Origin of the sequence: Citrobacter sp. Marseille-Q5395, from assembly GCF_947057495.1 — a bacterium.
GTDB lineage: Bacteria > Pseudomonadota > Gammaproteobacteria > Enterobacterales > Enterobacteriaceae > Citrobacter > Citrobacter murliniae.
This window is the reverse complement of the sequence record NZ_CAMSEL010000005.1, coordinates 229,610-344,952: the sequence shown is the minus strand read 5'-3', so window position 1 is coordinate 344,952 and position 115,343 is coordinate 229,610. Positions and strand designations below refer to the sequence as shown.

General features: G+C 50.3%; 100 protein-coding genes, 1 tRNA gene and 2 pseudogenes (2 of these 103 running past the window's edge). 53 read left to right on the top strand and 50 right to left on the bottom strand.

What is annotated here, in order from left to right; genetic code table 11:
- Positions 1–996 carry the 5' portion of a PTS sugar transporter subunit IIC gene (locus tag OH663_RS07820; RefSeq protein ID WP_045448884.1) on the bottom strand. The gene continues 336 nt to the left of window position 1, outside the view, so 996 of the gene's 1,332 nt are visible here — the first part of the coding sequence; the start codon lies at positions 994–996; the stop codon falls past the left edge of the window.
- 12 nt (positions 997–1,008) lie between these two features.
- Complete coding sequence (locus tag OH663_RS07815; protein ID WP_045448882.1) at positions 1,009–1,323, bottom strand: PTS sugar transporter subunit IIB; 315 nt, start codon at positions 1,321–1,323, stop codon at positions 1,009–1,011.
- Between the two features lie 292 nt (positions 1,324–1,615).
- Between OH663_RS07815 and OH663_RS07810 the strand changes: the two genes are divergently transcribed.
- Positions 1,616–2,563: a LacI family DNA-binding transcriptional regulator gene (locus tag OH663_RS07810; RefSeq protein WP_045448881.1), complete on the top strand. Its 948-nt coding sequence runs from the start codon at positions 1,616–1,618 to the stop codon at positions 2,561–2,563.
- Between the two features lie 36 nt (positions 2,564–2,599).
- Here OH663_RS07810 and OH663_RS07805 read toward each other — a convergent pair whose 3' ends face one another.
- Positions 2,600–2,893: a YicS family protein gene (locus OH663_RS07805; RefSeq protein WP_045448878.1), complete on the bottom strand. Its 294-nt coding sequence runs from the start codon at positions 2,891–2,893 to the stop codon at positions 2,600–2,602.
- 129 nt (positions 2,894–3,022) lie between these two features.
- On the opposite strand from OH663_RS07805, the gene OH663_RS07800 reads away from it, so the two are divergent.
- Positions 3,023–3,439, top strand: coding sequence for a GNAT family N-acetyltransferase (locus OH663_RS07800; RefSeq protein WP_200011156.1), 417 nt, complete (start codon positions 3,023–3,025; stop codon positions 3,437–3,439).
- Positions 3,440–3,646: 207 nt separating this feature from the next.
- The gene (gene nlpA / locus OH663_RS07795; RefSeq protein ID WP_045448875.1) at positions 3,647–4,465 is read left to right on the top strand and encodes a lipoprotein NlpA; all 819 of its coding nucleotides are present in this window, start codon (positions 3,647–3,649) and stop codon (positions 4,463–4,465) included.
- Between the two features lie 28 nt (positions 4,466–4,493).
- On the opposite strand, the gene OH663_RS07790 is transcribed toward nlpA, so the two are convergent.
- The 3 genes from OH663_RS07790 to OH663_RS07780 form a co-directional block, all read right to left on the bottom strand.
- A complete protein-coding gene (locus OH663_RS07790) occupies positions 4,494–5,396 on the bottom strand; it encodes a carboxylate/amino acid/amine transporter (RefSeq protein ID WP_045448874.1) in 903 nt (300 codons plus the stop codon).
- Positions 5,397–5,522: 126 nt separating this feature from the next.
- Entirely contained in the window at positions 5,523–5,828 is a 306-nt protein-coding gene (locus OH663_RS07785) for a putative quinol monooxygenase (protein ID WP_045448872.1), read from the bottom strand.
- Positions 5,829–6,836, bottom strand: coding sequence for a zinc-binding alcohol dehydrogenase family protein (locus tag OH663_RS07780; protein ID WP_045448870.1), 1,008 nt, complete (start codon positions 6,834–6,836; stop codon positions 5,829–5,831).
- A 237-nt stretch (positions 6,837–7,073) separates the two neighbouring features.
- On the opposite strand from OH663_RS07780, the gene OH663_RS07775 reads away from it, so the two are divergent.
- The gene (locus OH663_RS07775; RefSeq protein ID WP_200011159.1) at positions 7,074–7,976 is read left to right on the top strand and encodes a LysR family transcriptional regulator; all 903 of its coding nucleotides are present in this window, start codon (positions 7,074–7,076) and stop codon (positions 7,974–7,976) included.
- Between the two features lie 60 nt (positions 7,977–8,036).
- On the opposite strand, the gene OH663_RS07770 is transcribed toward OH663_RS07775, so the two are convergent.
- From OH663_RS07770 to OH663_RS07760, 3 genes are all read right to left on the bottom strand, one after another.
- Complete coding sequence (locus OH663_RS07770) at positions 8,037–9,533, bottom strand: C69 family dipeptidase (RefSeq protein WP_200011162.1); 1,497 nt, start codon at positions 9,531–9,533, stop codon at positions 8,037–8,039.
- Between the two features lie 495 nt (positions 9,534–10,028).
- Complete coding sequence (locus OH663_RS07765) at positions 10,029–10,406, bottom strand: hypothetical protein (RefSeq protein ID WP_052369297.1); 378 nt, start codon at positions 10,404–10,406, stop codon at positions 10,029–10,031.
- A 224-nt stretch (positions 10,407–10,630) separates the two neighbouring features.
- The gene (locus tag OH663_RS07760; protein WP_200011165.1) at positions 10,631–13,363 is read right to left on the bottom strand and encodes an autotransporter outer membrane beta-barrel domain-containing protein; all 2,733 of its coding nucleotides are present in this window, start codon (positions 13,361–13,363) and stop codon (positions 10,631–10,633) included.
- A 1,635-nt stretch (positions 13,364–14,998) separates the two neighbouring features.
- On the opposite strand from OH663_RS07760, the gene OH663_RS07755 reads away from it, so the two are divergent.
- A complete protein-coding gene (locus OH663_RS07755; protein WP_263525711.1) occupies positions 14,999–21,205 on the top strand; it encodes an Ig-like domain-containing protein in 6,207 nt (2,068 codons plus the stop codon).
- Positions 21,206–21,427: 222 nt separating this feature from the next.
- Positions 21,428–22,045, top strand: coding sequence for a helix-turn-helix domain-containing protein (locus tag OH663_RS07750; RefSeq protein WP_200011169.1), 618 nt, complete (start codon positions 21,428–21,430; stop codon positions 22,043–22,045).
- Positions 22,046–22,740: 695 nt separating this feature from the next.
- Here the strand turns inward: OH663_RS07750 and OH663_RS07745 are convergent.
- A tRNA-Sec gene (locus tag OH663_RS07745) sits at positions 22,741–22,835 on the bottom strand.
- Between the two features lie 289 nt (positions 22,836–23,124).
- Between OH663_RS07745 and OH663_RS07740 the strand changes: the two genes are divergently transcribed.
- From OH663_RS07740 to OH663_RS07700, 9 genes are all read left to right on the top strand, one after another.
- Positions 23,125–24,507 carry a glycoside-pentoside-hexuronide family transporter gene (locus tag OH663_RS07740; RefSeq protein WP_048223139.1) on the top strand — a complete coding sequence of 461 codons (1,383 nt, stop codon included), beginning with the start codon at positions 23,125–23,127 and terminating at the stop codon, positions 24,505–24,507.
- A gap of 11 nt (positions 24,508–24,518) precedes the next feature.
- On the top strand, positions 24,519–26,837 hold the full coding sequence (gene yicI, locus OH663_RS07735) for an alpha-xylosidase (protein WP_200011181.1): 2,319 nt from the start codon (positions 24,519–24,521) through the stop codon (positions 26,835–26,837).
- A gap of 254 nt (positions 26,838–27,091) precedes the next feature.
- Positions 27,092–28,645, top strand: a complete 1,554-nt coding sequence (locus OH663_RS07730; RefSeq protein ID WP_200011186.1) for a BglG family transcription antiterminator — start codon at positions 27,092–27,094, stop codon at positions 28,643–28,645.
- Positions 28,646–28,671: 26 nt separating this feature from the next.
- The gene (locus OH663_RS07725) at positions 28,672–29,142 is read left to right on the top strand and encodes a PTS sugar transporter subunit IIA (RefSeq protein WP_045448857.1); all 471 of its coding nucleotides are present in this window, start codon (positions 28,672–28,674) and stop codon (positions 29,140–29,142) included.
- Between the two features lie 19 nt (positions 29,143–29,161).
- Entirely contained in the window at positions 29,162–29,482 is a 321-nt protein-coding gene (locus OH663_RS07720) for a PTS fructose transporter subunit IIB (RefSeq protein ID WP_045448856.1), read from the top strand.
- A 26-nt stretch (positions 29,483–29,508) separates the two neighbouring features.
- Positions 29,509–30,600, top strand: a complete 1,092-nt coding sequence (locus OH663_RS07715) for a PTS fructose transporter subunit IIC (RefSeq protein WP_200011188.1) — start codon at positions 29,509–29,511, stop codon at positions 30,598–30,600.
- An 11-nt stretch (positions 30,601–30,611) separates the two neighbouring features.
- The gene (locus OH663_RS07710; RefSeq protein WP_048223133.1) at positions 30,612–31,463 is read left to right on the top strand and encodes a class II fructose-bisphosphate aldolase; all 852 of its coding nucleotides are present in this window, start codon (positions 30,612–30,614) and stop codon (positions 31,461–31,463) included.
- Positions 31,464–31,543: 80 nt separating this feature from the next.
- Positions 31,544–32,404 carry a ketose-bisphosphate aldolase gene (locus OH663_RS07705; protein ID WP_048223132.1) on the top strand — a complete coding sequence of 287 codons (861 nt, stop codon included), beginning with the start codon at positions 31,544–31,546 and terminating at the stop codon, positions 32,402–32,404.
- A gap of 49 nt (positions 32,405–32,453) precedes the next feature.
- On the top strand, positions 32,454–33,137 hold the full coding sequence (locus OH663_RS07700; RefSeq protein WP_045448848.1) for a D-lyxose/D-mannose family sugar isomerase: 684 nt from the start codon (positions 32,454–32,456) through the stop codon (positions 33,135–33,137).
- A 92-nt stretch (positions 33,138–33,229) separates the two neighbouring features.
- Here the strand turns inward: OH663_RS07700 and OH663_RS07695 are convergent, their stop codons facing one another.
- Together OH663_RS07695 and xanP are read right to left on the bottom strand one after the other, a co-directional pair.
- Positions 33,230–34,939, bottom strand: coding sequence for an AsmA family protein (locus OH663_RS07695; RefSeq protein WP_263525710.1), 1,710 nt, complete (start codon positions 34,937–34,939; stop codon positions 33,230–33,232).
- 121 nt (positions 34,940–35,060) lie between these two features.
- A complete protein-coding gene (gene xanP, locus OH663_RS07690) occupies positions 35,061–36,452 on the bottom strand; it encodes a xanthine/proton symporter XanP (RefSeq protein WP_200011220.1) in 1,392 nt (463 codons plus the stop codon).
- A 225-nt stretch (positions 36,453–36,677) separates the two neighbouring features.
- Between xanP and gltS the strand changes: the two genes are divergently transcribed.
- On the top strand, positions 36,678–37,883 hold the full coding sequence (gene gltS / locus OH663_RS07685) for a sodium/glutamate symporter (protein ID WP_045448843.1): 1,206 nt from the start codon (positions 36,678–36,680) through the stop codon (positions 37,881–37,883).
- 48 nt (positions 37,884–37,931) lie between these two features.
- Here the strand turns inward: gltS and recG are convergent, their stop codons facing one another.
- The 5 genes from recG to gmk are packed head-to-tail and all read right to left on the bottom strand — an operon-like array spanning position 37,932 to position 43,796.
- Positions 37,932–40,013: an ATP-dependent DNA helicase RecG gene (gene recG / locus OH663_RS07680; RefSeq protein WP_200011223.1), complete on the bottom strand. Its 2,082-nt coding sequence runs from the start codon at positions 40,011–40,013 to the stop codon at positions 37,932–37,934.
- 5 nt (positions 40,014–40,018) lie between these two features.
- A complete protein-coding gene (gene trmH / locus OH663_RS07675) occupies positions 40,019–40,708 on the bottom strand; it encodes a tRNA (guanosine(18)-2'-O)-methyltransferase TrmH (RefSeq protein ID WP_263525709.1) in 690 nt (229 codons plus the stop codon).
- A 4-nt stretch (positions 40,709–40,712) separates the two neighbouring features.
- On the bottom strand, positions 40,713–42,824 hold the full coding sequence (spoT, locus tag OH663_RS07670) for a bifunctional GTP diphosphokinase/guanosine-3',5'-bis pyrophosphate 3'-pyrophosphohydrolase (RefSeq protein WP_200011225.1): 2,112 nt from the start codon (positions 42,822–42,824) through the stop codon (positions 40,713–40,715).
- A gap of 18 nt (positions 42,825–42,842) precedes the next feature.
- Complete coding sequence (rpoZ, locus tag OH663_RS07665; RefSeq protein WP_000135058.1) at positions 42,843–43,118, bottom strand: DNA-directed RNA polymerase subunit omega; 276 nt, start codon at positions 43,116–43,118, stop codon at positions 42,843–42,845.
- Between the two features lie 54 nt (positions 43,119–43,172).
- A complete protein-coding gene (gene gmk / locus OH663_RS07660) occupies positions 43,173–43,796 on the bottom strand; it encodes a guanylate kinase (RefSeq protein ID WP_048223121.1) in 624 nt (207 codons plus the stop codon).
- Positions 43,797–44,057: 261 nt separating this feature from the next.
- Between gmk and ligB the strand changes: the two genes are divergently transcribed.
- Entirely contained in the window at positions 44,058–45,737 is a 1,680-nt protein-coding gene (ligB, locus tag OH663_RS07655) for an NAD-dependent DNA ligase LigB (protein ID WP_200011228.1), read from the top strand.
- On the opposite strand, the gene OH663_RS07650 is transcribed toward ligB, so the two are convergent.
- Positions 45,734–46,351 (bottom strand): trimeric intracellular cation channel family protein, encoded by a 618-nt coding sequence (locus tag OH663_RS07650; RefSeq protein WP_003024049.1) that lies wholly within the window; start codon positions 46,349–46,351, stop codon positions 45,734–45,736. The two genes, ligB and OH663_RS07650, sit on opposite strands and share 4 nt — an antisense overlap.
- A 256-nt stretch (positions 46,352–46,607) precedes the next feature.
- Entirely contained in the window at positions 46,608–47,471 is an 864-nt protein-coding gene (locus OH663_RS07645; protein WP_045448832.1) for a YicC/YloC family endoribonuclease, read from the bottom strand.
- A gap of 125 nt (positions 47,472–47,596) precedes the next feature.
- On the opposite strand from OH663_RS07645, the gene rph reads away from it, so the two are divergent.
- Positions 47,597–48,313 carry a ribonuclease PH gene (gene rph / locus OH663_RS07640; RefSeq protein ID WP_003024054.1) on the top strand — a complete coding sequence of 239 codons (717 nt, stop codon included), beginning with the start codon at positions 47,597–47,599 and terminating at the stop codon, positions 48,311–48,313.
- Between the two features lie 77 nt (positions 48,314–48,390).
- Positions 48,391–49,032: an orotate phosphoribosyltransferase gene (gene pyrE / locus OH663_RS07635; protein ID WP_200011231.1), complete on the top strand. Its 642-nt coding sequence runs from the start codon at positions 48,391–48,393 to the stop codon at positions 49,030–49,032.
- Positions 49,033–49,108: 76 nt separating this feature from the next.
- Here pyrE and slmA read toward each other — a convergent pair whose 3' ends face one another.
- From slmA to coaBC, 3 genes are all read right to left on the bottom strand, one after another.
- A complete protein-coding gene (gene slmA, locus OH663_RS07630) occupies positions 49,109–49,705 on the bottom strand; it encodes a nucleoid occlusion factor SlmA (protein ID WP_045448829.1) in 597 nt (198 codons plus the stop codon).
- A gap of 116 nt (positions 49,706–49,821) precedes the next feature.
- Positions 49,822–50,280, bottom strand: a complete 459-nt coding sequence (gene dut / locus OH663_RS07625) for a dUTP diphosphatase (RefSeq protein ID WP_045448827.1) — start codon at positions 50,278–50,280, stop codon at positions 49,822–49,824.
- Positions 50,258–51,478 (bottom strand): bifunctional phosphopantothenoylcysteine decarboxylase/phosphopantothenate--cysteine ligase CoaBC, encoded by a 1,221-nt coding sequence (gene coaBC, locus OH663_RS07620; protein WP_136345383.1) that lies wholly within the window; start codon positions 51,476–51,478, stop codon positions 50,258–50,260. The genes dut and coaBC overlap by 23 nt, the downstream gene beginning before the upstream one ends.
- 169 nt (positions 51,479–51,647) lie before the next feature.
- Between coaBC and radC the strand changes: the two genes are divergently transcribed.
- From radC to mutM, 4 genes are all read left to right on the top strand, one after another.
- On the top strand, positions 51,648–52,313 hold the full coding sequence (gene radC, locus OH663_RS07615; RefSeq protein ID WP_045448824.1) for a RadC family protein: 666 nt from the start codon (positions 51,648–51,650) through the stop codon (positions 52,311–52,313).
- A 275-nt stretch (positions 52,314–52,588) separates the two neighbouring features.
- Complete coding sequence (gene rpmB / locus OH663_RS07610; RefSeq protein WP_003024071.1) at positions 52,589–52,825, top strand: 50S ribosomal protein L28; 237 nt, start codon at positions 52,589–52,591, stop codon at positions 52,823–52,825.
- A gap of 20 nt (positions 52,826–52,845) precedes the next feature.
- Positions 52,846–53,013 carry a 50S ribosomal protein L33 gene (gene rpmG, locus OH663_RS07605; protein WP_003024094.1) on the top strand — a complete coding sequence of 56 codons (168 nt, stop codon included), beginning with the start codon at positions 52,846–52,848 and terminating at the stop codon, positions 53,011–53,013.
- Positions 53,014–53,111: 98 nt separating this feature from the next.
- On the top strand, positions 53,112–53,921 hold the full coding sequence (mutM, locus tag OH663_RS07600; protein WP_200011233.1) for a bifunctional DNA-formamidopyrimidine glycosylase/DNA-(apurinic or apyrimidinic site) lyase: 810 nt from the start codon (positions 53,112–53,114) through the stop codon (positions 53,919–53,921).
- A gap of 28 nt (positions 53,922–53,949) precedes the next feature.
- Here mutM and coaD read toward each other — a convergent pair whose 3' ends face one another.
- Both coaD and waaA read right to left on the bottom strand, forming a co-directional pair.
- Positions 53,950–54,429, bottom strand: coding sequence for a pantetheine-phosphate adenylyltransferase (gene coaD, locus OH663_RS07595; RefSeq protein WP_045448820.1), 480 nt, complete (start codon positions 54,427–54,429; stop codon positions 53,950–53,952).
- Positions 54,430–54,437: 8 nt separating this feature from the next.
- Positions 54,438–55,715, bottom strand: coding sequence for a lipid IV(A) 3-deoxy-D-manno-octulosonic acid transferase (waaA, locus tag OH663_RS07590; protein ID WP_048223116.1), 1,278 nt, complete (start codon positions 55,713–55,715; stop codon positions 54,438–54,440).
- Positions 55,716–56,138: 423 nt separating this feature from the next.
- Between waaA and OH663_RS07585 the strand changes: the two genes are divergently transcribed.
- The 4 genes from OH663_RS07585 to OH663_RS07570 are packed head-to-tail and all read left to right on the top strand — an operon-like array spanning position 56,139 to position 60,145.
- Positions 56,139–57,254: a glycosyltransferase family 4 protein gene (locus OH663_RS07585; protein ID WP_045448817.1), complete on the top strand. Its 1,116-nt coding sequence runs from the start codon at positions 56,139–56,141 to the stop codon at positions 57,252–57,254.
- A gap of 2 nt (positions 57,255–57,256) precedes the next feature.
- Entirely contained in the window at positions 57,257–58,054 is a 798-nt protein-coding gene (rfaP, locus tag OH663_RS07580; protein ID WP_200011235.1) for a lipopolysaccharide core heptose(I) kinase RfaP, read from the top strand.
- 30 nt (positions 58,055–58,084) lie between these two features.
- Positions 58,085–59,104 carry a glycosyltransferase family 8 protein gene (locus OH663_RS07575; RefSeq protein WP_045448814.1) on the top strand — a complete coding sequence of 340 codons (1,020 nt, stop codon included), beginning with the start codon at positions 58,085–58,087 and terminating at the stop codon, positions 59,102–59,104.
- Positions 59,105–59,152: 48 nt separating this feature from the next.
- Positions 59,153–60,145, top strand: a complete 993-nt coding sequence (locus OH663_RS07570; RefSeq protein WP_200011237.1) for a glycosyltransferase family 8 protein — start codon at positions 59,153–59,155, stop codon at positions 60,143–60,145.
- A 24-nt stretch (positions 60,146–60,169) separates the two neighbouring features.
- Here OH663_RS07570 and OH663_RS07565 read toward each other — a convergent pair whose 3' ends face one another.
- Genes OH663_RS07565 through rfaD form a run of 7 tightly spaced genes read right to left on the bottom strand, consistent with a single transcriptional unit; the run spans position 60,170 to position 67,431 of the window.
- Positions 60,170–61,114 carry a glycosyltransferase family 8 protein gene (locus OH663_RS07565; RefSeq protein ID WP_200011239.1) on the bottom strand — a complete coding sequence of 315 codons (945 nt, stop codon included), beginning with the start codon at positions 61,112–61,114 and terminating at the stop codon, positions 60,170–60,172.
- Entirely contained in the window at positions 61,115–62,170 is a 1,056-nt protein-coding gene (rfaQ, locus tag OH663_RS07560) for a lipopolysaccharide core heptosyltransferase RfaQ (protein WP_045448809.1), read from the bottom strand.
- Complete coding sequence (locus tag OH663_RS07555; protein ID WP_045448807.1) at positions 62,163–63,185, bottom strand: glycosyltransferase family 2 protein; 1,023 nt, start codon at positions 63,183–63,185, stop codon at positions 62,163–62,165. The genes rfaQ and OH663_RS07555 overlap by 8 nt, the downstream gene beginning before the upstream one ends.
- On the bottom strand, positions 63,178–64,461 hold the full coding sequence (locus OH663_RS07550) for an O-antigen ligase family protein (protein WP_200011241.1): 1,284 nt from the start codon (positions 64,459–64,461) through the stop codon (positions 63,178–63,180). Before OH663_RS07550 ends, OH663_RS07555 begins: the two co-directional genes overlap by 8 nt.
- Positions 64,462–64,477: 16 nt before the next feature.
- Positions 64,478–65,446 carry a lipopolysaccharide heptosyltransferase RfaC gene (rfaC, locus tag OH663_RS07545; protein WP_045448804.1) on the bottom strand — a complete coding sequence of 323 codons (969 nt, stop codon included), beginning with the start codon at positions 65,444–65,446 and terminating at the stop codon, positions 64,478–64,480.
- A gap of 3 nt (positions 65,447–65,449) precedes the next feature.
- The gene (gene rfaF / locus OH663_RS07540; protein ID WP_045448802.1) at positions 65,450–66,496 is read right to left on the bottom strand and encodes an ADP-heptose--LPS heptosyltransferase RfaF; all 1,047 of its coding nucleotides are present in this window, start codon (positions 66,494–66,496) and stop codon (positions 65,450–65,452) included.
- A 2-nt stretch (positions 66,497–66,498) separates the two neighbouring features.
- Complete coding sequence (rfaD, locus tag OH663_RS07535) at positions 66,499–67,431, bottom strand: ADP-glyceromanno-heptose 6-epimerase (protein WP_003827312.1); 933 nt, start codon at positions 67,429–67,431, stop codon at positions 66,499–66,501.
- Between the two features lie 215 nt (positions 67,432–67,646).
- On the opposite strand from rfaD, the gene kbl reads away from it, so the two are divergent.
- From kbl to OH663_RS07520, 3 genes are all read left to right on the top strand, one after another.
- The gene (kbl, locus tag OH663_RS07530; RefSeq protein WP_045448800.1) at positions 67,647–68,843 is read left to right on the top strand and encodes a glycine C-acetyltransferase; all 1,197 of its coding nucleotides are present in this window, start codon (positions 67,647–67,649) and stop codon (positions 68,841–68,843) included.
- Between the two features lie 9 nt (positions 68,844–68,852).
- Positions 68,853–69,878: an L-threonine 3-dehydrogenase gene (tdh, locus tag OH663_RS07525; RefSeq protein ID WP_045448798.1), complete on the top strand. Its 1,026-nt coding sequence runs from the start codon at positions 68,853–68,855 to the stop codon at positions 69,876–69,878.
- A gap of 193 nt (positions 69,879–70,071) precedes the next feature.
- On the top strand, positions 70,072–71,109 hold the full coding sequence (locus OH663_RS07520) for a glycosyltransferase (RefSeq protein WP_045448796.1): 1,038 nt from the start codon (positions 70,072–70,074) through the stop codon (positions 71,107–71,109).
- Here OH663_RS07520 and OH663_RS07515 read toward each other — a convergent pair whose 3' ends face one another.
- The 3 genes from OH663_RS07515 to gpmM are packed head-to-tail and all read right to left on the bottom strand — an operon-like array spanning position 71,110 to position 74,883.
- Positions 71,110–72,042, bottom strand: a complete 933-nt coding sequence (locus OH663_RS07515) for a divergent polysaccharide deacetylase family protein (RefSeq protein ID WP_048223104.1) — start codon at positions 72,040–72,042, stop codon at positions 71,110–71,112.
- Positions 72,043–72,045: 3 nt separating this feature from the next.
- On the bottom strand, positions 72,046–73,305 hold the full coding sequence (envC, locus tag OH663_RS07510; RefSeq protein WP_231593101.1) for a murein hydrolase activator EnvC: 1,260 nt from the start codon (positions 73,303–73,305) through the stop codon (positions 72,046–72,048).
- A gap of 33 nt (positions 73,306–73,338) precedes the next feature.
- On the bottom strand, positions 73,339–74,883 hold the full coding sequence (gene gpmM, locus OH663_RS07505) for a 2,3-bisphosphoglycerate-independent phosphoglycerate mutase (RefSeq protein ID WP_045448790.1): 1,545 nt from the start codon (positions 74,881–74,883) through the stop codon (positions 73,339–73,341).
- A gap of 246 nt (positions 74,884–75,129) precedes the next feature.
- Between gpmM and OH663_RS07500 the strand changes: the two genes are divergently transcribed.
- The 5 genes from OH663_RS07500 (at position 75,130) to cysE (ending at position 78,275) form a co-directional block, all read left to right on the top strand.
- Positions 75,130–75,561, top strand: a complete 432-nt coding sequence (locus tag OH663_RS07500; RefSeq protein WP_045448788.1) for a rhodanese-like domain-containing protein — start codon at positions 75,130–75,132, stop codon at positions 75,559–75,561.
- Between the two features lie 28 nt (positions 75,562–75,589).
- Entirely contained in the window at positions 75,590–75,841 is a 252-nt protein-coding gene (gene grxC, locus OH663_RS07495) for a glutaredoxin 3 (RefSeq protein WP_003024152.1), read from the top strand.
- A gap of 47 nt (positions 75,842–75,888) precedes the next feature.
- The gene (gene secB / locus OH663_RS07490) at positions 75,889–76,356 is read left to right on the top strand and encodes a protein-export chaperone SecB (RefSeq protein ID WP_003024155.1); all 468 of its coding nucleotides are present in this window, start codon (positions 75,889–75,891) and stop codon (positions 76,354–76,356) included.
- A complete protein-coding gene (gpsA, locus tag OH663_RS07485) occupies positions 76,356–77,375 on the top strand; it encodes an NAD(P)H-dependent glycerol-3-phosphate dehydrogenase (protein ID WP_045448786.1) in 1,020 nt (339 codons plus the stop codon). Before secB ends, gpsA begins: the two co-directional genes overlap by 1 nt.
- A 78-nt stretch (positions 77,376–77,453) precedes the next feature.
- A complete protein-coding gene (cysE, locus tag OH663_RS07480; RefSeq protein WP_045448784.1) occupies positions 77,454–78,275 on the top strand; it encodes a serine O-acetyltransferase in 822 nt (273 codons plus the stop codon).
- Between the two features lie 170 nt (positions 78,276–78,445).
- Here the strand turns inward: cysE and trmL are convergent, their stop codons facing one another.
- The 5 genes from trmL to OH663_RS07455 form a co-directional block, all read right to left on the bottom strand.
- A complete protein-coding gene (trmL, locus tag OH663_RS07475) occupies positions 78,446–78,919 on the bottom strand; it encodes a tRNA (uridine(34)/cytosine(34)/5-carboxymethylaminomethyluridine(34)-2'-O)-methyltransferase TrmL (protein WP_045448782.1) in 474 nt (157 codons plus the stop codon).
- 39 nt (positions 78,920–78,958) lie between these two features.
- Positions 78,959–80,146 (bottom strand): FMN-dependent L-lactate dehydrogenase LldD, encoded by a 1,188-nt coding sequence (gene lldD / locus OH663_RS07470; protein ID WP_045448781.1) that lies wholly within the window; start codon positions 80,144–80,146, stop codon positions 78,959–78,961.
- A complete protein-coding gene (lldR, locus tag OH663_RS07465; RefSeq protein ID WP_045448779.1) occupies positions 80,143–80,919 on the bottom strand; it encodes a transcriptional regulator LldR in 777 nt (258 codons plus the stop codon). Before lldR ends, lldD begins: the two co-directional genes overlap by 4 nt.
- Positions 80,916–82,571 carry an L-lactate permease gene (lldP, locus tag OH663_RS07460; protein WP_045448778.1) on the bottom strand — a complete coding sequence of 552 codons (1,656 nt, stop codon included), beginning with the start codon at positions 82,569–82,571 and terminating at the stop codon, positions 80,916–80,918. The genes lldR and lldP overlap by 4 nt, the downstream gene beginning before the upstream one ends.
- Positions 82,572–82,830: 259 nt before the next feature.
- Positions 82,831–83,193 carry a YibL family ribosome-associated protein gene (locus OH663_RS07455; protein ID WP_048223092.1) on the bottom strand — a complete coding sequence of 121 codons (363 nt, stop codon included), beginning with the start codon at positions 83,191–83,193 and terminating at the stop codon, positions 82,831–82,833.
- A 291-nt stretch (positions 83,194–83,484) separates the two neighbouring features.
- Here OH663_RS07455 and OH663_RS07450 point away from each other — a divergent pair, with 291 nt between their 5' ends.
- Entirely contained in the window at positions 83,485–83,691 is a 207-nt protein-coding gene (locus OH663_RS07450; protein WP_045448774.1) for a hypothetical protein, read from the top strand.
- Positions 83,692–83,702: 11 nt separating this feature from the next.
- Here the strand turns inward: OH663_RS07450 and mtlR are convergent, their stop codons facing one another.
- The 3 genes from mtlR to mtlA all read right to left on the bottom strand — a co-directional run bounded on the left by mtlR (position 83,703) and on the right by mtlA (position 87,495).
- A complete protein-coding gene (mtlR, locus tag OH663_RS07445) occupies positions 83,703–84,293 on the bottom strand; it encodes a mannitol operon repressor MtlR (protein ID WP_045448772.1) in 591 nt (196 codons plus the stop codon).
- On the bottom strand, positions 84,290–85,438 hold the full coding sequence (mtlD, locus tag OH663_RS07440) for a mannitol-1-phosphate 5-dehydrogenase (protein WP_200011243.1): 1,149 nt from the start codon (positions 85,436–85,438) through the stop codon (positions 84,290–84,292). The genes mtlR and mtlD overlap by 4 nt, the downstream gene beginning before the upstream one ends.
- Before the next feature lie 143 nt (positions 85,439–85,581).
- Positions 85,582–87,495 (bottom strand): PTS mannitol transporter subunit IICBA, encoded by a 1,914-nt coding sequence (gene mtlA, locus OH663_RS07435; protein ID WP_200011254.1) that lies wholly within the window; start codon positions 87,493–87,495, stop codon positions 85,582–85,584.
- A 531-nt stretch (positions 87,496–88,026) separates the two neighbouring features.
- Between mtlA and OH663_RS07430 the strand changes: the two genes are divergently transcribed.
- Positions 88,027–88,389: a DUF3302 domain-containing protein gene (locus OH663_RS07430; protein ID WP_045448768.1), complete on the top strand. Its 363-nt coding sequence runs from the start codon at positions 88,027–88,029 to the stop codon at positions 88,387–88,389.
- Between the two features lie 2 nt (positions 88,390–88,391).
- Positions 88,392–89,528, top strand: a complete 1,137-nt coding sequence (locus tag OH663_RS07425; protein ID WP_045448766.1) for an HlyD family secretion protein — start codon at positions 88,392–88,394, stop codon at positions 89,526–89,528.
- A gap of 4 nt (positions 89,529–89,532) precedes the next feature.
- On the opposite strand, the gene OH663_RS07420 is transcribed toward OH663_RS07425, so the two are convergent.
- A complete protein-coding gene (locus OH663_RS07420) occupies positions 89,533–90,750 on the bottom strand; it encodes an anaerobic sulfatase maturase (RefSeq protein ID WP_200011256.1) in 1,218 nt (405 codons plus the stop codon).
- 156 nt (positions 90,751–90,906) lie between these two features.
- On the opposite strand from OH663_RS07420, the gene OH663_RS07415 reads away from it, so the two are divergent.
- From OH663_RS07415 to OH663_RS07360, 12 genes are all read left to right on the top strand, one after another.
- Positions 90,907–92,445: a PTS transporter subunit EIIC gene (locus tag OH663_RS07415; protein WP_045448763.1), complete on the top strand. Its 1,539-nt coding sequence runs from the start codon at positions 90,907–90,909 to the stop codon at positions 92,443–92,445.
- Between the two features lie 13 nt (positions 92,446–92,458).
- A complete protein-coding gene (locus tag OH663_RS07410) occupies positions 92,459–94,186 on the top strand; it encodes a sulfatase (RefSeq protein ID WP_200011258.1) in 1,728 nt (575 codons plus the stop codon).
- A gap of 10 nt (positions 94,187–94,196) precedes the next feature.
- Entirely contained in the window at positions 94,197–95,060 is an 864-nt protein-coding gene (locus OH663_RS07405; RefSeq protein WP_071829055.1) for an aldose epimerase family protein, read from the top strand.
- Between the two features lie 45 nt (positions 95,061–95,105).
- Positions 95,106–95,987 (top strand): MurR/RpiR family transcriptional regulator, encoded by an 882-nt coding sequence (locus OH663_RS07400; protein ID WP_045448758.1) that lies wholly within the window; start codon positions 95,106–95,108, stop codon positions 95,985–95,987.
- The gene (locus OH663_RS07395) at positions 95,971–96,351 is read left to right on the top strand and encodes a YidH family protein (RefSeq protein ID WP_045448756.1); all 381 of its coding nucleotides are present in this window, start codon (positions 95,971–95,973) and stop codon (positions 96,349–96,351) included. The genes OH663_RS07400 and OH663_RS07395 overlap by 17 nt, the downstream gene beginning before the upstream one ends.
- The gene (locus OH663_RS07390) at positions 96,342–96,629 is read left to right on the top strand and encodes a DUF202 domain-containing protein (RefSeq protein WP_200011275.1); all 288 of its coding nucleotides are present in this window, start codon (positions 96,342–96,344) and stop codon (positions 96,627–96,629) included. Before OH663_RS07395 ends, OH663_RS07390 begins: the two co-directional genes overlap by 10 nt.
- 84 nt (positions 96,630–96,713) lie before the next feature.
- Complete coding sequence (locus OH663_RS07385; RefSeq protein WP_045448754.1) at positions 96,714–97,322, top strand: glutathione S-transferase; 609 nt, start codon at positions 96,714–96,716, stop codon at positions 97,320–97,322.
- Positions 97,323–97,523: 201 nt separating this feature from the next.
- Positions 97,524–98,915, top strand: coding sequence for an L-seryl-tRNA(Sec) selenium transferase (gene selA, locus OH663_RS07380; RefSeq protein WP_048223077.1), 1,392 nt, complete (start codon positions 97,524–97,526; stop codon positions 98,913–98,915).
- A complete protein-coding gene (gene selB, locus OH663_RS07375; protein WP_200011277.1) occupies positions 98,912–100,759 on the top strand; it encodes a selenocysteine-specific translation elongation factor in 1,848 nt (615 codons plus the stop codon). The genes selA and selB overlap by 4 nt, the downstream gene beginning before the upstream one ends.
- 102 nt (positions 100,760–100,861) lie before the next feature.
- Positions 100,862–102,400: an aldehyde dehydrogenase AldB gene (aldB, locus tag OH663_RS07370; RefSeq protein WP_045448751.1), complete on the top strand. Its 1,539-nt coding sequence runs from the start codon at positions 100,862–100,864 to the stop codon at positions 102,398–102,400.
- Between the two features lie 220 nt (positions 102,401–102,620).
- The gene (locus tag OH663_RS07365) at positions 102,621–102,944 is read left to right on the top strand and encodes a DUF3302 domain-containing protein (RefSeq protein WP_200011279.1); all 324 of its coding nucleotides are present in this window, start codon (positions 102,621–102,623) and stop codon (positions 102,942–102,944) included.
- A gap of 5 nt (positions 102,945–102,949) precedes the next feature.
- Positions 102,950–104,086: an HlyD family secretion protein gene (locus OH663_RS07360; RefSeq protein ID WP_045448747.1), complete on the top strand. Its 1,137-nt coding sequence runs from the start codon at positions 102,950–102,952 to the stop codon at positions 104,084–104,086.
- A gap of 29 nt (positions 104,087–104,115) precedes the next feature.
- Here OH663_RS07360 and OH663_RS07355 read toward each other — a convergent pair.
- A pseudogene (locus tag OH663_RS07355) lies at positions 104,116–105,068 on the bottom strand (LysR family transcriptional regulator).
- A gap of 121 nt (positions 105,069–105,189) precedes the next feature.
- Between OH663_RS07355 and OH663_RS07350 the strand changes: the two are divergent.
- Positions 105,190–105,930, top strand: a complete 741-nt coding sequence (locus tag OH663_RS07350; protein ID WP_045448744.1) for a MipA/OmpV family protein — start codon at positions 105,190–105,192, stop codon at positions 105,928–105,930.
- 108 nt (positions 105,931–106,038) lie between these two features.
- Here the strand turns inward: OH663_RS07350 and OH663_RS07345 are convergent.
- A pseudogene (locus OH663_RS07345) lies at positions 106,039–106,137 on the bottom strand (class II aldolase/adducin family protein); the annotation flags it as partial.
- Positions 106,138–106,344: 207 nt separating this feature from the next.
- On the opposite strand from OH663_RS07345, the gene OH663_RS07340 reads away from it, so the two are divergent.
- Positions 106,345–106,818, top strand: a complete 474-nt coding sequence (locus tag OH663_RS07340; RefSeq protein ID WP_200011281.1) for a 4Fe-4S binding protein — start codon at positions 106,345–106,347, stop codon at positions 106,816–106,818.
- Positions 106,819–106,854: 36 nt separating this feature from the next.
- On the opposite strand, the gene avtA is transcribed toward OH663_RS07340, so the two are convergent.
- Positions 106,855–108,105, bottom strand: coding sequence for a valine--pyruvate transaminase (gene avtA, locus OH663_RS07335; protein WP_200011283.1), 1,251 nt, complete (start codon positions 108,103–108,105; stop codon positions 106,855–106,857).
- Between the two features lie 176 nt (positions 108,106–108,281).
- A complete protein-coding gene (malS, locus tag OH663_RS07330; RefSeq protein WP_200011286.1) occupies positions 108,282–110,312 on the bottom strand; it encodes an alpha-amylase in 2,031 nt (676 codons plus the stop codon).
- A gap of 316 nt (positions 110,313–110,628) precedes the next feature.
- On the opposite strand from malS, the gene OH663_RS07325 reads away from it, so the two are divergent.
- On the top strand, positions 110,629–111,453 hold the full coding sequence (locus tag OH663_RS07325; protein WP_045448721.1) for a protein bax: 825 nt from the start codon (positions 110,629–110,631) through the stop codon (positions 111,451–111,453).
- Positions 111,454–111,522: 69 nt separating this feature from the next.
- Here the strand turns inward: OH663_RS07325 and xylR are convergent, their stop codons facing one another.
- From xylR to OH663_RS07310, 3 genes are all read right to left on the bottom strand, one after another.
- Positions 111,523–112,701, bottom strand: a complete 1,179-nt coding sequence (xylR, locus tag OH663_RS07320; RefSeq protein WP_045448719.1) for a D-xylose utilization transcriptional activator XylR — start codon at positions 112,699–112,701, stop codon at positions 111,523–111,525.
- A gap of 80 nt (positions 112,702–112,781) precedes the next feature.
- Complete coding sequence (xylH, locus tag OH663_RS07315; protein WP_045448717.1) at positions 112,782–113,963, bottom strand: xylose ABC transporter permease XylH; 1,182 nt, start codon at positions 113,961–113,963, stop codon at positions 112,782–112,784.
- A protein-coding gene (locus tag OH663_RS07310; RefSeq protein WP_048223063.1) for a xylose ABC transporter ATP-binding protein crosses the window boundary here: on the bottom strand, positions 113,941–115,343 show its 3' portion. Its footprint extends 139 nt past the window's final position; 1,403 of the gene's 1,542 nt are visible here — the last part of the coding sequence; its start codon lies off the right edge, out of view — the gene reads right to left on this strand; it ends in the stop codon at positions 113,941–113,943. Before OH663_RS07310 ends, xylH begins: the two co-directional genes overlap by 23 nt.

The following is a 115,343-nucleotide window of genomic DNA, read 5'->3' as shown; positions in this document are numbered from 1 at the left end:
AATAGGCTCATTGATGTTAAAGAAACTAGGCACAATTCCCATTTTGCCGATGGTCCGCAGGTGTGCGACGCGGCTGCGCAGCAGCAGGAATGCCAGTGGTAATGTCGATCCCACGCCGCCAATGAGCAGGTAGTGATCCCAGAAGCCTTGTAGATAAACATGTGGTAATGCAGCGCCAGCGGCAAGAGCCGCCTGGTTGGCAGATAAGTTGGCCATCCAGAATGGATTCATAATGCCAGTGACAATCAGTGAACCGTGGATCCCGGCGAACCAGAAAATCTGGCACAGCAGGACGGAAAGCAGGATTGCGGGCAGGGAATCAGAAGCGGAAACCAGCGGTTCCAGCAGGTGCATTATTGCCTGCGGAATGATCATTCCGGTTTGTGCTTCGATAAACAGGTTTAGCGGATGCAGGGTCGCAATCACGACCAGAACCGGAATCAGGATTTCAAATGAGCGGGCGACGCCGGTCGGCACCTCTTTAGGCAGGCGAATGGTCACGTTATTCTGCTTCAGCCACGCATACATGCGGGTGGAATAGATAGCAGTGATCAGCGCGGTAAAGATCCCCTGACCGGAGAGATATTGCGTAGAGATTTTCCCGTCGGCATAGGGGGCTGCAACCAGTAAAAACGCCATAAAGGCCAGCAGACCGGACATTACCGGGTCGAGGTTAAACTGTCGGCCCAGACTGGCGCCAATGCCGACGGAGATGAAGAACGTCATAACACCCATGCTGAGGTTAAACGGCAGCATCAACTGTTCGCGATAGGTGGCAGAGAAATCAAGCCAGCCACGGGCAAAGCTGTTGGTGGTTTCGGCAGAGAACGGAGGAAAAATAAACACCAGCATGAAGGAGCCGATGATCATAAACGGCAGCGCCGCCGTAAAACCGTCACGAATCGCAATCACATACTTTTGCTGTCCCAGCTTTCCGGCGAGGGGGGTGATGGATTGTTCAATGACGGCAACCATTGACTGATATAACGAACTCATATTGACACCTTTCTAGTGTGCCGCTTCAATCAGCGACAGAGCATAATCCAGCACTTTGTCACCACGTTGCATACCGTAATCCATCATATCTATGGCTTTTACGGGTATACCCTGGGTGGCAGCCTTTTCTGAGAGTGTGTTAAGCATATATTTTACCTGGGGGCCAAGTAGCACCACCTGGTAATTTGGAAACTGTGTGTCAAATTCGGCAACACCGTATGCCTCAATCTTCACCGGTAGTCCACGAATGTCCGCCTCTTCAACCATTTTGCGAACTAGTAAACTGGTGGACATTCCTGCAGAGCAGCACAGCATAATCCTGAACATTGTTAGCCATCCTTTAAATGTAAAAACATATTGCGAGTTTGATTTGATATCATACGGAAACCGGTTTCCATTCGTAGCAAACGGAACTGTGATGGCCATCAAGATCTGATGCGTATAAGGCTGATTATTTGAATCCAGCTCACGAAATTTGGTGGTTTGAACTCTTTTTGAGTGCAAATGGAAAATCGGTTTCCATGAAAAACGGAAACAGATATACTGCGAGTGGCGATTATTTAAGCCAATGTTAAATACAGGAAGGAAAGGGCCAGGCGGGTCCTGTCAGGGGAGAATGATGTCTACTATCAACGATGTATCGCGTTTGGCTGGCGTATCTAAAGCTACTGTGTCGCGCGTGTTGAGCGGATCACGTGGCGTAAAAGAGGCCAGCCGTCTCGCCGTGTTGAAGGCGGTGGATGAACTCAATTATCGTCCGAATGTGATTGCACAGTCGCTGCTGAGCCAGTCTACAGGCTGCATTGGCGTGATATGCGCACAGGACAACATCAATCAGACAACGGGCTATCTCTACGCGCTGGAAAAGCATCTTAGCCAGCATCAAAAACACCTCCTCCTTCGCTTTGCCAATACCAAAGCGGAAGTGATGAGCGCCCTTGATGAGCTAAGCTGCGGTTTGTGCGATGACGTGTTGATTATTGGCGCACGTTTCCCGTTAAGTATTAGTCAGGATAATGTCATTCTGGTGGATTGCCTGGAGTCTGGCGATGACGTCAACAGCATCCAGTTTGATCACGCATTCGCTACCGAAACGGCATGTAACTACCTGATTAGCCAGCATCGCCGCCAGATTGCGTTGATCCACCCGGATGGTATGGGTTTCTCCGACCAGGTACTCCTGGGTTACAAACATGCATTGGAAAAAAATTTCCTGCCCTTTAACCGCAATCTGGTGTTTATGGAAGCGACGTCATCATCAGTGGCCTTGCAGGAATTGCTAAATAACGCGTCAACGCTCAATTTTAACGCGCTGCTGGTGGCGGATGAACAGCAGGCCCAGCGTGTGATCCCGCAGTTGCAGGCATTTAATAAATCCGTACCGGAAGACATTATGGTCTTTAGCCTGGCCGGTACACTGCACCTGCCCGGTATCCCGACAATCCCGGCTATTGAATATTCAATGGATGCCATGGCCGCACGTATAGTCAGCTGGTTAAATGAAAAAACGCAGAGTGTGCTGAGTTCGTACGTGCTGCGCGGAGATTTAATTATTCCTCAGCGGTAACGGTATCAATCAGGCGTTAAGCACTCTGCTTCGCGCCTAGATATCCGGACATTCAACCTTACTAAGTGCTTCCCAGTAGTTGTCCTGATGACTTCTTTGTATTGCCAAAATGGCTTCGCGAATATGCTGCTGATTACGTGAATCAGCCATAATCGTTTTTTCCCACACCTCATCCGATGGCGACCCCTGTGGGGTACAAATCTTACGTAAATCCTTCAGCACAGTGTTTTTTTCGTGAACTGACTGTAGCGAACCGTAAGCCGAGTCGGCCTGCGCCAGACCCGGCAGCGTGAAAAGAATGGCAATGATCGGAAAAACGGCTCGTTTCATGTTAATAATCCTTGTTGTCGACGCGCATAATTTCAAGAGTAAGTGTAGTCGGCATACGGCTCACTCATCAGCCTGTGTTAGTGTAGAAAAATTAATCAGCCAGAAGTTGTAGTTTTTCAGGAGGATAGAATGCAGATACAGATTACGGATACGGTTACAGAAGATGATCAGAATGCGCTGCTCACTGGCCTGCGTGCTTACAATCTCCAGTTCCTGAAAACGTCCAATTTTGGCGATCTGGCGGTCTACTGGCGCGATGAGCGTAACGAGATACTGGGTGGGCTGATTGGTAAAATCAAAGGTGAGTGGCTGTGTATTGAGTTTTTATGGATGCATGAATCCCTGCGTAAAGGCGGTCATGGCACAAAGCTGATGCAGGCGGCAGAACAGACTGCGCGCGAGAGAGGGTGTTTGCATGCGCTGGTTGATACCATGAGTTTCCAGGCGTTGCCGTTTTATCAAAAGAACGGTTACCAGTTACAAATGACCCTCGAAGACTTCCCGGAAAAAGGGGCAGCACGCCATTATTTATCAAAATCATTTTGATGACCGGAAGGATGGCTTGCTGAATATCCACCGAGAGTTGAGAAATCGTGTCGCCCGGTAGCGTCGTGCCACCGGGCATTTTTTTGTATATTCCTTCGTTATGCTTTTTTCTTCTTGCTGATACTTTTTCGTTTTTTAAACCGCAGCAGCCTTCCCGCTATAGTCAATTCATTACTCATCAGGCGGTTATTTCAAAAGGATAAAAACGTGAAACTGAACATACCTCATTTCGGGGCCGGGGCGGCATTATTGCTGGCGGGAATATTACTGGCAGGTTGCGATCAGCAAAGCAGTGATGCGAAACATATCAAAGTCGGCGTGATTAACGGCGCAGAGCAGGATGTAGCGGAGGTTGCGAAGAAAGTGGCCAAAGAGAAGTACGGTTTGGATGTTGAGCTGGTAGGGTTCAGCGGTTCGTTACTACCCAACGATGCAACCAATCATGGTGAACTGGATGCCAATGTCTTCCAGCATCGTCCTTTCCTGGAGCAGGATAATAAAGCGCATAACTTTAAGCTGGTGGCGGTGGGCAATACCTTTGTCTTCCCGATGGCCGGTTATTCGAAAAAAATCAAAACCGTTGCCGAGCTGAAAGACGGCGCGACAATTGCGATTCCTAACGATCCAACTAATCTCGGACGTGCGCTATTGCTGTTGCAAAAAGAAAAACTGATTACCTTGAAAGAGGGCACTGGTCTGTTGCCGACGGCGCTGGATATTACTGATAACCCACACCATCTGAATATTATGGAGCTGGAAGGCGCGCAATTGCCGCGTGTACTGGACGATCAGAAAGTGGATGTAGCAATTATCAGTACCACCTACATTCAGCAAACCGGGCTTTCCCCGGTACATGACAGCGTATTTATTGAAGACAAAAACTCACCGTACGTGAATATTCTGGTGGCGCGGGAAGACAACAAAGATGCAGAGAACGTAAAAGAGTTCCTGCAATCTTATCAGTCACCGGAAGTGGCGAAAGCAGCCGAGAAAATCTTTAACGGCGGCGCGGTACCGGGCTGGTAATATTCGCCCGTCACCGCGCTGGTTGGCGTTATGCCGTTCTGGCGCGGCGGCGGGAATCCATTGAAATCAGCACCACTGAAGAGAGGATCAGCAGCGTACCGAGCCAGTCCGGTAAAGTGAACGTAATGCCTAACAGGAGCAGGGACAGTAAGGCACTGCTCAGTGGCTCTGCACAGCTCAAAATGCTCGCTTTCGGCCCACCAATCATCTGCGCACCTTTCAGGTACAGGCTAAACGTCAGTGATGTACCGATCACCACCAGATAGAAAAATGCCAGAATCAAACTGCCATTGACCACAAAGTTCGTTCCCTGCCCGGCATAGAATGGGAGCAGGATCAGGCCGCCTATCAACATGCTCCAGCCGACAATCGGTAGCGTACCGTAACGCGCGATAAGCACAGAGGGATATGTCGTATAGAACGCGGCAGCAAATGCCGAAGCGATCCCCCAGAACAGCGCGGCAGGCGAGATGGATAACGACGTCGGGTTGCCGTGGGTGACCAGCAGGAATGTGCCGATTAGCGAGGTGAAGATCGCCGTCAGCACTAATATTCCCGGTCGCGCTTTGCGTACCACCGAAAACCACGCCACGATAATTGTCGGTGACAAAAATTGCAGTACCGTTGCGGTGGCGGCATTGGATTTTTCAATGGTAAGCAGAAAGGTCAGTTGTACGGTGAGCGCCCCGACCACAGAAAAAATCAGCAGGCTGATGGCGTCTTTGCGGTTTTTGATAACGGAGAAGACTTTGTCACCGTGCACAAAAGAGAGCATCAGCAGAATGAGCCCGGCGAAAATCAGACGTGTCATGGTCAGAAACTGCGACGACATCTGACTTTGCTCCATGATGTACTGCGCGCAAACGCCTGAACTTCCCCATAATACGGCGGCTATCAGGACGTTCATCATCCCTCTTCTGGTGGAACTCATCTTTCCCTCTGCATAATGTATTGTCTTATTTGTGTGCAGACATCATAGCAGAGATGACTCTGACAGCAGGAATACCTCATGCACTGTCTTTAGCTCCCCCGCCAGGCAGGGAGCTCTGGGATAATGTTAAGCGTCTATCGGTGTCAGATAATCCAGACGCAGCGGCTCGGCCAGCAGGTCGTTCATTTGCAGAATAAACGTCTGGAAATGCGGTAAGGCGATATGTTCGTCCAGACCTGCCTGGCCTCGCCAGGATTCACGCACGTAAAATACATCCGGCGTATCGCGTAACTGAAACAGCGCATACTCAATATTGCCCGGCTCCCGGCGAGTGGGTAGCAAAAGGGCTTGCAGTGCTTGTTTCAGTGCGTTGATTTTCCCTGGTTTGGCTTTTAGCACCGCTATGATTGAAATCACCGTAGAGTCAGGCATTTAAAATCCCTCCAGAACAATCTTGCCCACTGAACGACCGGTTTCAATTTGGGCATGGGCTTTTTGCAAATTAGCCGCGGTGATGGCGCCAAAATGTTCGCCCAGCGTGGTATGGATAACCTTGCTGTCGATCAGTTGCGCCACGCGGGTCAGTAGCTGATGCTGGGCAATGATGTCGCGTGTTTCAAACATCGAGCGTGTGAACATAAATTCCCAGTGCAGAGAAATGCTTTTAGTTTTCAGCGGACGCGCATCAAGGGATTGCGGATCGTCAATTAGCGCCAGTTTTCCCTGTGGCGCCAGCGCGGCAATAATCTGCTGATAGTGCTGCTCGGTATTGTTCAGGCTGGCGACATGGGTCACCTGTTTAATGCCTGTTCGTGCCAGCTCTTCTGTCAGCGGTTTACTGTGATCAATCACATGATGAGCGCCCGCTTCACGCACCCATTTCTGGCTTTCCGGACGCGATGCCGTACCGATAACGGTCATTTTGGTCAGCTTACTGGCTAGTTGGGTCAGGATAGAACCAACGCCGCCTGCAGCGCCGACAATCAATAAAACATCATTCTCATTGCCATTTTCCTCAACGCCCAGGCGGTCGAACAGCATTTCCCATGCAGTGATGGCGGTCAGCGGCAGGGCTGCCGCTGAAGCGTTATCCAGTGATTGTGGCTTCAGCGCAACAATGCGTTCATCAACCAACTGAAATTCACTGTTACTGCCAGCACGACCCAGCGCACCGGCGTACCAGACTTCGTCGCCAGGCGCGAACAGCGTCACCGCATCGCCCACGGATTTCACCACGCCAACCGCATCCCAGCCCAGCACGCGCGGCACGTCGGCATTGAAACCTTCGCGTACTTTGGTATCGACGGGGTTGACGGAAATAGCTTTCACTTCAACTAAAAGGTCATGTCCGGTAGCGATCGGAACCGGCAGGTCAATTTCTTGTAAAAATTCAATATTGCTGCCGTTGGTTGCGGCGTGGGTAATGGCGATAGCTTTCATAGTCTCTCCGGTTACAGGAATCTATTTATACCCGTCATACTTCAAGCTGCATGTGCGTTGGCTACGCTCGCTCACTCCAGTCATATAGTTCGCTATGTTCCAGGAGATTCACTCCCTTGCCGCCTTCATGCAACTCGAATTATTTAGGGTATATCTGTTGAATAATTCGATGGTAAACCGGCATCAGAACGGGAAAAATAGCCTCACGGCGACAGGACTTATACTCGAGGAGTGAAAATGTTCCGGCTTGAAGATCTCACGTTGTTTGTCCGCGCCGCGGCGCTGAACAGTTTTAGTGATGCGGCGCGCGAAGTCGGCGTCCAGCCCGCCCAGGTCAGTTCAGCCATCAAGCGTCTGGAGTCTACGCTGACGATTCGCCTGTTCGCTCGCTCCACACGTAGCCTGCGGCTCACACCGGAAGGTGAGATCTGGTTGCCCTATGCCCGTCAGATGCTGGATGTAATGCACGCCGGATTGCAAAAAATCCAGACGCCGGAAGATGAGATTTCAGGCATGCTGCAAATTGCGGTGCCGTCCGATCTCGGACGGAATCTGTTGTTGCCGGTCTTTCAGTCGTTTCGTCGCCGCTATCCTGCGCTGCGCCTGCGGGTCTTTTTCTCCGACCAGGTGACCGATGTATTTAAAGATCCCGTCGATGTCGCGTTTCGGTATGGTAATACCGAAGACGCGTCTTATATCGCGTTGCCCGTCGCGCCAGGTAATCGCCGCGTGCTGGTGGCTTCTCCGGACTGGATTGCACAATGCGGTGAGCCGCAACACCCTGGCGATTTAGCGCAGCTGAACGCCATGACCTTTGTATTACGCGGGCGGCTTCATGATCGCTGGACGTTTACGCGTAATGGTGAAGTCAGTAGCGTGCAGGTCAACAGCACCATTATGAGCGATGATGCCGAAGTGATAAGGCGTCTGGCGATTGCCGGTGAGGGGATTGCGTATAAGTCGTGGCTGGATGTGAGCGAAGATGTGCGTGACGGTCGTTTGCAGTTGCTGATGCCGGGGTATCTGGGGGAAAAAGTTCCGTTAAATATGATTTGCCCACACCGTAAACAGCTTTCAACGGCGGTACGGTTATTGCACGATGCCGTGAAGGCGCGGTGTGAAATGCTGGCGCAGAGCTAACGTTCTTGCTCTGCACCAGAATCATCAGGTCTTTAACCTGGTTTTCTACTCTGCGGTCACTCAGTCTTTTTTGCTGGCGTTAGCAAAGAAAATATCAGACTGAATGTCTTTGGTGCGGATGGTGAACAACTGATTAGTCAGGTCTTCGGTCAGCTTCTCGGCATCGGCCATGATGCGCAGGTTGAAGTCATTCAGCATCTTATCGGCTGCGGGTTTATCGGTTTTTGCTATCTTCAGATATTCTGCCTCAACCTCTTTTTGCTCCTTCGCCACTTTGTCTTCCCACGCTTTGTAGGCTTTTTTGACGATAGGGGCGAGCTTCGGATAGTCCGTCATGGTCAGCGTCTGTAATTTGCGATACTTCCAGTAAATGGATTGATCGTCAGCGTTGTTCGTGCCCATCGTATAGTTGGCCGGATACGCTTTCAGGCCGCTATAGTAGGGAACAAAGGCGGTAAGATCGGCCATACCCAGACCAATATAGGTTGTTTCACCAATCTCTTTTGGCAACCACGGACGTACCTGCATAACGTGCGCTTCGTAGGTACGGAAGACACTGACCGGACGCCACGGCTCTTTACCGTTCAGGCCGTTGGTGTAAGGGTCATGTTTGGTGCCTTCATAGTGGTTACGCAACACAGATTTCACATCGTCCAGCGTCATTTTCTTCTCTGGCGTCATGAATACCGGGAATTCACGACCTGCGGCCATATCCTGTTTTACGGAAGGATTGAACTCTTTCTGAATAGTCCAGACGCGGGGATCGTTATATGTGCGGTCACGCTCATCGTCACGAGTATAGACTTTGGAAAAGTTGAATTTGCCATCTTTTGCCTGATCGTAAAGACCTTTTTCGGTCGCGAACTCAACCAGGTTTTTTGACGCCATCATATTAGGGTTCTTAGGATCGTAATCCTGTAAGCGTCCCTGATTACCAGTGGCAAAATATTGATTATTCGGTAAACGCTGTGCCATCCACTGGTGGCCGCTACCGGTTTCCAGATACCAGATTTCGTTATCGTCCACCACGGCAACGCCAAAGCCTTCGCCAGCTCCGGCGGTTTCAACGATATGTCCCAGCAACGCCACCGCTTCACGGGCTGTTTTGCTCTGTGACAGCAGGATATCCGGAATATCGTCTTCGGTGATGCCTTTGTCTTCAACATATGGGTCGACGGCCAGCGCTTTTGGCGAAGCAAAAATAGATTCTGTACCGCTCACGCCGACGCCCAGTTCGTTAAAACCGGTTGCGCCATGCAGTTGCGTTTTCCAGTTTGGAACGGTGGTGTAACGCAGGGAATTTTTTGGCAGCGGCCAGGTAAAATCATTCGCGCCATTATGCGCTTTGGTGCTGTACACACCGGTCTGATTCTGTTTTGCCGGATGAATGACAAAATGCTGTGCTTTCAGGGCATCGCTGTCTGCACTGCGGGCTACCAACATGGATCCATCCGCCGATGCTTCATTGCCGACCAGCAGGGTCGTACAAGCAAAACCTGATGAAACAACAGCCAAATTTATAGAAAGTGCAATCAGGCACTTTTTAAACGTAAACATTAAATATCCCTCATAAGTACGCCATAAATACACCGGAAACACACCGTTTGCTGAAATGCGATAACGTCCGAACGCTCAGACATTGCTCGCCAGAGAGATAAACGCCCCTGCCCACGTTTTCTCCTAATATCCATTGGTAGGTTGAAGTCTTCTGGACAAAATAAAGTGCCCGTTTCGCTCAATTATTACGCAATGAATATCGAGGTATTCAGGATGTTTCCTGATTCGGGGGAAAGAATAGCAATGGCACATCGACAAATTCAGTGACGTGTGTCGCGTAAGTTGACGGCGATAATTGTGTCGAAAAATAACAGATGCTGTTGGTTGCGATGAAAGATGTCAGGCTACTGGAAATATTAAGGGTGGTATTGGAAAGTTGATTGGACATCATGTTCTTTGTTGGCCGGACACGTATAAGCGTTATCCGGCGAAGAATGAAGCTGTAAATGCCATTTATTACATACTCAGTGAACTTGCTGGTAGTCGATACTCAAATCACAATTGGCTGATTGCGTACATTTTTTTTTCGATACCGGCATAGGCGGCATTTTTAACTCGAGCGCAGATTAAATGCAGCTTTGAATTGGCCTCCATAGCGATCAATTCTTTATGGTCTTTATCCAGAATGGTTGAGTTTTTATCATAAAAATCATAGCTTTTATTGATTTCAGTGAACTGCTTTTGATAAAGCATAAACTTATCAGGATCAACTTTTCGTAGTACGTTGAAGTTATTAATACACTCGCTGTCTGAGAAAAGTGAGTCATCTGTTGAAGCTTTATTTTTAGTCACATCGTTTGTTGGATGCGTTGCATCAACACAACCACTGAGAATAATAAGAGCAACAAAATAGCACATCCACTGCTTGTTCATAATAAATATCCATGATGTTAATTGATATGATGATATTTAATGGTCTGGAATTGATTTTAATATCTTGGTTTTTTGGCGGAAGTTAATGATGGGAGGCATTCTGGTGCATTATTGGGATGTGCAAAAATATACTTGAAGAGATTTTTAATATCTTACTAATGCAATTGGAATAGCGCTCCCCTAATAATTAAAGGCCTGCAATAGCAGGCCTTTGCATTAACTTATTACCAGGTATATTTCACACCAGCATTTGCTGACCAGTCTTGATCGACATCAGCTCCGCCAAGATAATCACCGCCGGCATATGCACTAAAGTTTTTAGTAAAGTTGAATTGACCACCCAACCCGGCGCGTACTGCTGAACCACCCACACCATTATCAATATCATCGCCATTAACATCTGCGCTGTTATTATCTGAATCATCATACACATATGCGATTTTTGCATACGGAACGAATGACTGTTCGCCGAAGCTAAAGGTATAGCCGGTATTGACGCCTGCTTCATAACGCATGCTGTCATAAGACTGGCTATCAACATTCATATTGTTGCTGAGCTGGTATCCGTCACCATCCTGGAACAGACCAGAAATGCTTGCGTATGGAGTAACGTAGCCATTCTGATTGTATTTCCAGTCATAACCAGCTTTCAGATTCAGACCCCAGGCATCAGAAGAGATACCGTTGCCGCTTACTGAATTACCATTGCTCATGCTCGCAGACAGGTCATTATCAAAGTGGCTGTAGCTCAATGTGCTATCAACGAAGACATTGTTGTTAAAGCGCGTAGAGGTATAAACACGAGCAGACTGGCTATCCTGATCGACATGGCCGGTTTGATCATCGATATCACCTTTCATGAAGCTGGCAGCGGCACCGACAATCCAGTTCGCACCATTACCTTCAATCGCTTTATCAAAACCAACCATGATGCCGCTGGTATCTTGATCATAGCTTAGTGTATCTGTATCTCCCTGGAAGTGACCGCCGATGTAAGTCGCCCATGCACCGCCAGTATCCTGACTGTTTTGATTTACACGGCCATTATCCAAACGATTTGCCAGTGCATCTTGTTCCAGATTCCAGATATTGGTGTTAGCAGACGGGATGCTCAGCGCAATATTGGCATAATCGGTTAAGCCATCCTGTTTCAGTACAACAGAATCACCGCTCTGCTGAGCTTCATACTGATAAGCGCCCAGATCGGCTTTGTTTGCTGCGGTAAAGGAAGCCTGCGTATCGGTGTTATCATCATAAACGCGAATCAGTTCATGACCTTTATAATCAGCAACAGAGCCTTTGCCGGTGGCATTATTCACGCTAACTTTATAGTTACCTGCGACATCGCCATTGACTGCCAGATGACCATCGGAATTCACATCGACTACACCATAGTCAGATGCGTTATCGGTATTACCATTGGTATAACCCGTGTTCATGTCACTGTTCAGGACATATTCGCGGCTACCCACATCAAGCTGACCACCTGAGGTCAGGACAAGGTTATGCGTGTCGACTTCACCCGTGCCAATATTTAGTGCTGCGCCATTGCTGACAGTAATGGTATTAGCATATAAATTTGCCGTTTCCTCTGTCAGATTCACCGTACTATTACCATCAATATTCATGGCATTAGTATCTACCTGGCCATCATCACCGATGTTCATGGATGAAGAGCTATTCAGGTTGATGGTATCGGCCAGCAGCGCAGAACTTTCTACGTTCACCTGCGAGCCATTAGATACGGTTAAGGTATCTACATCGGAAGCTTTACGGGTATCCCACTCAGAACCATGATCCAGCGTTACGTTAAAGATCCCACTCTGGAAGACGGCTGCACCATCAACATATCCCGTGTCGGCGTTATAAGTTGAGGAAGGAATCAGGCTGTTTGCTGCAATATCGTACAGTGTTGCTGTTGCATCAACGTCAGAGATTGCCGCACCGACCCACTTGCTTCCATTATCAAGCGTCAGGTTCATTTCGTCCTGGTTCAGGCTGTCATCAGCATAACCCAGGTTAGAATCGATCACGCCGTCTGCATTGGTATCAACACCTGCAGGTGCAAAACCGTTATTGAAACGACTGACGAACAACACATCGCCCGTTAAGGTTGAATTGTTGAATGTTGCATTGGTTTTCATGGATTCAGTTGAATCCGGATTATCGATAGCCGCAATCGCAACATCATTCATGTTGATGGTTTGATCATTGCTATTAATGACACCATCGCCATTCACATCGAAATCAGCCTGCATTGTCAGTGCGCCGGTGTAATCAGAAGGTTTTTCTGACTGACCGTAGAAACCTGACGTATCCAGCTCAGTCCAGGCTCCAGAGGTAACGGAAGAATCATTGACAACAATATTGTCTACAAAGCTGTCAGTGCTACCGCTGTCGGCGTAATCCTGAATTTCCTGGCCTAGTGTAATACCAGCAACGTGAGAGTTGTTTTCAATGGCAATATTGCTTTCTTGATCAAGCGTAATTGCTGTACCCAGATTATAGATTGGTAAAGAACCCGCAGAGGTACCATCGGTGTTGTAATAATCAAAATGCTCAAAGCCGTCATCAATAGTTGAATTATTAACGGTTAATGTCAGCGGATCGTTATAGTTCTGCTCGACGTCAGTGCAACCTGAAGTCATGCAAGCAGACGTCACCATTCCATGTACAGTCGTATTACTGATGGAGAGTGAATTTGGATTGGCTGTATCTGCATCAAGGTAATTTGTCGAAATAACACCGTTTACGACGGAGTTATTGATGACAGGGTAAATATTGGCATCTGCGCCGTTCCAGTCCGCATATCCCTGATAAGTTACGCCTGAAGTACCATCGTAAATGAAGGTATCCCATACGCCATTCGAAATGTCTGTTGCCGAAGCTTGAAATGCTACAGCTAAAGAGCACGCGAGGGCGATTCGTGTTTTATGGAACTTGCCACAACTTTTCAATCTAAAACTCCTGTTATGCAAAAAAGAATGCTCTCGGCAACACTATATATTCGAGATATAATTCAGAGGGCAGAGAGGACGGATAGTAAAATCCCCTATCTATCTCTTCAGATAAACATCATGTAGTCACCGTAGTTATTTAAAATTCCGCGTGCACAGATATACGACATACTTCTTCTGGTGCTTGTGCAGTCTCACGAAATCTCGCAAATAGAATAATCATTTCTATATTTTGAGTTCAATTTGTTTTGTTATTTAATCCATTATTGGAATTTTGGTGATTTAAATGAGGTTTTTTTATTTTTTGCGGTGTTATTATAAGTTCTTGATTGATATGATTTTTGTATTTATTTTTAACCGTTAATAAATGCTGTGAAATAAGTTTCTGTGAAGTGATATATTACTGGTGTCACATTGATTGTCATCTCCTTGCTGGTAAAAATATACCGAATTAGTTACTCTTGTTATTATTATTCTGCAAATTAAAAGTGGTGCTGTTATTATAATAAATACTCCTTATTTGTTTCTCTTGGTTTGTTTTATATATCTTGATTGTAAATGATGTGTTGCAATTTACCAAAAATGGACGTCGTGTTCGGATTACTAAACGGATCACGAAAGATGGGTGATGTTTTTTGCCAGGAAGTGGTTAATGTACTTAATGCATTTGATTGTTCTCACCGTAGGCACACCAAACGAACACTGTCTGCTGGATTTTGCTGAGGTAACAACTTAAAAAAGATGGTTTTTTCTTGTTTCGAATGGAAAAATAACCACTCGGGCAATACTTTTTTATCGATCCCTTATCGATAAGAGAGCTGGTTTGCCAGAGAGCCGGAGGGGCGGTTTTTAGTCAGAACTGTTCTTTTACTCCTCCAGAAATGTACTGACAGTAGTGAAGGGCTGGCATGGCGTGTTTTTCTCGCGCTGTTCAACGCGGTAAAGATGATTAAAATGCATAAAATGTCAATTACCAATATAAGGTGATCACCTCGGCACCGTTTCTTTCTTTCTTTTTTATTGAAACTTCGCCCTCGCTGAGTGAAGTCCAGGCTAATAGTGTCTTTTTCCAATGAGTTATGTGTGAATTAAAAAGTCAGAAAAATTTTATAAAGATGCTTGCTGAATAGGATTTTATTGCCCATAGTTATAGCAAACCAATGTTACATCTTATTACATTGCCAGATTTGGCTTACTCGATCATCTTTGCAAGGTGAGGATATCGCTCAAAGTTTTGCCAGAACAAACGAAGCGATTACCTCCTAAGGAGCATCAGGAAGGCAATAATTAATAAAAATGCAGGTGAACAGCATAAACTATGAACCGTTTTAGATAATGGCGGCCTTATTTTAGTAAATGATTTTTATTATCGATTCCCTGTAAATATAATAATAGATACCTGTTTTCCATTGCATAAATAGAATATTCCATTTTTGGACTAACACAGTAATTTTTCTTGCCTTAAAAATAAAATATTATAGGGCGAATTATTAATGCTAAATCTACCGAGTATCTAATAACATGCATGCCAGGCCGGACAGGCGCTTTAGCGCACGTTTAATTCAGACAATTGCGTTACTGAATATATTTCTGCAAATTGTCATGCCTGTCCTGCTTTCATTCTCATGGGTTTCTGTGGCTGTGGCCGCTTCACCGTCAGAACAGCAATTCAGTCAGTCCATGACCACCATGCGTAACTCAGCGCTTCTCTCTGCTGTCCCCGACTCCCCTCCGGAAGAGAAAGATAAAATATGGTCTTCCTCTTCTGTTGAGCTAAATGTCAAAAAGACGTCTCAGGAATCATCCGGTTTTTTCTCCTCACAGCCGACTAAATCTGCGGAATTGCCTGCCTTAGCTTCAGAACCAGAAGCGGGGAAAACCTCCTCTGTCGCCGATCCTGAGTTGCAGATGATTGATTCAGGTAAGACCGCAGCTACGCGCCTGTGGCAGGTTTTGGGCAGTGATGATCCTGCAGCTCAGGGACGCAGTGCCGCCGCCGGAATTGCCGCCGGGATTGCCAACCAACGTATGGAAACCTGGCTGAATCAGTACGGGCATGCGCGGGTAAATTTATCCTTCCCGGGCGGTGGCGATCTCGATCTGTTATTCCCGATGCTTGATACCCCTGATTACCTGATTTTTACCCAGGGTGGGATCCGCCGGGATACGGATGATAAACGCACGACCTCCAATATCGGCCTTGGAGTGCGCGGCTTCACGGGTAACTGGATGCTTGGTGTGAACAGTTTCTATGACTACGACATCACCGGAGAAAACAGTCGCTACGGTATTGGCACTGAAGCCTGGACGGATTACCTCAAACTGTCCGCCAACCTTTACCAGCGCATTACCGACTGGCACCAGTCTGGCGTTGAAGATATGGAAGATTACGATGAGCGGCCAGCCAACGGATATGACGTGCGTCTGGCCGGCTGGTTGCCTTCATATCCAAATGTTGGCATGAACGCAACGTATGAGAAATATTTTGGCAAGAATGTCGCTCTTGATGACCACACGGATCTGGCGGACTCACCTTCGGCGGTGACGGTTGGGTTGAACTACACGCCGATCCCGCTGGTTACGTTAGGAGCGGAGCATCGTAGCGGCAGCAATACGAATGATTCACGGGTGTTTTTGAACTTCAACTATCGTCTGGGCGTATCAATGGCCGATCAGACCGATCCGGATATGGTCGGGTTGGCCCGGACGCTGGCAGGCAGTCGTTACGATATGGTTGAACGTAATAACACCATCGTTATGCAGTATAAAAAACAGGATCTTATTACCTTGTCGCTGCCAGCGACAGTATCTGCGGATGCGAACAGTACCGTGTCGCTAACCGCGGACGTGCGGGCAAAATACGGTACAGAGAGTGTGGACTGGGACTACAGCAGTATTGTCAATGCGGGAGGCAGCGTTACACAACAATCCCGTGAATCACTGCTTATCACACTGCCGGCCTGGAAAGCGGAGCAGGGCAGTGTGAATACCTATCGTATTAGCGCAGTGGCGTATGACTCTCGCCATAACAAATCAAACAGCGCGGAAACGGTGGTAATGGTCCACAAAGCGCGAAACGACATCTCGTCATTTGTGGTGGTAAACGATAACGCACTGGCGGACGGTAATACCCGAAACACGGTACGTCTGACGGTAATTGATACGCAGACAAACCAGCCGGTACCTGGGTTGGCGGTCAAATTTGCGACCAGTGCCGGAACTCTGTTGGCGGCAGGTGCGACGACGGATGCACAGGGAATGGCGACCACGGAGATCACCAGTGTGGTTGCCGGAGAAGCGAAAATCACCGCGACGCTGGATAACGGCAATGCGGCAGATGTCAGCGTGACGTTTTTGCCAGATGAGGCAGCCACCCTCAGCGATCTAAAAATAACGAAAGACAATGCCGCGGCAGATGGGAAAGCGACTAACGTGGTACAGGCCAGCGTGACCGATGCGCGGGGCAATGCGGTAGCGGGGATCACGGTGACATTCAGTGCCGGGAACGGTGCGGTGCTGGAAAATACCTCGGTAGTAACGGATGCCAAAGGGCTGGCGTCGACCACGCTGACGAATCTTTCTATGGGCACGACTGTCGTGACCGCGACGGCGAATAATGTGTCCCGTAGTGTAAATACAACGTTTACAGCGGATGTGGCGACGGCGTTTATCAGTAGCCTGACGGTGGACCAGGACAGCAGCCCGGCAGATGGTAAGACAACCAATACGGCGACGGTGACAGTACTGGACGCGCAGGGGCATCCGGTACCGGGGATTGCTGTGGCATGGCAGGCGGATAAAGGAACGGTGAAATTCAGTTCCGGCTCGAGCAATACCGGGGCAGACGGCAAAGTCAGTGTGCAATTTACAGATACTGTGGCTGAAAGTACCAACATCACTGCGGTACTGGCGAACGGTAGCAGTCAGTCGCAGCCCAGTCATTTCTCTGTTGATCTGACCGCTTTGAAGATCAGCCGTTTTGATGTCGCGCAACAGATAAAAGCCGACGGGCGTACCGTCAGTACCGCCACGGTTATTGTCGTAGATGCCGCAAATACCCCGCAGGCGAATGTTGTAGTGAACTGGGCGGTGGATGGAACAGCCTCCCTGGCGGGGCCAACATCCACGACGGATACTTCGGGCCAGGCGGTGATGACGCTGACGGATGCGAAAGCCGAAACGGTGAACGTAACAGTGACGGTAAGTGTCAGTGGTGCGACGCAAACAAAAACCACCACCTTTGTTGCCGATACGGATACAGCGGTGGTCAGTACGCTGACCATTGATACTGACGGCAGCGCGGCGAACGGTTCGGCGGCGAACACGGCGACAGCCACGGTGCTGGACGCGAACAATAACCCGGTCGCCGGAGCAGCGGTGGTCTGGAGCGCAGACAAAGGCACGGTAAATTTCGGCACGCAAGGCACCACGGATGCGAACGGGCATGTGAGTGTGACCTTCACCGACACGGTGGCGGAAACGGCGCAGATTACCGCCACACTGGGCGGCAGCAGCCAGACCGAACCGTCGAAATTTGTGGCAGATGCGGCAACGGCGGTGGTCAGTACGCTGGTCATCAACCAGGACGGCAGTGTGGCGAACGGTTCGGCGGCGAATACGGCGACAGCCACGGTGCTGGACGCGAACAATAACCCGGTCGCCGGAGCAGAGGTGGTCTGGAGCGCAGACAAAGGCACAGTAAGGTTCGGCACGCAGGGCACCACGGATGCGAACGGGCATGTGAGTGTGACCTTCACCGACACGGTAGCGGAAACGGCGCAAATCACCGCTACGCTGGGAGGTTCCAGTCAGACCGAACCATCGAAATTTGTGGCGGATGCGACAACGGCAGTGGTCAGTACGCTGGTTATCAACCAGGACGGCAGCGTGGCGAACGGTTCGGCGGCGAATACGGCGACAGCCACGGTGCTGGACGCGAACAATAATCCGGTCGCCGGAGCCGCGGTGGTCTGGAGCGCAGACAAAGGCACGGTAAATTTTGGCACGCAAGGTACCACGGATGCGAACGGGCATGTGAGCGTGACCTTCACCGACACCGTCGCGGAAACAGCACAGATTACCGCCACGCTGGGCGGCAGCAGTCAGACTGAACCGTCGAAATTTGTGGGGGATGCGGCGACGGCAACACTCACTTTGCTACCCGATCATAGCGGTAGTATTGCAGATGGCATTGCTACTAATGGTGTAACGGCAATGGTCGTCGATGCTCTCAATAACCCAATTGCCGGGGCGATTGTGACGTGGACGGTAGATAAGAGCACGGCGAAACTCAGTGTCTCTTCAGGAGTGACCGATAGTAGTGGTAGGACGAGCCTGACCTATACGGACACTGTAGCAGAGCATGTAGAGATCACGGCTACTCTGGAAAACGGCAGTAGTAAGGTGCAGGGCAGCACATTTGTTGCAGATGCAAGTACCGCCAGGATCGGCTCTATTGTTATTGATCCCGATAATAGTCCAGCTAATGGCGCTTCGAAAAATGGTGTTGCTGTGACGGTAGTGGATGCGAACGGTAATCCGGTTGGTGGATTAAGAGTTGCTCTCAGTGCGAGTAGTAATACGGTGGAATTCTCCTCGAAATTTACCAGCACTAATCAGAGTGGTGTGGCGAGCGCCACTTTCACCGATACAGTGGCAGAAACCATAAGTGTTACCGCAGGTTTGGATAATGGTAGCGCTAAATCACAGAACAGTCATTTTGTGGGGGATGCTGCGACGGCAGTAATCAGTACGCTGACCATTGATACTGACGGCAGCGCGGCGAACGGTTCGGCGGCGAACACGGCGACAGCCACGGTGCTGGACGCGAACAATAACCCGGTCGCCGGAGCAGCGGTGGTCTGGAGCGCAGACAAAGGCACGGTAAATTTCGGCACGCAAGGCACCACGGATGCGAACGGGCATGTGAGTGTGACCTTCACCGACACGGTGGCGGAAACAGCACAGATTACCGCCACACTGGGCGGCAGCAGCCAGACCGAACCGTCGAAATTTGTGGCAGATGCGGCAACGGCGGTGGTCAGTACGCTGACCATCAATACTAACAATAGTGTGGCGAACGGTTCGACGGCGAACACGGCGACAGCCACAGTGCTGGACGCGAACAATAACCCGGTCGCCGGAGCCGCGGTGGCCTGGAGCGCAGACAAAGGCACGGTAAGGTTCGGCACGCAAGGCACGACGGATGCGAACGGGCATGTGAGTGTAACCTTCACCGACACGGTGGCGGAAACGGCACAGATTACCGCCACGCTGGGCGGCAGCAGCCAGACCGAACCGTCGCTCTTTATAGCGGATGCAGCAACGGCGGTGGTCAGTTCGTTGGTCATCGATCCGAATGGTAGCGTGGCGGATGGTGTAACCGCCAATGTTGCAACGGCCACAGTACTCGATGCGCACAACAACCCAGTCTCAGGAATAAATGTGAGCTGGACTCCTGCATTCGATGGAACGATGCGTTTCAGTACGACCTCCGGATATACCGGAATTGATGGAAAGATGACAGTCAGAATCACTGATACGATGTCCCGGAGTTCTCCCGTTGGAGCTGTTCTGGAGAATGGCAGCCGTATGAATGCAACAGTAGTGTTTGTAGGAGATCCGACGACGGCGGCGGTGAGTTCGTTGACCATCGATAAGGACAGTAGTGTGGCGAACGGAGTTGCGACAAACAGTGCTACAGCGACTGTACTGGATACACACAACAATCCGGTGGCTGGGGTGACGGTCGCATGGACTGCAGACAAAGGCACGGTAAATTTTGGCACGCAAGGCACCACGGATGCGAACGGGCATGTGAGCGTGACCTTCACCGACACGGTGGCGGAAACGGCACAGATTACCGCCACACTGGGCGGCGGCAGCCAGACCGAACCGTCGAAATTTATAGCGGATGCGGCAACGGCGGTGCCCAGTTCGCTGGTCATCGATCCGAACGGCAGCGTGGCGGACGGTGTAACCGCCAATGTTGCAACGGTTACAGTGCTGGATGCGCACAATAACCCAGTCTCAGGAATAAATGTGAGCTGGTCTCCTGACTCCGACGGAACGATGCGTTTCAGTCCGACCTCCGGGGTTACCGGAATTGATGGAAAGATGACAGTCAGAATCACTGATACGAGGTCCCGGGATACTTACATTGGGGTCTGGGTGAACGGTAATTATCTGTCAGAAATAATAGAGTTTGTTGCAGATCCTGCAACGGCGGCGGTGAGTTCGTTGACCATCGATAAGAACGGCAGTGTGGCGAACGGAGTTGCGACGAATAGTGCTACAGCGACTGTACTGGATGCAAACAATAACCCGGTCTCCGGGGCTGTGGTGACCTGGAGTGCAGACAAAGGTACGGTAAGTTTCGGCACGCAAGGCACCACGGATGCGAACGGACATGTGAGTGTGACCTTCACCGACACCGTAGCGGAAACGGCCCAGATTACCGCCACGCTGGGCGGTTCCAGCCAGACCAGTCCGTCGAGATTTGTGGGTGATATCGCTACGGCCAGGGTAGAGATGGAGATCAGTAATAGCAGTGGCGTGGCTGGTAAGACTACGGTAGGAGCGATAGTCACCGTGGTAGATGCCAACAGTAACCCGGTAGGCGGAGCCGTGGTCACCATGAGCGCAGATAAGAGTACAGTGACATTTGCAATGGGAGGCGACGGATTCGCATCGACAGCAGCGGCAAGTGAGGAGCAGTTCACAACTAATAATGGAGGAACATTCACTGTATATATCGCTGACACCGTTGCGGAACCAGTGCAGGTAACGGCTACGGTCGGTAACAGTAGCCAGACAAAGCAGATAGAATTTGTTGCAGATTAGATACCGCAGCAGTCAGTGATGGCTGGTAGTGGTAAGAACAGGAGTATGGAGGGACTATTGTTGCTGGTATTAGTATATCAGCACGCAGACAGACGACATAGTATTACCACCACACTGGAAATGGCAAAACTGAAACACTTTACAGCCGATTTGTCGCAGTGAGGCTGTCGGCGCCTTAACTTTGTTTATTTTAATTAGCTAATAACCGGAGTAACGTGCTTTATGTTAGAAATCCCTCGTGAGTCAATTAAACGACTTGGCGATATGATTATTCAATATGGTTATTCATTCCATCTTGCAGAAGGCAATGAATTAATAAGAACATCACCAGATGACGAACCTTTATTCTTTTATCTTGTAAAGGGACAGGTGCGTTATGAGTTATCTGATGATTATTGGTTGTCTTCCGTCAGAGCGCCCATGGTCTTAGGCTTTGTAGATTATTACTATCCGAATGAATACGCCGGGCGTTTTTTCACGGAGACGGAAACATCAGGGTTCTATCTTTCTGCCGAGAAAGTGGGTCAGCTCATCTCTGAGAATGACTTGTGGTATGACGTCTCTGTTATCCTGAGCTATATTATCCGAAGGTTGTTGGCGCGTGAGATGCTGCTATCGTCCAGTAATGCGTACAAGATTATCTGTCACTATCTCAATATTCTGAATTCTGAATGCCCGGAAGTAAAAGAGAGATTGAGTGCGTTGTATTATCTGCATAAGCATACAAAGCTGTCTAAGAGTATGATTTCATTAATCATTAGTGAGTTAAAAAAAGGAGAGTACATAGATATCAGTAAAGGGCATCTTAAGAGTATAAAATTCTTACCAGAAAGTTTTTAAATTCAGTACTGGAGAGTGAATTATTAGATAAATATGTGTTAGGTAAATGGAATTAGCATTGACACAGTCAGTGATAAGCAGTTGAAAGAGAAATTATCAACTGTTAAAGAAACGTTGTTTTTTAGCCGATCATCACAACTGAAGGGGTGGTAGGCGCATTTTGTATCAGGAATGGAAGACTGACGGACATGGTGGAATTCGTTGAGGATGGTGCATAGCCAGTTGAAAACGGAATATTATAAATTTATATCACTCTGCAATCTGTTGTATTTCACTTCTTACAGATAAACAATGGCACAAAATGACGTAATTAATGATTGTGCACAGCGTGGATGAAATACCTCTGGTCTTTTGATTTAATATTGATGTTTTGTATTGGATAAATGAGTAACCCCCATAATCACCCTCAAATGATTCTGCTTGTGGGATGTGGGGGCATTCTGAGCTACTTTTTCGGCTCTTTTTTCCACTGTAGTAAACCGGCAATATCCTACTCGCCTTCGGCTTCTTTTAAGCGTCATTGTTGCCCGGCAAACTGACTGTATTCCGGCTGGCTGGCGCGAATATTGCGGCTTACCTGACAATTCCCTTCCTGTGGAACTTGTAAGTAAGACTTACAGGTTGGCCAGAGTTCAATACGGGATAAAGACAGCTTAAAAGAGATGTGATTAAAGACGTGCTTACTTGAGGCATTTTGGCGGAAGATCACAGGAGTCGAACCTGCCCGGGACCGCTGGCGGCCCCAACTGGATTTGAAGTCCAGCCACCTCACCGGAGATGACGATCTTCCGCGCCTCGATTGCTACATGGAGGCGGGGCGCATTATAGCTACTTCCAGGAGTTTCCACACCCCCCCACTCACTTTTTTAACTTCCCTTTCTCTTTACCATGACCGTTTTCAAATAAACCTCTACAAAATCCAATACTTACATTTAGACATATTTTTTCGACGCTACTCCGATCACAGAAAGCAAGAATCGTAAATTGATTACAAAATATCGGAATGTTCGCGCTCACAAGGATGGTTTACAACGTCTGTAACCGGTTTCAGCTACCTTACGGTGTTAAAGGATAAAACAATGAAGAGCGAGATATTGTCCGTCACAGAGAAGATTGGCTATGGAATGGGTGATGCCGCCAGTCATATTATTTTTGATAACGTTATGTTGTATATGATGTTTTTTTACACTGATATCTTCGGTATCCCCGCCGGTTTTGTCGGCACTATGTTTTTGCTGGCGCGCGCACTGGATGCTATCTCAGACCCGTGCATGGGACTGATTGCTGACCGTACCCAATCGCGCTGGGGTAAGTTCCGCCCGTGGATCCTGTTCGGCGCGATTCCGTTTGGCCTCGTTTGCGTGCTGGCATACACCACGCCGGACCTCAGTCTGAATGGCAAAATGATTTACGCCGCCGTCACCTATACGCTGCTGACCCTGCTCTACACCGTGGTTAACATCCCTTACTGCGCGTTGGGCGGCGTTATTACCAAAGACCCGACTCAACGTATCTCACTGCAGTCCTGGCGCTTTGTGCTGGCGACGGCGGGCGGCATGCTCTCCACGGTGCTGATGATGCCGTTGGTAAACCTGATTGGCGGCGAAAACAAAGCATTGGGTTTCCAGGGCGGGATTGCTGTGCTCTCGGTCATTGCATTCCTGATGCTGACCTTTTGCTTCTTTACCACCAAAGAACGTGTTGCAGCACCTCCGGGTAATAACTCAATGCGGGAAGATCTGCGCGATATCTGGAAGAACGATCAATGGCGCATCGTCGGATTGCTCACCATTCTCAATATCCTGGCTGTCTGCGTACGTGGCGGGGCAATGATGTATTACGTCACCTGGATCCTCGGCACGCCGGAGGTGTTTGTCGCCTTCCTCACCACCTATTGTGTCGGAAATCTGATCGGCTCTGCGCTGGCAAAACCACTTACCGACTGGAAATGCAAAGTGAGCGTCTTCTGGTGGACTAACGCCCTGTTGGCGGTTATCAGCCTGGCGATGTTCTTTGTGCCGATGCACGCCACCATCACCATGTTCATCTTTATCTTTGCGATTGGTGTGTTGCACCAGTTGGTGACGCCTATCCAGTGGGTAATGATGTCTGACACCGTTGACTACGGCGAGTGGTGCAACGGCAAGCGCCTGACGGGTATCAGCTTCGCAGGGACGTTGTTTGTGCTCAAGCTGGGCCTCGCACTCGGTGGGGCGCTTATTGGCTGGATGCTGGCTGGCGGTGGCTACGACGCCGCAGCGAAAACCCAGAACAGCGCCACCATCAGCATCATTATTGCGTTGTTCACCATCGCCCCAGCGATCTGCTACCTGTTGAGTGCCGTCATTGCCAAACGCTTCTATACCCTGAAAACCCCGTATCTGACTGAAATTATGAGCCAGTTGGCTCAGGGGGCACGTCGCAATCAGCAGGACTTTACGACCAAAGAATTTCAGAACTAAAGGAACAGACGATGAAAATTAGCGATGGAAACTGGCTGATTCAGCCTGGGCTAAATTTGATAAACCCGATTCAGGTATTCGACGTTGAGCAGCAGGGAAGTGAGATGGTGGTCTACGTTGCGCCGCGCGATGTACGTGAGCGCACCTGGCAACTCGATACTCCACTGTTTACCCTGCGCTTCTTCTCGCCGCAGGAAGGGGTTGTAGGCGTGCGTATGGAGCACTTCCAGGGCGCGCTGGATACAGGTCCGCATTATCCGTTGCATGTGCAGCAGGATGTGCCGGTAGTAATGCAGAACAATGCCGAATTTGCCGAACTGAAGAGCGGTAATTTGAGCGTGCGCGTTACCAAAGGGGAGTTCTGGTCACTCGATTTTTTACGTAACGGCGTGCGTATTACCGGCAGCCAGTTGAAAAATAACGGCTATGTGCAGGATACCAACAGCGGGCGCAACTATATGTTTGAGCGTCTGGATCTGGGCGTCGGTGAAACGGTCTACGGGTTGGGCGAGCGCTTTACCGCGCTGGTGCGTAATGGTCAGACTGTAGATACCTGGAACCGCGATGGCGGTACCAGCACTGAGCAGTCTTATAAGAACATCCCGTTTTATATCACCAACCGTGGCTACGGCGTACTGGTGAACCATCCGCAGTGCGTATCGTTTGAAATCGGCTCCGAGAAAGTCTCAAAAGTGCAGTTCAGCGTGGAGAGTGAGTATCTGGAATACTTTGTGATCGACGGGCCAACGCCTAAAGCGGTACTGGAGCGATATACCCGCTTTACTGGCCGTCCGGCGCTGCCTCCAGCCTGGTCATTCGGCCTGTGGCTCACCACCTCGTTCACGACCAACTATGATGAAGCGACAGTAAACAGCTTTATTGACGGTATGGCGGAGCGTAACCTGCCACTGCACGTTTTCCACTTCGACTGTTTCTGGATGAAAGCATTCCAGTGGTGTGATTTCGAATGGGACCCGGTGACGTTCCCGGACCCGGAAGGGATGATCCGCCGCCTGAAAGAGAAAGGGTTGAAGGTCTGCGTATGGATTAACCCGTACATTGGTCAAAAATCCCCTCTCTTCAATGAGCTGAAAGAGAAAGGTTATCTGCTCAAGCGGCCTGACGGTTCTCTGTGGCAGTGGGATAAATGGCAGCCCGGCCTGGCGATTTATGATTTTACCAATCCCGCAGCCTGCGAGTGGTACGCCAGCAAGCTAAAAGGTCTGGTGGATATTGGTGTGGATTGCTTCAAGACCGATTTTGGCGAACGGATCCCCACGGATGTACAGTGGTTCGACGGTGCCGATCCGCAGAAAATGCACAATCACTACGCTTTCATCTACAACGAACTGGTGTGGAACGTGCTGAAAGAAACCGTGGGTGAGAAAGAAGCGGTGCTGTTTGCCCGTTCCGCCTCCGTGGGCGCGCAACAATTCCCGGTGCACTGGGGGGGTGACTGCTACGCCAACTACGAATCCATGGCGGAAAGCCTGCGCGGTGGATTGTCTATCGGCCTTTCCGGCTTTGGTTTCTGGAGCCACGATATCGGCGGTTTCGAAAATACAGCGCCCGCGCACGTCTATAAACGCTGGTGCGCGTTTGGACTGCTTTCCAGCCACAGCCGCCTGCACGGCAGTAAATCCTACCGTGTGCCGTGGGCATATGACGACGAGTCCTGTGATGTGGTGCGTTACTTCACCGAACAGAAATGCCGCATGATGCCGTATCTGTACCGTGAAGCGGCCCGCGCCAGTGAACAGGGTACGCCGATGATGCGCGCGATGATGCTGGAGTTCCCGGACGATCCGGCGTGTGATTATCTCGACCGTCAGTACATGCTGGGCGATAGCATCATGGTCGCACCGGTGTTCTCGCAGGCAGGGGATGTACAGTTTTACCTGCCGGAAGGACGCTGGACACACCTGTGGCATAATGACGATGTGCAGGGCAACCGGTGGCATAAGCAACAGCATGGCTTCCTGAGCCTGCCGGTCTATGTGCGAGACAACACCCTGCTGGCGCTAGGCTGCAATAGCCAGAAGCCTGACTATGCCTGGCACGAAGGGACGGCATTCCAGTTATTCCAACTGGAGGAGGGCCGGGAAGCCATCTGTGAAGTCCCGGCGGCTGACGGCTCGGTTACCTTCACGCTGAAGGCCACGTGCGCGGGTAACACAATTACTGTGCAAGGTGTCGGCGAAGCGCGTAACTGGACGCTGTGCCTGCGAAATATCCTGCAGATTAGTGGCGTGAAGGGCGGTTCATCTGCGGGCAGCGAATGGGGCGTGGTTGTGACGCCTGACAGCAATGAATTAACCATCACGTTATAAATTTTTTATCCTCCCTCTCTCTGATAAAGAGGGAGGGTTTTTGCGAGCGTTATCACTATAACTCTGGCAAAAAATGTGATCTGCGCTGTAAATATCTCACTATTTTCCTTTTTTGTCTTATTTCTGTCCGGAATACAGGACACGATTTAGTATTGTTGCAACATCGTAGGCCTTTTATATTTATCATCACGGATTGCAAGTGGAGCGTCAGTGCTTCGTTAGATATTTAATCTGGTGTGTGATAAGGGTAAATAATGCAAATGATTACCTCGCGACAAAACAGATTATTAAAATTTCTTCTGCCCCGGAAGGAATATGTCACGCTGCTGAAAATCGCTGAATACTTAGCTGTTTCAGAAAAAACTGTGCAACGCGATCTGCGGATGCTGGAGCAGTGGTTATCGGAATGGAAAATATCCATTGATAAACGTACTGGCGCAGGCGTGATGCTTATTGCCGATAATATTACTGATCTTTTATATTTGGATCAGTTATTAGGTGCCGAGGGCGATGACGTTGATGGAATGATGAATAATTCACGGCGCGTAAAGATAGCATCACAATTATTAAGCGAAACGCCGCATGAAACATCTATCAGCAAATTATCTGAACGTTATTTTATCAGTAGCGCATCGATTGTTAACGATCTGAAAGTCATTGAATCATGGATAACCCCGCTGGGATTATCTTTGATTCGTAGCCAAAGCGGAACGCACATTGAAGGCAGCGAGAGTGGTGTGCGTCAGGCGATGGCCTCGCTGATTAACGGTGTGATTAACCATAATGAACCCGGTAGCGTCGTTTATTCTCGCCTTGATTCAGGTAGCTATAAAGCGCTAGTGCATTACTTCGGTGAAGAAGACGTTTTATTTGTACAAACGCTGTTGCAGGAAATGGAGAATGATCTGTGTTGGTCGTTGGGTGAGCCTTATTACGTCAATATTTTTACTCATATTCTGATCATGATGTACCGCATCACACGGGGGAATGCGTTACCGAGAAAAGATGAAAATATTACCTCATTTGACGAGAGCATCTTTTCCATTGCCAGCCGCATGATCCAGCATATCGAAAAACGTATTGCGCACCCGCTGCCGGAAGACGAAGTCTGGTTTATTTATCAGTACATTATCTCTTCTGGCGTGATGATTGAAGAACATAACGATGTGAGCGTAATTGGCCATATGCACTCCAGCGATGAGGCGCGGTTGATTACCTGGCGGCTGATCGCGACATTTGCGGAGATGGTCGACAGCGACCTCAGTCAGGACGTTGCGCTGTATGACGGGTTACTGATTCATATTAAGCCGTTGATTAACCGGCTGAACTACCATATTCGTATTCGTAACCCGCTGTTGGATGACATCAAAGGAGAGCTGGAGGATGTCTGGCGTTTAACACAGTGCGCGGTGAATCGGGTGTTTAGCGGCTGGGGCGACCGGGCTGTATCGGAAGATGAAGTTGGGTACTTAACTGTGCATTTTCAGGCAGCAATGGAACGCCAGATTGCCCGCAAGCGGGTGCTACTGGTCTGCTCAACGGGTATCGGTACTTCTCACTTACTCAAAAGCCGCATTTTACGCGCCTTTCCGGACTGGACCATTGTGGGTGTGGTGTCGGCAGGAAGTTTGCCCTCCGTACTGACGGAAGATATTGAACTGGTGGTTTCAACAATAAATTTACCCACCATTGCGATGCCTGTCGTGTATGTTACCGCGTTCTTCAATGATGCTGATATTAAACGAGTTACTGAAACGGTTATTACTGAAAAATTACATCGTGCGACGTCGCTGGTCGTTGAAAATTAATGTCTGAACTCCATGAGGTATTATTGATGGACATAACGAAAATACTCAATACAAATCGCGTTATTTTGGACATGAAGGCTACAAATAAAACGGAGGCCATTGAGGAACTGACTGACCTGCTGCAAAAAGATGGTGCGATTAGCTGCCGGGATACGTTTATTCAGGACGTCTGGCAGCGTGAGTCTGAAGGCTCGACTGGTTTTGAAAATCATATTGCTATCCCGCACGGTAAATCTTCGGCGGTGGTCAATACTACTCTGGCTATCGGGCGTACTCGTCATGATATTCCGTGGGAAACGCTTGATGGCAGCAACGTACGGTGCATTATTTTATTTGCCGTTCGTCTTGAAGATCAAAACACAACACATATTCGTCTGCTCTCTCAGGTTGCCGGGGCGTTAGCAGATGACGAGATTATTGAGCAGTTACTGATCGAGCGCAGTCCACAAAAAATTATTGAGTTGTTTAGCCAATATGCTGAGTCGAATGTCTGCTAAATAAAATGTGGAGCATCTTATGAATATTGTTTGTGTTGCCGCTTGTACGGCGGGTATTGCGCACACTTATATCGCCCGTGAAAAGTTAATAAAAGGCGCAAAAGCGCTTGGCCATAATATCAAAGTTGAAACCCAGGGCACCATCGGCACGGAAAACGAACTGTTGGCAGGTGATATTTCTGCCGCTGATGTCGTCATTCTGGCTGTGGATGTCAAAATAAAAGGGGAGGAACGTTTTATAAATAAACGTATTGTGCGAGTGAAAACAGAAATAGTGATAAAGTCGCCAATTCAGTTTCTTGAAAAGGTCGAAAAATCATTGGTTAATTTGAACCAGTAGCGATCCTCATTCTGGAGGGATCTCACATGAATGAAAATAAAATACCGCTATCTCAGGAAATAAAAAAACATTTGTTAACGGGAATCTCGTGGATGATCCCGTTAATTGTTGCCGCAGGGATTTGTATTGCCCTTGGGCAAATACTCGGTGGCACAAATGTTGGTGAACAAACCGGGACAATACCGTGGATGCTTAACCAGATTGGCGGTTGGGGGATGGGATTAATTGTTCCGCTGATTAGTGCGGCAATTGCTTACTCTATCGCCGACCGCCCCGGATTCGCGCCGGGTCTGATTGTCGGTTTTGTCTGCGGTGAAATTCATACCGGTTTTATTGGCGGGATGCTGGGCGGATTTCTTGTCGGCTACACCGTGTTGCTGCTTAAGCGTTATATCCGGTTGCCGCAGTCGATGCAGGGGTTGATGCCCATTATGGTGTTGCCGGTACTGAGCACCGTGATTGGCGGTCTGTTGATGATGACGCTGATTGGCAAGCCAATTGCCTGGCTTCAGGAAGCGCTGATTCATTTGCTGGAGTCCATGCAGGGCGGATCGCGTTTTCTGATGGGCGCAATCCTCGGCGCAATGGCGACATTCGACTTTGGCGGCCCGGTGAATAAAACCATGTCACTGTTCGCCGATGGCATGCTGGTAAGTGGCGTATACGGCCCGGAAGCCGTGAAGTTTGTCGGTTCGATTATCCCGCCGTTCGGCATTACGCTCTCCTTCCTGCTGACGCGTCACAAGTACACCCGTGCTGAACGCGAAGCGCTGAAAGCGGCGTTCCCGATGGGGATTTGCATGATCACCGAAGGGGTCATTCCGATTGCGGCGCGCGACCTGCTGCGCGTGGTGGGGTCCTGTGTGGTGGCCTCCGCGGTGGCGGGCGGCCTGATTATGGTGTGGGGCGTAGAAAGTCCTGTCCCGCACGGCGGCATGTTTGTTGTCCCACTCTTCACACATCCACTGCTGTTTTGCCTGGCGTTGGGCATCGGGACAGTTATCTGTGGCGTCATGCTGTCGCTGTGGAAGAAACCAGTGACTGAGCGTGACGAAGAGTTTGACGAACTTAGCGATCAAAAACTGAAAGACGAAGATATCACCTTCACCCTGGAATAACCGGAGGCCGTATGTTTGCCGATATGAAAAGCATGGTGACGAAAGCCTGGCGTGGGCAGTACGCACTGCTGGCGATCAATTGTATGAACCTGGAAAGTGCCAGAGCTGCGGTGCGGGTTGCTGAGAAACACCGTGCGCCCATCATTCTGAATCTGTACCAGGGACATCTGGATCATTTCCCTGCCTCACTGGCGGCGGCGGTCGTTAAAGCACTAGCAGAAGAAGCCTCTGTACCTGTCGCGTTAGCACTTGACCATGGAAAGGATCCTGTACGCATTCGCCAGGCTTTCCGCGCCGGATTTAGCGGTTTGATGATCGACGCCTCTGCGTTTGCGCTGGAAGAGAATATTCGCCAGACCAGGGCGGTGGTGGAACTGGCCGCCAGCGCAAAACTTTGCGTTGAGGGGGAACTGGGCCATCTGGCCGATGCGCCGCGCTATGACCATGCGACGAACGTCGATTTGATGACTCAGGTCGCAGATGTTGCGCCGTTTATCCAGCAGACAGGTATCGACTTACTGGCCGTTTCAGTCGGAACGGCGCACGGCATGTACGCGCCTGGCATTACCCCTGCCATTGATTTCCAGCGTCTTGAGGAGATCGCCCGTATGTCGACCGTGCCGCTTGCTCTGCATGGCGGTAGCGGTACGCCGTTTGACCAGCTCCAGCGTTGCCCGGCCTTTGGCGTTGCCAAGATCAACGTTGGGGCGGCTGTCTTTGAGGCAGGAAAAGCGGCATTGCTGCATACCCTCTGTCGGGACAAATCCTGTGAACTGGTTGATGCTCTGGCGGTGATGGAGCAGGCCAGCGAGGAAGCCATAATTCCGTACCTGCAGGCCAGCGGCGCTATCGACAAAGCCTGATTCGTTTTCTGTAACGCCCTCTATGCCTCTGCGATAACGCACTGGCAGGGCTTTCTACACCCTGAAACTGGAGAATTACCATGTTAGTTTCGATGAAAGAATTACTGCAACCTACCCGTCAGCACGGTTTTGCCATTGGCGCCTTTAACGTTGCAGATAGCTGTTTTGTGCGTGCTGTGGTGGAAGAAGCGGAAGCGACCAACACACCTGCGATTATCTCCATCCACCCTAGCGAGCATGATTTCCTCGGTGATGCGTTTTTTAGCTATGTTCGTGATATCACGATGCGCAGCCCGGTACCGTTCACTCTGCATCTGGATCACGGTGCCTCGGTAGAGCATGTCCTGCGCGCAATTCAATGCGGATTTACCTCCGTGATGATTGACGGCTCGCTGCTGCCGTATGAGGAGAATGTGGCACTGACGAAGGAAGTGGTCAGACTGGCGCACGCTGTAGGTGTTTCTGTTGAAGGTGAGTTGGGAACGATTGGTCAGACCGGGACGTCAGTAGAAGGCGGTGTCTCGCAAGTTACCTATACCGATCCTGCTCAGGCAGAGGATTTTATTGCCCGTACGGGTGCCGACACGCTGGCGGTGGCGATTGGTACCGCACACGGGATCTACCCGAAAGGTATGCAGCCTGAACTGCAAATGAACATCCTGCGCGACATCGCTGGACGGCTGGATATTCCGCTGGTTCTGCACGGCGGCTCAGCGAATCCGGATGCGGAAATTGCCGAATCCGTCACGCTGGGGGTCGGAAAAATCAATATTTCCAGTGATATGAAATACGCCTATTTCCAGAAAGTCCGTGAAATCCTGGCAAAAGAGACCTGGTGGGACCCAAATGTAATCTATCCGGAAGCGATCAGCGCCGCACGGGATGTGATCCGTCACAAAATGAAACTGTTCGGCTCCACCGGAAAAGCGTCACTTTACTAACCGCATGCAGGCGGGGTGACCCGCCTCTTTCGCAACAAGGAAAAGTGGAATGAAGCGTTCTCAAATAAATTATGCCGTTGATAAAGCGCATGCCATCGCCGAGACCTTTCGGGTGTGTCTGCCTGATTTTGCCTATTTTACCGCCGATGTCTGGCGACAGCAGGATAGAGCGGAGTGGTGTGAAGTACTCGATCTCAGGTTGGGCTGGGATATTACCGACTTTGGTCGCGGGGATTTTTCGCAAACGGGGCTGACGTTGTTGACGTTGCGCAATGGCTTGCTGGGTTCAGCCAACTACCCCAAACCGTATGCCGAAAAGATGCTGCAAATTCAGCAGGATCAGCAAACTCCGTGGCATTTTCATACGCATAAAATGGAAGATATCGTGAATCGCGGCGGTGGTGATTTATGCATGCAGCTGGCGTGGGCTACGCCCGATGCACAGTACGACGGTCAGCGAATAGTTGATGTCAGCGTGGATGGTCAACGGCGTACTTTCAAGCCCGGCGACACTCTGGTGCTGAAGCCGGGGCAGAGTGTCTGCCTGCCGCCGCGTTTGTACCATCGCTTCTGGGCTGAGAAAGCGTTTGTGCTGGGTTGGGAAATTTCGATGGTGAATGACGACCTGCAGGATAACCACTTCCTTGAGCCAGGCGGGCGCTTCCCGGCGATAGCTGAGGATGAGCCAGTAAAATGGTTGTTATGCAGTGAATATGATGGTTTACGGGAATAGCCCGTCACCGGATGGTGGCTTGGTCTTATTCGGCTGGCAAGGAGGCAAAATCGCAGGCCCGGTAAGCGCAAACGTCACCGGGCAATCTGGTTTTATTGCGCAGGCGACGGGGACGTGACTTCCCCGCCAGACACGACGCCTGCCTGCATGGTTTGCGTCATCTGTTGTTGTTGCGCATTCACCGCATGCAACTGACCGTTCACTGTTGGCTTCAACGGTGCATCTGCCAGAATGTTACCGCTGGCGATAAGCTGGATGTTGCCGTCACCGGAAAGCGGCAGTGCAGGCCAACCCCACTGTTGCAGGATAGTCATTGGCACACCGCGCCCGTTCAGGCTGACTTTTGTCTGGCGCTGTGGTAGCTGCGAGATGCTGGCGGTGGCTTCCAGCAGCCCTTTCTCGGTATACGCGCTTAGCTCGCTGATGTTAACCGTGCTGCTGTTCGCTGTGAGTGCCAGCGAAGGACGGCGAACGTCGGTGCGGTTGAATGTAGCAGCAGCGGCATTGAGCGTGGCATTACCGCTCCAGATCCCCCATTGATTGTTTTGCACCAGCCCCAGGTTAGCGCCGTAGCCATCCAGCGCGGTAAGTTGCCACGGGAACGCTGGATCGATATCAATCACCAGGTTACGGCTGGCGCTGAATTTCTTCAGGGTCAGGCTGTTCAACCAGGCTGGCAGCGGTTTCATCCACTGCTGCTTCCAGTTTTCCGGAAGCGTGTATTCCAGCCCGGCAATCGCGGCATCGTCGAGGATCAGCGCTTTGTTGTTGCGCAGCCAGTTGCCGGACGTTCTGACCATGCCGCCTTCCCAGCGGGTTGTGAACTGGCGAAGTGCAATGCCTTGCGGTGAGAACTCGGCGTTCAGAATAGGATCGTAGAAGTGCAGTGAACCGTAGATGAACTCACTGGCGTTCATCGACAGTTTACCTTCCTGTGTCTGCCAGTCGTCCTTGCTGAAGGTCATGTTGCGCAAGCTAAGGTCGAGATCCGTTACCGCCCAGTCAGGGCCCTGCAGACGGGCATCCGTCACCTCAAGGCGACCTATTTGCAGAGAAGGAATGGTGGTTAACGGCGCGAAAAAATCGGCCAGTGATTTATCGCTCTGTAGTCGGATATCATTCAGACGCAGATTCTCCACTACCCAACTGCCGTCGGCATTCCGCTGTGCCACACCGGTTAATGCACCGCGTGCCACATCTGCACCAATGTTGCTTAACGTCACCCGTTCATGGTCGATACTGCCTTCAATCAGCACGTTAGTGGTGGGAACATCGTTCAGCGTCAACGAGCTGGCGCTGAGCTGGATTTGCGCCTTGTTGCCGAGAATTTTACCTGCCTCAGGACTCCAGGGGATAACGCCACCGTTCACGCGCTGGGCGCTCAGGTTCCACGCACTGCCGGGGCTGTTAAGCGCCATATCCTGCAATTGCAGGCGATCGGCCTGAAATGGAAGCGGCGCAGTTTGCTGGGAAAGATTGAGCGTACCGTTTTGCAAAAGAATGGTGTCAACGTGCAATGGATCGGTGATTTGACGGCTACTCAGCCCAATATCGACCATTTTTGCGACCAGAGTGGAAGGCTGCCCGTCCCGGCCAAAGGTGACGTTTTCCAACAGAATGTGGGAGGGTGCGGAAAACCGGTGATCGATGGCATCAAAAGTCAGGTGGTAGCTGCTATTCTCCGATACCCAGGCGCTGACATGCTCTGCGCTCCAGCGGGTTTGCAGTAGAAAATAAAGGCCGAGGATCACCACTGCAAAAGCGATCAGCACGTAAAGAAGCAGCTTTCCAATAAATTTCATGGTCTTCCATCCCGCGAAGTGCACATAGTCAAGTTATGCACGATTTATGCGCAATGCTCAAGGCGGGAATGGTGAAAGAGCGTTACAGCGGCGTTGATTCTGAATCAACGCCGCACTTCGCTTAGGCTTTCTCTGGCGGGAAAATCAGGTTCAGGACGATAGCGGTAATACCGCCAGCGGCAATGCCGGAGGAGAGTAAGTTTTTCACCCAGTCAGGAGCAAACTGCAGGATCAGCGGCTGCTGGGAGACGCCAAGACCGACCGCCAGCGACAACGCGATAATCAGAATGGCGCGGCGATTCAACGGCTCGCGTGAAACAATGCGTACCCCGGATGCTGCAATGGTACCAAACATGACCAGCGTAGCGCCGCCCAAAACGGGTTCTGGAATGTGCTGCACAAAACCACTTACCGCCGGGAACAGGCCCAGTGCGATCAGCATCAGCGCGACTACAAAGCCGACATAGCGGCTGGCGACGCCGGTTAACTGGATGACCCCGTTGTTCTGCCCGAAGCAGGAGTTCGGGAAGGTGTTGAATACGGCGGAGACAAATGAGTTCAGACCGTTAGCCAGTACGCCACCTTTCAGACGCTTCATATACAGCGGGCCGGAGACGGGTTGTTCGGAGACATCGGACGTGGCCGTAATATCACCGATGGTTTCCAGCGAAGTGATCATAAAGACCAGCATCAGCGGCAGCAGTAGGTTCCAGTCGATACCCAGACCATAGTACAGCGGTGTTGGCACCATGATGAGGTCCTGGCTTACCAGTGCGGTATTTTGCGGCAGCATGTCCATAAACCAGGCCAGCAGGTAGCCCGCGGCCATCGCAATCACCAGTGACGCAACGCGTAGGTATGGGTTGCGCTGGCGATTCAGAATGATAATGAGTGCCAGTACGACACCTGCCAGCATCAAATTCTTCGGTGCGCCAAAGGTGTTATCACTCATCGCCGCGTAGCCGCCACCAATCGATGTCAGGCCGACCTGAATCAGCGACAAGCCGATGATCATCACCACCACGCCTGAGACCAGCGGGGTAATAATACGGCGTGCCAGATGTAGTACACGAGAGATAACCATTTCAGTGCAGCTTGCCAGCATTAAAGTGCCAAACAGCGCAGCCATCATAGTAGGGACATCGGCACCACCGGTTTTCAGCGCCGTGCCGCCCATAATCAGCGGCGCAACAAAGTTAAAGCTGGTGCCCTGAATGGATAACAGCCCCGAGCCAACTGGCCCCCAGGCTTTAATCTGAATGATGGAAGCTACGCCGGATGCGAACAGCGACATACTGATAATGTGTTGAGTATCCTGAGCCGGTAAACCGAGCGCCTGGCAGATGAGCAGGGCAGGCGTGATAACCGCGACGAACATCGCCAGCAGGTGCTGACAGGCGGCAAACAGGGTCTGGGCTAGCGGAGGGCGATCTTCAAGACGGTAAATCAGTTCACTGTTGTGAGTCTGCGCAACCGGTTGCGCATTTGCTGACTCTACGGCGTTAACGGACATCAGAGGCAATCCCATGGTGGAAAAGCGGTGATTTTATCTGACCAGGGCGTAAAAGCAAACGTTTGCCAGTAACTATTGCTAATATTTAAAACGGATAAACAAACATTTTTATATAACTTTTCATCATTTTCTGCTTAAAATCCACCCCGATAACTCATTAAGAGCTAAAAATCGATCTGGAATGCATCGTGCGTGACTGTGCTAAACGCACTAATGGAGCTGTATATGTTTTACCTCGATACTTTATCAACACTGGTTGCTGCAACCCTGGTGTTGCTGCTGGGGCGCAAGCTCGTCCAGTCTGTTCCCTTCCTGAAGAAATACACCATTCCCGAACCTGTAGCGGGTGGATTGCTGGTGGCGATCGCGCTGTTGGTACTGAAAAAAAGTATGGGCTGGGAAGTCAATTTTGATATGACGCTGCGCGATCCGCTGATGCTGGCGTTCTTTGCGACTATCGGCCTGAACGCCAATATCGCCAGCCTGCGAGCTGGTGGGCGCGTGGTGGGAATATTTCTGATTGTGGTGGTAGGTTTGCTATTGATGCAGAACGCCATTGGTATTGGGATGGCAAGTCTGCTCGGCCTTGACCCGCTGATGGGGCTGATTGCCGGTTCGATAACGCTCTCTGGCGGCCACGGCACCGGAGCTGCGTGGAGCAAACTGTTTATTGAACGCTATGGTTTCACCAATGCCACCGAAGTGGCGATGGCGTGCGCAACGTTTGGCCTGGTGTTGGGCGGACTGATTGGTGGTCCGGTGGCGCGCTATCTGGTAAAGCACTCCACGACGCCGGACGGTATGCCGGACGATCAGGCGGTTCCGACCGCGTTTGAAAAACCGGATGTCGGGCGCATAATCACCTCTCTGGTGCTGATTGAAACCATCGCGCTGATTGCTATCTGTCTGACGGTCGGAAAAATCGTTGCGCAATTGCTGGTGGGAACGGTACTGGAACTTCCGACTTTTGTTTGCGTGCTGTTTGTGGGGGTGATCCTCAGCAATGGCCTGGCGTTAATGGGCTTTTATCGGGTATTTGAGCGTGCGGTTTCGGTGTTGGGTAACGTTAGCCTGTCGCTATTCCTCGCGATGGCGTTGATGAGCCTGAAACTGTGGGAGCTGGCTTCACTGGCACTGCCGATGCTGGCTATCCTCGTTGTACAGACCATTTTCATGGCGCTGTACGCTGTATTCGTGACCTGGCGCATGATGGGTAAGAACTATGATGCAGCGGTGCTGGCGGCAGGACACTGTGGTTTTGGTCTTGGCGCGACGCCGACGGCGATTGCCAATATGCAGGCAATTACTGAGCGTTTTGGTCCGTCGCATATGGCATTTTTGGTGGTGCCAATGGTGGGGGCGTTCTTTATCGATATTGTCAACGCGCTGGTGATTAAGCTGTATCTACTGTTGCCGATTTTTGCGCAATAAAGGCTGTGCGGCGGTGTGATAACCGCCGCTGCTATTGATCTTGATCTGTTATGCGTTGGAGTAGCGCTCTGTTTCCGGCATCCAGCGCTCTATCAGCGCCATCGCCTGTTGTGGATAACGTTCATGAATGTGACGGGCAATGCGCTGAACTTCCGGAATAATCGCCTGATCGCGCAGCAAATCCGCCACTTTGAATTCTGCAGTTCCGGTCTGACGCGTACCTAACAATTCGCCCGGGCCGCGGATCTCCAAATCTTTTTGCGCAATAACGAATCCGTCGTTGCTGTCCCGCAACACTTGCAGACGCTTCTGAGCAGTTTTTGAAAGCGGCGATTTGTAGAGCAGCACACAGTGAGAGGCCACCGCGCCACGGCCTACGCGGCCACGAAGCTGGTGCAACTGGGCCAGGCCTAAGCGCTCCGGGTTTTCGATAATCATCAGGCTGGCGTTTGGCACGTCCACGCCAACTTCAATCACCGTGGTGGCGACCAGCAGATGCAGTTCACCCTGTTTGAAGGCGGCCATCACCGATTGTTTCTCTGCGGGTTTCATTCGCCCATGTACCAGGCCAATATTGAGTTCTGGCAGGGCGAGTTTAAGTTCTTCCCACGTGGCTTCCGCAGCCTGTGCTTCCAGTAAATCAGACTCTTCAATGAGCGTGCAGACCCAGTATGCCTGACGCCCTTCGTGAGTGCAGGCGTTACGCACGCGGTCAATAATGTCGCTGCGACGGGTATCCGGGATGGCGACAGTAGTGACTGGTGTACGGCCCGGAGGCAGTTCGTCAATCACCGAGGTATCGAGATCGGCATAGGCGGTCATTGCCAGCGTACGGGGGATCGGGGTAGCGGTCATGATCAACTGGTGCGGGTGAAAACCCTGCTGTTGACCTTTTTCCCACAGCGCCAGACGCTGGTGAACGCCAAAGCGGTGTTGTTCGTCGATGATAACCAGCGCCAGACCGTTGAACTGCACCTGCTCCTGGAAAATCGCATGAGTGCCGACAATCATCTGCACCTGTCCGCTGGCGATAGCTTCCTGTTGCGCAAGACGCGCTTTACCTTTCTGCTTACCCGCCAGCCAGCCCACCTCAACACCCAATGGCGCAAACCAGTTACGGAAGTTATTCGCGTGCTGTTCGGCCAGAAGTTCGGTTGGTGCCATGAGCGCTACCTGCTTGCCATGTGCGATAGCCCTTAGCGCCGCGAGTGCGGCGACAAGAGTTTTACCGGAACCGACATCGCCCTGAACCAGACGCATCATCGGGACATCCAGCGCCATGTCGCGTTCGATCTCAGCCACTACGCGAGCCTGTGCGCCGGTAGGTTTAAATGGCAGCGCGGCCAGTAGCTGGTTTTTCAGGGTATCATTGGCACTGAGAGGCTGAGCATGAAAGCGCTGAGCGCCTGCGCGTAATGCCAGCATGCTGAGGTTATGCGCTAGTAGCTCTTCAAGGATCAGACGTCGCTGCGCCGGGTGTTGCCCGGTTTCAAGGTCGCTGAGCTGTAGTGATGGCGGCGGGCGGTGCAGTGTGCGTAAAGCTTCTGGCAGGCTCATCAAACCCTGTAATAAATCTGGCGGCAGCAGTTCGGCAATGGCACAGGTATCAAGCAAATCCAGAGCCTGATCGGTCAGTTTGCGCAGTGTTGCCTGTTTTACACCTTCAGTGGTCGGATAAACAGGCGTGAGTGTTTCCTGGAGTTCCGGTGTGCTGAGATCTCCCTGCACGCGATATTCCGGGTGGATCATCTCTGCGCCGTATTTCCCGCGCCTGGCTTCGCCATAGGCCAGCACCCGTCTTCCTGTCGCAAGGCTGTTTTTCATTGCTGCGCTGAAGTTGAAAAAGCGCATTGTCAGAATGCCGGAGCCATCGCTTATCTGGCAGGTCATCATTCGGCGGCCGCCAAAGGTGATGTTGCAGTTCAGCACTTCGCCTTCTACGGTCGCATATACGCCAGGCAGCAGTTCGCCAATTGGATACAGATGCGTGCGGTCTTCGTAGCGCAGGGGAAGGTGTAAGAGAAGATCCTGCACGGTGTGCAGGCCGATTTTCGCCAGTTTACTGCTTTGCGCTGCGCCAACGCCCGTCAGAGAGTTGAGTGGAATAGCATCCAGTAAACGGCCTTTCATCGCGTTTATCTCGCAGATTGCATAGTGGCCCACCACGTTGCATCGGCTTCAATTTCGCCCTGCGAATTGACGTGGGGATAGGGAAGACCTTTGCGCTTAGCAACGTTTGCCAGCACCGGATAGCCGCCTTCAAACAGCAACCGCTGCTGTTCATCTTCCGGCAGCATGCTGTTCTCTCGCAGGTACATCCCGGCGTTTTGTCGCTGGCGCTGTGCTTCGTACAGAATAAGCGCGGAGGCGACTGAGACATTCAGCGACTGTACCATGCCGGTCATAGGAATGATGATGTCCTGATCCGCCAGAGCCAGCGCTTCCTGAGTAATACCGGTTTTCTCCTGACCCATCAGGATGCAGGTAGGACGCGTGTAATCAATCTCGCGGAAATCGACGGCTTTATCAGAGAGGTGCGTCGCCAGAACCTGCATGCCCTGGCTTTTTAAATGCGTTACCGCATCGCCAATCGTGCGGTGGGTCTTAACCTGTACCCAACTGTTGCTACCTGCGGCAGAAGAGGCCATGGTGCGCATACGACTCCCTGGCCAGACAGCGTGAACTTCATGTACGCCGACTGCATCTGCGGTTCGAATGATCGCAGAAACGTTATGAGGTTTATGGACCTGCTCCATGCAGACGGTCAGATCAGGCTGACGCCTGGCGAGCACCTCGCAGATTCGAGCATAACGTTGTTTATTCATAAAACTAGTTTCGGTTACGGGTGACTTTTATCACGTCCGGCATAACACGGATTTTGCGCATGATATTTGCCAGGTGCACACGATCGCGTGCGGTCAGGCGAATAAAGGCGCTGTAGACGCGACCATCTTTCTCTTCGGTATTCAGACTCTGAATATTAGAGGTGGTTGTGTTGATTGCCGCCGTCAGGTTAGCCAGTGCACCCTGGTGGTTAAACATGTCCACCTTAATTTCGGTGATGAATTCCTGCTCTGTCTCTTTATCCCATTCCACCGCCATAAACTTCTCTGGCTCTTTCTGGTAGCCACGGATGTTACGGCAGGATTCATGGTGGATAACCAGACCTTTACCCGGGCTGACGTGGGCAATGATCGGATCGCCAGGAATCGGGCGACAGCATTTCGCGAAGGTAATCAGCACGCCATCTGCGCCTTTAATTGGCAGATGCCCATGACCGGATTGTGCGGGAGCGTACGCCGGTACTTCACCTTGCTGAAGGTTTTTTGCCACCACAACGCTCATGGCGTTCCCCAGTCCGATTTCCGCTAACAGATCGTCAAGTGTGGCGAGCTTCATACGCTCAAGCTCACGCTGGATACTTTCTTGCGGGATCTCAGCCAGCTTACGGCTACCGCCTAAGGCATGGTTGAGCAGACGACGCCCAAGACTGACGGAATCATCGCGTTTGAGGTTTTTCAGCAACTGGCGAATTTTGGCGCGTGCTTTCGAACTGACAACAAAGTTAAGCCACGCCGCATTGGGACGTGCGCCCGGTGCAGTGATGATTTCAACGGTCTGACCGCTAAAGAGCGGCTGTGAAAGCGGGTATGGCTGCCTGTCGACGCGCGCGCCGACGCAGGCATGGCCGATATCGGTGTGTACCGCGTAAGCGAAGTCGACAGGCGTTGCACCGGCAGGCAGTTCAACAATGCGCCCTTCCGGTGTGAAAACATAAATCTCATCCGGGAAGAGATCAGATTTGACGCTTTCAATAAATTCAAATGAGCTACCGGCGCTCTGCTGCAGTTCCAACAAGCTCTGCATCCAGCGCTGGGCGCGGATTTGTGCCGTTGTGCTGGTTTCACCGTGCTCTTTGTACGCCCAGTGTGCAGCAACCCCCATCTCCGCCATTTGGTCCATGTCTTCAGTACGAATTTGTACTTCGACTGGAACACCGTGCGGGCCGATCATTGAGGTGTGTAAAGACTGATATCCGTTCGCTTTCGGAATCGCAATATAATCTTTTACTCGGCCAGGACGAGGTTTATACAGGCTGTGCATCTGCCCGAGTACGCGATAGCAGGTATCAGAGTCATGGACGATAACGCGGAATGCGTAGATATCCATGATTGAGTGAAAACGCTGCTCTTTGAGTACCATCTTGCAGTAGATAGAGTACAGGTGTTTCTCGCGACCACTTACGCGGCACGGAATGCCTGCCTCCTGTAAACGTCCTTCGATTTCAGAGAGGATTTTTTGAATCATCTCTTTGCGGTTGCCGCGAGCGGCTTTAACCACTTCTTTAATCACGCGGTAGCGGTTCGGGTATAGCGCTTCAAAACCCAGCTCTTCCAGCTCGGTTTTAATGTGATGAATACCTAAACGGTGTGCCAGCGGACTGTAGATTTCGAGGGTTTCACGGGCGATGCGGCGACGCTTATCCGGGCGTAATGAGCCCAGCGTGCGCATATTGTGGGTACGGTCGGCAAGTTTGATGAGAATGACGCGGATATCCTGCACCATCGCCATAATCATCTTGCGAAAGTTTTCGGCCTGCGCCTCTTTCTTATCGCGAAACTTAAGCTTATCAAGCTTTGATACCCCTTCTACCAGCTCAGCAACGCTTTTACCAAAAAGCTGTTCCATGTCCTGGTAGGTGGCAGGAGTATCTTCAATCACGTCATGTAGCAGCGCGGCCATTAGCGTTTCATAGTCGAGTTTCATCTCGGCCAGAATGCAGGCCACCGCTACCGGGTGCGTGATATAGGGTTCACCGCTTGAACGTGTCTGGCCCTCGTGAGCGTCACGTGCAACGAGATACGCCTGCCGAAGACGCTTAATCTGGTCTTCCGGCAGGTAGTTTTGAATCAGTTGATTCAGGCTTTCAAACAGATACAAGGGCGACCCGCTTTGTGATTAACGACGACCTTCAGCAATAGCGGTAACGGCTTGTAATTCAGCGGCTTCCTGCTCTTGCTGTTCCTGGCGCTCACGCACGTCAAGGATCTGATTGTTGATCAGACCTTCTTCGATTTCGCGCAGCGCGATTACAGTAGTTTTATCGTTTTCTTCCGGTACGAGCGGATCCTTTCCGCCTACCTGCATCTGACGAGCGCGACGCGCGGCGACCAGTACCAGGTCAAAACGGTTACCAATTTTCTCTACAGCGTCCTGAACAGTTACGCGTGCCATACTTAAAATGCTCCACAGGTGAAGAAATGACTGGGCATGATACTGAATGTGAGTTCAGTCTGCCAACAGTTTGCTGATTAAAGCGTCATGACGCTGCTTTTGGCGGCTCATGCGCAGACGTTCGGCGCGAATGATAGTTTTCAAATCGCCCAGGGCAGTATCGAAATCATCATTCACAATAAGATAATCATATTCGGCGTAATGGCTCATTTCTGCAACAGCTTGCGCCATACGTTTTGCGATGACTTCTTCGCTATCCTGACCACGACCGCGCAGGCGGCGGTCCAGCTCGATCTTAGAGGGCGGCAAAATAAAAATACTGCGCGCATGCGGCATTTTTTCACGAATTTGCTGCGCACCTTGCCAGTCGATATCTAAAAAGACATCTACACCCGATGCCAGCACTTGCTCAATTGCTTCACGCGAGGTGCCATAATAATTGCCAAATACCTCAGCGTGTTCCAGGAACGCATCTCTGCCAATCATGCTTCTGAATTCATCATGGTTTACGAAGTAATAGTGTTCACCATGCACCTCCCCGGGACGCGGTGCGCGGGTAGTGTGCGAAACAGAAACCTGGGTGTCATACAACGGTTGGGTCTTTAATAAAGCCTGAATCAGGCTGGATTTACCCGCGCCACTGGGGGCAGAAACAATATAAAGCGTGCCTTGAGCCATGAGTATCTTATGTATGTGATTGTCGAAAGAGAGCCTACATACGGGCTTATTATACACGTAGCCGCTATACGACGTAGCCCTTGTCACACTTTTTGCGCATGATTATTGCGTTTTGTATACCTTTTTCCTGTTTTACCGGGGATTTGCTGCAATAAACAAAAATGTCTGGAAAGCGGTTCGCAGGATGATCTTTTGCCACTCTGTTTCGCTGACGCTTCGCGCTATACCTGCCGGGCAACGTAATGTTTAGCGGAGGTGGTGATGAGGTTATGGAAATGCGTAGCACTGGTTTTACTGGTATGGCATTTTCCGGCATGGACAGTATGTCCTGTCTGGTCGCCTGCCCGGGCAAACGCGGAAATATCACGGCTACAGCAGCAAATGGCTCAATGGAATGACAGCTACTGGAAACAAGGCATCAGTGCTGTAGATGATAGTGTCTATGACCAGCTTGATGCGCAATTGGCCCAATGGCACCGCTGTTTTAGCGATGATTCACATGCAGACCAGCCAGTTCCTCCGATTAGTGGAACGATATCGCACCCAGTTCCCCACACGGGGGTACGTAAGCTTGCAGATAAGCGATCTGTACAACAATGGATGCGTACTCGTGGCGATCTCTGGGTACAGCCGAAGGTGGACGGAGTGGCGGTTACGCTGGTCTATCGGGATGGTAATCTGGTCAGGGCAATTAGTCGCGGTAATGGGCTGAAAGGAGAAGACTGGACGAACAAAGTTCGCCAGATCCCTTCCGTGCCAAAAATGACCAAAGGCCAGCTGGCTAACAGTACGTTGCAGGGTGAGATTTTTTTGCCGCAGGACGGTCATATCCAACAAAAGAGTGGCGGAATGAATGCCCGCTCTAAGGTGGCTGGGATGATGATGCGCAAGGATAATCCAGAGTTGTTGCGATCTTTAGCCATTTTTATCTGGGCCTGGCCCGATGGTCCGGTGAACATGCCGGACAGACTGCGACAGCTTGCTGATGCAGGTTTCAGTCTGACCCGGCAATTTACCCAGCCTGTTAAAAATGCCGATGAGGTTGAGCGTGCCCGTACACACTGGTGGACCTCGGGATTGCCTTTTGTGACCGATGGTGTTGTGGTACGAACGGGAAAGGAGCCAGAAGCACGAAACTGGTTACCTGGCCAGGGAGACTGGCTGGTGGCCTGGAAATATCCTCCGGTTGCCCGGGTATCCGAGGTGACGGGGATTCAATTCTCTGTCGGCAAGAGTGGGCAAATTGCCGTAGTCGCCTTGTTGGCTCCGGTTATGCTGGATGATAAACGAGTGCAGCGCGTCAATATTGGCTCTGTTCGCCGGTGGAATGAATGGGATATCGCACCTGGCGATCATCTCCTTGTCAGTCTGGCCGGACAGGGGATTCCCCGCATAGACGATGTGGTCTGGCGCAGTACCCAGCGGACTAAACCCGCTCCTCCAAAAGGTCATTTCAATTCATTAACCTGTTTTTATGCAACACGGGAATGCCAGCAACAATTTGTTGCCAGGCTGGTCTGGCTGAGTGCAAAAGAGGCGTTGAATTTTGACGGTATCGGTGAGGCAGGGTGGCGGGAACTCCATCATGCACATCGCTTTGAACATATCTTTTCCTGGCTCGCCTTAACCCAGGAACAGCTACAGTCCACGCTTGGAGTCCGTAAAGGCGAGAAGTTGTGGCATCAGTTTAACCTGTCGCGTCAGCATCCTTTTACTCGCTGGATAGTTGCTATGGGAATACCGTTAACACAGGTGACACTGGATGCCAGTCGTGACCGATCATGGCGGCAACTACAGGAACGCGATGAAAAAAGCTGGCGGCAGCTTCCGTCGATGGGGGAGCGCCGTACCCGACAGTTAATTCAGTGGCTGGGGAATCAGAAAGTAAAAGCGCTGAGCAACTGGTTAGCAGCTCAGCGTATTACGGGCTTTACGCTTTAATGACCTTCATGGCGATAATAAAATACTGGCAGCCCTAACTTCAGGCGCAGCGCCAATAATCGGGCGGTAAAACCAAATAGCAGGGTAGAGATAACCACTACATCGTGGCTGGAGACATAATGTTGCAGCACAATGTAAAGTACGGCGGCGGCAAATGACACACCGGCATACAGCTCTTTCTGGAACACTAACGGAATGCGTTTGCAGAACATGTCTCGTAGGACGCCACCAAAGACACCGGTGGTGACGGCGGCGACAACGGCAATAATCGGTCCGTGCCCCATATCGAGCGCTACCTGAGCGCCAATAATAGAGAAAACTACGAGACCCAGAGCATCCAGTACCAGGAATATTTTGCGCAGGTAGGGCATGACGGGAGCAATAATCGTGGTCAGTACAGCGGCGGTTGCCACGATAATGACGTACTCAGGGTGTTTGACCCAGCCGAGCGGATAGTGACCGAGAAGAATATCGCGTACGGACCCGCCGCCAATGGCAGTCGCGGTGGCAATGATAATTACGCCAAATGTATCCATACGACGACGGCCTGCCGCAAGCGCACCTGTCATAGCTTCAGCAGTAATACCAATTAAATATAAAACGTGTAGCAGCATGCCTTCCCCCCTGATTTGCTGGGGCTAAGGTTAACGATTTGTGCGCAATGTCACGATTGAGATTTTCTAAGGCGAAGTGATTTTAATAAAAATAGCTAATGCGAATTTATTGGGAATGCCAGAGATAACGGACTTTTGATCGTTAATTAGGATAATAATTGATGAGAAAATATAATCCAATTAGAGCAAAGAATAGCTGACAAAAGAGAATTACACGTAGCGCCACCGTTTATCGACACGCTACGTGTAAGGGAACTTACTCGATATTCTGAATCTGTTCGCGCATTTGCTCGATCAATACTTTCAGTTCAATCGCGGAGTTAGTGACTTCAGCATTGATGGATTTAGATGCCAGAGTGTTCGACTCACGGTTAAATTCCTGCATCATGAAGTCCAGACGGCGGCCGACCGCTTCTTTTTTCTTCAGGATGTTGTAGGTTTCTTTAACGTGGGCTTCGAGACGATCCAATTCTTCTGCCACATCAATACGCTGTGCCATCAGCACTAACTCTTGTTCAAGGCGGTTATTTTCCAGCTGCACCTGTGCATCTTCCAGCTTGGCAACCAGACGATCGCGCTGCCATTGCAGAATTTCCGGCATGTGCGCGCGGACCTTCGCCACTTCGGTGCTGACGCCTTCCAGACGCTGTTCGATCAATGTTTTCAGCGCCTGGCCTTCGGTTTCACGTGCGACAATAAAGTCATCCAGCGTACCGTCAAGTGCGGCAAGGATTTCGGCGGCAATAGCGTCCAGATCTTGCTCCTGGGCAGCCATTACACCCGGCCAACGCAGGATATCAACCGGATTAATTTCACCTTCATCGCTCTGCATTTTGACCCAGTTTGCGGCGGTAACGAGCTGTTTAGCGAGCTTCTCATTCAGAATCAGCTCACCTTGCGCGCTGGCGTCAGGCTCAAAACGCAGTGTGCATTCGATTTTACCGCGCGTCAGACGTGAGCGGATACGTTCGCGTACAACAGGTTCAAGGCTACGGAACTGCTCCGGCAGGCGAAAATAGGTTTCCAGATAACGCTGGTTTACCGAGCGCATTTCCCAGGTGGCGCTACCCCATTCACCCTTGATTTCACGCCGGGCGTAGGCGGTCATGCTGCGGATCATAGATGTTCCTGTTTTTAAAGATGAGATGGGAGGATTATAGCCATCCACGTCTTGTCAGGATAGGAATAACCGTCGGAAGTCCGTATAATGCGCAGCCACATTCGTTTCAAGTCGGAGATTTTATCATGCGTCCAGCCGGTCGTAGTGCCAATCAGGTGCGTCCTGTCACCCTGACCCGTAATTATACAAAACACGCTGAAGGCTCCGTACTGGTCGAATTTGGTGATACTAAAGTGCTGTGCACTGCCTCTATTGATGAAGGCGTTCCACGTTTTCTGAAAGGCCAGGGACAGGGCTGGATCACCGCCGAATACGGCATGCTGCCTCGCGCCACTCATACCCGTAACGCACGTGAAGCGGCGAAGGGTAAACAAGGTGGCCGTACCATGGAAATACAGCGTCTGATTGCACGTGCGCTGCGTGCAGCCGTTGACCTGAAGACTCTCGGCGAATTTACTATTACCCTGGATTGCGATGTTATTCAGGCAGATGGTGGCACGCGAACCGCATCGATTACAGGTGCTTGTGTTGCGCTGGCTGACGCGCTAAACAAGCTGGTGGCGAGCGGTAAACTGAAAACCAACCCAATGAAAGGGATGGTCGCTGCGGTCTCAGTAGGTATTGTTAATGGCGAAGCGCTCTGTGACCTGGAGTATGTTGAAGACTCTGCGGCAGAAACCGATATGAACGTGGTGATGACTGAAGATGGTCGCATTATCGAAGTGCAGGGTACTGCAGAAGGTGAACCGTTCAGCCATGAAGAACTACTCACCCTACTGGCGTTGGCCAGAGGGGGGATCGAATCCATTGTAGCGACGCAGAAGGCGGCGTTAGAAAATTGATTTTAAGGGCGACGTAGTCGCCCTTTTTTTTGTCTGCAGATTTCGTAAATGATGAAAGTGAAAAGAGGAGCGAATCCATGAAACCATATCAGCGCCAGTTTATTGAGTTTGCGCTTGGCAAGCAGGTACTAAAGTTTGGCGAGTTTACGCTGAAATCCGGGCGCAAGAGCCCCTATTTCTTCAACGCCGGGCTGTTTAATACCGGGCGCGATCTGGCACTGTTAGGTCGTTTTTATGCTGAAGCGCTTGTGGATTCCGGTATTGATTATGATCTGCTGTTTGGCCCCGCATACAAAGGGATTCCTATTGCCACTACCACGGCCGTTGCGCTGGCGGAACACCACGATAAAGATTTGCCGTACTGCTTTAACCGTAAAGAGGCGAAAACCCACGGCGAAGGTGGAAACCTGGTAGGCAGTGTACTAAAGGGCCGAGTGATGTTGGTGGATGATGTGATCACCGCCGGTACAGCGATTCGCGAGTCGATGGAGATAATCCAGGCCAATGGTGCGACGCTGGCTGGGGTACTGATTTCTCTTGATCGCCAGGAACGTGGTCGTGGTGAGATTTCTGCAATCCAGGAAGTAGAGCGTGACTATGGCTGCAAGGTGATTTCAATTATTACCCTGAAAGACCTGATTGCGTATCTGGAAGAGAAGCCTGAAATGGCGGAACACCTGGCCGCTGTGCGGGCGTATCGCGAAGAGTTTGGGGTTTAATCGCCGGCGGCGCTGCGCTTACCTGGCCTACAAAGCAGTAGGCCGGATAAGGCAACGCCGCAGTCTGGCTAAGACGTTATTGCAGTTGAGCAACCAGTAGCGGCCAGCGGGTGTCAAAATCGTCCGTTGGACGGTATTTAAATTCGCTACGCACGAAGCGAGACAGCATACCTTCGCAGAAAGCCAGTAACTGGCTGGCCAGCAGCGTTTCATCCACAGCGTAACCTTCGCCCTCACGCATTCTTTTTTCTCGCAGAACCTGGCGCAATTGCGCCTCAATGCGCTCAAAAAGCTGGTTAATACGACCTTGCAGGCGGTCTTGCTCAAACATGAGCGCGTGTCCGGTCAGAATACGCGTCAGGCCGGGATTTCGTTCACCAAAACCTAAAATCAGCAGTACGATCAGACGCAGACGTGCGCTTGTGTCTTTTTCATCTTTTAAAATCAAATTGATACGGGTAATCAGACTATCTTCGATAAACTCAATCAGGCTATCGAACATGCGGGTCTTGCTGGGAAAATGGCGATACAATGCCGCTTCGGAAACGCCAACAGAGGCCGCCAGTTTTGCTGTCGTGATGCGTTGGCTTCCATCGCTGGATTCAAGCATCAGCGCCAGAGACTGAAGTATTTCTTCGCGACGATTCCTTTTCGCAGTTTGCTTTTCTACCATGTTACAAAATACCCCTGAAAATAAGCACTTGCCAGGCAGGCATCCACACAGCGACCGCAAACTGCTGTTTGCGGTTTGTTATTGCGTTATTGCGCTGTGGGATACTTCTCTACGGGTTACTTGCGCCCGGAATGGCCGAAGCCACCTTCGCCACGATCGGTGGCTTCAAACTCTTCCACCAGATTAAATTCAGCCTGCACGACTGGTACAAAGATCATTTGTGCAATGCGTTCACCAGGCTCAATAGTGAAGCTATCCTGGCCACGGTTCCAGATGGACACCATCAGTTGTCCCTGGTAGTCGGAGTCAATCAGACCGACCAGATTGCCCAGCACAATGCCGTGCTTATGACCCAGTCCGGAGCGCGGTAACATCACTGCCGCCAGCGAGGGATCGGCGATATGAATGGCTAATCCGGTCGGTACCAGTGTCGTTGCACCAGGTGCCAGCTCTACGGCGTCATCCAGACAGGCGCGCAGGTCAAGTCCAGCAGAACCAGAAGTTGCGTACGTCGGGAGTGGGAATTGTTGCCCTACGCGCGGGTCCAGAATCTTAACGTCGATTTTTTTCATCATAACGGGTCACGATCTCGTCGAGTAATAATTGGCCCAGGAGTTCTTTGCGCTCAAGCGGTAAGACTTTATCTCCATCCTGCCAGAAAAGGTGTAATGCATTGCTGTCGCTGTTAAACCCTTGAGTAGACAGTGAAACATCGTTTGCACAGATCATATCAAGGTTTTTACGAATACGTTTTTGCCGGGCGTATTCTTCCACATTATTCGTTTCTGCGGCAAATCCAACGACAAAAGGACGATTAGCATCCAGTGCGGCAACGCCAGCGATAATATCCGGGTTTTTGACCATTTTTACTGTTAATTCATCACCCTGCGTGGCCTGCTTTTTGATTTTTTCACTGGCGACGGTTTCTGCCCGGTAATCAGCAACTGCGGCGCAGCCGATAAAAATATGCTGCTGTTGTGCCGTAGATTGTACGGCGGCCTCCATTTCCAGCGCTGTCATCACATCTATGCGCTGTACAAAAGGGGGGGTTGATAGCGTAACGGGACCCGATACCAGCGTGACGTTTGCACCACGCTTTGCCGCTGCTGCTGCGATGGCAAATCCCATTTTCCCTGAACTGTGGTTGGAAATATAACGTACAGGATCAAGTGGTTCACGTGTCGGGCCAGCCGTAATCATGATGTTGAGATGTTGCAGATCGTTGACAGATGAAAAATGTTCAGCAGCCATATCGACAATCGTTAACGGATCCAGCATGCGCCCAGGGCCGACATCGCCACATGCCTGGCTGCCGCTGTCTGGCCCCCAGATGAGTAACCCACGTGAGGCGAGAATCCCCAGATTGTGTTGCGTAGCAGCGGCACGGTACATCTGTTGGTTCATGGCGGGCAGAACGGCAACAGGCGCTGGCGTTGCCAGACAGATCGTTGAAACCAGATCGTTAGCCATGCCTGCGGCGACGCGTGCAATCAGATCTGCCGTAGCGGGGGCAAGAATAACCAAATCAGCCCATTTTCCCAGTTCAATATGGCCCATCGCGGCTTCTGCTGCGGGGTCAAGCAGGCTATCGGAAACGGGATAGCCCGAAACCGCCTGTAAGCTCAGGGGAGTAATAAACGCTTTTGCCGCCTCGGTCATTGCCACGCGGACGTCTGCGCCACGCTCCCGTAAACGACGCACCAGCTCAGGGGTTTTGTATGCAGCAATGCCGCCACTGACGCCAAGTACGATTTTTTTACCGGCCAGGCTCATCATGATCTTTCCTGTTGGGTTACACCAGAAGGCGGATATTTTATCACAATCCACCATTTGTCGTGCTTTTGACCGCGATCCACTTTGCGAGGCGCTACGAAGAAGTGAGAACTGAGCGTCGATTCGTTGTTGGGGTTATGCCACCATGCTGACGCCAAAGGAGGGAGGCATGAAAAATACAGGATGTTTGATGCCCCGGGAAAAGATGATGAAGCTGGGAGTCCGTTCTCTTACGGATGTTGAGCTACTGGCGCTCTTTTTACGCACCGGATTACGCGGTACTGATGTACTCACGCTGGCGAAAGAAATGCTTCAGCATTTTGATTCGCTTTATGGCCTTTTGTCCGCAGATTACATGGAGTTTAGCCACGTCCAGGGTATTGGCGTGGCGAAGTATGCGCAACTCAAGGGGATTGCCGAACTGGCGAGGCGCTACTACAACGTGCGTGTGATTGAGGAAAGGGCGCTACTTAGCCCGGAAATGACGAGAGAATTTCTGCAAAGTCAGCTCGCGGAAGAGGAACGGGAGATCTTTCTGGTGATCTTTATGGATGCTCAGCATCGCGTAATTAAACACAGCAAACTTTTTTCCGGTACGCTTAGCCACGTAGAGGTGCATCCGCGAGAGATTGTCCGTGAGGCGATAAAAATGAATGCGTCAGCGGTGATCCTTGCACATAATCACCCTTCGGGGTGTGCAGAGCCGAGCAAAGCAGATAAACTCATCACCGAGCGTGTGGTGAAATGCTGTCAGTTCATGGATATCCGGGTGATTGATCATCTTGTAATTGGGCGTGGAGAGTACGTTTCTTTTGCGGAACGTGGTTGGATTTAGCGCACTTTACGCGATCCATCGGGATCTTTGTCTGTTCGGGACTTGAGCACATCGCTGACTCAGCGTATACTACGCCACCTTTGAGAATCTCGGGTTTGGCATTTGGGCCTGGCAATCGAGAGTTCGCGAATACATGAGATCATTCATTCGGCGTCCAATGATGATGCAGTATGAACGATTAAGAGTATTGAACTGCGATAACCGGGCTGAGAAGCCTGACGAGGCGCCAATACCCCATACGAAGCTCGAGCTAATTTGATTTTTGGAGAATAGACATGTCCCGAGTCTGCCAAGTTACTGGCAAGCGTCCGGTGACCGGTAACAACCGTTCCCACGCACTGAACGCGACTAAACGCCGTTTCCTGCCTAACCTGCACTCTCACCGTTTTTGGGTTGAGAGCGAGAAGCGTTTTGTCACCCTGCGTGTATCTGCTAAAGGTATGCGTGTAATTGATAAGAAAGGCATCGAAACAGTTCTGTCTGAACTGCGTGCCCGTGGCGAAAAGTACTAAGTACTAAGAGGAAATAAATCATGGCTAAAGGTATTCGTGAGAAAATCAAGCTGGTTTCTTCTGCTGGTACTGGTCACTTCTATACCACTACGAAGAACAAACGTACTAAGCCGGAAAAACTGGAACTGAAAAAATTCGATCCAGTTGTCCGTCAGCACGTTCTGTACAAAGAAGCTAAAATCAAATAATTTTAGTTTCGATGTCACGAAAAACCTCGCCTCGGCGGGGTTTTTTGTTTTCTGGCCGTCCCCATATTAATAAAACCTGATATACAGCCGGAGATGCTATGCCTGAATTACCTGAAGTCGAAACCAGTCGCCGTGGTATTGAACCTCATCTGGTAGGGGCAACGATTCTGCATGCCAATGTTCGGAATGGTCGTTTGCGCTGGCCGGTATCAGAGGAAATTTATCGTCTTAGTGATAAACCCGTCATTAGCGTACAGCGCCGTGCGAAATATCTGTTGCTGGAGCTACCGGATGGCTGGATTATCATTCATCTGGGCATGTCAGGCAGCCTGCGTATCCTCCCTGAAGAGCTTCCGGCAGAAAAACATGACCATGTCGATTTAGTGATGAGTAATGGCAAAGTCCTGCGTTACACCGATCCTCGTCGTTTTGGTGCCTGGCTGTGGACAAAAGAGCTGGAAGGACACAATGTTCTCGCACATCTTGGTCCCGAGCCTCTGAGCGATGATTTCAACGCCGATTATCTCCAGCACAAATGTGCGAAGAAGAAAACGGCGATTAAACCCTGGTTGATGGATAACAAGTTGGTGGTGGGCGTGGGTAATATCTATGCCAGTGAGTCGCTCTTTGCGGCTGGCATCCATCCTGACCGTCTGGCATCGTCACTGTCGAAAGCCGAGTGTGAATTGCTGGTGCGCGTTATCAAAGCGGTTTTACTGCGCTCTATCGAGCAGGGCGGGACGACGCTGAAGGATTTTCTGCAAAGCGACGGTAAGCCGGGCTATTTTGCACAAGAATTGCAAGTCTATGGGCGCGAAGGTGAGCCCTGCCGCGCATGTGGTGCACCCGTTGTCGCCACTAAACATGCCCAGCGGACGACGTTCTATTGTCGCCGCTGTCAGAAATAAAGTTAATCAGCAGGCTGAATAACTCGTTTTACTTTAGCTTGTCCATTAACGCCTGATGAACGTTCTCTGGTAAAAAGTGGGTCACGTCACCCTGATGGCGGGCGACCTCTTTAACCAGCGATGATGAGATAAATGACCACTCTTTGGAAGGCATCAAAAAGACGCTCTCCAGCTGGGGCATCAGATGGCGGTTCATGTGCGCCAACTGCATTTCATATTCGAAATCCGCGACCGCACGCAGACCGCGTATCAGAATGTTAGCCTGATTATCGCGGGCGAAGTTTGCCATCAGATCGCTAAATCCCAGAACTTCCACATTGCCAAGATGTGCCGTTGCCTGTTGTGCCAGTTCAACGCGCTCTTCAAGCGTAAACATCGGCTTTTTACTGGGGCTTGCGGCAATCGCCAGGATAACGTGATCAAACATGTGCGTTGCGCGCGTCACGATATCAATGTGGCCATTAGTAATTGGATCAAAGGTTCCTGGATAAATCGCCCGTTTTTGCATGACAACCCTCAATGCGTTTTGGGTGGCAGGTAAGGTTCCAGCAGCTGCAGCAGACGTTGTAGCGCACCCTGGTTTTGATACAGAACTTCAACCGCATGACGACCATAAAAACTACGATAATCTGCATCTGTCAGTAAAGAAGAGATCTCTTTAACCAGCGTGGTGGCGTCGGTAACGGTGATCAATCCGCTTGCCTGCTCCAGTCGCGCGCAAATATCTTTAAAATTAAAGGTATGTGGCCCCATCAGTACCGGAATGGCATGCGCTGCGGCCTCTAATGGGTTGTGACCTCCACGTTCCACCAGTGAGCCACCGACAAAAGCAAGGTCGGCAATGCCGTACAGAAGCATCAGCTCGCCCATAGTATCGCCGATAACGACTTGGGTAGCTGAAGACGGGACTTCACCCGAGGACCGTGTGGTATAGCTTAGCCCAGCCTGGCGTACGAGGTTAATAGCATCCGGGAATCGTTCTGGATGTCTGGGAACCAGAATCAGTAAAAGGTTCGGAAACTGATTTAATAGCGCCTGATGAGCAGCAATGATGATGCTTTCTTCACCATCGTGCGTGCTGGTTGCAATCCATACCGGGCGATGTGGTGCCCACTGGCGGCGCAATGTAATCGCTTTGGCAGCCAGTTGCGGAGTGACGGAAATATCAAACTTAAGACTGCCAGTAACCGTTACCTGATTGTTTCTTGCGCCAAGGGTAATAAAGCGTGCGCCATCTTCTTCATTTTGTGCAGCAATCAGCGTAATGCGACGTAGTAGCCTGCTAACAAATTTACCCAGTTTCGCATAGCCGGCAGCTGAGCGGGCAGAAAGACGTGCGTTGGCAATGACCAGAGGAATATGACGCTTATGCAGTGCAGCAATCAGATTTGGCCATAGCTCAGTCTCCATTATTAACACCAGCTTGGGGTCAACTTTGTTCAGGAAGCGGTTCAGTGCGTCTGGTAAATCGTAAGGGAGATAGACGTGTTGAACGTCAGTACCGAAAGCAGACTGTACGCGCTCGGAACCTGTTGGCGTCATGGTCGTTACCGTGATCGGTAGATCGGGATAACGATGTCGCAGAGCGCGAACTAAAGGGATCGCCGCCAGCGTTTCGCCTACAGAAACGGAATGAAGCATGATGCCGCCAGGTTTCAGTGGGCGGCGATAAAATCCATAGCGTTCACCCCAGCGTTTACGATAGGCCGGAGCCTTACGTCCGCGCACCCAAAGCCGTATCCAGATCAGGGGCTGAATAAGGTAGAAAAGGGCGGTGTAAAGCAATTCGAGCATAATAGTAGCTGACTTATGAATGTGCTGGGGATTCTATGTATTTAACTATGGCTTTACCATCATTTTTATCCAGGTTGTATCAAAAGGATTGAATTGGCAATGCCTTGTTTTAGCTGCGACTGTATCAAAAAGGCACATATTCCCATTTGTAAGGCTTAGCGTCTTGTGCGGTACGACTTTTTTGGTGAATTGCGTTTCTTATTATCTGATTGTTTTTAATTGATAAATTTTTTATATGGTTAAAAAATATTCATTTCGGATTGAGTGATAATAAATGGTATACTGCTGCATAATTTCAGGTAGCTAGCAGCCATCAACGCTTCGGAGCCATGGGAGGCAATCTTTGGATAGCGCAAGCAGAGATTACAGTACTCTTATGCATCAGGTTTGGTGTGGCTGGCGACGCGATGCGGATATTAATGGATGATCATTGCTTTTTGTTTGTACAAGTATTTTCCCTATGGCGGGTTACAACGTGATTTCCTGCGGGTTGCGCTTACGGTTGCTGCACGTGGCCACCGTGTTCAGGTTTTTACCCAGAGCTGGCAGGGGGAGCGTCCTGAGGGGCTTGAAATTATACTCGTCCCAGTAACATCCAGAACTAACCATGGAAAAAATGAGCAATATTATCAGTGGGTTCAGCAATATTTAAGCCAGCACCCAGTTGATCGGATCGTAGGGTTTAATAAAATGCCGGGGTTGGATGTTTATTATGCAGCTGACGTCTGTTATGCCGAAAAAGTTGCCCGGGAAAAAGGTTTTTTTTACAAGCTGACGCAGCGATATCGGCATTATTCTTCATTTGAAAAAGCCGTATTTCAGCAAGGATCCCGCACCGCGTTATTGATGTTAACCAACAAGCAAATTGGCGATTTCAAACATCATTATCGAACAGAGAACCAGCGTTTTCATATTCTTCCCCCTGGGATTTACCCTGATCGGAAATATAGCCAGCAACCTGAAAACAGCAGGCAGAATGTCAGGAATAAAAATGGTATACAACGCGATCAGTTTTTTCTCCTGCAAGTGGGATCAGATTTTAAGCGCAAAGGTGTATCGAGAACATTGCAGGCGTTGGCGTCTTTACCAGAGTCAATACGCCAGCGGACGCGATTGATGGTAGTAGGCCAGGATAAAGCCGATCGCTACCGTGCTCAGGCCCGCCAATTGGGTATTGAAGAGCTCGTACAATTTTTCTCGGGGCGAGATGATATTGCTGAATTGATGTCCGCTGCTGATTTATTGCTCCATCCTGCCGTTCAGGAAGCCGCTGGTATTGTATTGTTAGAGGCTGTGGTTGCAGGTTTGCCTGTATTAACCACGGAAGTATGCGGATATGCCGATTACATCAATGCCGCCCAATGTGGAGTGGTAATTTCTGAACCGTTCGAGCAGACAAATCTGAATACAGCACTTTTCGATGCGCTGCAAAATAATGAGAAGAGAAATAGCTGGGCAGGCCATGCCCGGCATTTTGCTGATACAGAGGATCTCTACAGCCTGGCGGACAGGGCTGCAGATATCATTTTAGGTCATTGAGAATGATTGAACTAAAAGAACCGTTTGCCACGCAATGGCAAGGAAAAGATCCGTTCGCGGAAGTGTCTAAGCTGGATGGTGAAGTCTTCCGCGCTCTGGAAACACGGCGTACCCTGCGTTTTGAGATGATGGGTAAGGGGTATTTTCTTAAATATCATCACGGAACCACGCTAAAAGAAGTGGTGAAGAACCTCATTTCTCTCCGCATGCCTGTTCTTGGCGCAGATCGAGAATGGTTAGCTATTCACCGTTTGAAAGAGCTGAATGTTGATACAATGAACGGTGTTGCATTTGGTCAGAAAGGACTTAACCCGTTAGAGCGAACGTCATTTATCATCACTGAAGACCTGTCTCCTGCAATCAGCCTTGAAGATTTTTGCGCCAGATGGGGTGTCGAGCGCCCTGATTTTGTCTTAAAACAGGCCATTATTACCCGTGTAGCAGAGATGGTCGGAAAAATGCATCGTGGTGGGGTGAACCATCGGGACTGTTATATCTGTCACTTTCTGCTTCAACAGCCGATGCCAACAGAAATCGCGGATATTAAACTTTCTGTAATTGACCTGCATCGTGCACAAATACGTCAGCATGTACCGCGCCGTTGGCGTGACAAGGATTTAATTGGGCTCTATTTCTCCTCACTGGAGATCGGATTGACATCCAGGGATATCTATCGTTTCTTACGTGTATATTTCGCAATGCCATTGCGTGAAATTCTCCGCCACGAAGTCAGATTGTTTCAACAAGCTGTCACAAAAGCGCAAAAAATAAGACAAAGAACAATAAGAAAAGCGCTATAAAATGCATAAAAAGTTTGAGGCCATTTTATTATGAACATTGATTTTCAAAAAGTAATTATTCAAAAGCATGTTATTGACAGCTCTACGCACGATAAAGATAAGAAATTAAATATTGCGTATGGCGTCGATCGCAATTTTTTATTTGGATCCGGGATTTCAATGACATCAGTATTAGTTAATAATCCTGATATCGATATCAATTTTTATATAGCAACAGACTATATTGATAATGACTATCTGGAAAGCATAAATCGACTGACCCAAATGTATAGTACGACGGTGACGATTCTTGTTTTCGATAACGCTGCATTTCGTAAGCTACCGAGCACGAAAGCCTGGACTTATGCAATGTACTATCGTTATTTTGCCTTTGAATATTTAAGCGCAGAATTAAGCTCCGTACTGTATCTTGATGCTGATGTTATATGCAAAGGTTCTTTGCGAGAGTTTACTGAGGTTAATTTCTGTGGGGAATATGCTGCTGTTATCAATGATATCGATGAAGTGCGTATCAAATCAGGTAACCGGCTCGGTATACCAGCGCTGAGTAATGGTTATTTTAATTCTGGTGTTGTATATGCGAATTTAGATGTTTGGCGAGAACAACAGCTCCTGACTAAGGCGTTTTCTATTTTAGAGGAGCGCCAGAAGGAACTCCTTTATTTTGATCAGGATGTTCTGAATATATTGTTCGTGGATAATGTCATTTTTCTGAGAAGAGATTTTAACTGTATCTACGGTGTGGATCAGGAACTTCAGAATAAAAATGATGAAATCTATCAAGATTATATTACTGATGATACGGTGTTGATTCATTATGTTGGTGTTACTAAACCATGGCATAAATGGGCTAAATACCCAGTAGCTAAATACTTCATTGAAGCTTATGAAAAATCGGCATGGGCGGAAAAGTCTTTACTTAACGCAAATACAGCAAAACTGTATAAACGTAAATCGCGGCATGAGAGAGTACAGCGAAAATATATCCGATCAGTTCTTAGTCATGTGATGTATATAAAGACTAAGTTACATAGTCCTAAAGTGCACTGAAAACACTAACTGTAATTTATTGATAATAAGATTAAATAGGTGTAGCGAATGAACTTTGATTGTCATCGATCCATAAAAAAGATACTTGAATTTAATCAGGCACCCACTGAACAAAAAACAGAATTTAACATTGCCTGGGGTGTTGATAAAAATTTTATGTTTGGTGCTGCGATCTCGATGACATCAGTACTGTTACATAATAGAGGTTTAAATATACATTTCCATCTCTTTACAGATTATCTGGAAGACGATTATCAACAAAGAATTATAAAACTAGCAAAACAATTTTCCACAAATATCTCAATTTATGTTATGGATGCCGAAGGATTAAAAGTATTGCCGAGCGGCCATGCCTGGTCCCATGCAATGTACTTTAGATTTGTTGCATTCGAATATTTGGGCGAAAAAATAGATTCTCTGTTATATATCGATGCCGATGTGATGTGTAAAGGTTCGCTCATTGAACTTAGTCAAATTGATATTAATCAGCATGTTGCCGCTGTAGTTACCGATGTGGATGATAGTCCCGCCAGAGATGTTACAGAAAACAGTGAATATTTTAATTCTGGAGTTATCTACGCAAATCTTAAAAAGTGGAAAGAACAGAATTTTATTAATGCTGCTTTTGATATTCTGTTAGATAAAAGAAATAAACTATCTTTCCCTGACCAGGATGTTTTAAATATTATTTTTTTAAATAAAGTTATTTTTTTACCGAGAAAATTTAACGCCATTTATGGTATTAAACAAGAATTGAAAAGCAAAGATCTTTCTCGATATAAAAAATATATTACGGATGATACAATCCTTATTCATTATGTTGGCGTAACTAAACCATGGAATTCTTGGGCTAACTACCCCTCTGCACAGTATTTTGTTGAGGCATGGAAGGCATCACCATGGGCTGATGTTCCCCTGTTACCAGCCAGAACGCCAAAACAATATAAAAAGAAATCTCGGCATGAGCGATTACAGGGTAGATTTTTCGCCTCGCTGATAAGTTATGCAGGTTATTTAATACAAAAATTAAAGCAAAAATAAAAAAACTCCCGTGAGGGAGTTTTTTTATTGCAATTTAGTTTTGAGATATTTCATATACCATTTTATTGCGGTGAAATAATTCCCTTTTTTGGCTTCCTGGCGAGAGTAAACCCTATAATCGGTAGGTCTCATACGTGGTGCATATGAGCGCAATTCTGTATTTCGCCATGGCGTGAAATGATGATAGAAAAGATAGAGTTGCTGTGAAAGCCCTGTATGTTCCTTATACCATGGTTTTCTTCCGCCGGTAAAATGGACAATTCGAGGGAGGAACTCTGAGTTGTAGAAAAAAGACTCCCTTTGTTCATCGTTGAACCAATTGAATAAAAAATTCCATCGGTTATCAATAAACGCAACGTTGCCATCCATAGCAATGTTTAATGCATCCTGGTCGAAATAAGGTAATGATTTCCCTTGTTCAAATAGGACAGTATTTGCTTTATGCTCAATATCATATTTGATCCAATTGGCTACATTAATGTACAGGAACCCGGCATTAAAATAGTGATCAGTGCGCAAATCTAAACGTTTTGCATTTTTATTATCATGAATATCGAGCGAGTCATGGCTAACAGCACAGATGACATCACTAATATCAATGTTATTAATCTCATTGAGCTTATCAAAGCACAAAGTATCGGCATCTAAATAGATAAAATGCTCTACCTTATCTTTTAGTAAGCGCGGCACGGCCAAACGCATATAAGTCGAGCGGTTAAGATGTTTGATTGCAAAGTCGTTATTATATTTTTCAATTTCTTCTTTATCGATCTTTACAACCTGAATTTTTTCGCTGGTTGAACGTAATTTATCAATATCCTCATCATTGACATCATAGACAAAGACGAAAAATGAAAGAGATTGTCCTGGATTGTTCATTATGACCGACATAATGGACACTGCTACATATTCCAGATAATTAGCATCTGTACAGTAAGCAATATTAATGACGTTATTTTTGTTATCCATTTATTCTTTCTCATTACCTTTGTCAGTATCACTATCATGAAGTACCGTATCGATAGCGTCAATCACAGCTTGTTCTGGTATCCATGTTAAATATTTTTTTGACCTGTCGAGCTCCTCTCTGGAAGGCATAGGGTGATAATCACCAGCCCAAATCACAATCGCTTTATCTGACCATGGCTTCCATTGTTGATATTTGGTCGCACCAAATAAACATACCTGTGGTGTTCCTAATGCCGCTGCCATATGCATGGGTGCCGAATCGACACCAATATAGAGAATGGCATGGTCGATTAATGCGGCTAACTGCAGGAAAGTGGTGTGACCAGCCAGTGTCAGGTCAGGAGATAATTTACACAGCGCAGCAATGCGTTGGACCTGATGTTGCTCACTTAATGCTGGTCCGCAGGTAAGATAAACATGCAGGCCAAGTTGATGCAGATGATCTATAACGTGTGCAAATTTATCATCATCCCAGCATTTAAACTCTTGTCTTGCAGTCGGTTGAATAACAACATATTTTTGCGTAGGTAATGCCGGGAGTTGAGATACCAAATATTGATAGTCATCCTGACGATAGCGAAGACTCATTTTTTTCTTTAGTTCTGTTTCGCTAAAGCCAATGCCTTTGAGGATTGATAAATTTTGTTCGACAATATGTGTGCCAGTCAGTGGTGTAACTCGTGAAAATAGTCTGTTCCATTGTTTCTTGTCGCGTTCAAACGCAACAGATGGACGGTGTAACGAAGCGATAAGTACACCAATCGGCCATTGTTCGGTTAAATTAATGATAAGATCGTACTGGTTCTTTTTTAGTTGCTGACGTATTGATATGTAATTTTTTACGCTTGTCAGTGGACCTTTCTTTTTCTCAATGAGATAGAAATCGTTGATACCTTCATTAGCGGCTAAGATTGATTTAGTATCTTTATAAAGAAGAAGATCAATTTTAGCGTGCGGATACCGAGTCTGAATACTGTTAATTAAAGGTGTGATTAACAGTACATCACCATAAAATTTTAGCTTGCAAATGAGAACTCTTTCTACTTTATCAAACATTTTTAGCTCCCTTTCCAAAAAACAAATTTTTGCAAGCTGTTATTATTTTATATCTCACTTCAGAAATGGAACGATCAATATGTGGATACTTCATTTTATAAATAATTTTTTTCTTAACGACCCTGGTGTCACAGTTAGCCAGTGCATTCTGAATATCATTAATCATATCCTCGTCATAGCGATAATACCCTCTCTTCTTGCGTAAAATTTTGCGCCCTTCTAAAAAACAATTAATAATCATTAATGAAGCAACAGCTCGCTTTTCATCATTTTTACTTATGTAGTTGCTCATTTTTTTCATGGCAAAGAAGATATTATCAGCATCACTATCGATAATATTCTCGGTGATACTTTTATCATTTACCCGGTAATAGTATAACTTGCTATCAATTTTTAAAATACGATGACATTTGAAATACTGAAAAGGGCAGAAAATAACATCTTCGTAGCGGCGATGTTCTTCAAATCGATCTTCGCCGATAATGTCGCGATGAAAGATCTTTGTCATGAGATGCCATTGCCCGGCACGGAATGTTGGTAACAGGGGCGCGTAGTTGTCGTCAGTTAAAATAATTTCATGCTGGGCTATAGTGCTCTCACTATCTGATGGAGCCTGATACAACTTATTGATATCACGAGTTAAATTGAATTCGACAATATCATATTTTTCTTCTCGTAATTTAGGGAGAAGAACAGAAAAATAATTTGGGCTGATGATATCATCGCTGTCTACAAAGCCAATATATTTCCCTGTAGCATGCGCAAGCCCAACGTTGCGAGTAATCGCAACACCTTGATTTTCCTTATTGATGTATTTAATGTTATTGCAGTTTTTTTCGCGATAAAACGCATTGATACGTTCATCAGTCAAATCTGTAGAGCCATCATTAATAATTATTAACTCAACATCTTCAGTAATACTCTGATGTATAGACGTCAGCGTAGCTGTAATAAATTCAGCATTATTGTATACAGGTATAATAATGCTTAGTAAATAACCTGAAGCGTTAATCATGGCATCTTTCTCTCGTTGGACCCGGTACCAGCATTACCGCTACGCATAACGTCAGAACGCTGCTCAAGGCTTCGCCTTTAGCGTATAATAATAAATCACTTAAGCCATAGATAGCTATAGCGCCTGATATGGCGAATAGTAAAGGACTACGTTGCGTGTAACCTATTAAAAACATAGCACTATACAGCAAGATTAGCACAACAACCCCTGGGATGCCTTTAAGTGAAAACGTATCAATGACTTCATTATGCAGATGGATGTCAACATACGCGAGTGCCCCTTGCAGTGAGACATTTTGTAAAGCGGATACTTTGATTTCAGCATCACGTTGTTCAAGTGATTGTCCCAAATAGTGTGCTTTGCCGGCATCAATTCCTACTCGTTGCATCGCAAATCGCGCGCCAATGGAAGTATTACTATTACTCTGGCTATAAGAATGCAGATCAACCATCATATTCTGGTAGCGATTTTCAATAACCGATTTCAGGGGGATCGCTGCCAGCCCGACTAATACCGCGAAGGCCAGCAGCGCTCTTAATAATATAGTGCGGTTATGGCGATAGTGTATGAAAAAAAGACCGATACTCAGGAGCGGATAGATCAGAATAGCTGCCCGAGTTTGTGTGGTGATGATAACGGCCAATGATATTAAGAAATGTAGCAGGTAAAGTGAGACGGTATGTTTTAAACGCAGGTTGAGAATCGCCTGTGATGCTAATAACGCGATAAACGTCAGGCCGTAGGCCGCTCCGGTTGGGTGCTCAAAACCGAGCGCAACGCGATAGGCCATCGGATCGGAGGTGCCTGAAAGTTGATATCCCGCAAAAAGATACAAACCTATTGCTGTGAGAATAACCCAGATGCTGACAATGTGGTTTTTTATTGCGCGTGATGGTTGTGATGTCAATGCGGCAATAACCAGTGCGGCAAAAACCATGACCTTACCACCGTTCTGGTATGAACGATAAGCGCCGGTAAAAGCAGAACCGGGTTGCTTAAAGATTTCCACCCAAATGATTTGGACTAAACCGAAGAGCAGCAACATAAATGGTAAAAATAGATTTTGTTTGTGGCTAAGCACATGCTTAATATTTTTACCAATCAATGGTAGAGACAGGATCGCACAGACAATAAATACCTTTAGCGCTTCATCTGGGTTGACCAATACCATCGCAAGGGTTGCAAGGATCCCAGCATAAAATAGTACGTATATAAAATCATATGGATTACTTCTTATGCTGCAGATAAGGCGAGAAAACATGTGTTGGCGAAGCATGATTCGTCTCTTAAAATTAAAGCAAATTAATATCAAGTAGCAATACTTTGATAGCGCTGGCATCCAGATCCTGTAACTTTCCGGAATGGCTCTTCTGCGCGTATTGATTCTTCCCATATCCCCCAATCAACCCAGGGTCCGTCGGGCCATACAGCGTAATATTCGGTCGATCCAGTGCGGCAGTCAAATGGCTTAATCCGGTATCAACTGAGACGACAAATTTAGCGCCTGCTAATACCCGAGCCACATCCTCCAGGCTCATTCGCGGTAGAACCTCTACGTAATCAAATCCCTCAGCCAGTCTCCTGGCCCGCGCCTCTTCATGAGGAGCACCCCAGGGGAGCTTAATGCGTATGCCTGCATTATTTAAAAGGCCAATCAGCTCCCGCCAGTTCGCTTCTGGCCAGTGCTTATCATCACGCGTAGTGGCATGCAAGAAGACTGCATACTGTCCCGCATCGGCATTAAGTTCATTCAGAAAATGCTGCGCGATAGCGTAATCACCTTGTGACTGTGGTTTGGCATATCCCAGACTTTTTGCGAACAGTTCTCGGGTTCGTTCAACGGCATGCTGCTGTTTGGCAATATGATGTTTGCGGTTATAAAAAAGACTCGCCAGGGGCTCGCGCGCCGTGCTCCAGTCCATACCATGTTTGATGCCACGCGCCAGACGCGTGACCAGCGCGGCGCTTTTTACCAGGCCTTGTGCATCAATTATCACGTCATACTGCTGCAAACGAACTGCATCGCGAAAGGCTTTACGCTCCGCTTTAATCGGTGCGGAAAACCAGGCCTTGCGCCAGCGGCGAATCGCCACCGGAATTACGCGGTCAACGGCCGAATGCCAGGCGGGGATTTGGGCGAACCCTTCTTCCACTACCCAATCAAATTGAATATCCGGAATGGCCTGCTGCGCATCCGTTAATGCGGGCAACGTATGCAGTACATCGCCCATTGACGATGTTTTAACGATCAGAACCCGCATCCGTCAGACTTCCTCTTGTAACAACAGGTCATTGAGTTCTTCCAGTACACGCTGGGGAGTGATGTCAATCAGGCTCTGGTGATAACCTTCTGCTGCATCCCCTTTACGAACCTTGTGATAACCCGTAATCAGACGAATGACCCGCGCTTTGTGAGACAACGGCGGGGTAAAGTCAGGACTACTTGGGCCATACAATGCTACCAGAGGTCGGTTCAACGCCGCGGCAACGTGCATTAAGCCGGAGTCATTGGTGACAACAGCTTTACAGGCGGCAAGCAGAATAACGGCCTGTTCCAGCTGCGTTTCGCCAGCCAGGTTACGACACCACGCCTGCTGTTCGGTGTTCAGCGTTGCCAGAATCTCATTGCCGGCCTCATGATCTTTGGCCGAGCCAAACAGCACAATCTGATGGCCTTCGTCGATCAGTTGCTTCGCCAGTTCAGCATAGTGATAGTGAGGCCAGCGTTTCGCCGGACCAAATTCTGCGCCAGGGCAAAAACCGATGATTGGGCGTTCAGCAGAGAGGGAGAACTGGTTACAGGTCAGTGATTTTTCGCCTTCACTGACTTGCAGTTGTGGCCATAACAGCGGTTGCGGTAAATCTTTGGCGGAAAGCATCACGCCTTTATCGTAGGCCAGCGCCACATAGCGTTCGACCATCAGCGGCCAGGCCTCTTTATCCAGCACGCGCGCATCGTTGAGTAAGCCGTAGCGCATCTCGCCACGCCAGCCGGTACGATGGGGAATGCCTGCAAAGAACGGCACCAGAGCGGATTTAAAAGAGTTTGGTAGCACGTAAGCACGGTCATAGCGTTTCTCACGCATACTGTGACCGAGTTTACGGCGTTCGCCGATCTCCAGCGCACCGTGTCCCAGCGGCATGGCGATGGCTTCGTTGACTTCAGGCATACGCGACAGCAGCGGACGGCACCATGCAGGTGCCATCACGTCGATTATCGCCTGGGGATAGCGCGCCTTGAGCGTGCGATAGAGACTTTGCGACATCATCATGTCGCCCACCCATGACGGGCCTATCACCAAAATTTTCATACTTACGCGTCGCGGTTCAGCCAGGCCATATATTCCGTTACGCCTTCGGCAACGGTCTTAAACGGTTTGTCATAGCCCGCAGCACGCAGGTTAGTCAGATCCGCCTGGGTAAATGCCTGGTAACGGCCTTTCAGTTTTTCCGGGAACGGAATGTACTCAATACTGCCTTTTTTGTGGTACGCCAGCGTAGCGTCCGCGACGGCCTGGAAAGATTCTGCCCGACCAGTACCGAGGTTGAAGATTCCGGAAACGCCATTTTCCAGGAACCACAGGTTTACCGCTGCAACATCGCCGACATAGACGAAATCACGTTTGAAGTTTTCACTGCCTTCAAACAGCTTTGGTGTTTCGCCATTGTTGAGCTGGGTGTTGAGATGGAAAGCCACACTTGCCATGCTGCCTTTATGGCCTTCACGCGGTCCGTAGACATTGAAATAACGGAAGCCAACGATCTGGGAGTTTGCTTCAGGCAGGATCTGACGCACATATTCGTCGAACAGGAATTTTGAGTAGCCGTAGACGTTCAGCGGTTTCTCATATTCGCGGGATTCGATGAAGTCAGAAGTACGACCGCCGTAGGTGGCGGCAGAAGAGGCGTACAGGAACGGAATTTCGCGTTCCAGGCAGTAGTGCAGCAGCTCTTTAGAGTATTGATAGTTATTGTCCATCATGTACTTGCCGTCCCACTCGGTGGTGGAGGAGCATGCGCCTTCGTGGAAAATCGCCTCAATATCGCCGAAATCTTCTCCGGCCATAATCTGGATCAGGAAGTCTTCCTTGTCCATGTAGTCAGCAATATTCAGATCCACCAGGTTCACAAACTTGGTGCCGTCTTTCAGGTTGTCCACCACCAGAATATCGGTGATGCCTTTATCATTCAGGGACTTAACGATGTTGCTGCCGATAAAGCCCGCGCCGCCGGTAACGATGATCATAACTGTAACCTTCGAATTATGGAGTCAGAGACAATCTCAGACACGAATGTCTCTAATCATATCACTACATGGCTCTGGCTTCAGCCATTCACAGATAAGCTGTGCGGGTACACGTGATTTATGCTTCATTTTAAAGAAGTGATGATGCGTCATCTCGTATCAACGTATAGCTTTGGGTAATATGTGCTGAAATTTGCCCAGTCTGGAGAATTGCAATGCGTGGGAATTTTTACAAGCAGTTAACGAACGATCTGGAAACCGCACGTGCGGAAGGATTGTTTAAAGAAGAGCGCATTATTACGTCTGCCCAGCAGGCGGATATCACCGTGGCAGACGGAAGCCACGTTATTAACTTTTGTGCGAACAATTACCTGGGACTGGCTAACCACCCGGAACTGATTGCGGCAGCAAAAGCGGGTATGGATTCTCACGGCTTTGGTATGGCGTCGGTGCGCTTTATTTGTGGAACCCAGGACAGCCATAAGCAACTGGAGCAAAAACTGGCTACATTCCTGGGGATGGAAGACGCCATTCTTTACTCTTCCTGTTTCGACGCCAACGGCGGCCTGTTCGAAACGCTGCTGGGTGCAGAAGATGCGATTATCTCCGATGCCCTGAACCACGCATCAATCATCGACGGCGTTCGTCTGTGTAAAGCGAAGCGTTTCCGTTACGCCAATAACGATATGCAGGAGCTGGAAGCTCGCCTGAAAGAAGCTCGTGAAGCGGGGGCTCGCCATGTGCTAATCGCCACCGACGGCGTCTTCTCCATGGATGGCGTGATTGCAAACCTGAAAGGCGTCTGCGATCTGGCAGACAAATACGATGCGCTGGTGATGGTTGATGATTCCCACGCGGTTGGCTTTGTCGGCGAAAACGGTCGCGGTTCTCATGAGTATTGTGACGTGATGGGGCGTGTGGACATCATCACCGGGACGCTGGGTAAAGCACTGGGTGGCGCATCTGGTGGTTATACTGCGGCACGTAAAGAAGTGGTGGAGTGGCTGCGTCAGCGTTCGCGCCCGTATCTGTTCTCTAACTCTCTGGCCCCGGCAATAGTTGCTGCTTCCATCAAAGTGCTGGAGATGGTCGAGGCAGGTAGCGAACTGCGTGGTCGTCTGTGGGCGAACGCACGTCAGTTCCGTGAACAAATGTCAGCTGCTGGCTTTACGCTGGCCGGTGCCGATCACGCCATTATCCCGGTAATGCTGGGTGATGCTGTGGTAGCACAGGACTTTGCCCGCGAGCTGCAAAAAGAGGGGATTTACGTTACTGGATTCTTCTATCCGGTGGTTCCGAAAGGCCAGGCGCGTATCCGTACCCAGATGTCTGCGGCGCATACTCCTGAGCAGATTACGCGTGCTGTCGACGCGTTCACACGCATTGGTAAACAACTGGGCGTTATTGCCTGAGGATGTGAAATGAAAGCGTTATCCAAACTGAAAGCGGAAGAGGGCATTTGGATGACTGACGTTCCTGAACCGGAAGTCGGTCATAACGATTTGCTGATTAAAATCCGTAAAACAGCCATCTGCGGGACTGACGTTCACATTTATAACTGGGATGAATGGTCGCAAAAAACCATCCCGGTTCCGATGGTAGTAGGGCATGAATATGTCGGCGAAGTTGTCGGTATCGGCCAGGAAGTTAAAGGTTTTAAAATCGGCGATCGTGTTTCCGGTGAAGGTCACATTACCTGTGGACATTGTCGTAACTGTCGCGGTGGGCGTACTCACCTGTGCCGGAATACGACTGGTGTCGGCGTGAACCGTCCTGGCTGCTTTGCAGAATATCTGGTGATCCCGGCGTTTAACGCGTTTAAAATCCCGGATAATATTTCCGATGATTTAGCATCTATCTTCGATCCGTTCGGCAATGCCGTGCATACGGCTCTGTCATTCGATCTGGTGGGTGAAGACGTGCTGGTCTCTGGTGCTGGCCCTATCGGTATTATGGCCGCAGCGGTAGCGAAGCATGTTGGCGCACGCCACGTGGTGATTACGGATGTTAATGAGTATCGCCTGGATCTGGCGCGCAAAATGGGTATCACTCGCGCGGTCAATGTATCGAAAGAAAATCTGACCGATGTGATGGCCGAACTGGGGATGACTGAAGGGTTTGATGTGGGTCTGGAGATGTCCGGTGCGCCGCCAGCGTTTCGCGCCATGCTAGACACCATGAACCATGGTGGCCGTATTGCCATGCTGGGGATCCCACCGTCAGACATGTCAGTAGACTGGACAAAGGTTATCTTTAAGGGACTGTTTATTAAAGGTATCTACGGTCGCGAAATGTTTGAAACCTGGTACAAAATGGCGGCCCTGATCCAGTCTGGCCTGGACTTGTCGCCAATCATCACGCATCGATTCTCTATTGATGAGTTCCAGCAGGGCTTTGACGCAATGCGTTCAGGTCAGTCAGGGAAAGTGATCCTAAGCTGGGATTAACCATATCCATTCAATGGATTCTGTGTGTTGTCCCCGGATATTTATTATCGTTAAATCTCCGGGGATTTTTTTGTTTGCACGATCCCACATGTCCGGCGCATTTTCCGTCAAAGATATGACTCATTATCTCTGATCATTTGCCGCTTAATATGTTTAAAATTGCCGTTAATTATACTGTCTGACAGGATTTTATATGACCTATACCCCTGGTCTCCTGAGCGTCATTATGCCGCTTTACAACACGGGTGAACCGTTCATTGCGTGTATGGATTCGCTGATTGCGCAAACCTGGAAAAATCTGGAAATCATTATTGTTAATGATGGCTCTACGGATAACTCGGCGGAGCTCGCTCAGACTTATGCGGATCGTTATCCGCACGTTCATCTGTTACACCAGCGTAATGGGGGCGTTTCGGCGGCGCGAAATACCGGCATGAAGATTGCGAAAGGTGAATACATCGCTTACGTTGACGGCGATGATATTGCCTATCCGGAAATGTACGAAACGCTGATGACTATGGCGCTGAAGGACAATCTGGATGTTGCGCAGTGCAACGCGGACTGGTGTATTGCGGAAACAGGCCATACCTGGGCATCTATTCCAACCGATCGTATTCGCTCTACCGAGGTGATGACCGGGCCGGATTGGTTGCGAAAAGCGTTAGCCAGTCGCCGCTGGCGACATGTGGTCTGGATGGGCGTTTACCGCCATCAAACCATCCGTGACGCTGGGCTGACTTTTCTTTCCGGCCTCCACCATCAGGATATTATCTGGACTACGGAGTTTATGTTTAACGCTAAACGTGCGCGTTACACGGAAGTTCCGCTGTATAAATACTTCTTGCACGGCGCTTCTGTTAGCCGTTTGAAACGTACGGGATTGAAAAACCTGGCCTATCAGCGTCATTACATAAAAATTACCCGTCTGTTGGATAAGATGAATCATGATTACGCCGGACGGATCCCGATTTATCCAGAGTTCAAACAGCAGGTGATTTACGAAGCGCTGCGTGTTTGTCATTGCATACGTAAAGAGCCTGACGAAAAGATTCGTCAGCGCATGATTGCCGAGGTTTTCGCCTCTGGTATGTTTAAGCGCATGGTGAGTAATATTTGCAGCGTCAAACTGGGTTATCAGGTGCTTCTGTGGGCCATCCGGTTTAGCAAGTGGCGCGATACATCACTGACTCCGCGCCGACTGGCCCATTTAACGCTCAATCTGAAAGACTGATTACTGCCAGCCCTGCCACTGCAGTCGCATATACTGCACCAGCGTGCTTTGGGTGATGCTTTCTCCAAGCACGTTAAAGAAATGGCTGGCGTAAACCGGCTCTAACGGTTTTTTCGGCTTGCACAGTTTTACTCCGCGGAAAGGATTTCGCGGTGCATCAGGCGCGCCGTTTTTCGGTGTCGTCAGATTTGGCGTGGAGGTGTCCACCTGCGGTTCATTGAGCAGGCTGCTCGGGCGCACCAGCGTAATATCAGCTGGCAGGCTATAAACCATCTGCTGCAGGACACGTACTGTAGAAGGGTGAGGGTGCCCAATGGCAATAGCGGAACCGTTGCGGCGGGCAAGATCGACTGCGCGATTAAACTGACGGCGAATGTCCGCCTCGTTTTGTGTGTCGTCGAGGAAGACTTTGCGTTTGATGACCTTCACACCCGTTCCCGCAGCCGCACGCATGGCCTGGCTATTGCCGATGGTCATGCTGTCCAGGAAGTAGAGATCGTAGCGCTCCAGCGCCTGCATTACTTTCTGCATCCCAAACAGGCTGGAAGTCATCGCGCTGCCCATATGGTTGTTGAGTCCGACGGCATACGGCACTTTGTTCACCGCGTCGCGAATTATCCGCTCAATCTCGTCGCTGCTCATCTCCGGACGCAAAGTATCTTTTTCCAGCGGCTGCTTGCTCAGCGGCGCCATTGGCAGGTGGATCAAGACTTCGTGGCCACTGTTATGCGCTTTGGTCGCCATCTCACGTGCATGTGGGGCGTTAGGTAATACGGCGACGGAGATCGCTGACGGCATCGCCAGTACCTGATTTTCAGTGTGCGGGCGATAACCGAAATCATCAATGACGATAGCGAGTTTGCCAGCAAAAACAGGGGTTGCGAATGCCAGCAGGCTGGCGAGTGAGAACAATATGCGATGAAACTGAGGCAAAACTTATCTTCCCAACCACGGCTGTGGATTGACCGCCTGACCCTGGCGACGAATTTCGAAATAGAGTGCAGGTCTGCCCTGACCACCACTGCTACCCACCAGGGCAATCGGCTGCCCGGCGCGAACCTGCGTACCCACGCTGACCAGTGCGCTTTGGTTATAACCGTACAGGCTCATATCGCCTTTACCATGTTCAACCACGACGACGAGACCGTAGCCTTGTAGCCAGTCCGCCAGAATAACGCGGCCATCAGCAATGGCTTTTACTTCGGTACCTTCGGAAGCGCCGATAACCATCCCTTTCCAACGTAGCTCACCTTGCAGTTGTTCGCCATAGCGATGCAAAGTCGGGCCGCGTACAGGCCAGAATGCCTGACCGCGTGGTGAACCCAAACCGCCGGTACGAGACATCAGTGATTTTTCACTTTCGGTCGGCTTGTACGTAGAGCCTTTGCGTGACGCTTCCTGCTGCTTATCGCGTACAGCCTGCGCCTCTCGAGCTTCACGTTCAGCGCGTGCTTTGGCGGCGGCTTCAGCCCGGGCAAGACTGTTGCGCAGACGGGATTCGTTGGCACGCAACTCGCTTAACTGCTGTTGACCCTGTTGGATGGATGACTCCAGCCCTGCGAGCGTTTTTTTGCGCTCATTACGGGCCTGTTCCAGCTTAGCCTGCTGAGCGCGCTGTTCGTACAGCAGCGTCTGTTGTTCACTCTGCTTATCTTCCAGTTCGGCTTTCTGCGCATCGACTTCTTCGCGAGTTTGCTTCAACTGGGCGATTGTTTCCTGCCGCGCCTGGTTCAGATAACCAAAATAGGCCTGTAGACGTTGTCCACGCTGGCTCTCTTCACCGCTGAGGATTAACTGGATACCGGTATGCTCACCCTGACGAAACGCGGCATCCAGTTGGGCCGCAAGGCTGCGCTCCTGCGCTGCGCGTTGTTTTTCCAGTTTTGCTATTGAGGCATTCATCTCAGCGATTTGTGCATTCAACTGCGCCAGCGAATTTTGCGTTTCGCGCAATTGACGCGCGGCAACGGCGATAGCCTGTTCCTGGACTTTAAGCTGGGCGAGGAGGGTGGAGCGCTGCTGCTGCTGTTGGCGTACCGCGCGTTCTTTTGCCGCGATATCGGCCTGAATAGATTTGAGTTGATCGCGTTCGTCCGCGTGGGCGGAAAAGGCGCACAACAATACGCCAGCGCTAAGCGCGCTGGCGTAGAACAAGGGCCTGACTGAAAACTTTCGCAATTTCACGGCCCATGTGATGGTATTAATCGCCTTTCCCCTCATGGGGAGGGATTATTCCACGATGAACAGCGGCTTACCAGTCATCTCTTGCGGGATTTCCATACCCATCAGCGTCAGCATGGTCGGGGCGATATCGGAAAGTTTACCGCCTTCGACTGCTTTGACGTTTTTGTCGCCCACATAAATCAGCGGAACTGGCAGGTTGGTATGTGCGGTATGTGCTTGACCGGTAGACGGATCGCGCATTTGCTCAGCGTTACCGTGGTCTGCGGTAATCAGCAACTGGCCGCCAACGGATTCAACCGCTTTGGCTACCTGCTCAACGCAGTGATCCAGCGCTTCCACTGCTTTAACTGCCGCTTCCATCACCCCGGTGTGGCCGACCATATCGCCGTTCGGGTAGTTACAGATGATGGTGTCGTATTTACCACTCTCAATCGCGGCAACCAGCTTCTCGGTCAGTTCTGCGGAGCTCATTTCTGGCTGCAGATCGTAGGTAGCAACTTTCGGGGAGTTGATCAGGATGCGTTCTTCGCCTTTGAACGGCTCTTCTACGCCGCCGTTGAAGAAGAAGGTGACGTGTGCATATTTTTCGGTTTCGGAAATACGCAGCTGCGTTTTGTCGTGTTTCGCCATCCACTCGCCAAGAGTGTTAGCCAGAGATGCTGGTGGATAGGCAACGGCAGTTTTGATGTCAGCCGCGTATTCAGTCAGCATCACAAAGTTGAGGTTAACGACTTTCTTACGTGCGAAACCATCGAAATCAGTGTTAACAAACGCACGGGTAATTTCACGCGCACGGTCAGCACGGAAGTTCATGAAAATCAGCGTATCGCCGTCTTCCATTGCGGCATCAGCCTGGCCTTCAGCACGGATCACGGTCGCTTTCACGAATTCGTCGTTTTCATCGCGGGCATAAGCAGCTTGCAGGCCAGCTACCGCAGTATCAGCCTGGAATTCACCCTGTGCCAGCGTCATCAGGTCATACGCTTGTTCAACGCGATCCCAACGGTTGTCGCGGTCCATTGCGTAGTAACGACCAATGATGGACGCTACGCGGCCTTTGCCCAGTGCAGCAAATTTCTCTTCGAATTTTTGCAGGGATTTTTCAGCGCTGCGCGGTGGGGTATCGCGGCCATCGAGGAAGGCGTGCAGATAGATTTTTTCTGCGCCGCGTTCTGCAGCCAGTTCAACCATCGCCATGATGTGATCTTCGTGGCTGTGTACGCCACCAGCAGACAGCAGACCCATGATGTGTACTGCTTTTCCGCTATTTTTTGCCTGGTCAACCGCGTCGGTCAGCACCGGGTTAGCGAAGAAGGTACGTTCTTTGATTTCAACATCCAGACGAGTCAGGTCCTGATACACGATACGGCCCGCACCCAGGTTGACGTGGCCCACTTCGGAGTTGCCCATCTGGCGATCAGGCAGCCCGACTTCCAGACCAGACGCATCAATCAGGGTATGCGGACGTTTTGCCCACAGAGCATCCATCACCGGGGTTTTGGCATTAAAGATGGCATTATCCTGGCTGTCTTCACGATAGCCATAGCCATCCAGAATCACCAGTACCATAGGTTTTTTAGAAACCGACATTGCGACAACCTCACACTCAATAGACAAAAGTAATTGCGTAATTTTACTACAGCTGAATCGATAAAATAGCCCCAGAAGATCAAATAATGGGGTAGAGCGGTCCGGGGAGTGCTCTGATTTACGTTTTTTTTTCGGTAGCGCTCCGCAAAAATGCAATCCAATGCACGCTCTGGCTGTATTTGCGCCAACGCGCAGGTATACTCTTTCCCTGTTTTTTAATCACTAAGTCGGGAGTTGTTACCCCCCATGCAAGAAATTATGCAATTTGTTAGTCGCCACCCTGTGTTGAGTATCGCCTGGATTGCGTTACTGGCGGCTGTATTATTTACTACGTTTAAAAGCCTGACCTCGAAAGTGAAGGTAATCACACGTGGTGAAGCTACGCGTCTTATCAATAAAGAAGATGCGGTTATTGTGGACTTACGTCAGCGCGATGACTTCCGCAAAGGTCATATCGCAGGCTCCACGAACCTGCTGCCAAGCGAAATCAAAGCCAATAATTTTGGTGAGCTTGAAAAACACAAGGCCAAACCGGTCATTGTGGTTGATGGTTCCGGCATGCAGTGTCAGGAATCTGCAACCGCACTGATCAAAGCTGGTTTTGAGCAGGTATCTGTACTGAAAGACGGCGTAGCAGGCTGGAGTGGTGAAAACCTGCCACTGGTTCGTGGCAAATAGCACCGTAAGGTAATATCGGAGAGAAGTCATGGCCAATATCGAGATCTATACCAAAGCAACCTGCCCGTTTTGCCACCGCGCAAAAGCGCTGTTGAACAGCAAGGGTGTGAGTTTCCAGGAACTTCCGATTGACGGTGATGCCGTGAAACGTGAAGAGATGATCAAGCGCAGTGGCCGTACGACGGTTCCGCAGATTTTTATTGATGCACAGCACATTGGCGGTTGTGACGACTTGTATGCGTTGGATGCGCGTGGTGGACTGGATCCCCTGCTGCGTTAAGGCGTACAGAAAGTATTTAAAGGACAACACTAAAGGGTTTTCTAAACATGTCAGAACAAAACAACACTGAAATGGCTTTCCAGATCCAACGTATTTATACCAAGGATGTATCTTTCGAAGCGCCAAATGCACCGCATGTTTTCCAGAAAGATTGGCAGCCAGAGGTTAAACTTGATCTTGATACTGCATCTACCCAACTGGCAGATGATGTGTATGAAGTTGTGCTGCGTGTCACCGTAACGGCTTCTCTGGGTGAAGAAACTGCGTTCCTGTGCGAAGTTCAGCAGGGCGGTATCTTCTCCATCAGTGGTATTGAAGGGACTCAAATGGCGCATTGCCTGGGTGCATACTGCCCGAACATTCTGTTCCCATATGCCCGCGAATGCATCACCAGCCTGGTTTCACGCGGTACGTTCCCGCAACTGAACCTTGCGCCGGTCAACTTCGATGCGCTGTTCATGAACTATTTACAGCAGCAGGCTGGTGAAGGTACTGAAGAACATCAGGATGCCTGATGAACCAAAGTAATGCTTCAATGACTGTGATTGGTGCCGGCTCGTACGGCACCGCTCTTGCCATCACCCTGGCAAGAAATGGCCATCAGGTTGTTCTGTGGGGCCATGATCCCAAACATATCGCGACTCTTGAGCACGATCGTTGCAACGTCGCGTTCCTCCCTGATGTGCCTTTTCCTGAAACGCTGCGCCTGGAAAGTGATTTAGCCACGGCGCTGGCAGCCAGCCGTAATATTCTTGTAGTGGTGCCGAGCCATGTCTTTGGCGAAGTGCTGCGACAGATCAAACCGCTGATGCGCTCTGATGCGCGCCTGGTTTGGGCGACAAAAGGTCTGGAAGCGGAAACGGGACGCCTGTTACAGGACGTCGCGCGTGAAGCGCTGGGGGATGCTATCCCGCTGGCGGTCATTTCCGGCCCAACGTTTGCTAAAGAGCTGGCGGCGGGTATGCCTACCGCGATTTCTCTGGCTTCGACGGACGATACCTTTGCTGACGATCTGCAGCAATTGCTGCACTGTGGCAAAAGTTTCCGTGTCTACAGCAACCCGGACTTCATTGGTGTCCAGCTTGGCGGCGCGGTGAAAAACGTGATTGCGATTGGCGCGGGGATGTCTGATGGCATCGGTTTTGGCGCCAATGCGCGTACGGCATTGATTACCCGTGGTCTCACCGAGATGTCGCGCCTTGGCGTGGCGCTGGGGGCCGATCCTGCCACCTTCATGGGAATGGCAGGTTTAGGCGATCTGGTGCTGACCTGTACCGATAACCAGTCACGTAACCGTCGTTTCGGCATGATGCTTGGTCAGGGTATGGATGTGCAGGGCGCGCAGGACAAGATTGGCCAGGTGGTTGAAGGTTACCGTAATACGAAAGAAGTTCGTGAATTGGCGCACCGTTTTGGTGTCGAAATGCCAATAACCGAGGAAATTTATCAAGTATTGTATTGCGGAAAAAACGCGCGCGAGGCAGCATTGACGTTATTAGGTCGTGCACGCAAGGACGAGCGTAGTAACCACTAGCTATCAGGATCTGTTTTACTATAACGACCCGACCCGCATAGAACGGGTCGGTCGTTTTGCTACCTTCTGGAGTATGCAATGCCGTGTGAAGAACTGGATATTGTCTGGAAAAATATTAAAGCGGAAGCCCGGGCACTGGCTGACTGTGAGCCAATGCTGGCCAGTTTTTACCACGCAACGCTGCTCAAGCATGAAAACCTCGGCAGTGCGCTGAGTTATATGTTGGCGAACAAACTTGCTTCTCCAATAATGCCTGCGATTGCTATCCGCGAAGTCGTGGAAGAAGCTTACGCGGCTGATCCAGAAATGATTGCTTCAGCGGCCTGCGATATTCAGGCTGTGCGCACTCGTGACCCGGCCGTTGATAAATACTCAACCCCACTTCTGTACCTGAAGGGCTTTCATGCTTTGCAGGCCTACCGCATCGGTCACTGGTTGTGGCATCAGGGGCGACAGGCGCTGGCGATCTTCCTGCAAAATCAGGTGTCAGTCACTTTCCAGGTCGATATTCACCCGGCGGCAAAAATTGGCCGCGGGATTATGCTCGATCACGCTACCGGTATTGTAGTCGGTGAAACTGCGGTAATTGAAAACGATGTTTCCATCCTGCAATCCGTGACGCTTGGCGGGACGGGTAAAGCGGGGGGCGATCGCCATCCGAAAATTCGTGAAGGCGTTATGATTGGCGCGGGAGCGAAAATTCTCGGCAACATAGAGGTTGGACGCGGTGCGAAGATTGGCGCAGGCTCTGTCGTCTTACAGCCTGTACCGCCACACACCACCGCCGCAGGCGTTCCAGCACGGATTGTCGGCAAACCCGACAGTGATAAGCCATCTATGGATATGGATCAGCATTTCAATGGCATACACCATACGTTCGAGTACGGCGACGGCATCTGATTTCGAGCTCATCTTGAACCCGGGCTGTGCTCGCCATCCTCACGTACTGCGTGTACGCTCCGGTGGCTGCGCGCAGTACGTGTCCAACCTGACTGCGCCGATAACGCTCGAAAAATAAATGGCAAATTCGTTCGTAGGTCGGATAAGGCGCCAGCCGCCATCCTTCAAAATCAACTTCGCAATATTGCTCCAGGATAGCCCAACTGGCGCCAGGCCTCATACACCACCACCGATACCGCATTTGACAGGTTCATACTGCGACTGTCCGGCATCATTGGAATACGGATTTTTTGTTCGGCTGGCAGGGCGTCCAGAATTGTCGCTGGCAGGCCGCGTGTTTCCGGGCCAAACATCAGATAATCACCATCCTGATAGCTCACAGCACTGTGTGCTGGGGTGCCTTTGGTGGTGAGGGCGAACATGCGCTGCGGTTTTTCGGCTTCGATAAACGCGGCGTAATCGTGATGGCGAACCACCGCCGTAAACTCATGATAATCCAGCCCTGCGCGGCGCAGGCGTTTGTCGTCCCACGTAAAACCCATCGGCTCAATGATATGCAGACGAAACCCGGTGTTAGCACACAGGCGGATGATATTGCCGGTATTCGGCGGAATTTCTGGTTCGAATAAAACGATGTTAAGCATGCTGCCCCCTTAATTGCGGGGGGCAGCATAGCATTTTCACTACGCCGCGTCCCCATGGGCAAGCGGTGCCAGCGCCATCGGAAGTTTACTAAGCTCTTGCACCAGTGAGTCTTTGCTGATTTCACCGATCGATTTCGCGCCGGTCAACGTCATCGCCACCTTCATCTCTTTCTCAATCAGATTCAGCAGATTCGCCACACCCGCCTGGCCATGGGTTGCCAGAGCGTACAGATACGCGCGACCCAGCAGAACGCTGTCGGCCCCCAGTGCGATCATACGCACGACGTCCAGACCGTTACGAATGCCGCTATCTGCCAGAATCGCGATATCGCCTTTTACTGCGTCGGCAATGGCGGGCAGCGCGCGTGCAGAAGACAGCACGCCATCAAGCTGGCGGCCGCCGTGGTTAGAGACGACGATGCCATCCGCGCCAAAGCGCACGGCGTCGCGGGCGTCCTCCGCATCGAGGATCCCTTTGATCACCATCGGGCCATCCCAGAATTCACGGATCCACTCCAGGTCTTTCCAGGAAATGGAAGGGTCGAAGTTATTCGCCAGCCAGCCGATATAATCTTCAAGGCCAGTTGGTTTACCTAAATAGGCTGAGATATTGCCTAAATCGTGCGGACGGCCGTTCAGGCCGACATCCCACGCCCACTGTGGATGAGTTACTGCCTGCCAGTAGCGGCGCATTGCTGCATTCGGGCCGCTCATACCAGAATGGGCATCACGATAACGTGCGCCGGGCGTAGGCATATCAACGGTAAAGACCAACGTGGAGCAGCCTGCTGCTTTGGCGCGCTCCAGGGCGTTACGCATAAAACCGCGGTCGCGCAGGACGTACAGCTGGAACCACATTGGACGCTTAATGGTCGGGGCGACTTCTTCAATTGGGCAAACGGAAACCGTCGAAAGGGTAAACGGAATACCCTTGGCATCAGCGGCGGCGGCGGCCTGAACTTCACCCCGGCGTGCATACATGCCACACAAACCAACCGGCGCTAAAGCGACCGGCATCGACAGTTTTTCGTTGAACAGGGTAGTTTCCAGACTGAGGTCTGCCATGTTCTTCAGCACGCGCTGGCGGAGCGCCACCTCTGATAAATCTGCCACGTTACGACGCAGGGTATGCTCCGCATACGCACCACCGTCAATGTAGTGGAATAAGAAAGGGGGCAGAATGCGTTGGGCTGCGGCGCGATAATCGCTGGCTGCTGAAATAATCATGTGTTGTTCTCCCTGCTAATCTCATTATGGTCACCGGGCAGGCGTGTGATACGCGCCTGGCGGGCCTGATCTTCATCAAATCGTTTAATCGTGGTGTGGACAAAACTGAGGTGCGCCATCATCGCTTTGCGTGCCCCGTCGGCATCCCCGGCGACAATGGCATCCAGTACCGCCAGATGTTGTTCCGTAAGTTTTGAAAATACGGGGGGGACGAGGTACATACGCTGACGACTCTGTTTCACCGAAGACTGTAGGACGTCGAAGAAACCGCGCATGGTTTGTAACAGCACCACGTTGTGCGAGGCTTCAGCAATGGCGAGATGAAAGCGAACGTCTGCCTGTGAAGCGAGATCCGGATCTTCACTTTGCGTTGCTTCAAAACAGAGCCGGATTTTCTCTTTATCAGCGACCGTGGCACGCATTGCGGCGTGCCAGGCGGTGCTGGCCTCGATGGCGTGACGGGCTTCCAGAATATCGAAACTGTAATCGGGATCGTCCGCCATCAGACTTTTCAGTGGCTGAACAATATTTTGCTCAGACCAGGCTTCATGCTGCCAGCGGACAAACGTCCCGCCGCCACGACGGCTGAGCAGTACGCCTTCGCTCACCAGTTTTGCCAGTGCTTCGCGCAGTGAGTTGCGCGACACACCCAGCTGTACGGCCAGTTGGCGCTCGGCGGGCAATTTCATGCCCGCTTCCAGTCTTTGCTCTTCAATCAGCGCCCGCACACGAGAAGCAACCTCGTCTGACAAGCGTCTGGGCATCACAATCATGGAATCATCCAGGTTAAGACATAAGCCTGAAGGGTGGTAATAACACCCACCATACAGGTGAAAATCAGGCTGTGTTTCACGGTAAAGCGGAACAGGTCAGACTCTTTCCCCACCAGTCCCACAGCCGCACAGGCAATGGCGATAGATTGTGGGGAAATCATTTTTCCTGTTACGCCGCCGGTGGTATTTGCTGCCACCATCAGAACATCTGAGACACCAATTTGCTGGGCTGCTGTTGCCTGCAGGGCCGCGAACAGCGCGTTTGACGATGTATCCGAACCTGTCAGGAATACTCCCAGCCAGCCAAGGAACGGTGAGAAGAAGGTGAAAGCGCTGCCTGTGTGCGCCAGCGCCAATGCCAGCGTTGAAGAAAGCCCGGAGTAGTTAGAGATAAACGCAAATGCCAGCACCATACCGATGGAGTAGATTGGCAGCGCCAGATCTTTCAGCGTACTGCCGAAGGTTTGCAGAGCGGCGGACGGCTTCATTTTCAGCCAGACGATAGACAACAAGGCGGCAAACAGAATGGCGGTGCCGGTTGCCGAGAACCAGTCAAACTTGTACACCGCCGCATAGGCCGTTGCTTCATGCACCACGGGCGGCATGCGGGCAACCAGCTTGTCGAGGAACGGAACCGGAATATTGACTACCCAGTGGTACATCGCGCCGCCTGGTGCAAATAGCGCTTTAAACGGCGGTACGCTCCAGAGGGTTACTGTTGCCGTCAGGAACAGGAACGGCGACCACGCGCGGACAACTTGTCCGGCAGTGTAGTTGGTGCGGGCCAGCGTCTGATCGACCTGTGAAGCACCCATATCGCCAAAGCGGAAGATGCGCACCGGTTGCCAGCGTTTCAGGAACAGCGTCAGACAGACCAGCGATACCAGAGAGGAGATGATATCCGGCAGTTCCGGCCCGATGAAGTTAGAGCTGAGGTACTGAGCGATGGCAAAGGAACCGCCCGCGACCATGACTGCAGGCCAGGTTTCTTTCACCCCGCGCCATCCATCCATAATCGCCATAATCCAGAACAGTACGATAATTGTCAGGAATGGCAGCTGACGGCCTACCATCTGGCCGATCTCAAAACTGTCCAGTCCGGTAACCTGACCCGCGACCAGAATCGGAATGCCCATCGCACCAAAAGCGACTGGTGCCGTGTTCACAATCAGGCATAAACCTGCTGCATACAAAGGGTTAAAGCCCAGACCTACCAGTAGCGCGGCGGTTATTGCGACCGGAGCGCCAAATCCTGCGGCTCCTTCGAGGAATGCACCAAATGAGAAACCGACAATCAGCATTTGCAGGCGCTGGTCAGGTGTAATCGACAGTATTGAGGAGCGGATGATGTCGAACTGCCCGGTCTTGACCGAGATTTTATAGACAAATACCGCCGCGATGATTATCCAGGCTATCGGCCACAGGCCATAAAAGAAGCCGTACACCACCGAAGCCAGGGCGTGATCGACTGGCATTTTGTAGAACAGCAGGGCAACCGACAGGGCAATCACTACCGTCCACGATGCAGCGACATAACCTTTCAGCTTGAGCTTAATCAGCGCGAAGAAAAAGAAAAGGATCGGGAGTGATGCGATCAAGCTTGAGAGCCAGATGTTACCGGCTGGGTCGTAGTTCTGTTGCCAGAGATTCATTGCAGGTCTCCTGAGGGCCCCCGACATAATGGGATGAGTCTGTGCTCATCTGCTGGTCACATTATGTGTAAAAGTGGCCCTGCCAATATTGTTGTGTAGGGATAATGACAATGAATGGTTAATCAAATGTTATTTATTGGCAACGGTATTGTAGGCTAATTTTAATGAAATGTGAGGTGGTTTTCGGAACTGGCTGGAATTGGTAGGGCCAATTTGCAGGAAAGGAAGGCCGGGCAAGCGGATGTTGCCCGGTTTGTTATCAAAACTCGGTCTTTGAAAAGCCTGTCATCTCTTTTAGGCCCATTTCACGGCCCAGTTCTGTCATCGGGTGTACGACGATCAGACCGCGCACGCTTTTCTTCAGCTTGCCCATGTCTGCCTGTTCTTTTTTGGTGATAGCACGGCGAAACGGGAGTTTCGTCAGCTTTTGCGCTTCTTTGCTCAGCTTCTGACCGTGCACTTCACGCAGACGTGCGATCTCGGCTTCCAGCGTTTCTTTCTCTTTTTCCAGCTCGGCGTATTTGTCGGCGGCTTCAACCAGCGAGAGATCAGCCTGCTGGTGGCGGATGGCATCCAGGCGATCGCTCAGACGTTTAATTTCGTTTTTTTCGACTTCTTTCATAGGATAGCTTCTGATAAAAATAGGATGAATATCCTATAGTATGCGCGCAGAGCGGGATTATTCTCAACTAATCGAAGATAAATAATCAAATGCCGCAAGTATTTTATCGCTAACAATAATACTAGTTGTTTGATTGGTAATGGATTTTAAGTAATAAGATCAATGATGGCGCTTTTGTTGGCGGGTTTATCGCGAAGCACGTTTTCCTCAATACAATCTTTTCTCTGATCCTAAACTTAAATCAACGGCCACACAGGCTGGATGCGGATAATACATGGAGGATTGGTCATTATGGCGAAACTAGGCGAGAACGTTTCAATTCTTATTGATAAGACCATCGATTTTATGGCGTCAAGCCAGGCTTTTCGCGAGTATCTGAATAAAACACCGCCGCGCAATGTTGTTCCTTCTGAAGTCCCGCAGGAAAATGTGCAGCTGTATTTGCAGCGTCTGGAGTACTATCGCCAGCTGTACCGACCACAGCAGGATGAAAAGTAAATCGACATCGCTTATTTCTGAAAAGCTTTTTTTAAGCTGATTTTAGAAATCAGCTCGGTCAGGGAAAGTACCATGGTTGAGCGTACCATCTGCTGGTAGCGCTGGATTTGCATTGCGTACAAACCCGAGTCTGAGGTATCAAACTGTGGCGGTGGAGGAAGTGCTGTTACGCAGTGAAGTTCACCAAACGGTCCGAGGATTTCGTCATCGGTGAATGCATATTCATTGCCGTCGTGATTCAACTCTTCACGTAGAGCCATGAGCAGTTCTGCATCCTCATACTCCGGGCGGCTGAGTACGCCCAGGCCGTAGATAAGCTTCAACCTGACGGAAAGATCGCCCAGCGGACCGTCGCCGTCGAGTAACGGTTCTACTGCGTATTTCACCGCATAGTCGTCTTTGCGAAATACCTGGAGCACCAGAATATTCACCGCCTCGGTGAGTAATTCTACGGCGGTGATGAGGAAGCTGCGTACGGTTTTGCCAGCATTCAGACGCTCAAGCACACGATTTTCAAAGGCCTGCGTTTGTTCCATTATTGCCTGCATATCTGACAATCTGTTATTCGGGCGCAGGCTGAGCTGCGCCAGATTCTCTATCATTTGGTCGCGATGTATGCGTTAACCGCCTCCGCTACCACATCACTGTTGGCATCCAGCCCGGACACTTGCGCCAGTGCGGCCTGTGGACCTTTTTCGTCAATTAATGCCGCCAGTTCCTGCGCCTGTGGGTCCTCTTCACTGCGATAGTGCATCGCCGCAGCAATACCCTTGACCAGATTAACGTGCGGCAGAGCGTACTCCATTGTGCCCAGCAGCGGCTTAATCAGACGATCGCCAGCGCTCAGTTTACGCAGTGGCTGACGGCCAACACGTTCAACGTCATCTTTCAGATACGGGTTTTCAAAACGACCGAGGATTTTCTGAATGTATGCCGCATGTTTTGCTGCATCAAAGCCATAGCGTTTGATCAGCACCGCGCCGCTCTCTTCCATCGCACCTTTTACCACTGCGCGGATTTTCTCGTCGAGAATCGCGTCACGAATGGTCTGATGGCCGGTCAATTTTCCGAGGTACGCGGTTATAGCATGCCCGGTGTTCAGCGTGAAGAGTTTACGTTCGACAAATGCCATCAGGTTATCAGTTAATTCCATTCCCGGGATATTCGGCAGTTCGCCTATGAACTGCGTTTTGTCGACAATCCACTCACTGAAGGTTTCCACGGTGACTTCCAGCGGATCGTTGGTTGCGGAAGCGGAAGGCGGAACAATACGGTCTACGGCGGAATCGACAAAGCCGATGTGCTCTTCAACCCAGGCTTTATCGGCATCTGCCAGCGCATTCATCACATGACCTTTCAACTGCGTGGTTCCGCGCACCATGTTTTCACAGGCAATGATATTCAGCGGGGTGGTAATACCCTGGGCTTTACGTTTGACCAGGCCTTTGGCGATGGCCGGAGCGATACGCTCAAGTACCACCGGACCCACGGCGGTAGTCACTAAATCAACGTGGGCAATCAGTTCCACGACATCATCGCCGATGCTGCTAACGGCGTTGACGCCGGAAACAGTATCGACCTGCTCGTTTTCACCGACGACATGAACCTGATAGCTATGACGGGCATTCAGGGCATCGAGGACCACCTGATTTACATCCGCAAACGTCAGTTGTATCCCCGCGTCAGCCAGCAGTTTACCGATAAAGCCACGACCGATATTACCTGCGCCAAAATGTAATGCTTTCATAGTATTAACCTTCATTAATGTTTTTACCCAAGAGGGCTGGGGTGAGGGACAGCGATACGTTCCCCCTCACCCCAACCTTCTCCCGCCATCGGAGAGAGTGGGACGCAGGCCCGATAAGCGCTAGCGCCATCGGGCCATGGGACTTACTTACGACCAGCCAGCAGTGCCAGAACTTCATCCACGCTGGTGGTATGCGCCAGACGTTCGATCACGGATTCATCATCCAGCGCGTTGGTCAGGCTGGTAATGACCTGAATATGCTCGTTATTACGAGCGGCGATACCAATTACCAGACGAGCAATGTCGTCTTCTTCTTCACCGAAGCGTACGCCTTCCGGGTATTGGCAGAACACCACACCGGTTTTCAGGACGCGGTCTTTAGCTTCAACCGTACCGTGCGGTACAGCGATGGACTCACCCAGGTAGGTTGGGGTCAGTTTTTCGCGGTCCAGCATCGCTTCAACATACTCAGGTTCAACGTAGCCGCCTTTTACCAGTTGCTCACCGGCAAAGCGAATCGCTTCTTCTTTGTTGGTGGCTTTACGGCCAAGGAAGATATTCTCCGCACCCAGTTTGAACAGGTTGTTATCGCCCTCGTCAAAGCTGTCTTTCAGATGACCACGTACTTTCTCTTCGTTGACGTTGTGGCGCTGTGCCGCCACCAGACGCTCAGTCAGGCTGCTGTACAGACCGCTGTCGAGGAAGTTGGTCAGCGAAATATGCTGTGCCTGCGGAACCTGGCGCATAGCGCGTTCGGTCAGGTCACGGTGGGTAATGACCAGATCCACATCCGGCGGCAGGTTGTTAATCGCACTGTTGGTGACGGAAATCTGCGACAGACCCGCATCCTGTACTTTCTTACGCAGTACGCCGGCACCCATCGCGCTGGACCCCATACCGGCATCACAGGCTACGATGATTTTACGCACGTGGCTCAGGTCGTTGGTGACATCGGCAGCAGACAGCGGAGATGCGCCTTTAGATTCCGCTTTCATGTCCTGCATGCGGCGAGTTGCTGCATCAATGTCGTCATCTTCTTTCACTTTGCTGGTTTTCAGCAGAATAGCTGAGACCACAAAGGAGACCGCCATTGCCGCACAGATTGCAGCGATGTTGGCAAAGTATGCGCCCTTCGGCGTCATTGCCAGCACGGCCAGGATTGAACCAGGAGATGCCGGAGAAACCAGACCGCCACCCAGGATAGTCAGGGTAAAGACGCCAGTCATACCGCCGAGGATAACAGCCAGAATCAGACGCGGGTTCATCAGTACGTACGGGAAGTAAATTTCGTGGATACCGCCCAGGAAGTGGATGATAGCCGCACCGCCAGCAGACTGTTTAGCGCTGCCACGACCAAAGAACATGTACGCCAGCAGGACGCCCATACCCGGACCCGGGTTTGCTTCAATCAGGAAGAAGATGGATTTGCCCATCTCATGGGACTGCTGAATACCCAGCGGTGAGAAAATACCGTGGTTGATGGCGTTGTTCAGGAACAGGATTTTCGCCGGTTCAACAAAAATAGACGCCAGTGGCAGCATGTCATGGACAACCATGAAGTTAACGCCTGCCGCCAGAATTTTGGACAGTGCTTCAACCAATGGACCAATGCCGAGGAATGCCAGAATGGCGAGGATCATACCGATGATGCCAGCGGAGAAGTTATTCACCAGCATCTCAAAACCGGACTTGATCTTACCGTCTACCCAGCCGTCGAAGTGTTTGATTGCCCAGCCGCCCAACGGGCCCGCGATCATTGCACCGAGGAACATCGGCATATCCGCACCGACGATAACACCCATAGTGGTGATAGCACCGACCACGCCGCCACGATCGCCGCCAACCAGTTTACCGCCGGTGTAACCAATCAGCAGCGGCAGGAGATAGGTGATCATTGGACCGACGAGCTTCGCCAGCGTTTCGTTCGGCAACCACCCTGTCGGAATGAATAATGCGGTGATAATACCCCACGCGATAAACGCGCCGATATTTGGCATCACCATGTTGCTGAGGAATCGACCAAAGCTTTGCACTTTGATCTTAAAATCGGATGACATAAAAACACCCCTTCTTATGTTTGCTATCGCGCAGGCTGAAAGCCCGAGGTTTGTTAATGTAGCGGCAGGAGGTAGCCGGACCCTGTAGATACTGCGAAATCTGGCACTGAATCGTTCAACTGTCCAGTCGACGGGCTTTTATGTGATTCGCGTCACGTAAATATAGGGTGTGTGGTATTAGTTAATGTGACTATGATCACAAAATACCAGTACATAAAAACATCTATGCGCAAGAATTCGCTAAAAAAGGCGGTTAAATGTGAATTAGTTCACGTTTTTCACTTCTCTGTTTGTTGAGTTTTTGTGATCTGGATCTCAAGATATTTTCATTTGAATAAATCCAAATGTGATCTATAGCTGATTCTTCTCTGGCCTGTTTTTCCGCAAAATAGAGCAATTTCTCACCAGAAAAAATATTTTATTTGTGATATGGCGGAAATGCCTATCTGCAGTTATGTTCAAAATATCAGCCAGGGTGCGTACGGCTGCCAGCACATACAAAATTCTAATTAGCGTGAATCCGAGGCAGCTATGTTTCTAAACTATTTTGCATTGGGCGTGCTGATCTTCGTTTTTCTGGTTCTGTTCTACGGAATCATCGCTATCCACGATATCCCCTATAACATGGCGAAAAAGCGCAATCATCCACATGCCGACGCTATTCATACCGCAGGGTGGGTGAGTCTGTTTACGCTGCATGTCATCTGGCCATTCCTGTGGATATGGGCCACGCTCTACCAGCCTGAACGGGGTTGGGGAATGCAGTCACACATCACGCCGGCCGGAAAGGAGCCAGATCCTGAGATTGCCGCATTGTCAGCGCGCATCACTCTGCTGGAAAAAAAGCTGGCAGAGGCGAATAAAACCGATGACTCCACCTTTCCGGAGATTTGATCATGGATCTGTTGATTGTTTTGACCTACGTCGCGTTCGCGTGGGCGATATTTAAGATATTTCGAATTCCGGTCAATCAGTGGACATTAGCTACCGCAGCATTGGGTGGGGTGTTTATTGTCGCGGGACTTATCTTATTAATGAACTATAACCACCCGTACACATTTACCGCGCAGAAAGCCGTTATCTCAATTCCCATTACGCCGCAGGTCACTGGGATTGTTAGCGAGGTAACAGACAAAAATAACCAGTTGATTAAAAAAGGCGAGGTGCTATTTAAGCTCGATCCTGTCCGTTATCAGGCACGCGTCGACAGATTACAGGCTGACCTGGTGACGGCAACGCATAATATTGAGACTTTGAAGGCGCAATTAGCCGAAGCGCAGGCCAATACCACCCAGGTTTCTGCAGAACGTGACCGTCTGTACAAAGATTACCAACGTTATCTGAAAGGTAGCCAGGCGCGAGTGAATCCGTTCTCTGAAAGCGATATCGACAACGCCCGGCAAAACTTTCTGGCTCAGGATGCCTTAGTCAAAGGCTCTGTCGCTGAACAGGCACAAATTCAAAGTCAGTTAGATAGTATGGTCAACGGTGAGCAGTCGCAGATTGTTAGCCTGCGGGCTCAACTGACAGAAGCGAAATACAATCTGGATCAGACCGTTATTCGTGCGCCCAGTAATGGTTACGTGACGCAGGTGCTTATCCGACCTGGCACCTATGCTGCCGCGCTGCCGCTGCGACCGGTAATGGTGTTTATTCCCGAACAAAAACGGCAAATAGTGGCGCAATTCCGCCAAAACTCACTGCTACGTCTTGAACCGGGCGATGAGGCGGAGGTGGTGTTTAATGCTCTGCCTGGCCAGGTATTCTCTGGCAAGCTAACCAGCATTTTGCCGGTTGTTCCTGGTGGCTCTTATCAGGCACAAGGCGCGTTACAGTCTTTAACGGTTGTGCCGGGCACCGATGGCGTACTGGCGACAATTGAGCTGGAGCCAAATGCTGAAGTAGACGCTTTACCGGATGGTATTTATGCCCAGGTGGCGGTCTATTCCGACCACTTCGCGCATGTCTCCGTGATGCGTAAAGTTTTGCTACGCATGACCAGCTGGATGCATTACCTCTATTTGGATCATTGAGTGATTACGTTGTCTTGTTGCTGAGAGTTGCAGCTATATCCATTACCGCTGCAGGTGGTTGCTGGCGTCGTATTTGCGCCGCCATAAACTGCATATACGGGTCCATATGGCTGAACATGGCTTGATAGCCCTCACACAAATGGTTATGCCAGCGTTTACCTGAAGGATGAATCCGATGTTTTGGGCAACCCCCATGGCAGGCAAAACGCCATTCACAGCGTTCACATTGGGCAGCAACTTGTGCTTTTGCCATTCCAAATTTGTGCTGTTGCTTACTGTTCACCATTTTTTCTAAATTATCGCGTCGCAGATTGCCCAGTCGGTGTTCAGGGTAAACGTAGTGATCGCAACTGTAGACATCACCATTTTGCTCCACGACCAGACCGAATCCGCAGGTCGATTGCATCACGCACAATGAAGGTTTTTCACCCAGCCAGGCGGCCAGTGCGCTGTCAAATAACTGGATAAAGACGCGTCCGACATCTCTTCGTACCCAGGTATCGAAAATCTGGATAATAAATCGTCCCCATTGCTCACCTGAAACGGACCACGAAGTGACAGCACGCTGAGCCATTGATTGTGGATACAGTAGTTCACCGTAGCGTTGTGCAAGGGGTAACTGTTCTACTGCCGGAATGAATTGAATAAAAGTCGCCCCTAAATCGCGGCTCAAAAAATTATAGATTTCAACAGGATATTCAGCTGTGACGTTGTTGACTACGCACAGTACATTCACTTCCACGCCATATTGAGTCAGCACACGCATAGCGTTAATCACCTTCTCAAATATTGAGTCCTGTCTGCGTGTTTTGCGGTAGCGGTCATGTAAGTACGCGGGTCCATCGATAGACAACCCAACAAGAAAACGGTTTTGGGCCAGAAAGTTAGCCCATACTTCATTAATGAGTACACCGTTTGTCTGGATACTGTTGCGGATGGTCTTGCCGCAGGCGTGTTTCTGCTGAAGCTCAACGACACGCTGATAAAAGGGTAGCCCTGCCAGAGTGGGCTCCCCTCCTTGCCAGGTAAACTCAATTTCGTTACCCGGATGAGCATTGATGTACTGTTTGATGTACTGCTCCAGCGTCTTCTCATCCATATGGCGCTGCTGGTGAGCAGGTTTCAATGTCCCGTGTTCCTTCCCCAGATAAAAACAGTAGTCGCAAGCAATATTGCACTGATAACTAACAGGTTTTGCCATTAAATGAAATGGACGTTTCATGGCGTTCTCCCTCAAGGCGTTAGAAAGTTTTTGGTGATCAAGGTCACTATTCCAACGTCTTATGTTGACAAAGTGAACGAATGATCGGAACAATAATTTCATTAAAGCATGTTAATCGTGAAATTAAAACTTCATTCGCCAGTATCAGGGATTCGTATGAGCAGATTATTTTCTGGAGCACAGAATCTGGGTAAGTCGTTTATGTTGCCAATTGCCATTCTTCCCGCTGCGGGGTTGTTACTGGGATTTGGCGGCGTATTTACCAACCCAGTGACCATTTCGACCTACCCTTTCCTCAACAATGAGATTGTGCAGGCTATTTTTACCGTTATGCGACTTTGCGGTAGTGTCGTGTTTGATAACTTATCACTGCTATTTTCCGTCGGTATTGCCGTGGGACTGGCGCGCAGTGACAAAGGCACTGCGGGTCTGGCAGCAGTCCTTTGCTTTCTGGTGATGAATAAAGCAATCAATGCGCTGTTGTTGCTGACGGGAACATTGGCGACAGAAAATCTCGCCGCTGCCGGGCAGGCGAGTGTTCTGGGGATCACGACGCTGCAAACCGGTGTGCTTGGTGGGGTGATGTGTGGGTTGCTAACCTCCTGGACACATAGCCGGTATGGAAAAACTCAGCTACCTAATATGCTGGCATTTTTTAGCGGTTCGCGCTTTGTCCCCATAATGACGTCGTTCTTTGCCATCTTTCTTGGCGTTGCGCTGTTCTGGGTCTGGCCGCACGTGCAGGCAGGGATTTCTCACCTTGGCATTCTTGTTGAAAAGACCGGTTATCTTGGTACGTTAATTTACGGCATGATCCTCAAATGCCTGATCCCTCTGGGGTTACATCATCTTTTCTACATGCCATTTTGGTTAACGAGCGTCGGTGGTGAAGCCGTTGTTAATGGCCATGTCGTCGAAGGCACACAGAATATCTTTTTCGCTCAACTGGCCGATCCTTCGGTAACGCAGTACTACATTGGTGTTTCACGCTTTATGGCCGGACGCTTTGCCGATTTCATGTTTGGTCTGCCGGGTGCTGCGTTGGCGATCTATCACTGCGCAAAACCGGAAAACAAAAAGAAAGTCGCCAGCTTGATGCTTTCTGCCGCATTGACCGCATTCGTGACCGGGATTACCGAACCACTCGAGTTCGCATTTATGTTCTGCGCACCGCTGCTTTACGCCGTGCATATCGTCTTAACCGGTGTGGCATTCATGCTGACGCATATCCTGGAGATTACGGTCGGTCAGACATTCTCCGGTGGGCTGGTGGACTTCCTGCTTTTTGGGGTGTTGCAGGGGAACGCCAAAACCAATTGGGTTTACATGCTGCCGCTGGGTGTTGTGATGTTCAGCGTCTATTACTTTACCTTCCGTTTCATCATTCAATGGCGGCAATTGAAAACGCCGGGTCGTGAAGATGAAAGCGAAGAAACGCCGGTCGTGAACGTGGCAACGGATGCACGTGCTGCCGGGATCGTTGAGGCGTTAGGCGGTCGCAGCAATATTGTCGATGTGGACTGCTGTGCAACTCGTTTGCGTATCACTGTAAATGAGCCGGAGAAGGTGAGGCTGGATGACTTCAAACAGCTTGGCAGTAAAGGCGCATTCATTCGCGGTCAGGGCGTACAGGTTGTTTATGGACCTCATGTCACGCTGATTAAAAACGAAATTGAAGAATTTATCGGTTCATAAAGAGAGCGGTCTTATGAAAGCAGTTATGTTGATGTTCGACACCCTAACCCGTAATCACCTTGCGCCCTATGGCGGTGATGCGATAACGCCGAATTTTACGCGTCTGGCGCAGGAGTCCGCCCAGTTCGATAACTTTTACGTAGGGAGCATGCCTTGCATGCCCGCACGACGTGAGCTGCATACCGGGCGCTATAATTTTCTGCATCGTAGCTGGGGACCGCTGGAACCTTTTGATTTCTCGGCGATGCAATCGTTGCGTCAGAATGGTGTGCATACACATATGGTTACTGACCATAAGCACTACTGGCGCGACGGTGGCGCGACGTATCATACGCGTTATTCCACGTTTGAGTTTATTCGCGGGCAAGAGGGGGATTGCTGGAAAGGACAGGTTGAAAAGCCACTAATCCACTGGCAGGGCAACGAGGATGAAGAGACGCTTCGTCGTCGTGCCGGACGTATGACCCAGGATTTAATCAATCGTGCTGCTATGCCTACCCAGCAGGAACATTTTACCCACCGCACGATTAGCGCGGGTATAGAGTTTCTCGAAACTAACCAACACCAGGATAACTGGTTTTTACAAATCGAGTGTTTTGATCCGCACGAACCGTTCTTCGTTCCTGAAAAGTACCTGGAGCAGTATGGCTGTAAACCCGGTGAATTCGACGGCTGGGTACCCTATTACTGTGGAGCGCCTGGCGGGTCAGAAGATCAGAAAGTCCGTAAGTTTTATCAGGCGCTAATCACCATGTGTGATGATTATCTTGGTCAGGTGATGGATAAACTTAAGGCGCTGGATCTGTGGGATGACACTCTGTTTATCGTCTGTACCGACCATGGGTTCCTGCTGGGGGAGCACCAGTGGTGGGGTAAAAATATCATGCCGGTGTATAACGAAATCGCTAATACGCCGTTCTTTATCCGCGATCCGCGCAGTAAAACGCAGGGTGTCAGACGTAGCGCACTGGCGCAGACAATAGATATTCCGGCGACGTTACTGGAATATTTTGATATTCCCCGCCCGGCAACCATGACAGGAAAACCTCTGCGCCCGGCCATTGAACGTGATGAGTCGATCCGTGATTATGCGCTGTTTGGTTATTTTGGTGGCCATATCAATATCACCGATGGTGAATACGTTTATATGCGCTGCCCGCGCGAGCAGAATAAAACGAATCTGTATGAATATACGTTGATGCCTACGCGTATTGATAGCCCTTTTAAAATTGATGAGCTAAAGGATATTCGTATTCATCCGGGCTTCGATTTTACCCAGGGTGTACAGGTGATGCAGATCCCCGCCACCTTTGGTTATCTTAATCCATGGCGCTTTGGCGATAAGTTGTTCGATGTTAAAAGCGATCCGGGACAGTTTCAGCCACTTAATGATGGAACCTTATCTCAACGCTATGCCGCCGCGTTGATCCCCATGATGCAACAGCATGATGCGCCGCCAGAACTGTATACGCGCTTCGAACTCGATCCACTCACGCCTGAGCGCGATGCGCAATTTATCCAACGACAACATGAACAGATCGCAGGGTATGCCTGTGCGCATCCTGGCGTTGCAGAGGCATTGGCGTTTTTGATCCGCAACAGCAGCGAAGATGCATTGGAACTGACCGTGGGGTGCAGTGTTGATGAAGCTGATATTTTCGCATTAATCGATAAGTTATTTACCGGTGATAAACATCGCGCCATGGTCTACCAGACGCGCTTATTACTGCGTACGGCATAGGAACGGGAAAGTGGAATGGAATTTAGAAAATGCCCGCTTTCGTATGACCGTGCAGGCAACCGGCGCGGAGCTTAGCTTGCTGTGGGATAACAAAGGCCAACGCAACTGGATATGGCAACCGCAACCAGACGTGTGGAATAACTCGGCGACGCAGCTTTTCCCCGTTGTAGGCCAGCTTATCCATAACGGGCTATGGCAGGGAGAGCGCTTTTTTCCGCTCTCCGCACACGGTTTTCTGCGTTATCAGATATTTGACTGCGTGGAGCAGGATGCAACTCACTTGGTGATTGAAGCTCATGATACGGCCAGCACACGCGAGGTGTGGCCATTTTCCTGGCAGGTTCGTATTGGATGGTATCTAGAATCCGACGGTATACGTGTGACATGGTCGGTATTCAATACAAGTGATGAAACGTGGGGCTATTCCTCTGGCTGGCATCCAGGATTTGCACTGCCTGTAGCGAGTGAACCAGGTTGGACGGTGCGATTCAATTCAGTGTGCACGGGGCCGTTTGCTACTCAGAAGAGGACATTGCAGATCAGCGATAATGCCCCCGGTATCGCGACATTTCCGCTTCTGCCGGAGAGCTTTAACCATGGTGCCGTCTATTTTTCGCAGAGTGATGACAACCATTGGGCGGTTTGCTCGCCGGATGGCGTTGAACAGATAGTCTTTGCTGGAAACCAGCAATGGCTGGCCCTGTGGGGCATACCTGGCGCGAATTTATTGTGCGTGGAACCCTTATCTGGCACCACGGACGATCCCTGTTTTGACGGACAAATAGCGCATAAGAGAGGCATTCAATGGCTGAATGCAGGAGAGCAGCATAGCCATTGGCTCTCGGTCAGGTTCCCGGCAGACAGCGGACGGTAAGCGGGATAAACTACCTGACTTATCTCGCGGTCAGGAGAGCCCGTAATGAGTGTGAATAAAAAAAACGTGCGCGTTTATCTTGCGAATATCCTCGGTAGCCTTGGGGATACTGATGGAAAAATTGCCGGTTATATTTTGCAAAACCCGGGCCTGGTCGTGCAGCTACCAGTAAAGAAACTGGCGCTGGAAATTGGCGTCAGTGAAGCGACTATCGTGCGTTTTTGTAAGAAAGTGGGCTATGACGGGTTGCTGAACCTGAAGGCTGACCTCAAGCGGGAACTATTGACGGAAAGCGATCTGTCATTGCCATCTTCACCGGATATTTTTCTGGATGATTCGCGCAACGAAGTAGCACAAAAAATCGCCTTGATGATTGAGACCTCAAGTCGGGAGACGATTGACCTGCTGGATATGAAAGTGGTGAAGCCCGTTGTTGAGCGCTTTTTGGCGGCCCGGCGCGTGATGTTTGTTGGATTTGGCGCATCCGGACTGGCAGCGCTGGAGGCGCGCGACAAGATGAATCGTCTGGGAATTGACTCTGAAGCGTTTACCGATCGCTTCACGATGACCCTTAAGCTGGCCAATCTGAAGGCTGACGACCTGGTGGTCGCATTTTCCCATTCAGGAGAGACGCCAGAAGTAGTCAATGCGTTTCGTCTGGCTCAAAAAAGGGGCGCTTACACCCTGGCGATAACACATAGTCATCACTCACCGCTGAACGAGCTGGCGAATACATTCTGGCTGACAAGTGGTGAAGCAGGGCCGATGCAAGGGGATTCAATTTCTACGCGTATTTCGCAGTTGTTTATTATCGAGTTTTTATGTACCGAAATTACGCGTCACAACCTGCGGGATAGCGGAGTGACCGGATTGTCGATTAAAGAGTTGTTGATAAAAGAAAGGATTAAACGTGAGTCCTCAGGATAATGATTTTGCTCCAAAACCTGTTGGTAAATGGTGGCTGGCGGGTAAAAAACCCGATTATCGTTTTACACTTGCCAATGAACGTACTTTTCTTGCCTGGATCCGCACCGCTCTGGCATTAATGGCGGGTGCGGTGGGCGTTGATCAATTTTCTCCGCAGCTCTCCTCTCCTGGTTTACGCCACTCCCTTGCATTATTTCTTGTCATGGGCGGAGCCCTGCTTGGTGGTCTGGCGTGGCGGCGCTGGCGGCATAATGAATACGCTATGCGCCTGGACAGCCAGTTGTGCTATACCCGCTTTATCTTTGCGTTGTCTCTGTTTCTTGTTGTTGTGGCGGTATTACTGGGAATAATGCTGTGGGGGTAAGCGCCAACCGCGATCCTGGACTTCAGCCTGAACGCACGGCACTTTCCTGGAGACGTACCGCGTTTTCAATGATGGTACCCGCCGTATTAACGCTGCGGGGATGGTTTCATTTTGGTGAATGGCCTTATGCGATTGCGACTTTTTTGTTGATGAGTTGCGCATCGATCATCCTGTTACATCAGCGCGGTAAAAATAAGCTATATGTCTCATTTTCAATCGTATTAAGTAGCCTGTTATTGGGATTTCTCTTCCTTTGCCGTCTTTTTGAAATCATCTGAGCCATACTAGGCTGTATCCCAAATTGTTCGCTTATGGGCAACCAGAGGCGCAGTCTATTTTTTTGTTGGCAAAAAGGACACGGTATGAAACTCATTGGCAGCTACACCAGCCCTTTTGTGCGAAAAATTTCTATTCTGTTGCTGGAAAAGGGCATCACTTTCGAATTTGTTAACGAACTCCCCTATAACGCTGAAAACGGCGTAGCACGATATAATCCGTTAGGAAAAGTACCCGCGCTGGTCACCGATGAGGGAGAGTTCTGGTTCGACTCCCCGATTATTGCGCAATACATTGAGCTGCTGGATATTGCGCCCGCCATGTTGCCGCGCGAACCGCTGGCGGCACTTAAGATTCGTCAGCTTGAAGCACTGGCTGACGGTGTTATGGATGCTGGGTTAGTCTCTGTTCGCGAACAGGCCCGCCCTGGTGCGCAGCAATCGGAAACCGAACTGTTGCGCCAGCGCGAGAAAATTACCCGCAGCCTGGATGTGCTGGAAGGTTATCTGGCAGACGGTACGCTTAAAACAGACTCGGTTAACCTTGCAACCATCGCCATTGCCTGCGCGGTGGGCTATCTCAATTTTCGTCGGATTGCACCCGGTTGGTGTGTGGACCGGCCGCGGTTGGTCAAACTGGTGGAAACACTCTTTCAGCGAGAAAGCTTTGCCCGCACAGAGCCGCCGAAAGCTTGATAGGCATATACATCTCATCCATCAAGCTGCCTCTTTGTTGGCAACGTTCGTTCGCCCCTGGGGATTCATTCTCTTGCCACCTCGACGCATCTTGATTGATTTTGTGTATGTATGTCCGCATGAGTAAAGTCACGGTACAATCCTCCCTATATCGATAGCCCTCTCCACGGTGGAGAGGGCCACCAACAGCCAGGCCCTTTCATGACAACCGACATGCGTTCACTTTACAGCCAGCTTCCTGCTATCGATCGTTTATTGCGCGATAGCGCCTTTTCAGCCTTGCGTGAGTCCCATGGTCACACCCGGGTGGTTGACCTGCTTCGCCATATGCTCGACGAAGCCAGGGAAACGATTCGCGACGCACAAGCGCTTCCGGCATGGTGCAACGACTGGGCGCAAGAGGCCTGCACCCGGCTGGAACGGGAATCGCAAAGCGCGCTGCGTCCGGTTATCAACTTGACGGGGACAGTGCTGCACACCAACCTTGGGCGTGCATCGCAGGCGGAAGAAGCGATTGATGCTGTTGTGCAGGCTATGCGTACGCCGGTCACACTGGAATACGATCTGGACGGTGCAGGGCGCGGACATCGTGATCGTGCCCTGGCGGATTTGCTATGTCGCATTACCGGGGCGGAAGACGCTTGTATCGTAAATAACAACGCGGCAGCGGTGCTGTTAATGCTGGCCGCAACCGCCAGTGGCAAAGAGGTGGTGGTTTCACGCGGTGAGCTGGTGGAAATTGGCGGTGCGTTTCGTATTCCGGATGTCATGTCCCAGGCTGGGTGTGTGTTGCGTGAAGTTGGCACGACCAACCGTACCCACGACAGTGATTATCGCCAGGCAGTGAATGAAAACACAGCTCTGCTGATGAAAGTGCATACCAGTAATTACAGCATCGAAGGCTTTACCAAAGCGGTAGATGAGATGGAACTGGCGGTGATGGGTCAGGAGCTGGATATTCCGGTGGTGGCGGATCTGGGCAGCGGTTCGCTGGTCGATCTCAGCCAGTATGGTTTGCCGAAGGAACCAATGCCACAGCAGTTGATCGCCGCAGGCGTAAGCCTGGTCAGCTTCTCAGGCGACAAGCTGTTGGGCGGGCCACAGGCGGGGATTATCGTCGGTAAGAAAGAGATGATTGCCCGATTACAGCACCATCCGCTGAAACGCGCGTTACGGGCCGATAAAATGACCCTGGCGGCACTGGAAGCGACGCTGCGGCTCTATCTGCACCCGGAGGTGCTGGCAGAGAAATTACCGACGTTACGTTTGCTCACCCGTACTGAAGAGGCCATCCGCGCTCAGGCACAACGATTACAGGCGCGGCTGGAAGAACATTACGGCGACACGTTCGCACTGAACGTGATGCCTTGCTTGTCGCAGATTGGCAGCGGCTCGCTACCAGTTGATCGGCTGCCCAGTGCGGCATTAACGTTTACCCCGCATGACGGGCGCGGTAGCCGTCTTGAGGCGCTGGCCGCCCACTGGCGCGAGCTACCGGTGCCGGTCATTGGGCGGATTTATGATGGCCGCTTATGGCTGGATCTGCGCTGTCTTGAAGACGAGACCCGGTTTATGGAGATGATGCTGAAATGATTATTGCAACCGCCGGACACGTTGACCACGGAAAAACGACGTTATTACAGGCGATTACCGGCGTGAATGCCGACCGCCTGCCAGAAGAAAAAAAGCGCGGTATGACCATCGATCTCGGCTATGCCTACTGGCCGCAGCCTGACGGACGCGTACTTGGATTTATCGATGTTCCCGGACATGAAAAGTTTCTGTCCAACATGCTGGCGGGGGTCGGCGGTATCGACCACGCTCTGCTGGTGGTTGCCTGCGATGACGGCGTGATGGCGCAAACACGTGAGCATTTGCAGATCCTGCAACTGACGGGTAATCCGCAGCTTACTGTGGCTCTGACGAAAGCCGATCGCGTGGATGAGGCGCGTATTAACGAGGTGCGTGCAGAGGTCCAAACAACACTGGCTAACTATGGTTTTGCGGATGCAGCACTTTTTGTGACCGCCGCCAGTGAAGGGCGTGGGATCGATATCTTACGTGACCATTTGCTGCAATTACCTACGCGCGAGCATGCCAGCAATCACAGCTTCCGCCTGGCGATTGACCGTGCCTTTACGGTAAAAGGTGCAGGCCTGGTGGTAACAGGTACCGCGCTCAGTGGTGAAGTCAATGTGGGCGATTCGCTGTGGCTGACGGGCGTTAACAAACCGATGCGCGTGCGTAGCCTGCATGCGCAGAACCAGGCCTGTGAGCATGCCCATGCTGGTCAGCGTATTGCGCTGAATATTGTCGGAGATGCTGAAAAAGAACAGCTCAACCGTGGTGACTGGCTGCTTTCTGATGCGCCGCCGGAGGCTTTTACCCGTGTCATTGTTTCCTTAGAACATTCGGCCCCGCTAATGCAGTGGCAACCGTTACACATTCATCACGCGGCCAGCCACGTTACCGGGCGGATTTCTCTGCTCGAAGGAACGCTGGCAGAACTGGTTTTTGATACTCCGCTGTGGCTGGCTGATAACGACAGACTGGTGCTGCGTGACATTTCTGCGCGTACCACGTTAGCTGGCGCCCGCGTGGTAACGCTCAACCCGCCGCGTCGGGGCAAGCGTAAGCCGGAATACCTGCAGTGGCTGTCAGCACTGGAAAATGCGCAGGATGACGGCGACGCGCTGGCAATACATCTGACGCGCGGGGCGGTGAATATTCCTGATTTCGCGTGGGCGCGGCAACTCAATGGCAACGGTATGCGTCCGTTGATTGAGCAGCATGGCTTTATTCAGGCCGGCTACAGTCTGCTGAATGCGCCTGTTGCAGCACGCTGGCAGCGCAAAATCCTCGATACACTGGCAACGTACCATGAGCAGCATCGCGATGAGCCAGGACCGGGGCGTGAGCGTCTGCGGCGTATGGCCTTGCCGATGGAAGACGAAGCGCTGGTGCTGTTGCTGATTGAAAAAATGCGCGATAGCGGTGCTATCCATAGCCATCATGGTTGGCTGCATTTGCCGGATCATAAAGCTGGTTTCAGTGATGAACAGCAGGCGATCTGGCAAAAAGTCGAACCTCTTTTTGGTGATGAACCATGGTGGGTGCGGGATCTGGCGAAAGAGACGGGCACGGATGAGCAATCTATGCGTTTGGCGTTACGACAGGCAGCCCAGCAAGGCATCATTACTGCGATCGTTAAAGATCGCTATTACCGTAACGATCGGATTGTCGCCTTCGCTAATATGATCCGCGAACTCGATCAGGAAAGAGGATCGACGTGCGCCGCCGATTTCCGCGATCGGCTTAACGTGGGACGTAAATTGGCTATCCAGATTCTGGAATATTTTGACCGCATCGGTTTTACCCGTCGTCGGGGCAATGATCATTTACTGCGGGATGCGTTGCTATTCCCCGAAAAGAGTTGATGTCATTTAATCCGTGACCGCTGTCGTAAAGCAGTAAAAGGCTGGCGAATAATTCGCCAGCCCCATCTACCTTTGTAGTACCCCTACATCAAGGAGATGGTCATGACTAATAACCCCCCTTCAACGCGTATTTATCCCGGCGAGTATGGTTACCCTCTGAAGTTAAAAGCTCGATACGATAACTTTATCGGCGGCGACTGGGTCGCACCTGCGGACGGTGAGTATTACCAGAACCTGACACCGGTAACCGGGCAATTACTGTGCGAAGTGGCCTCTTCCGGCAAGAAGGATATCGATCTGGCACTGGATGCCGCGCACAAAGTAAAAGATAAATGGGCGCATACCTCCGTGCAGGATCGTGCGGCGATTCTGTTCAAAATAGCCGATCGTATGGAGCAAAATCTCGAGCTGCTGGCGACCGCAGAAACCTGGGACAACGGTAAACCCATTCGCGAAACCAGTGCTGCTGATGTACCACTGGCAATTGACCATTTCCGCTATTTCGCCTCCTGCATTCGTGCGCAAGAAGGGGGGATCAGTGAAGTCGACAGCGATACGGTGGCGTATCACTTCCATGAACCCCTGGGCGTGGTTGGGCAGATTATCCCGTGGAACTTTCCGCTGTTGATGGCGAGCTGGAAAATGGCGCCTGCCCTGGCGGCAGGCAACTGCGTGGTGCTGAAACCTGCCCGCCTGACACCGCTGTCCGTACTGCTGCTAATGGAAGTGATCGGCGATCTGCTGCCGCCAGGCGTGGTGAACGTGGTCAACGGTGCTGGTGGAGAAATTGGCGAGTATCTGGCAACGTCAAAACGCATTGCGAAAGTGGCGTTTACCGGCTCAACGGAAGTGGGTCAGCAGATCATGCAGTACGCAACGCAAAACATCATTCCTGTTACGCTGGAGCTGGGCGGCAAATCGCCCAATATCTTCTTTGCTGACGTGATGGATGAAGAAGATGCGTTCTTTGACAAAGCGCTGGAAGGTTTTGCACTGTTTGCCTTTAACCAGGGCGAAGTGTGTACCTGCCCGAGCCGTGCGCTGGTGCAGGAATCTATATACGAGCGTTTTATGGAGCGTGCTATTCGCCGCGTGGAGAGTATTCGCAGCGGTAACCCGCTTGATAGCGTAACGCAGATGGGGGCGCAGGTTTCGCATGGTCAACTGGAAACCATCCTCAACTATATCGATATTGGTAAAAAAGAAGGTGCTGATGTGCTGACCGGCGGGCGGCGTAAGCAGCTGGATGGAGAGTTAAAAGAGGGATATTACCTCGAGCCGACCATTCTGTACGGTAAGAACAATATGCGCGTATTCCAGGAGGAGATCTTTGGTCCGGTGCTGGCTGTCACGACCTTTAAAACCATGGAGGAAGCGCTGGAAATCGCTAACGATACTCAGTATGGACTTGGTGCTGGCGTCTGGAGCCGTAACGGCAATCTGGCATATAAGATGGGGCGTGGTATCCAGGCGGGGCGTGTATGGACCAACTGCTATCATGCTTACCCGGCACATGCGGCGTTCGGCGGCTATAAACAATCGGGCATTGGACGCGAGACCCACAAAATGATGCTGGAGCATTATCAGCAGACCAAGTGCCTGCTGGTGAGCTACTCTGATAAACCGCTGGGACTGTTTTAAATTCCCCTCAATCATTGCCCGGTATCGCTAAGTGATACCGGGCATATCGTTATGCTTTTCGTCTTCCTGCAACCCGAAATATTTAGAGTATATAGAAACCCATATATCGTTATATAAATAAGAGAATTGCATACGTTCTGGTCGTTCATCTATTATTCTTAACTCTATTGTTTAAAACAAACAGCAGACAAATTTATTAATTTAAATCCCTGAGGCAAATATGTTTCTTGATTATTTTGCATTAGGAGTGCTTATTTTTGTATTCCTGGTTATTTTTTATGGGGTTATTATTCTGCATGATATTCCCTATCTGATTGCAAAAAAACGTAACCATCCTCATGCCGATGCAATACATGTTGCGGGCTGGGTAAGTTTGTTTACTTTGCATGTTATTTGGCCATTTTTATGGATCTGGGCAACGCTTTATCGCCCGGAGCGAGGGTGGGGTATGCAGAGTGCTGATCCTTCCCTTAACCAGCTTCAGGCACGGGTAGCCGATCTGGAAAAGAAACTGGCCGAGGTTAAGGCCTCCCCGGCGGAGTAATATTGATGGATTTACTGATCGTTCTGACCTATGTGGCGTGCGCATGGTCGATATTTAAAATATTTAAAATCCCTGTAAATAAATGGACCGTACCAACAGCAGCATTGGGCGGCATATTTATTGTTTGCGGACTTATATTACTGATGAATTATAACCATCCGTATACATTTAAGGCGCAAAAAGCAGTGGTTTCTATTCCCGTAGTGCCTCAGGTAACGGGTGTAGTAACAGAAGTGACGGATAAGAAGAATACGCTAATCAAAAAAGGCGAGGTCCTGTTTAAACTTAACCCTGGTCGCTATCAGGCGAGGGTTGACCGCCTGAAAGCTGATATTGTGACGGCACAGCATAAAGAGCAGGCTCTTGCCGCGCAGTTAGATGAAATGAAGGCTAACACACAACAGGCAAAAGCCACGCGCGACAAGCTGGCGAAAGATTACCAGCGCTATGCGCAGGGTAGCCAGGCGAAGGTGAATCCTTTTTCTGAACGCGACATCGATGCGGCGCGGCAGAACTATCTGGCGCAGGAAGCGTCAGTGAAATCATCCGTCGCAGAGCAACAGCAAATACAGAGTCAGTTAGACAGCATGGTATTGGGGGAACATTCACAAATTGCCAGCCTGAAAGCCCAGTTGGCAGAAGCCGAATTTAACCTTGAGCAAACTGTGGTACGGGCGCCCAGCGATGGTTATATCACGCAGGTGCTGATTCGACCGGGTACCTATGCCGCAGCTCTGCCTATGCGTCCGGTAATGGTCTTTATTCCAGACCAAAAACGGCAAATTATTGCCCAGTTCCGTCAAAACTCGCTGCTGAGACTGGAACCGGGCGATGAAGCTGAAGTGGTGTTTAATGCGCTGCCGGGTAAGGTATTTAGCGGTAAGTTGACGGCGATTAGCCCTGCGGTTCCAGGTGGTACGTACCAGTCAAATGGGACGCTACAATCCTTAAACTCCACCCCCGGTTCTGAAGGCGTTATTGCTACGATAGATCTGAATGAAAATGAAGATTTAAACGCTTTGCCCGATGGTATTTATGCACAGGTAGCCGTCTATTCTGACCATTTTGCCCACGTGTCAGTGATGCGCAAGGTGCTGTTACGAATGACCAGTTGGGTGCATTACCTGTATCTCGACCACTAAGCGTAGGCTGTTCTGCTTGCCATTTTTGCCTACTCAGGTTGCTGCTGTTGCGCCTGAGTAAGCTGTTGGCGTATCTCATTTAACATCTCATCAAGAATAAACTGTACGCGCCAGGGTTGATATTCGCGCTTACGGAAAATAGCCACGAGATCCAGCCACCATTTATGTTGCTCAGAGAAGCAAGGGACCAGCAACCCGGACTGCGTTTCTTTTTGCACACTTTTATTCGGCGCAAAAACAATACCCAGATGGTTACGGGCCAGCGCCAGCGCTGACTGCGTATTGTCGCAGACGTAATTTCCCGTCACGCGATAATCTTGTATCTCTTTACCTTCGGCTGAGGTGAATCGCCAAATATTAGCATCATCAATCATCATTGAATCAATTAGAATACAGGAGTGATGCTCCAGCTCTTCAGGACTGGTAATAGGATGTTTTTTGAGATATTCCTCGCTGGCAAAAGCCGTGACGGCATATTTAGTAATAAAACTGGCAACCAGTGATTCATCTTTAGGATGTGCATAACTTATTAAAATATCACAGTCATCAGGGAATTCGGCGCCCTCATAAAATGCTTTACGTTCCAGATTATATGTTTTTAGAGAAAGAGTAATACCACCGATATTCTGTATTTTGGCAATAACATGCTGCGATAAGTAAGCAATAACCCCGTAGGCGCATATACCGTTACCCGACCACGTTTTTCATGCTTATAATCAGCAATGAAATTATTCAACTGATCGTTTCTGTCCAACATGTCATTGATGTAAGGAAGTAGCGCTGTGCCAAAAGGCGTGAGGGTCAGGTGTCGGGTGGTTCGATCAAATACTTTTAACCCAACTTTTGATTCAAATTCAGCGAGATACTTGCTGACGTTGGCTTGCGCGATGCCGAGAACAGTCGCTGCATGGCTGATATTTTCACTGGCAGCAATGACAGAGATAATCTTCAGCTCCCGGTGTTTGAGTTGTAATTTATTCATCGCCAAACCCAATATATATATGAATTTATATATTACTATATAAATATGAATCTTGCACTGATGAAATTGTAAGCATTATTATGCTGGCGCTTTGTGGCTTATTTTAAAATGGAATGTTGGCATGTTAATTAAACGCAATATTGTGGCGCTATTTGCCTTTTCTTTTATGGCTAGTGCAACAGCCGCAGAATTTTCTATTGGCGGTGGGGCTGTATATAATGAATCTCCTTATCGTGGATATAATGATAATGTTCACGCAGTACCGCTTGTCAGTTATGAAAGTGAATCATTCTATTTTAGACAAACAACGTTAGGCTATATTCTGTCCAAGAGTAAAAGTAATGAATTTAGCATTACTGCCTCATGGATGCCGCTTGAGTTTGATCCCGCTGATAACGATGATCATGCTATGAAGCAACTGGACAAGCGCGACAGTACTGCGATGGCAGGGGCTGCGTGGTATCACCATGAGAATTGGGGCAGCGTAAAAGTTTCTGCTGCAGCGGATGTTCTGGACAACAGCAATGGCTGGATTGGAGAAGTGTCTCTGTTCCGCCAAATGCCGATGGACAGACTGACGCTCACCCCGGCCATTGGCGTTCTCTACTATGACGAGAATTTCAACGAATATTACTACGGCGTGTCTGGCAGTGAATCTCGCCGTAGCGGGTTATCAAGCTTTTCCCCTGGCGATAGCTGGACACCTTATGTCGGCCTGTCCGCAAAATATGCGTTAACCACAAACCTGACGTTGCTGGCCAGCGCCAATTATAGCGTGCTGCCAGACGATATTAAGAATAGCCCAATGGTCGATCGCGACGACAGCTTCACTTTCCTGTCAGGGGTGAGCTGGCGTTTCTGATTCTCACCCGTTTGCCCTCACGGAAGAGGGTAATCTTTTCATGATGCTTTGACGGATAGCACTAACAGTCGCCATCCGTCATATCATTACAGCTATATGATTGCAGCGTCCGTAATAGGCGCATTCCTCAAGAACCACGGCGTTATGTACGGCGTCAGCAGCATTTTTACCCCAGGCAAACGGCCCGTGCGAATGCACTAATACCGCCGCCGGGACCTGTATTCTGCTTACCCGCGCTTATATCGCCAGCATATGCCGCTGTATTACTCAGCGATGGGCTTTACCGTTCGCGATTAGGCGTTTACCCATAGTCGTTCAGGCACCTGACAAAATTTAACCGATTCCCCTGTCTGATCAAGGCAGCCGGGGCGCGCTCTCTGGCACTCTGTGGTTTTAACGCAGAGGGAGAGGGCAATGAACCGGTTTATTATGGCTGATGCGGCGAAATGTATTGGGTGTCGAACCTGCGAAGTTGCCTGTGTGGTATCTCATCAGGAAAACCAGGATTGTGCGACGATCTCCTCCGACGCGTTTGTCCCACGCATTCAGGTCATTAAAGACAACGCATTTACCACTGCGGTCGCCTGTCATCAATGTGAAGATGCTCCCTGTGCCAATGTCTGCCCAACTCATGCTATTCGTCGCGAACATGGGCATATCTTCGTAGAACAGGAACGTTGTATCGGCTGTAAAAGCTGCATGCTGGCCTGCCCGTTCGGGGCGATGAAAGTTGTCGCGCATACGTTACGGGTGCAGGCGATTAAATGCGATCTGTGCTGGCATCGTGAAGCTGGCCCGGCGTGTGTTGAAGCCTGCCCAACCAGTGCGTTGCAGTGTATGGATGCCACTAAGATTCAGCAGCAGCGTCTGCGTTCCCAGCCGTTGTAATGCGAAGCCCGACCAGTATTCCGGTCGGGTTTTCTGTCAGCCTTCAAGCCAGGCGCGTTCGATCTCTTCTGCCAGAATTTTCACGCCAGCCTCGATTTTTTCCGGATCCGGAACGTAGTTCATCCGCATGCACTGATGGGTATGTGGCCAGGGCTTATCCAACCCCGGGAAGAAGTAATCGCCGGGAACCATCAGGACACCGCGCGCTTTGAGGCGTTGATACAGCAGTTCGGTGGAGATCGGTAAATCCTTAAACCACAACCACAGGAAAATTGCCCCTTCTGGTTTATGAATCAGGCAGCGATCTTCGGATAAATAGCGACGAATGATCGCAATTGTCTCCTGAACGCGCTGATAATAAAACGGCTTGATAACGGTCTCTGACAGACGTAGCAGATCGTTGCGCTTAATCATCTCGCACATGATCGCCGGTCCCATACCGCCAGGCGCCAGGCTGATAATGCCGTTCATATTGGTGATGGCGGTGATGATTTTCTCATTAGCGATAATAATGCCGCAGCGGGAGCCTGGCAGGCCGAGCTTGGAAAGGCTCATGCACAGCACAATGTTTGGGTTCCACAGCGGGCGTGCTTCGCTAAAAATGATACCGGGGAACGGGACGCCATAGGCGTTATCAATCACCAACGGGATACCGTGCTGGTTGGCCAGACGATCCAGTTTCATCAACTCTTCGTCAGTGATCACATTACCAGTGGGGTTGGTTGGACGCGACACGCAAATCATGCCGGTCTCTTCACCAATGTGCAGGTGTTCAAAATCAACGTGATACTTGAACTGGCCTTCCGGTAACAGCTCAATGTTCGGACGTGCCGACACGAAGAGCTCCTCTTCCAGCCCTGAATCGGCGTAGCCAATGTATTCCGGTGCCAGGGGGAATAACACTTTTCGGGTGGTTCCGTCAGCGCGGCGTCCTGCGAAGAGATTGAATAAGTAGAAAAACGCGCTCTGACTGCCATTTGTCAGTGCAATATTTTGTGGTTCGATATCCCAGCCCAGTTGTTCGCGCAGCAGTTTCGCCAGCTCAGACAGTAGCTCGGTTTTACCTTGTGGACCGTCATAATTGCAAAGCGCATCAGTGACTTTGCCGTTTTCCAGCATCTCTGCCAGCAGAGTCTGGAAGTAATCCTGCATCTCCGGGATTTGCGCCGGATTGCCGCCGCCGAGCATGATGGCACCGGGGGTACGTAAACCGTCGTTGAGGTCCTCCATCAGGCGTGTGATGCCTGAATGGCGGGTAAATTTGTTGCCAAAAAGTGAGAATGTCATAGCAGGTGGTCTGTCGAACTCAGTATTAAAGTGGCTAACCATAACGCTCCCTATGGCAGGGTGCAAATCAGGTCCCGAAGTCCGAATTGATGTTTTGTGCTGCAGATTTTTGAATGGCTGGTTTTTTATATTGCATCCGGCTTCCCGCACTATCCGGTACGGGAAGCTCGGTGGGATCAGGGCTGGCCTGCCCAAACAACCATCACTTTATCGTCGCCATGTTCGCGTATAAATCCATATCCCTGCTGTAATGTGAGCGTGGTTTGTTTTCCTGCGCCGATGGCAGGATGTCTGGCTCTGAACTGACTGATTCGCTGCCAGTGTGCGACGTTGGCGGCTGATTTCCCGTTAATGTCCTGCCAGTTCATATCTGAGCGCGTGCCTTGCAATGGATCAGAACCGGTTGGTCCAAAAGGACGGGCGGATTCGTCACCATAGAAGAGTTGTACTGCCCCCGGAGCCAGTAGCAACAGTTCGGCGGCTTTATCCCCACCTTCGCGAAACAGACGCGTATCGTGCGATGAAAGATAGCTGAGTACATTGAAACTCTGCAATTTTTCCGCCATCTGCTGCCAGGTGAGATCCATATTGGCCAGGCAGTCGACAGCTTTGGCTGCCTGCTCCTGGTAATCAAAATTAATCATTGCATCGAAGCCGTGGCGGTAATAATCACTTTGCATGACGCCGTGTCCCCATGCCTCGCCAGTCATCCAGAAGGATTTATCATCCAGCGCTTTGTCAGGGTTAGCGTGCTTCCATTCAACCAACGCTGCGCTGGCCTGTGTTTTCAGTTGCTGCCAGGCGGGAAGTTCGACGTGTTTGGCAGTATCGATCCGGAATCCGTCAATACCGTAGTCTCGTACCCACTGACTGAGCCAGTGGGTCAAATAATCCCGTGGCGTATAGTCCGCGATAGCTTTGGCGCGAGTGTCTGGTTTGTTTTTGTAGAACACCGGCAAGCCGGAAGGTGTGGTGGATTCAGTTTTAAGATCGGGCAGGAAGGCCAGTGACATGGTCAGGTCGTCAAAACCCGGGTTGTCGTAGTTGCCAATGTCGGTGCGGATCCAGTTTTTCCCCCACCATTTTTCCCATGCGGCTTTATCGCTGAAATTAATGTAGTCATTAAAGCTGTGCCAGCTTTGCCCGGCGGCAGGCTTCCAGTCCGTCCAGCGTTCCCCGAGCGTTTTTTTTAGCTCATCACCTGATAAGTACAATGCGCCAAATTGATATTCCTGCATATCCGCAAGCGTGGCGTAACCGGTGTGGTTCATGACGACATCGAACAAAATACGGATGCCGCGTTGATGTGCGCCATCCACCAGTGCGCGCAGATCTGCTTCGTTGCCCATATTGGCGTCAAGTGTGGTCCAGTCCTGGGTGTAATAGCCGTGATAAGCGTAGTGGGGAAAATCTCCTTTTGTGCCGCCACCAACCCAACCGTGGATTTGCTCAAATGGTGCGCTGATCCATAGAGCATTGATCCCTAACTGTTGCAGATATTCCAGTTTGCTGGTGAGGCCGCGTAAGTCGCCACCGTGAAACGTCCCAATTTCCTGCATATCATCTTTATGGCGACCGTAGCTGTAGTCGTTGGTTGGGTCGCCGTTCTGAAAGCGATCCGTCAGCACGAAATAGACCGTGGCGTTATGCCAGTCGAATGCGGCGGGTGCGTTCGTTTCTGCTCTCTCGAGCAATAACAGGCCGTTGCTGGTTGCGGCAGGCAGCAATGTAATCTGCCCGTTTTTTACGGTAGCTGTTTGCTGACTGTAGTAATCGCGTACGACGGTGTCTTCAGGAAAGGTCTGGCTTACGTCCAGCGTCAGCGGCGAACCATTCCATTTTGGACATTGTTGAATCTGAGCGGTGATGGGTTCTGCAGCGTTTTTTACCGAGAGCATCAGCGTCGGTGTTCCGGAACGGGTATCAACTTCCAGCGTGTAATTGCCGTCTTTGAATAAACGCCACTGTGGTGGTGTGCCCTCACAGGGTTTCAGTGACAGCATCTGGTTGAGTTTTATGGTATTGGCTGGCTGCCAGCACTGTTGGTCAAAATTTAGGATTAAAGGACGAGTACCCTTCGTCAACGCTGCATGGCTGACAAACTTACCCGTACCTTCTGTTTCGAAGACAGGGAAGCCTTGAGCAGTCCATGTTGAGGCGATTGTAATGCCGGGCAAGAGTGCCAGCGCAACGGCGGCCATTTTCATAATGCTGTCCTTGATGCTGCGATTTTCGCCAGTTTGCCAGTGAAATGGGGCCAGAAACTCATCCCTTGAGCGCATTCCGTCAGGATGAGGAGTGAGGGTGAGCGATCAAGTGCAAAAAACGCACGTATTTTGCGATAACCACCACATTTTCTTCGAATTAATGACAATCTTAACCGCTAGTGCGTGACATAGTTTCAGAATTGGACTATTCCTTTGGGTGCTCTTGACGGCTATTTTTGATATGATTTGAGATTCATCTCTCATTTTTGTGAAAAATATAAGGTGTTGGAATGTATAAATCCGACCAGGAGACCTAATGATATTGACTCCCATTCGACGATATGGGGCAATGATTCTCATGTTACTCACCATTGCATTTTCGGGTGAGGTGCTGGCAAAGACGCACACGACGACAACGAGTCAGAAGTCCCACATAACCAAGACAAGTATTAAACAGGTAAGCAGTAAACAAGAGTATTCTCGCAATAGTGCAAAGAGCAGTTCACTTCCTGATTTGCGAAAATACCCTTCCGGAACACCTAGAAAAAAAGCGTTTCTCCGGACGGTTATGCCTTTTATTACCAGTCAAAATGCTGCCATTACTGCTGAACGTAACTGGCTGATTTCAAAGCAGTACCAGAATCGCTGGTCGCCGACTGAACGTGCGCGTATGAAAGATATCGCCAAACGTTACAAGGTGAACTGGTCTGGTAACACGCGTAAAATTCCGTGGAATACGCTGCTTGAGCGTGTAGACATTATCCCAACCAGCATGGTGGCAACGATGGCCGCAGCAGAAAGTGGCTGGGGAACGTCTAAGCTGGCACGTAGCAATAACAACCTGTTTGGCATGAAATGCGGTAAAGGTCGTTGTAATAATGCACCGGGCAAGGTGAAAGGTTACTCACAGTTTGAATCGGTGAAAGAGTCGGTAAATGCCTATGTCATTAACCTGAATACGCATCCGGCTTACTCTTCCTTCCGTAAATCTCGCGCTCAGTTGCGTAAAGCCGATCAGGAAGTTACGGCAACCGCGATGATCCATAAGCTGAAGGGTTACTCCACTAAAGGGCAGAGCTACAATAACTATCTGTTCGCTATGTACCAGGATAATCAGCGCTTAATCGCTGCGCATATGTAAGCAGCTTTGCTTTAACAGGCCTGCGTGGTGAATGCGTAGACCTGTTAAGCTCAGCCTCCTCTGGCACGACTACAACAATACCTCACTGTATCGATCGCGGTACTCTTTCGGCGTTGTGTCGTACTCCTTCTTGAAGACAGAATAGAAGTACTGCAAGGACGGATAGCCGCACATCTGCGAAATCTCGTTTATTGATAATGTAGTGGAAATTAACAGACTGCGTGCTTTTTCCAGCTTTTCAGCGTGGATCACGGCATGAATGGTCTCTCCGACCTCCTCTTTAAACCGCTTCTCCAGATTCGAACGCGAAATCCCAACAGAGTCCAGCACCTGATCAACCTTGATTCCTTTACAGGCATGATTGCGAATGTAATGCATGGCCTGGATGACAGCAGGGTCGGTGAGGGATCGATAGTCTGTAGACTGACGCTCAACAACGCGCACGGGAGGGACCAGGATGCGCTGTAGAGGCATCTCTTCGTTGGCCAGCAGTCGGTGCAGTAGTTTGGCTGCCTGATACCCCATTTGTCTTGCCCCCTGCGCAACAGATGACAATGCCACCCGCGACAGGTAGCGGGTCAGTTCTTCGTTATCAATACCAATAACACACAGCTTTTCTGGTACCGGGATGTGCAGATGCTCGCAGGCCTGTAGAACATGTCGAGCACGCGCATCTGTGACGGCAATAATACCGGTATGTGGCGGCAGGGTTTGTAGCCAGTCCGCCAGCCGGTTTTGAGCGTGCTGCCAGTATTCAGGTGCGGTTTCCAGGCCCTGATACACTACGCCACGGTATTTCTCTTCTGCAACCAACTGGCAAAACGCATATTCACGTTCTGCGGCCCAGCGCTTGCCGCTGGAGGCGGGGAGGCCATAGAACGCAAAGCGGTTAATCCCTTTTTCTTTCAGGTGCAGAAAGGCGCTTTCTACCAGAGCATGGTTATCGGTGGCGATGTAATGGACTGGTGGATAATGCTCAGGAAGATGGTAGGAGCCACCGACACCGATAATAGGAACGTCGACGTCAGCAAGCAGTTGCGCGATGTCATCGTCGTCGTAGTCGGCGATGACGCCATCCCCTAACCACTCTTTGATGTTATCAATGCGAGCACGAAAATCTTCCTCAATAAAGATATCCCACTCTGATTGTGATGCTTGTAAATACTCGCCCACACCCTCAACAACCTGGCGGTCGTAAGCTTTATTGGCATTAAATAACAGCGTGATGCGATGACGTTTATCAAACATGGTTCTTTTCCTGCTGAATCATGTAGAAAAGACAATGCCGGTTGCATTAACCGGCATTGCGACTCACCCACTTCTTAAATTCAGGCGCGGCGTTTAGTTGCTGAATCCATCCATACCGCCAGCAATAAAATCGCCCCTTTCACTATATACTGCCAGAAGGTGGGAACATCCATCATACTCATTCCATTATCCAGAGATGCCATAATAAATGCGCCCATGACGGCACCGGCAACACTTCCGATCCCTCCCGCCAGGCTGGTTCCTCCAATCACACATGCGGCAATGGCGTCCAGCTCGGCAATGTTTCCGGCAGAAGGAGAGCCTGCACCAAGTCGCGAGCTAAGAATTAACCCGGCAATGGCAACCATCAAACCGTTAATGGCAAAGACGGCCAGTTTGGTGCGCTCAACGTTGATGCCGGAAAGGCGGGCGGCTTCCAGGTTGCCACCAATCGCGTAGATCCGCCGACCAAATGCGGTTCGTGTTGCCATAAACATCCCCCCGAGCAACAGCAACGTCAGCAGTAGCACGGGAGTAGGGACACCGCGATAATCATTCAATAGCCAGATTGCCCCTAATACGATAATGGCGGTTAATGCCTGGCGACCCACAACCGACGTTGATGCGGGAGATTCAAGACCTAAAGTCTGACGACGCATACGCCCGCGCCACTGCCAGCCAATAAACGCCATTAAACCGAGAGCGCCGATGATAAAGCCTGTGCCATCGGACAAGTAGCTCTGACCAATCTGAGACATTGCAGCGCTGGTGGGTGATACCGTTGTCCCGTTGGTTATCCCAATAAGAATACCGCGGAACGCCAGCATACCCGCGAGGGTAACAATAAACGACGGTACCTTGCGGTAGGCTACCCACCATCCATTCCATGCACCGAGGAGTAAGCCCAGAACCAGCGTGACGATCACAGTCAGTGGTAGCGGCCAGCCTAACCAGACGTCACAGATCGCCGCTACACCGCCCAGTAACCCCATCATTGAGCCAACTGAAAGGTCGATTTCGGCGGAAATAATCACGAACACCATACCAACGGCAAGAATGCCGGTAATCGCGGTCTGTCTCAGCAGGTTAGAGACGTTACGTGCGCTCAGGTAAGCACCGTCCGTGGTCCAGGTGAAGAACAGCATAATCACGATGATTGCCGCAATCATGACGAAGACTTGTAAGTTAAGCGATTTAATTGCGGGGAAACCGCTTGCCTGTGGGGCTGAAAGTTTCGCTTCAGACGGATTGTTTTTCGACATGATGTTCGCTCCTTAATGCGGCTTCCATCACCTGCTCCTGAGTCAGGTTATGATTTACCAGGTTAGCTTTCAGTTTTCCTTCATGCATCACCAGGATGCGATCGCTCAGTCCGAGAACTTCAGGTAATTCAGAAGAGATGACAATCACGGCGATCCCTTCCTGAACGAGCTGATTGATCAGTTTGTAGATCTCATATTTGGCGCCGATATCAATTCCCCTGGTGGGTTCATCAAGAATGAGGATTCGGGGATTTAGCAGGAGGCAACGGGCGAGTATCGCTTTTTGTTGGTTACCTCCGCTCAGACGCCCGATCGCAAGGTCAGGAGATGATGTTTTCACTTTGAGCTGTTGAAGAGATTCCAGAATACATTTTTGTTCTGCGGCATCATCAAGATGGCTCATACCCCCGGTAAATTTATCGAGCGCAGCCAGCGTGATATTTTTTCCCACCGCCATCACCGGAACAATGCCATCTCTTTTTCTGTCTTCGGGCACCATGGCAATACCTTGAGCAATCGCTTGCTGGCAATTACGGATATTCACCTGAGTGCCTTCGATAAATATCTTACCTTCCCAGCGACCCGGCCAGACGCCAAACAGACACTGTACGGCTTCGGTGCGTCCGGCGCCGACCAGCCCGGCAATGCCCAAAATTTCACCACGCTTGAGTGAGAAAGAAATATCGTTGACGCGCTTTATATGACGATTTACGGGATGCCAGGCAGTCAGGTGTTCAACCCGTAAAATCTCTTCTCCCGCCGTATGAGGCTCACTGGGATAAAGCGCAGTGAGCTCACGGCCTACCATCATGGTGATAATATCGTCTTCACTCATGCTGGTGGCATCGCGCGTGCCGATGTGTTGACCATCGCGAATAACGCAAATGGTATTTGATATGGCTTTAACCTCATTCAGTTTGTGTGAAATGTAAATGCAGGCAATATCATGCTGCTGCAGGTCACGTATGATATTCAGCAGTATTGCGGTTTCTTGCTCGGTGAGCGAGGCGGTAGGTTCATCCAGAATAAGCAACCGAACTTGCTTATTCAGCGCCTTAGCAATTTCAACCAACTGTTGTTGGCCTAAACCTAAATCGCCCACGCGCGTATCTGGTGAGATAGACAAACTGACCTGAGCGAGTAATTTTTGGCAGCGTAGCGTCATCATGTCGTAATCAAGAACACCGTTAAGGGTGATTTCGCTGCCTAGGAAGATATTTTCCAGAACGGTCAGATCTTTAACCAGTGCTAATTCCTGGTGAATAATTGCAATACCCTTGCGTTCGGTATCACGAATATGGCTGGCCCTTATGGTTTCGCCGGAAAAAATGATATCGCCTTCGTAGGTTCCATGTGGATAAATACCACACAGCACTTTCA

Excerpts from the sequence above, each read along its gene's own strand:
- OH663_RS07815 (WP_045448882.1), bottom strand. The coding sequence starts at position 1,323 with ATGTTCAGGATTATGCTGTGCTGCTCTGCAGGAATGTCCACCAGTTTA.
- OH663_RS07810 (WP_045448881.1), top strand. The coding sequence starts at position 1,616 with ATGTCTACTATCAACGATGTATCGCGTTTGGCTGGCGTATCTAAAGCT.
- OH663_RS07805 (WP_045448878.1), bottom strand. The coding sequence starts at position 2,893 with ATGAAACGAGCCGTTTTTCCGATCATTGCCATTCTTTTCACGCTGCCG.
- OH663_RS07800 (WP_200011156.1), top strand. The coding sequence starts at position 3,023 with ATGCAGATACAGATTACGGATACGGTTACAGAAGATGATCAGAATGCG.
- OH663_RS07790 (WP_045448874.1), bottom strand. The coding sequence starts at position 5,396 with ATGAGTTCCACCAGAAGAGGGATGATGAACGTCCTGATAGCCGCCGTA.
- OH663_RS07785 (WP_045448872.1), bottom strand. The coding sequence starts at position 5,828 with ATGCCTGACTCTACGGTGATTTCAATCATAGCGGTGCTAAAAGCCAAA.
- OH663_RS07780 (WP_045448870.1), bottom strand. The coding sequence starts at position 6,836 with ATGAAAGCTATCGCCATTACCCACGCCGCAACCAACGGCAGCAATATT.
- OH663_RS07775 (WP_200011159.1), top strand. The coding sequence starts at position 7,074 with ATGTTCCGGCTTGAAGATCTCACGTTGTTTGTCCGCGCCGCGGCGCTG.
- OH663_RS07770 (WP_200011162.1), bottom strand. The coding sequence starts at position 9,533 with ATGTTTACGTTTAAAAAGTGCCTGATTGCACTTTCTATAAATTTGGCT.
- OH663_RS07765 (WP_052369297.1), bottom strand. The coding sequence starts at position 10,406 with ATGAACAAGCAGTGGATGTGCTATTTTGTTGCTCTTATTATTCTCAGT.
- OH663_RS07750 (WP_200011169.1), top strand. The coding sequence starts at position 21,428 with ATGTTAGAAATCCCTCGTGAGTCAATTAAACGACTTGGCGATATGATT.
- OH663_RS07740 (WP_048223139.1), top strand. The coding sequence starts at position 23,125 with ATGAAGAGCGAGATATTGTCCGTCACAGAGAAGATTGGCTATGGAATG.
- yicI (WP_200011181.1), top strand. The coding sequence starts at position 24,519 with ATGAAAATTAGCGATGGAAACTGGCTGATTCAGCCTGGGCTAAATTTG.
- OH663_RS07730 (WP_200011186.1), top strand. The coding sequence starts at position 27,092 with ATGCAAATGATTACCTCGCGACAAAACAGATTATTAAAATTTCTTCTG.
- OH663_RS07725 (WP_045448857.1), top strand. The coding sequence starts at position 28,672 with ATGGACATAACGAAAATACTCAATACAAATCGCGTTATTTTGGACATG.
- OH663_RS07720 (WP_045448856.1), top strand. The coding sequence starts at position 29,162 with ATGAATATTGTTTGTGTTGCCGCTTGTACGGCGGGTATTGCGCACACT.
- OH663_RS07715 (WP_200011188.1), top strand. The coding sequence starts at position 29,509 with ATGAATGAAAATAAAATACCGCTATCTCAGGAAATAAAAAAACATTTG.
- OH663_RS07710 (WP_048223133.1), top strand. The coding sequence starts at position 30,612 with ATGTTTGCCGATATGAAAAGCATGGTGACGAAAGCCTGGCGTGGGCAG.
- OH663_RS07705 (WP_048223132.1), top strand. The coding sequence starts at position 31,544 with ATGTTAGTTTCGATGAAAGAATTACTGCAACCTACCCGTCAGCACGGT.
- OH663_RS07700 (WP_045448848.1), top strand. The coding sequence starts at position 32,454 with ATGAAGCGTTCTCAAATAAATTATGCCGTTGATAAAGCGCATGCCATC.
- OH663_RS07695 (WP_263525710.1), bottom strand. The coding sequence starts at position 34,939 with ATGAAATTTATTGGAAAGCTGCTTCTTTACGTGCTGATCGCTTTTGCA.
- xanP (WP_200011220.1), bottom strand. The coding sequence starts at position 36,452 with ATGTCCGTTAACGCCGTAGAGTCAGCAAATGCGCAACCGGTTGCGCAG.
- gltS (WP_045448843.1), top strand. The coding sequence starts at position 36,678 with ATGTTTTACCTCGATACTTTATCAACACTGGTTGCTGCAACCCTGGTG.
- recG (WP_200011223.1), bottom strand. The coding sequence starts at position 40,013 with ATGAAAGGCCGTTTACTGGATGCTATTCCACTCAACTCTCTGACGGGC.
- trmH (WP_263525709.1), bottom strand. The coding sequence starts at position 40,708 with ATGAATAAACAACGTTATGCTCGAATCTGCGAGGTGCTCGCCAGGCGT.
- rpoZ (WP_000135058.1), bottom strand. The coding sequence starts at position 43,118 with ATGGCACGCGTAACTGTTCAGGACGCTGTAGAGAAAATTGGTAACCGT.
- gmk (WP_048223121.1), bottom strand. The coding sequence starts at position 43,796 with ATGGCTCAAGGCACGCTTTATATTGTTTCTGCCCCCAGTGGCGCGGGT.
- ligB (WP_200011228.1), top strand. The coding sequence starts at position 44,058 with ATGAGGTTATGGAAATGCGTAGCACTGGTTTTACTGGTATGGCATTTT.
- OH663_RS07650 (WP_003024049.1), bottom strand. The coding sequence starts at position 46,351 with ATGCTGCTACACGTTTTATATTTAATTGGTATTACTGCTGAAGCTATG.
- OH663_RS07645 (WP_045448832.1), bottom strand. The coding sequence starts at position 47,471 with ATGATCCGCAGCATGACCGCCTACGCCCGGCGTGAAATCAAGGGTGAA.
- rph (WP_003024054.1), top strand. The coding sequence starts at position 47,597 with ATGCGTCCAGCCGGTCGTAGTGCCAATCAGGTGCGTCCTGTCACCCTG.
- pyrE (WP_200011231.1), top strand. The coding sequence starts at position 48,391 with ATGAAACCATATCAGCGCCAGTTTATTGAGTTTGCGCTTGGCAAGCAG.
- slmA (WP_045448829.1), bottom strand. The coding sequence starts at position 49,705 with ATGGTAGAAAAGCAAACTGCGAAAAGGAATCGTCGCGAAGAAATACTT.
- dut (WP_045448827.1), bottom strand. The coding sequence starts at position 50,280 with ATGATGAAAAAAATCGACGTTAAGATTCTGGACCCGCGCGTAGGGCAA.
- coaBC (WP_136345383.1), bottom strand. The coding sequence starts at position 51,478 with ATGAGCCTGGCCGGTAAAAAAATCGTACTTGGCGTCAGTGGCGGCATT.
- radC (WP_045448824.1), top strand. The coding sequence starts at position 51,648 with ATGAAAAATACAGGATGTTTGATGCCCCGGGAAAAGATGATGAAGCTG.
- rpmB (WP_003024071.1), top strand. The coding sequence starts at position 52,589 with ATGTCCCGAGTCTGCCAAGTTACTGGCAAGCGTCCGGTGACCGGTAAC.
- rpmG (WP_003024094.1), top strand. The coding sequence starts at position 52,846 with ATGGCTAAAGGTATTCGTGAGAAAATCAAGCTGGTTTCTTCTGCTGGT.
- mutM (WP_200011233.1), top strand. The coding sequence starts at position 53,112 with ATGCCTGAATTACCTGAAGTCGAAACCAGTCGCCGTGGTATTGAACCT.
- coaD (WP_045448820.1), bottom strand. The coding sequence starts at position 54,429 with ATGCAAAAACGGGCGATTTATCCAGGAACCTTTGATCCAATTACTAAT.
- waaA (WP_048223116.1), bottom strand. The coding sequence starts at position 55,715 with ATGCTCGAATTGCTTTACACCGCCCTTTTCTACCTTATTCAGCCCCTG.
- OH663_RS07585 (WP_045448817.1), top strand. The coding sequence starts at position 56,139 with ATGATCATTGCTTTTTGTTTGTACAAGTATTTTCCCTATGGCGGGTTA.
- rfaP (WP_200011235.1), top strand. The coding sequence starts at position 57,257 with ATGATTGAACTAAAAGAACCGTTTGCCACGCAATGGCAAGGAAAAGAT.
- OH663_RS07575 (WP_045448814.1), top strand. The coding sequence starts at position 58,085 with ATGAACATTGATTTTCAAAAAGTAATTATTCAAAAGCATGTTATTGAC.
- OH663_RS07570 (WP_200011237.1), top strand. The coding sequence starts at position 59,153 with ATGAACTTTGATTGTCATCGATCCATAAAAAAGATACTTGAATTTAAT.
- OH663_RS07565 (WP_200011239.1), bottom strand. The coding sequence starts at position 61,114 with ATGGATAACAAAAATAACGTCATTAATATTGCTTACTGTACAGATGCT.
- rfaQ (WP_045448809.1), bottom strand. The coding sequence starts at position 62,170 with ATGTTTGATAAAGTAGAAAGAGTTCTCATTTGCAAGCTAAAATTTTAT.
- OH663_RS07555 (WP_045448807.1), bottom strand. The coding sequence starts at position 63,185 with ATGATTAACGCTTCAGGTTATTTACTAAGCATTATTATACCTGTATAC.
- OH663_RS07550 (WP_200011241.1), bottom strand. The coding sequence starts at position 64,461 with ATGCTTCGCCAACACATGTTTTCTCGCCTTATCTGCAGCATAAGAAGT.
- rfaC (WP_045448804.1), bottom strand. The coding sequence starts at position 65,446 with ATGCGGGTTCTGATCGTTAAAACATCGTCAATGGGCGATGTACTGCAT.
- rfaF (WP_045448802.1), bottom strand. The coding sequence starts at position 66,496 with ATGAAAATTTTGGTGATAGGCCCGTCATGGGTGGGCGACATGATGATG.
- rfaD (WP_003827312.1), bottom strand. The coding sequence starts at position 67,431 with ATGATCATCGTTACCGGCGGCGCGGGCTTTATCGGCAGCAACATCGTT.
- kbl (WP_045448800.1), top strand. The coding sequence starts at position 67,647 with ATGCGTGGGAATTTTTACAAGCAGTTAACGAACGATCTGGAAACCGCA.
- tdh (WP_045448798.1), top strand. The coding sequence starts at position 68,853 with ATGAAAGCGTTATCCAAACTGAAAGCGGAAGAGGGCATTTGGATGACT.
- OH663_RS07520 (WP_045448796.1), top strand. The coding sequence starts at position 70,072 with ATGACCTATACCCCTGGTCTCCTGAGCGTCATTATGCCGCTTTACAAC.
- gpmM (WP_045448790.1), bottom strand. The coding sequence starts at position 74,883 with ATGTCGGTTTCTAAAAAACCTATGGTACTGGTGATTCTGGATGGCTAT.
- OH663_RS07500 (WP_045448788.1), top strand. The coding sequence starts at position 75,130 with ATGCAAGAAATTATGCAATTTGTTAGTCGCCACCCTGTGTTGAGTATC.
- grxC (WP_003024152.1), top strand. The coding sequence starts at position 75,590 with ATGGCCAATATCGAGATCTATACCAAAGCAACCTGCCCGTTTTGCCAC.
- secB (WP_003024155.1), top strand. The coding sequence starts at position 75,889 with ATGTCAGAACAAAACAACACTGAAATGGCTTTCCAGATCCAACGTATT.
- gpsA (WP_045448786.1), top strand. The coding sequence starts at position 76,356 with ATGAACCAAAGTAATGCTTCAATGACTGTGATTGGTGCCGGCTCGTAC.
- cysE (WP_045448784.1), top strand. The coding sequence starts at position 77,454 with ATGCCGTGTGAAGAACTGGATATTGTCTGGAAAAATATTAAAGCGGAA.
- trmL (WP_045448782.1), bottom strand. The coding sequence starts at position 78,919 with ATGCTTAACATCGTTTTATTCGAACCAGAAATTCCGCCGAATACCGGC.
- lldD (WP_045448781.1), bottom strand. The coding sequence starts at position 80,146 with ATGATTATTTCAGCAGCCAGCGATTATCGCGCCGCAGCCCAACGCATT.
- lldR (WP_045448779.1), bottom strand. The coding sequence starts at position 80,919 with ATGATTGTGATGCCCAGACGCTTGTCAGACGAGGTTGCTTCTCGTGTG.
- lldP (WP_045448778.1), bottom strand. The coding sequence starts at position 82,571 with ATGAATCTCTGGCAACAGAACTACGACCCAGCCGGTAACATCTGGCTC.
- OH663_RS07455 (WP_048223092.1), bottom strand. The coding sequence starts at position 83,193 with ATGAAAGAAGTCGAAAAAAACGAAATTAAACGTCTGAGCGATCGCCTG.
- OH663_RS07450 (WP_045448774.1), top strand. The coding sequence starts at position 83,485 with ATGGCGAAACTAGGCGAGAACGTTTCAATTCTTATTGATAAGACCATC.
- mtlR (WP_045448772.1), bottom strand. The coding sequence starts at position 84,293 with ATGATAGAGAATCTGGCGCAGCTCAGCCTGCGCCCGAATAACAGATTG.
- mtlD (WP_200011243.1), bottom strand. The coding sequence starts at position 85,438 with ATGAAAGCATTACATTTTGGCGCAGGTAATATCGGTCGTGGCTTTATC.
- mtlA (WP_200011254.1), bottom strand. The coding sequence starts at position 87,495 with ATGTCATCCGATTTTAAGATCAAAGTGCAAAGCTTTGGTCGATTCCTC.
- OH663_RS07430 (WP_045448768.1), top strand. The coding sequence starts at position 88,027 with ATGTTTCTAAACTATTTTGCATTGGGCGTGCTGATCTTCGTTTTTCTG.
- OH663_RS07425 (WP_045448766.1), top strand. The coding sequence starts at position 88,392 with ATGGATCTGTTGATTGTTTTGACCTACGTCGCGTTCGCGTGGGCGATA.
- OH663_RS07420 (WP_200011256.1), bottom strand. The coding sequence starts at position 90,750 with ATGAAACGTCCATTTCATTTAATGGCAAAACCTGTTAGTTATCAGTGC.
- OH663_RS07415 (WP_045448763.1), top strand. The coding sequence starts at position 90,907 with ATGAGCAGATTATTTTCTGGAGCACAGAATCTGGGTAAGTCGTTTATG.
- OH663_RS07410 (WP_200011258.1), top strand. The coding sequence starts at position 92,459 with ATGAAAGCAGTTATGTTGATGTTCGACACCCTAACCCGTAATCACCTT.
- OH663_RS07400 (WP_045448758.1), top strand. The coding sequence starts at position 95,106 with ATGAGTGTGAATAAAAAAAACGTGCGCGTTTATCTTGCGAATATCCTC.
- OH663_RS07385 (WP_045448754.1), top strand. The coding sequence starts at position 96,714 with ATGAAACTCATTGGCAGCTACACCAGCCCTTTTGTGCGAAAAATTTCT.
- selA (WP_048223077.1), top strand. The coding sequence starts at position 97,524 with ATGACAACCGACATGCGTTCACTTTACAGCCAGCTTCCTGCTATCGAT.
- selB (WP_200011277.1), top strand. The coding sequence starts at position 98,912 with ATGATTATTGCAACCGCCGGACACGTTGACCACGGAAAAACGACGTTA.
- aldB (WP_045448751.1), top strand. The coding sequence starts at position 100,862 with ATGACTAATAACCCCCCTTCAACGCGTATTTATCCCGGCGAGTATGGT.
- OH663_RS07365 (WP_200011279.1), top strand. The coding sequence starts at position 102,621 with ATGTTTCTTGATTATTTTGCATTAGGAGTGCTTATTTTTGTATTCCTG.
- OH663_RS07360 (WP_045448747.1), top strand. The coding sequence starts at position 102,950 with ATGGATTTACTGATCGTTCTGACCTATGTGGCGTGCGCATGGTCGATA.
- OH663_RS07350 (WP_045448744.1), top strand. The coding sequence starts at position 105,190 with ATGTTAATTAAACGCAATATTGTGGCGCTATTTGCCTTTTCTTTTATG.
- OH663_RS07340 (WP_200011281.1), top strand. The coding sequence starts at position 106,345 with ATGAACCGGTTTATTATGGCTGATGCGGCGAAATGTATTGGGTGTCGA.
- avtA (WP_200011283.1), bottom strand. The coding sequence starts at position 108,105 with ATGACATTCTCACTTTTTGGCAACAAATTTACCCGCCATTCAGGCATC.
- malS (WP_200011286.1), bottom strand. The coding sequence starts at position 110,312 with ATGAAAATGGCCGCCGTTGCGCTGGCACTCTTGCCCGGCATTACAATC.
- OH663_RS07325 (WP_045448721.1), top strand. The coding sequence starts at position 110,629 with ATGATATTGACTCCCATTCGACGATATGGGGCAATGATTCTCATGTTA.
- xylR (WP_045448719.1), bottom strand. The coding sequence starts at position 112,701 with ATGTTTGATAAACGTCATCGCATCACGCTGTTATTTAATGCCAATAAA.
- xylH (WP_045448717.1), bottom strand. The coding sequence starts at position 113,963 with ATGTCGAAAAACAATCCGTCTGAAGCGAAACTTTCAGCCCCACAGGCA.